Origin of the sequence: Flavobacterium sp. ACN2, assembly GCF_002303885.1 — a bacterium.
GTDB lineage: Bacteria > Bacteroidota > Bacteroidia > Flavobacteriales > Flavobacteriaceae > Flavobacterium.
On sequence record NZ_MRCM01000014.1, the window covers coordinates 1 to 115,343 of the forward strand.

Sequence of the window (115,343 nt, forward strand, 5' to 3'; positions counted from 1 at the left end):
CTTTTAATCTATAAAAATTATAAATTTATATATTTTAATAGTTAATCTATATAATAAAAAAAAGCGCTTATAAAAGCGCTTTTCATAAATTTAGTTGATATTACTTCTTCACCATTTCAGAAAGAATTTCAATTTCTCTTTCAGAAGCATTTTTTGGTGGATTTGAATATAATTTCAAAATTTCATCATCATATTGATTTTTGAAACTTTCACTTTCAATATCCCTTAAATTTAAAAGTGCTTTTGACCTTACATAAGTCGATTCACTTTTTAGAGACATTGAATATAATTTCTTAATATCTTCTTCTTCAAAATCTGTAGATTTCCAGTTTGAATACTTCAAAATAAATTGAGAAAATAACAGCGAAGCCTTATTATTGTTGATATTCTTCTTCAAAGAATTCTGTAAAAGTGAAAAAGTAGAGATATTTTTGATGTTCTCCCCTATCGCACTTTCAATTGCAATACGCTCGGGTTTAGTCTCAACTTTAAAATATTTGTTAATATCTTTCAAAGAATTATTGATGCTATTTTCTTCTTTTTTACCCTTTTCTTCCCAAGCATCTTTCAATCCAACAGTTTTGTTAAATACTAGTTTTGAAGCAGTTGAGTCTTTATCAACAGTAAAATAACCTAAACGTTGAAACTGAAATTTATCTTCATTTTGAGCTGTTGATAAACTTGGTTCAACAAATCCGGTTACAATTTCTAATGAATTTGGATTCACAAAATCTAAGAAGTTTTTCTCTTTATAACTGTCTGGAGCTTCATCTGTAAACAAACGATCGTACAAACGAACTTCTGCTTCCAATGCATGCTGGATTGAAACCCAATGCAATGTTCCAGATACTTTTCTTTGGCTTGCTTCAGTTCCGCTTCCGCTTAAAGAATCGGTATCATACGTTACATGAATTTCTGTAATATTACCTTCAGCATCTTTTATAACAGATTCACCTTTAATAATATAAGCATTTTTAAGACGAACTTCTTTTCCTAAAGTCAAACGGAAAAACTTAGCTGGAGCTTCTTCCAAAAAGTCTTCTCTTTCAATGTATAACTCACGAGAAAATGGCACTTTTCTGAAACCTGCACTTTCATCTTCCTGATTGTTTTCGGCTTCCAACCACTCCTCTTTTCCTTCTGGATAATTAGTAATTACCAGTTTTACCGGATCTAAAACAGCCATTACACGAGGTGCAATTTTGTTCAAATCTTCACGAATACAGAATTCTAAAACCGATACATTAATCAGATTATCACGTTTTGCAATACCAATTGTATTAGCAAAATTACGCAAAGATACAGCTGTATAACCACGTCTTCTTAATCCAGAAATGGTTGACATTCTTGGATCATCCCAACCGTTAACATGCTTTTCTTTAACTAGTTGCTGTAATTTTCTTTTACTAACAACGGTATGTGATAAGTTACGTCTAGCAAATTCTCTTTGCTTTGGACGCAGTTTATTTTCATCTAAAATCTGATCTAAAAACCAATCGTATAATTCACGATGAGGCAAGAATTCTAGTGTACAAAATGAGTGCGAAATCTGCTCTAAATAATCACTTTGTCCGTGTGCCCAATCGTACATTGGATAAATTTTCCAGGCATCTCCAGTTCTGTGATGTTCTTTATGTAAAATTCTGTACATGATAGGATCACGCATTAACATGTTTGTTGATTTCATGTCAATTTTTGCACGAAGAATATGTGTACCAGCCTCAAATTCACCGTTTTTCATTCTTTCGAATAAATCTAAGTTTTCTTCAACAGAACGATTTCTGTATGGACTATCCGTTCCTGGAGTTGTTGGAGTTCCTTTCTGGATCGCCATTTCTTCAGAAGATTGGCTGTCAACATAAGCTTTATCTTTTTTAATTAATAAAACTGCCCAATCGTATAATTGTTGGAAATAATCTGATGCATAACATTCTTCGGCCCATTTGTATCCTAGCCATTCTACATCTTTTTTAATAGCATCAACAAATTCCTGTTCTTCTTTTTCAGGGTTTGTATCATCAAAACGTAAATTCACAGGAGATTGATAATCAATTCCTAAACCAAAATTTAACGCAATAGAACTTGCGTGCCCAATGTGTAAATAACCATTAGGTTCTGGTGGAAAACGAAAGCGAAGTTTAGTATTTGAAAGACCTGATTTGACGTCTTCCTCTATGATTTGTTCAATAAAATTGAGTGATTTCTCTTCTGATGCCATTATTTTATAGTAATTTTAGCAAAGATAAAAAAAAGGTTTCAGGTTTCAGGTTTAAAGTTATTTAAGTCGCACAAAACATGAAACGTTAAAGCTGAAACTCGAAATTAATTTTATTAGTATTTTTGTACAAATATTCAGAATTATGAGACAATTAACTGTTACAATTCCAGACGATTTTTACGAAACTTTTATTAGTTTTTTTAAACATATTCCAGATGTTTCTATAAATGAAAATATTGAGAATGAAATTCCGCTATGGCAACAAGAAATTGTTTTGGATCGTATAAAGAATGCTAAACCAGAGGATTATATTCCTATAGAAGATGCCTTAAAAGAGTTAGATAAAAAATGGCTTTAGAAGAAAATTATAAAACCATAATTCTTCAAAGAGCAAAACTAGAAGTAGATGAAACAGCTTTTTATTATGAATCTATAAGAAAAGGCTTGGGCAAATTATTTTACAAAGAGTTTAAAAACTATGCTTTAACGTTAAAAACTATGCCTTTTTTTGAGGAAAAATACAATATTGTCCGTACATTACCTTTAAAGAAATTTCCTTATACCATTCACTTTACAGTTGATGAATTAGAAAAAATTGTTTCTATTCAAGCTGTAACATCCAATTACCAAGATCCAAACACCACAAGAATAAAATTATAAAAAATGGGAGTTATTAAACTAAAAAATATCCGTACTTTTTCTTACCACGGATGTTTAATTGAAGAAGGAAAAATTGGATCTGATTATACTGTTGATCTAAAAATTAAAACCAATTTACAGAAATCAGCAGAAACAGATCATCTTTTAGATACTGTTGATTATGTTCATTTGAACAAAATTGTAGCCGAAGAAATGGCAATTCGTTCGCATTTATTAGAGCATGTTGCCAAAAGAATCAATATTCGTGTGCTGGCAGAGATAGAAACAGTAGAAAAAACTACAGTTTGGGTTTCTAAAATAAATCCGCCTATTGGTGGTGATGTTGAGTCAGTTACTATAAAAATGACGGAAATTAGAAAGTAATCACTGCAATTAAATCTGTATTTTTTTAAAATAGTTCATTCGAAACTTTTGAAATTTAAAGATTTTAGTTACTTTTGCCAACCGTTCAAGTAATGGCGTCGTGGCCGAGCGGCTAGGCTGGGCTCTGCAAAAGCTCCTACTCCGGTTCGAATCCGGACGATGCCTCAAAACCTTCAAAGCAATTTGAAGGTTTTTTTTATGTTTAATTTTTAGAAAAAATTAATTAAAATATATTGGTTCGAATCCAGACGATACCTTAAAACCTTCAAAGCAATTTGAAGGTTTTTTTATGTTTAATTTTTAGAAAAAATTAGATAAAGATTTATGTTCGAATCTGAACGATACAAAAAAGAGATACAGAAATGTGTCTCTTTTTTTGTGCTTAATTTTTTCACAATCTTGTCATTCTGAGGAACGAAGAATCACACTAGAAATTTCGTAAACAATATCGCCAATCTTTGTCGAGTCCCTAGTGTGATTCTACGTTCCTCAGAATGACAAACTGGAGTCAACTTTAATGAACGTTATAAACACAAAAAAACCTCTGAAATTCAGAGGTTTGATTTTATATTTTTGAGTTATTAACAACTACTTTTTCTCTATTCTTTCGAAAGCATTTTTAACCATTTCTTTTTCCTTTGGAAACCAGCCTTGAATTACTAAAGCAAATCCGAAAACCATTAAAACAATGCTAATTCCTTTTTTAATTTTAAGAATATTAGTTGGCGTCATTTTCGATTTTAACTGTTTGGCTAATAAAATCTTAGCACAATCAATTAATAAATAAGTGATAATTACTGCAGCAAAAAAGGTCATCATTCTTGAAGTCTGCATATCTAACTTTGGTCCTACAGAGATAATTACTGCTAGCCAGAAGCCTAAAACTCCGATGTTAATAACATTCAGTAAAAAGCCTTTTACAAACAAACTTCCATAGTTTCTTTTCAGAATGTCACGATCAATTTCTTCATCGTTTATTTTTTCCTCTTTCTTTAGTTTTACAAACGAAATAATACCGTAGGAAAGCATAATTATTCCTCCAAAAATAAAAAGTGCCGGATCGTCTTTTAAACTCGAAATCAAACGGTAACTTCCTAGATAAGCAATAGCAATAAAAAAAATATCACCTAGTACTACTCCAAGATCAAAAACCATTGCAGCTCTGAATCCTTTTGTAATACTGGTTTCTAATAAAACAAAAAATACAGGACCTACCATAAAACTAAGAACAAGTCCCCAGGGAAGTCCCGCTAGAATATCATTAATCATCAATTGCTACTTGTTATTTTACTTCTTCTATTTTACCGCCAAAAACAGTTTTTTGGTTTATTTGCTTTGGTTTTCCATAAATGTAAATAGAGCCTCCTGCGCTCACTTTTGCATCGACAAGGGTAGAAGCATTAACATCTGCTTTTCCTCCCGCAGAAACGCTTACAGTAGTCTGAGAAGTCTCTAATTTACTAGCAAGTAAATAACCTCCTGCTCCTAAACTTGCAACTTGATTTTCTGCTTTTCCTGTCAAAGTGATAGAACCTCCTGAAACAGAGCTTACTTTGAGTTTATCAACATTCAAATCAACATTAATAACACCTCCTTCTTGTGCGCTTACTTTAAAAGAAGTTGCTTTGATAGCTTCACTGCTTTTTACCTCTGCTCCTTCATTAACATCAATAAGTTCTAAATGTTTGTAGTATAATGTAATATCAAGATCATTTCCCGACAAAAGTTTTGGGAAAGGCATTCTTAATTTTAAAATACCATTTTTATTAACCGCTTCAACCTCTGCTTCTCTTGCTCCTTTGATAATAATTTTATTTTCAGATGACTGAACTAATTTTACACTTAATTTATCAAATACTTTTACGGTATCAAAATCACCTAAATCTTTGGTAACCTGACCAAAAGACATTTGTACAAATAAAATTGCTGCTCCAATAATTAGCTTTCTCATACTTTTATTTTTAAATTAATTATTTATTCTGCTCTTCTTAAAAAATGAAAATCCAGTTGTTTTTTAACTAAATCGGCATTTTTTACCTTCACATAAATCTCGTCTCCTAATTGTAGTAAACGGTTTGAAGTTGCTCCAACCAATGCATATTGTCTTTCGTCAAAAGTATAGTAATCCTCTTTTATTTCTCTGATTCTTACCATTCCTTCACATTTATTAGAAACGATTTCAACATAAATTCCCCATTCGGTAACACCAGAAATAACTCCAAGGAATTCTTCATCCTGATGATCCTGCATGTATTTAACCTGCATGTATTTGATACTATCTCGCTCAGCATTTGTTGCTAAGTTTTCCATGTTTGAACAATGCAGACATTTGGTTTCGTAAGTTTCTTCATCTACAGAAGCTCCTCCGTCCAAATAATATTGTAACAAACGGTGTACCATAACGTCTGGATAACGACGAATTGGCGATGTAAAATGACTATAATAATCAAAAGCTAAACCATAATGACCAATATTATCAGTGGAGTATTTGGCTTTGCTCATACTTCTAATGGCAAGAGTATCAATAAGATTTTGTTCTTTCTTACCATTTACTTCTTCCATCAAAGCATTTATCGATTTCGCTATATCACCTTTTGTTCTAAAATCAATTTTATAACCAAACTTAGCAATTACAGTTTGCATGGCAACCAGTTTATCTTCATTTGGTTCATCGTGAATACGGTAAACAAAGGTTTTCTTTTGTTTACCAATGTATTCTGCTACTTTTCTGTTAGCCAAAAGCATAAATTCTTCAATCAAATGATTGGCATCTTTTGAAACTTTAAAGTACACTCCTTCTGGTTCTCCTTCTTCATTAAGATTAAATTTAACTTCCACTTTATCAAAAGAAATAGCACCTTGCTGCATTCTTTTCTTTCTTAAAATCTTAGCTAATTCATCCAATTTTAAAGTGGCTTCAACAATTTCATCTGAAACTACATACGATTCTCCGGTAATAGAAATATCAACTGGAATGGTATTATTTCCTTTTGTTTCAATAATATGCTGAGCCTCTTCGTAAGCAAAACGCTGATCTGAATAAATTACTGTTCTTCCAAACCATTGGTTAATAACCTGTGAAGTTGGCGAAATTTCAAATACTGCAGAAAATGTATATTTCTCTTCATTTGGACGAAGTGAACAAGCAAAGTTAGACAATACTTCTGGAAGCATTGGCACTACTCTATCGACCAAATAAACCGAAGTAGCTCTTTGATACGCTTCATCATCCAAGATTGTTCCTTCTTCTAAATAATACGAAACATCGGCAATATGAATTCCAATTTCAAAGTTTCCATTCTCTAACTTTTTGAAAGACAATGCATCATCAAAATCTTTTGCATCTTTTGGGTCAATCGTAAACGTAAGTGTATCACGCATATCACGACGTTTTGCAATTTCAGATTCCTGAATCGAAGTGTCCAGCTTTTGTGCAAACACCTCTACTTCAACAGGAAAATCTGCTGGCAAGCCATATTCAGCTAGAATAGCATGAATTTCTGTATTATGTTCTCCAGGTTTTCCAAGTACTCGAATTACAGATCCAAACGGACTATCGGCTCTTTTTGGCCAGTCTTCAATCTTAACTAAAACAACATCACCATTTTCTGCTTCACCAATTTTATCTTTTGGAATAAAAATATCGGTATACATTTTAGGATTTGCAGTAGAAACAAAAGCAAAATTTGGCTGCATATCAATTACACCAACAAATTCTGTTTTATCTCTTTCGACTACTTCAATTACTTCACCTTCAGGTCTTTTTCCTTTTCTACGGTTATAAACGTAAACTTTTACTTTGTCTTTATCTAATGCACGATTCAAATTATTGGTCGGAATAAAAACATCTTCTTCAAATTCATCACAAATAAAATATGCCGTTTTTCTGCTCGTCATATCTATTGTTCCTTCGTAGTAGTCCTGGCTTATTGCTTTAATCAAGTATTTTCCAGGTTCTGTTTCTATAATCTTCTTTTGAGCTGCAAGAATCTTTAGTTCTTTTATAATCTGATTTCTACTATTTGTATCATCTAATTCTAGCTTAGCTCCTATTTGTTTGTAATTGAAAGGTTTATTAGCATTTTGCGATAAAATCTTAAGTATTTTTCCAGAGAAATCTTTCTCCTTTTTTATCGGCTTTCTAATTTTCTTACTCATATATCTTTTCTAATAAGGCTTAAAATTACAAATAAGATATCAGATAATACTTTTTAGCAAATAGAATTATTAAAAATATAACTTTTCGTACATTTACAAAAAGACCTAAAATGGAAAGCTTCAAAACGATTGCCGTATTCAATTATCTGCACGAAACCGTAGTTCTCAAACACTTACTAGAACAAGAAGGAATTCCATTCTTTTTTGAAAACGAAATGACACTCTCTGTCATGCCGTTTTACTCCAACGCACTCGGTGGCATCAAACTCAAAGTTCATCCAAACGATTTCGAAGAAGTCCAGCAAATTCTGGACAATCTCAACAATCCTTTAAAAATTGTATAGATAAAAAAAGGCCACCATTTGGCAGCCTTTCTAATCATTTTTTAATTAATCAAGATTTTTTTTGTTGCTTTTCCTTTATCTGTAACAATTTCAAATAAATAGGTTCCATTTGATAAAGAATTTACATTGATAACCTTATTATTTTCTGTTCTAATTAATTGTCCTAGAATATTGTAAATATTTACTTTTTGTAAATTCAAATTTTCCTGAAGATCTATAGTTACAACTTGTGAAGCTGGATTAGGAAAAATTCTAGAATTATTTAGAACAAATTTATTTGTATTTAATTCTCCAAATAATTGAAATATTCTGATTTCTCCTCTACTTTTTCCGCCTCCAGCACTTATTGAAGCATTAATTGCAACTATAGAACCATCGGCAGAAATCGCAATTTTTGTACCGCTTAAATCATAACCTGTTCCATTAATATTATCTCCAATTTGGTTCCAATTACCATTAGCATACTTATATACTTTTGTCTGTCCCGCATTATATATTATATCACTATTTTGATTATCACTAAAAGCAACTATAGAACCATCAGAAGATAAAGCTACATCATAACCAATATGATTATTTTGTTGAGTTCCAGAAAATGTATTTCCTTTTTGTTTCCATACACCTCCTTCATTTTGATATACGCTTACAGAGCCATAACTTATACTTTGATCTATCCCAGGTGCGCCCACAACTACTGTATTTCCATCTGAAGATAAAGAAACTGAAAAACCACAATTAGCATTTTTTACCTTTCCATCAATATCACTTCCAATTTGAATCCATTTATTATCTACGTTACTAAAAACTCTTACATATCCAGCATTTAAAAAACTTCCACTATTTTGGTATCCTCCAATAGCAATTTTAGAGCCATCAGGAGTTAGAGAAATACTTTTTCCAAACTTGCTATTTGAAGCTTCTCCATCAATATCTTCACCTATTTGTTGCCAATTGCTTGAATTATTTCGAAATATCTTAACTGTACCTGAGTCAAAACCAGCATGATCTTCTTCCGAAAAGCCAAAAGCCAATACATTACCATCATTAGATATAACAACCTTATCTGGTCTAGAAAGTGTTGAAAAATCAAGATTATTTGTCTGTTTTATCCAACTTCCAGAAACATTTCGATACATTCTAACATAATTAGCCCCTGAAGAAGTATAACCACAGCAAACCAAAAATTTTCCATCACCAGAAAGTGTTAAATGTCGTCCAAGATAATCTTCCTTTTTTTCACCATATATATCATTTCCAACTTGCTTCCAGACATTAGATATCCTTTGATAAACTCTAATTAATCCTGCACCTGTACCGTTGTCAGCATTAAATGCAGAACCAATTGCAATCGTTGATCCATCTGGAGTTAAAGAAATAGATTGCCCCATTGTATCATAATCATTTTTTCCATTTATGGTTCCAATCTCAGTTTGTCCAAAAGATAAAATAGGAAACAAAATAAAAAGTAAAATTTTCTTCATACATCAATAATTTATATTTCAGGTAAATATACATATTTCTACAAGCAATAAATTTCTTTCTCAAATCAACAATTTGAAGAAATAGAGTTCGAAACTCAATTTTAAAGATTTTGAACAGAGCACCGACAATTTTGACAATCTCAATAATCCGTTGAAAATCGTCTGAAACAAAACTCAAAACAGAACAAAATTCAATTCATCAAAAAATTTTTTTCCTTTTCAACTTTTTTAGTTTTCAACATATATTAAATACAACAAAAAAGATTTTTAAAAATTTAAAAAAATTTGTTGGTTATTATAGTGTGTTAATATGTCGAATAAATTTATTTTTAAAAGTATTGAAATCAAGTTTCTCTTAGTTATTGTGAGTTATCAACATAGTTATTTTTGGTTAAATGATTAATTTATAAGACTTTTTGTATTTTAATTAACAACGGTTGACAACCAAATTTGATTTGATTTTGTAGATAAGTTGATATGTTGATTTCTGTTGAAAATGGTATTTTTGATATTGATAACTTTTCCAAAAATTCACGAAACTTTTCTTGGATATTTAATTCCTCTTTTGGATTAGGCATTTTTTTGAAACAACCAAAAAAAACTTCTAATTTTCTTTTCGAACTTATTAACATTTTCTGTTAACTTAAAGTTAATTGAATATCAAGCAATTACAAACTCCTATTAACACCTCAAAATTTTAACAAATATTCTGTTTATTCTTCATTGATTATGAGATAGTTATAGAGTTATTAAAATTGTTAATAACCTATAAGGTTTTGACAGTAAGATAGTTGTGATTCTTGTTTTTTGAAACGAATTACACGAATGTGTACGAACTTATATTAGAATGTTTATATAGTATTGAAAAAGAAAATAATTTGTGAAAATTGGTGTAATTCGTAGCAACCATTTATTAATTGAGTAAATTTGCATAACACAACTTAATAGTATAGAAAAATGAAAATTTCGATAGGAAACGACCACGCAGGACCAGAATATAAAAAAGCAATTGTTGAAATGCTGAAAGCTAGAGGATATGAAGTAACTAACTATGGTACAGATACTGATGCTTCTGTTGATTATCCTGATTTTGGACATCCAGTGGCAAATGATGTATCTGAAGGAAAAGCTGATTTTGGAATCGTAATCTGCGGAAGCGGAAACGGAATTGCAATGACTGTTAATAAACACCCTAAAGTACGAGCTGGTTTATGCTGGACTAAAGAAATTGCCTATTTAACTCGTTTACATAATGATGCAAATATTGTGAGTATTCCAGCAAGATTTACCTCAATTCATCAAGCTGTTGAAATCGTTGAAACTTTCCTTGATACCGCTTTTGAAGGTGGTAGACACCAAAATAGAGTGAATAAAATTGCTTGTGCATAAAAAGTCAAAAAAAAATTCGGTGCTTCGCACCTAGTAATAAACACACCGGGCCGATTTTTTAATTTGCCCGTTTTTTTATTTAAGTATTTATAATTCAATTATTTAAACTTGTATAAGATCAATGTTTTTTGAGTTATCAACAATGTTAATATCTACTTTTTGTAATTCATAAAGGCAATTATAAGTAATGCTTGAATTATTAAAATCAAAACAAACTTCACAATAAAAGAAGTTTTACTCGTTTTATGTCTAAATAGTAACATTGCTGTTAATAACCCTGGCGAGCCTCCAGCTAAAGCCATGAGAAACAAGGTTTTTTCAGGAATTCTTCGGTTATTTTTTCGAGCTTGAGATTTGTCATATCCAGCGAAAATAAAAACCAGAACATTTATAAATAAAAAATATAGTAATAAAACTTCCATTGGTTTAAAATTAGAAACAAAGATATTATTTTAGCCAAATGATTTACTATTTTGCAGAAACATTTTAACAAGTAAATTACACTATTTTAAATAAGAAAATCATTTCATTAAAAGTATGACTAATATTCAATTCATTGCCAAGTCTGTGCAGGCGCCAGCAGTTAGTATTCAAAACACAGTAAAATTATTAGAAGAAGACTGTACGATTCCGTTTATTTCGCGTTACCGAAAAGATGCTACCGGAAATCTTGATGAAACTGTAATTGAGCAGATTGCAAAACTTCAAAAAGATTATGATACACTTATAAAACGCAAAGAAGCCGTTTTAAAATCTATTGAAGAGCAAAAAGCACTTACGCCAGATTTGAAGAAAAAAATTGAAGATAGTTTTGATTTACAAGAAATTGAAGATTTTTACCTTCCGTACAAAAAGAAGAAAAAAACAAAAGCCGATGTTGCGCGCGAATTTGGTTTAGAACCTTTGGCGAAATTGATTATATCTGAAAGTGATGCTGATATTGATTTTATTTCAACACAGTACATTAATGAAAATGTTATTAACGAAGAGGCCGCTATTCAAGGCGCAAGAGATATTGTAGCCGAATGGATCAATGAGAATATCTATGTTCGTAAACAGCTTCGTAGATTATTTCAGCGAAAAGCGTCGATTACTACAAAAGTGGTTAAAAAGAAAGCCGAAGAAGAAGGAGCACAAAAATTCAACCAATATTTTGATTGGGAAGAACCTTTAACAAAAGCTCCAGCACACCGTTTATTGGCAATGCTTCGTGCAGAAAATGAAGGTTTTATCAAAATGAAAATAGATGTTGATATCGACGATGCGTACGATGTTATTGACGAAATCATCATTAAAAAACAAAATAATTCGACAGCTCATTTACAATTAGCAATAGAAGATAGTTATAAACGTTTATTGAATCCGGCAATTGGAAATGAAACCCTGCAGGAAGCAAAAGCAAAAGCGGATGCCAACTCAATTCAGGTTTTTGCCAACAATTTAGGACAGTTATTATTGGCTCCGCCGTTGGGAGAAAAACGTATTTTGGCAATCGATCCTGGATTTAGAAGCGGTTGTAAAGTGGTTTGTCTGGACGAAAAAGGCGATTTATTATACAACGAAACCATTTATCCGCACGCGCCTCAAAATGAGGAATCGATGGCGATTAAAAAAATTCGTTCGATGGTAAATGCATATCAAATTGATGCGATTTCTATTGGAAACGGAACAGCTTCGAGAGAAACTGAATTTTTCATCAAAAAAATCGCGTTTGACAAACCAGTTCAGGTATTTATAGTTTCTGAAGCTGGAGCCTCAGTATATTCGGCATCAAAAATTGCGAGAGAAGAATTTCCAAATTACGATGTAACGGTGCGTGGATCGGTTTCTATTGGACGACGACTTTCAGATCCGCTGGCCGAATTGGTAAAAATTGATCCAAAAGCGATTGGAGTAGGGCAGTATCAGCACGATGTTGACCAAACTAAATTAAAAGAAGAATTAGATAATACGGTTATTCGTTGCGTAAACTCGGTCGGAATTAACATCAACACGGCAAGTAAACATTTACTAAGTTATGTGAGTGGAATCGGGGAGAAGCTGGCTGAAAACATTGTACAGTATCGTTCTGAAAACGGGCCTTTTGAAGATAGAAAACAGTTGAAAAAAGTACCTCGTTTGGGAGATAAAGCCTATCAGCAAGGAGCAGCGTTTATTAGAATTACAAATGCTAAAAATCCGCTGGATAATTCGGCGGTGCATCCAGAAGCTTATTCGGTTGTTGAAAAGATGGCAAAAGATTTGAATATTTCTCTAAACGAATTAATTGCTAACAAAGAGAAAACAGCACTTATTAAAGCAGAAAAGTATGTTACTCCTGAAATTGGTTTACTTACGCTGAAAGACATCATTAAAGAGCTTGAAAAGCCTGGATTGGATCCAAGAAAGTCGGCTAAGGTTTTTGAATTCGACGCAAACGTAAAATCGATCAAAGATGTGAAAACTGGAATGATTCTTCCAGGAATTGTTAATAACATTACCAACTTTGGCTGTTTTGTTGACATCGGAATTAAAGAAAGCGGATTGGTTCATATTTCGCAGTTAAAAGCGGGGTTTGTAAGCGATGTAAATGAAGTGGTGAAACTGCATCAGCATGTTGATGTAAAAGTTACTGAGGTTGATGAAGATAGAAAGAGAATTCAATTAACAATGATCTTGTAAAAAACAATTTTTAAATCCGAAAATCATTTTTTTTTGAATTCTTAAATAAAAAAACTCCCAAACTACATTAGTAATTTGGGAGTTTCTATTTTAGGTTATTTCAAAATCACTTTTTTGGTAATGCTTTTAAAATTCTCATTAGATATTTTTACAAAATAAACACCTCTTGATTGGTTAGCTAAATTTATTTCTGTCAATTCTGAAGTTGTTTTTTGCTGATGAATAATACTTCCGGAAGAAGAAATTATCGAGATAGTAGATTGCCCAGGCGCGTTAACTGTGATTCGATCAGCACTCGGATTGGGGTAAAGCGTGACTGTAGATTTTTTAATATCGAAATTATCATTTGATAATGTGGCATTTAATGGTAAATAGAAATTACCTGTTAGTAAAAGGGAGTATAATGTTTTTAATGTTTGATGAAAATAATTATTTGGCTCGTTGAGGTTTTTAAGATCAATATAAGAAGCATTTAAATGCGCCGGATCTTCACCAGCCATGGCCGCGCAGGCAAAAGCGCCCACAAACGTAGCATTATGCCATTGTCCGATTACGTTTCCATTTTGATTGTAACCGTCTTTGATGTTTGCAGAACCGCCAAGATTAACCCGAACAAAATCTGATGTTTTTTTAGAATAGGTTTTGGCATCAGGAGACCCGTACCAAAGATAATCAACGGCAATTCTCCAAGGAGTTCTAGCGGCATCATAAGTATAGGTTTTTCCTGCATTAGCATATCTATTAGCTTCAGCTGAATAAGCTCCAGAAGCTTCGCACCAATCAGAAACTAAACCGCCAACAGCATTATTCTGTGTCAAATTATTGTTGATAACCGTATAAGCCTTAGCAGCAACTTGATTCCAAAAAGCCACATCATTTGTAAAAACCCCAAAAGCTCGGTAATAAGCAGGAGAGAAGTAGGATATATTGGTAATTTGGCTTCCGCCGAATTGATCTCCAGGTTTTAAAACAAAAGTATTAGCTTCAATTTCAAATTTTTTAATTGCTGCAATAAGTGCTTTTGCATCACTTTTGTAATTGATGCTTCCAGAACTTGCCCATTGATAATCGGCAACAATTAAAGCAAATGCCGCGTCTAGTTCTGCATCTGTAGCTCCATTAAATTCTTTTGAACCAGAACAACCGTTAATTTTCCAATTCATAACGCCATTTCCATTCACATGGTCTTTGTAGTAAAGCCAGAAACCGTCAAAGAGTATTTTATCGGCCATATAAGCAGAAAGGAGCATTCCGTATGCAATACCTTCAGAAACGGTTTCACCCGGATTGTCAAATTTTACCCTGTACCGGCCATTGTTGCAGTCTTCGACAAAATTGGTTTTCCAAGTATCGTAATTGTTTTGTGCATCCTGACTGTTTTTGGATACAGCCATAATTCCGTTTCCGTACACCTTATTGGCGGGAAAGGGTTGAGTTTGCGACCAACTTTCTGCTGTGAGCAGAAAAGCCATCACTAAAAGTAAGTTTTTCATATGTAAAAAATTTAGGGTGCCTAAAAGTAAGATTTTTTAGATATAAAAAAAATCCCAAACTACAATTTGTAATTTGGGATTTAATAAGTTTTTCGAATTTATTATTTCGTTTCTTCTTCTTGTTTTTTAGAAGCAGCAGGTTGATCGTCTTTAGCAGCGTTTTTAAATTCCTTAATTCCACTTCCTAAACCTTTCATTAATTCTGGAATTTTTTTACCTCCAAAAAGTAATATCACAATACCTACGATAACAAGGATTTCTGTAAGACCTAATCTTCCCATGACTAATATATTTAATGCCGAAGCAAATTGTTTATCTTAATTATTCCGCAAAGGTATATAGAAATATACGAAATAGAAGTATTTTTAGTTTAAAATATTTCGATAAGACCACGTTAAATATTTTATAAAATCGTAAATTATAGCTCTTCATGAAATTTTTAGAACAAATATCATGACGATTAATTACTATATTTGCTAGCATAAAGATGTAGAATGACTAAGAATAAGAAAAAGAATTTTAGGAAAAAACTATTCATTAAAAACAGATTAGTAATTTTAAATGAAGACACTTTTGAAGAGATCTTTTCTTTTAAGCTTACTTTAATGAATGTGTTTGTAACGTTTACTTTAGGTGGAATATTTCTAATTTTGGTTACAACTTTCATTATTGCATTTACCCCACTTCGTGAATTTATTCCTGGATATTCTTCGACAGAATTAAAACGAAATGCTACGAAACTGGCTATTAAATCAGATTCTTTAGAAACGGCTTTAAAACAAAATGAAGTTTATATAAAAGGAATTCAGAAAGTTTTAAAAGGGGAATTAGAATATTCAAAATTTAATAAAGATTCTATCTTAGCAGAATCTGTTGAAGATGCCTCAGATTTAAATATGAAAGCATCTGATGCAGAAATAAAGCTAAGAGAGGATGTAGCCGAAACAGAAAAAGAGCTAAAGACAAAATCTCAAGACAAAAAGAAAAGTGACAAAAAATAATACCACTAAAAATGTCAATTAAGTCAATTGCGGCAAAAATTTTTGCCCGAAAAATATATAAACAAACGCTTAAATGGACTGAAAAACCAGTTGAAACCCAACAAAAGGTTTTTAAAAGTTTGATAGAGAATGCAAAAAGTACTGCATTTGGAAAAGATCATCATTTTGATCAGATAAAAAACTTTGAGGATTTTCAGAAACGTGTTCCTGTAAGAGATTATGAAGATTTAAAACCTTATGTTGAAAAGGTTGTAAAAGGCGAATCGGATATTTTATGGAAAGGAAAACCATTGTATTTTGCTAAAACTTCGGGGACAACTTCGGGAGCAAAATTTATTCCGTTAACCAAAGAATCGATGCCTTATCATATAGAAGCAGCTCGAAATGCGATTTTACATTATATTCATGAAACGGGAAATGCTGATTTTATTGACGGAAAAATGATTTTTTTGCAGGGAAGTCCAATTCTAACCGAAAAATACGGAATCAAATTCGGAAGACTTTCTGGAATTGTAGCACACTTTGTTCCTAAATATTTACAGAAAAACAGAATGCCATCTTGGGAAACCAATTGTATTGAAGATTGGGAAACCAAAGTAAATGCTATTGCAGATGAAACTATCAAAGAAAATATGTCGGTGATTTCTGGAATTCCGTCTTGGGTCCAGATGTATTTTGAACGTTTACAGCAAAAAAGCGGCGGAAAAAAGATTGGCGAGATCTTCAAAAACTTTAATCTTTTTATTTACGGAGGTGTAAATTACGAACCTTATCGCGCCAAATTTGAAAACATGATTGGTCGAAAAGTTGATAGTATCGAATTGTTTCCTGCTTCTGAAGGTTTTTTTGCCTATCAAGATTCTCAGAAAGAAAAAGGAATGCTTTTATTGTTGAATTCAGGAATTTTCTTCGAGTTCATAAAAGCAGACGAATTCTTTAACGAAAATCCGAAAGTATATACAATTGGGGAAGTTGAGGTAGGAGTAAACTATGTTTTGATTATTTCGACCAATGCAGGACTTTGGCGTTATAATATTGGAGATACTATTCTATTTACCTCTTTGGCTCCGCATCGTGTTATAGTTTCTGGACGTATTAAACATTATATTTCGGCTTTTGGCGAACACGTAATTGCCAATGAGGTCGAAAATGCGATGAAAGAAGCCGTAAATTCTACTAATATTGTAATTAACGAATTTACCGTTGCACCACAAATAACGCCTGCAAGCGGATTACCTTATCATGAATGGCTAATAGAATTTGAAAAAGAGCCTGAAAACATGGAAATTTTTGCAGAAACGATTGACAATTCAATGCGTAAGCAGAATATTTATTACGATGATTTAATTACCGGAAACGTTTTACGAAAAGTAGTGATCACGAAAGTTTCTAAAAATGGATTTCACGATTACATGAAATCGCAAGGAAAACTGGGCGGGCAAAATAAACTTCCTAGATTATCAAATAATAGAGATATTGCAGATAATTTAAAGTAGAATTTAGCTTTTTCAAAAAAACCTTCTAACAATTTGTTAAATGGTAATTCTTTAAAGTTATATATATAATTCCTACTTTCGCCTTTCGAAATATTCGAATCTTCTTTAAAAATTAAAGTTGATTTTTTAAATTAAATGACATGAAAGAAACCAAACATATATCAAGATCTAGAGCGCAGGAATCTTCTGCGGCTATAGAAAAAATGTACATTACAATGCGCCATTTATTCAACCGTGGTTTTTACAAACCAATGGGAGTTTCGGGCGATAGTTTAAGAGAATCATTATTGGCATTACGTCCTGAGATTTACGGGAATATTGCCGAAGAAAAAGTAGAGCTTAACGGACTTTTGTACGTTATTGAGCGTCTTCCGATAGGAATTGAGCAATGCCGTTTTATCAATTTAACTTCAGACGAAGGATATTCTAAATCGCATTTCCAAGCAATTGTTCCTCCAAAAAGAAGAAGAAACTGCTATAGAATCGACGAAGAGCAAATGAATGTCGAAATCACGCGTGGACGTTCAGACATTTACGATATTCTAACCCACTTGACTTTCATTTTCATTGAATCTCATAAAATTAAAAATAGAGTTTTAATAGACGATGGAGGAGAGGTTTCTCGCGATTGGCAGAAACTGGAACAAGCTGTTATGCAGACCAAAAAGCTTACTTTGGTAGAAAAAGAAAAAGCGATTTCTCATGTTGCGAATATTTTGGCGAGAACTTTTGAGGAGGTTTTAGACATTTACGACGCATTTGGTTCAGAAACTGCTCCAGATCGTTTCTTGCACGTTATTTATTGGTTAGGAAAATTAGCAATCGAAGAAATTGTTGAAAATAATAAACGTACAATTACTTTTAGCCCAGTTTTACGTGAGCGTCTGGGACACCATATTCACGGAGAAATTTGGGCAACAAATATCAAAGAAGTTCTTAAAGCAAATGATTTGCTAAAAAGACCAATTCACGTCATTAGCGCTAATATGCATAGCGTAATGAATTCGATTTTTGCAACACCATTGTTAAAAACAAAATACAAAGGAAAAACAGATTTCTTTATTTATGAAGAATTAAGCGGTTCTGGTTCAAAAGAAATTAGATCTCAAGTAGAAGATTTGGCTTTAAAAAATGGAATGATTTCATTGCCAGATTGCTCAGGAACCAATATTGATGTTCAAATTTTTGATACCGCTAAAATTGATTGGTCAAAAACAGCCTTTTCTCACGCCAATGTGGGTGAAGATAAACCAGTAATTATCGTAATGGATTATGCTTTTGGTGAACAAGCCTACGAGACTATCGATGAACTTTTAAAACCATTTAAAAAAGAAACTTTACTTAATGTAAAATCAGTTTCTATTATGGGTAAAGCGGGAATTTTGGAAGGTGGAAAAGGAGATATCATGATTCCGTCTGCACATATTAACGAAGGAACGGCTGATAATTATTTCTTTGAAAATGAACTTAATGGCGCAATGTTCGAAGGAAATGATATAGATATTTATGAAGGAGCGATGGTTACCGTTTTAGGAACTTCATTGCAAAATAGAGATTTATTGAAATTTTTCCACGAATCGACTTGGGGAGTAATTGGTCTAGAAATGGAAGGTTCTTATTACCAAAAAGCAATTCAGTCGGCATCAAAAATTAGAAAAAGTGTACCACACGATATTAAAGTTCGTTATGCGTATTATGCTTCAGATAATCCTTTAGAAACAGGAAGTACTTTGGCTTCAGGCGGATTAGGAACAACAGGTGTAAAACCAACTTATTTGATTACCATTAAAATTTTAGAACAGATTTTCAATTTATAATAGCGCTTTTAAATGAGTACAAAAGTACCACAAAATGCAGAAGATCAAGAGATTGATTTAGTTCTGATTTCAAAGAAGGTTAATAGTTTTTTTGCTAGAATTAATACTTCTATTTTTAAAGGAATTCAGTTTTTCATAAAAAATTGGGTAATTGTTTTGGTTTTAGTTTTGTTAGGATTCGGTATAGGACTATTTCTAGACATTACTCAAAGAAAATATACGCATGAAATTATTGTAGCTCCAAATTTTGAGAGTACTGATTATTTATATTCAAAAATTAATTTAATTGACTCTAAAATTAATGAAGGCGATACACTCTTTTTAAAAAATACTGTTGGAATTCAATATCCTAAAAACCTTAAATCTATTGAAATAAAGCCTATAACCGATATCTATAAATTAATTGAAAATAAACCCGAAAATTTTGAATTAATAAAATTGATGTCAGATAATGGCGATGTCAAAAAAATTATAGAAGATAATCTGACCAGTAAAAATTACCGATATCACAGAATTTCAATTATGACAGATGGATTACTTGATGATAAAAAAGGGACAGAGCCATTTTTGGATTTCTTGAATAAAACAGATTTTTATAAAAAAATTCAAGACGTGCAATTAGCTAACGTTAAAGCGAAAATGGAGCAAAATGATGCGACAATTTCTCAGATTGAAGGCATATTGAATGAATTTTCTAATAAAGCAAATAACTCTCAAAAAAGTGATAAACTAATTTATTATAATGAGAACAATCAGCTTAACGATGTTATTAAAACAAAAGGGGATTTAGTTAGAGAACAAGGAAATCATAGAATTGAATTAATAGGCTACGATAAAATTATAAAAGATATTAGTACAACATTAAACATTGAAAAAGAAGGTATCCTTTACGGAAAAAAGAAACTGTTTTTTCCTTTCTTATTTGTTTTTATTTATATTTTGCTACAATTTTTTAAGGCTTTTTATAGAAAGCAAAAGTTATTAGTTGTAGATAAAATAGCATAGAAGAAATATTAATATAGATAAAGCATTTTTAAACTTTAAAAACTAAATTAGCCCAAAAATTTAAAATGAGAACAAAACTATTTTTTGCAAGTTTGATTTTATTCGTCACATTTACTTCATGTAAGAAAGAAGTTAGTAAAGAAGAGGTTAAACCCGCTGAAGTTGAAACAAAAAATAATAATTTTCAAGTGACTTTAACAGCAACAGTAAAAACGGACGATAATTTTCAGTTGTATTATAGCCAGGATGCTTATGAGGCTCCTTATAAAGAAGAAAATTCAGTTTGGACAGCTGTAAAAGGTAATGATAATCCGCAAGACATTGTTTTTAATCTTCCAGAAGATGCAATTCCGAATTATATCCGAATTGATTTTGGAACAAATGAAGACCAAAAAGAAATCATTATCAAAAATTTTAAAATGAAGTATTACAGTAAAAGTTTTGAAGCTAAAGATTCCTTATTTTTCAACTATTTCATTCCAAATGATTGTATAAAAATTGTAGATAAGAAAAATGCTGTTATACAAAACTTCAAAACTAAGGAAGGAAAATATGATCCGTTGTTTTATTCAGAAAAAGCACTTTATGATCAAATACAATTAATCGTAAAATAACTATATTTTATAAATATTTAGGAGCCACATTTTGTGGCTCTTTTTATCTGGTTTCGATACAAAATATTTTTTAACTTTTTTATAATGAATTTCGTAGCTTTTAAAATTAACCAAAAGCTTTATTCTAATTTCTAAACAAATCCTGTAATCTTGTTTAAATTAAATTACCAAAATATATTGCAAAATAGCCGAATCAGGAATTTTGTTATTTACGGAATTGGTCAGATTGTTAATCTGGTGAGTCCGCTTTTGGTAATGCCATATTTGGTAACTATTTGTGGAAAAGAAGGATTAGGTAAGATTGGAGTAGGATTTTCGTTTGCTTTAGTATTAAATGTCTTGGTCGATTACGGTTCTTATATTAACGGAACTAAAGAAATATCAATTAACAGAAATAACGCTGAAATTATAAGAAAGAAAATAGTTTCAATTTATGTAATGAAGTTATTTTTGATTGTAATTTTATTGTTTACAGCTCTTTTCCTGGTTTATTTTATACCCTTTTTTAAAAAAGAACAGGCTGTATTCTTTTTCAGTTTTTTATATGTGGTTGGTCAATTAATAAATCCCACTTGGATTTTTCAGGGTCTAGAAAATTATAAATGGATTTCCTTCATCAATATTATTTCTAAAGCAATATATGTAGCTGGGATCTTTATTTTTATTAATAAAAAGGGAGACTACATTTTTGCCAATGCTTATTTAGGATTGGGATTAATTATTTCGAGTTTGATAGGATTAATTAGTCTGATCGAAAAATACAATTTAAGATTCTACCGTAATGTCACTAAAGATGCGGTGCTGTTGTTAAAAGAGGAATTTTCTCTGACTTTTTCTCAGTTGTTTCTTTCATTTTATCAATATCTGCCAATAATGATCATTAGTTATGTAGGAGGAAATAATATGGCCGGACAATATAGAATTATAGAGCAGATTGTTATGACTTTCAGAACCTATTTGCAAATGTTTTTTAATTTCATTTATGCTGATGTTTGCCTGCAGATACATACGAGTTTAAAAAACGGAATTTCTAATTGGTTGAAGTATAATGGTCTAAATTATTTGTTTGTCCTATTATTAGTAGTTGTTGCATTTGTATTGACAGATCAGATTTTAATGTATTTCAATATTTCTTCAAATGAATTAGATTCTATGGCATTCTTTTTCAGACTAGGTCTGATTATTCCTCTGTTTATGGCAATTTCCTTTGCTTTAAAACAATTACTTTTTGCATTAGACAAGAATAAAATGTACATAAATATTACGATTGGCTCTTCTATTTTTAGTTTGTTCGTAATTTACTTGTTCGTAAAAAACATTGGACTCCAAGGTGCTTTTTTGGCTACAATTGTTATCGAAATAATGGTAATCCTTTTATATTGTACTGTTTTAAAACCAATAATTAGATTGAACAAGTAATAATGAATATCAAGATTTATAAAAGTTTTCCGTATCAAGTTTTATTTTTGCTATGCATTGTAGTTTCCTTGTTTGCTAATTACGAACTTACTTTTGCAGTTTGGTCTTTAACTTTATTGGTAACCGTTAAAAGAAAATACTCTTTTACTATAATTCAATACAATGCCATTTTTCTCCTAATACTTTTAATTGCAATTGTTTCTACTTTTTTCAATAATACAACACCATTTTTATTCATAAGAGATTTTACTTATCTCGTTAAACCGATTTTAGGATTATTTGTAGGTTATCAACTATGCAGATTTAGTAGTAAGCTAGGATTAAAAGTCATGGTTTATACAGGATTAGCGATTGCTATTATGCACTTGTTAATGATACTTTTTGCTGTAATTGAATTTAGAACTTTAAGTGTAAATCTTTTAAGAGAACATGGAGGATATTTTAGTGATTATGAAATCTATATACTAATTATTCTTATTTTTTATAAAAACCTGAAATTAGAAATTTCCAAGAATCAAAGATTGCTTTTAATAGTCATAATTGGTTTATCAAGCTTTTTATATTTGGCTCGTACCAATTTGATTCAATTTATAATTCTATATGTTGGTTTAAAAGGATATTTAACTTTTAATAAAAGATCTTTAAAAGTAATTTTATTGGTTCTAGTGGCTGTAATTGTAGGCTATACAGCCATTGTTTATATTAATCCAAAAAGAGAAGGAAAAGGAATTCAAGCTTTTTTGTATAAAATAAAAATTGCTCCTCAGGAAGCTTTTAAAACAAAAATAGACAAGGATGACTGGAAAGATTTTAATGACAATTATAGATCATTTGAAAATATAATTACTGTAAAACAAGTTTCAGCTAACGGAAATAGGGCTATAATTTTTGGTGAAGGCTTAGGATCAACTCTGAATTTGGGTAGAAAAATTTGGACAAACGACCACGAATATGTTCAGTATATTCCAATTGTACACAACGGATATATGACTGTATTTTTAAAATCAGGATTATTAGGTGTTTCATTGCTACTGATTTTTTTGATTGTTTTATTCAGACAAAAGAAATCTGATGTAGAGAACGTGCAGACAATAAATTATTTATTAATAGGCTCAAGTGTTTTTCTGATAGTTTCAAACTGGGTATTTTTAGGATTGTATTTAAAATTAGACAACAAATCGATAATAATTGGATTCTTGATTGCTCTTAGAGAAGTAATGATTAGAGAGCATAATAGCCAAAAAAGAATAAAAGATGAATATTAAAAACACAACCAGTATTTTTGTTGACTGTCATGTTTTTGATAGTGGTTTTCAAGGAACTAGAACATATATACAAGGTTTATATTCTGAGTTGATTATAAAAAGAGATCTTCATTTCTTTTTAGTGTCTTCTAATCCAGATAATTTAGCATCTATTTTTGGCAATCATTCAAATGTTACGTATTTGAAATATAAATACGAAAACAAATATTTGAGATTGCTTATTGATATACCGCAAATTATAAAAAAACATAAAATAGATTTTGCTCATTTTCAATATACCGTTTCACCGTTTAAAAGGTGTAGATACATTGTTACAACACATGATATATTGTTTATTGATTTTCCAGAATATTTCTCTTTTTTTAGCAAAACCATCAATACGTTTTTATATAAACAAAGTGCCAAATGGTCAGAAATCAGATTGACAGTTTCAGAATTTTCTAAACAAAAAATCCATCAGCATTTTGGTTTTTCAAATTATGAAATAACGCCAAACGCAATTGACAATGTATTTTTTGAAGATTATGATAAAGTGTTAATTAAGAATGAAGTAGCCCAAAAATTTTCATTAAAAAAATATATTATTTATGTAAGCCGGTGGGAGCCAAGAAAAAATCACCAAATGGTTTTAAAGGCTTTTTTAGACTTGGAGTTGTATAAAGAATACGAGCTTCTTTTTTTAGGAAATGATACGTTATCTAATCCTCAATACAATGAAATTTTTAGCCAAGTAGATTCTGAAATAAAAAAGAAGATATTTACTTTAAAAAACACCGATTTTAATACCATGTTATTACTACTAAGAGGGGCAGATGCATCTGTTTATCCTTCTATGGCTGAAGGTTTTGGAATTCCTCCATTAGAATCAGTAGCAGCAAAAATTCCGACAATTTGCTCAGATAAAACAGCTATGTCAGATTTTAGCTTTTTTGAAGACTATTATTTCGATCCTCATAATCAGATTGATTTTAATGATAAACTTCAAAAAATCTTAAAAGAAAACTTAGGCACAGATTTTAAAATAATGGCACAAAAGATTAAAGAAAAGTATAGCTGGAAAAAATCAGCAGAAATAGTATACCGTCTTATAAAACAGAATCAGTAATTAAATTATCTAATTACTGATTTTTAGCAGTATTGCTTCCAAACAACTTATTTTTCGTTTGCACTAAAAAGTTATAATTTTTTGCAAATTGTTTCTTTAAAAAAGAAGCATCTTCTTTTGGAAACCAATCTGTTGTTCGCGGTTTTTCAATTTGTCTTTTATGAATTTGATAGGCGTACGTTGCGATTGATGTTCTATAACTTCCTTCTGGAAAATAAGTCATATCATATCCATGAAGTGTGTAAGGAGCACATTGTTGGATAATTAATCGATTAAAAGGAACATCAAGTTCAGCTTCTTCTTGAGTTCTTAAATCACATATTTTTAAACCTCCTTTATATTCTGGTTTCCAATCTTTATTTAGATATAAAAGCAGATTCAATTCTCGATACCAATCTTTGTTTATAGGATGATAATTAAAATCTAAATGCATATCTAAAAAACTATTTTTCTTGCCCTGATGTAATCCTCCACCGTGATTTTTCGGGTCAACAAAAATTGATTTTGATGTTATATAAGATATGATTTTATTGAATCTTTCAGATGAGAGGTCATCATATAATTCATGAAGTTCAGGGCCTAATTCTCTATAATTTGATTTTTCAAATTTATTATTTGCAAAAGAATAATCGCGACTCTTGTTGTTGAGTTCAGGAATACTTTTATGAGCTTTGAGTAATTTTTCTTCTTCACAAAAGTTATCAATTATTAAATGCGGAAAAGGGTTTGCTGTTAAATACTTTAAGCGAAGATCATCTAAATGGTTTTCGAGATATTCAAAATTTATCATAAATATTGCTATAAGCTGCTTTCAAACAAAAATAGGAATTTAATTATGTATTCATAATTTAAAATAGAATTTGTTATAACTAAATTTTAATTTTTAAAATCATTATTTTTGGCTTCTGATTGATAAAAAAATAGATGAAAATAGCCATTCTTGGTACTAGAGGAATCCCTAACAATTATGGCGGATTTGAGCAATTTGCAGAATGTTTTGCAGTGTATTTAGCGCAGCAAAAACATGAAGTTTATGTATATAATTCACATAATCATGTTTTTCAAGAAAAACAGTATATGGGAGTACATATTATTCATCAATATGATCCCGAAGATAAAATGGGTTCTGCAGGACAATTTATTTATGATTTGAATTGTATTCTAGATTCAAGAAAAAGGAATTTTGATATTATCTTGCAATTAGGATACACAAGCAGTTCTATTTGGTCTTTTCTTTTCCCTAAAAAATCGACTATTATTACCAATATGGATGGATTGGAATGGAAGAGAACAAAATATTCTAAAACCACCCAAAAGTTTTTAAAATTTGCAGAACAAAAAGCAGTGAAAAGCAGCAATTATCTGATTGCCGATTCACTTGGAATTAAACAATATTTGCAAGAGAAATACAATGTAGAAGCAACTTACATTGCGTATGGAGCTGAGCCGTTCCTTAAACAAAATGAAGAATTACTTTCAATCTATAATGTAGAAAAAAACAACTACAATCTATTAATCGCTCGCTTTGAACCTGAGAATAATATCGAAGTGATTTTAGACGGAATTGTAGATAGTAAAGATGATAAGGTTGTATTGGTTGTAGGAAACAGTAACAATGGTTTTGGAAATTATCTTAAAAATAAATTTAGTAATTATCAAAATATACGTTTTACAGGCGGAATTTATAATAAAGAACATTTAGATAATTTGAGATATTTTTCTAATCTCTATTTTCATGGGCATTCAGTAGGAGGGACAAATCCGTCTTTGCTGGAAGCGATGGCAACAAAAGCATTAATTGTCGCACATAACAACGAGTTTAACCGTGCTATTTTACAAGAAAATGCATTTTACTTCTCGGATGCAGCAGATGTTAAGAGTCTCATAGAAACGGTAAAAAGAGAAGATCATGATCAAATGGTTCAGGATAACTTCGATATTATAATTCAAGAATTTAATTGGAATAAAATAAATGAATCGTACCTCAGATTATTTGAAAAAAGTCTTCAGTAAAATTGATGAATTATGGCAGAATAAAACATTGCTCATTTTTCTTTTAGCCGCAATGTTGATTGCTCTTCCATTGAAACATTCAATAGGAAGTTTAACCTGTATTGTTTTTTTATTGGTTTCTTTAGTCAAATCAAAAAAAGCAGATTTTTCAATTCCGATGTTTTTAGTATTTCCAATTCTATTGTATGGTTTAATGCTTTTATCTCTTATTTGGACTATAGAAAGCAGGCAAACAATTAAAGGGTTACAAAAAGAAGTTTTATTTTTATTAATTCCTCTAGCATTTTGCAGCTTGCCAAAAATAAATCGAGATGATGTAAATAAGGTTTTCAGTTGGTATAGTTTTACAATGGTAGGTTTTACGGTTTTCTATATTTTAAAGGCAATTGTAAGATTTATAAATTCAGGAAATAAAGAAGTCTTTTTCTACCATGAACTCGTTACTTTAGAATTGAATGCTATATATATGGCTGTTTTTGTTTCATTGGCCATGTTTTTCTTCCTAGCTAAAAAAGAAAAGGCAATTATCGATAAAATAGCATTTACGATCCTTATTGTTTTTATTTTTTTATTATCATCGAAGAATATTATCATAGTCGATTTAATAATGATAATAATATATTACTCGTTTTTTTCTGATGTTTCTAGAAAAACGAAGAAAGCGATATTGTTGGCAGTCATTATATTATCTGTGAGTTCTATACTTTTTATTAAACCCGTTAGAGATCGATTTATGATTGAATTTGAAACTGTATTTGTTGATGGATCTTTGAATGAAACTACAGCAAAAAATCAAGGGCCAATTTATAATATTAGTCTAAAACAAGCTTGGAACCAAGATCAATTTCAGCAAAATGACTTTTTTCCAGGAACAGCTTTTCGACTTTTTCAGATTAGGATTTTTAAAGAAATGCTTGAGGAAAAGAATATCTTTTTCACAGGATTTGGATTAGATGCTTCTCAAAATAAAATAAAAGAAAAAATAAAAGAACATAATTTATACCCAAATTATGGCGAGTTTAATTTCCATAATGAATATGTTCAAATATTTTCAGAATTAGGAATATTTGGCTTTTTGACAGTCTTAATTATGTTGTTTATCACCATCAGAAAAGGAATTGCCACCAAAGATTTTGTACATATTGCTTTCGCGGTAACAATGATAGTCTTATTTTTGACCGAATCTTTTTTGAGTCGACAAAGAGGAATAATTTTCTTTATAATTTTTTACTGTATGCTTAATTTGGTAAACGATTATAATGAACAGAAAATATTGAAATGAAAAGAATACTTATTACAGGAGCGGCAGGATTTTTAGGATCGCATTTATGTGACAGATTTATCAAAGAAGGTTATTTTGTAATCGGAATGGATAATCTGATTACGGGAGATCTAAAAAATATTGAACATTTATTCAAATTAGAAAACTTTGAATTTTATCATCATGATATTACAAAGTTTGTTCATGTTCCAGGAGATTTAGACTATATATTGCATTTTGCTTCGCCGGCAAGTCCGATTGATTATTTAAAAATCCCGATTCAGACTTTGAAAGTAGGATCTTTAGGAACGCATAATCTACTTGGATTAGCGAGAGTAAAAAAGGCTAGAATTTTGATTGCATCAACATCAGAAGTTTACGGAGATCCTTTGGTACATCCGCAAACAGAAGAATATTATGGAAACGTAAATACAATTGGTCCACGCGGTGTTTATGACGAGGCAAAACGTTTTCAGGAATCTATCACAATGGCGTACCATACTTTTCATGGCGTAGAAACCAGAATCGTTCGTATTTTTAATACTTACGGACCAAGAATGCGATTAAATGACGGACGTGTAATTCCTGCTTTTATCGGACAAGCACTTCGCGGAGAAGATTTAACCATTTTTGGAGACGGTATGCAGACTCGTTCTTTCTGCTACGTAGACGATCAGGTTGAAGGTATATTCAGATTATTACATTCTGATTATGTATATCCAGTAAATATTGGAAACCCAGATGAGATTACGATTAAAGATTTTGCAGAAGAGATCATTAAATTAACAGGAACGAACCAAAAGGTAGTCTATCATCCGTTACCAATAAATGATCCTTTACAGCGTCAGCCAGACACGACAAAAGCAAAAGAATTGTTAGGTTGGGAAGCAAAAGTAAACCGTGCAGAGGGAATGAAAATTACCTATGAGTATTTCAAATCATTATCTCCTGAAGAACTTGCAAAAGAAGAACATAAAGATTTTTCAAGCTACATTAAATAACATTCAACTTTGAAAGACATTCAATTCTAATGAACGATTTAGTATCTATTTTAACTCCAACATATAATACTGAAAAGTTCATTAGATCAACAATAGAATCAGCTCAAAACCAAACCTATACAAATTGGGAAATGATTTTGGTTGATGATGCTTCTACAGATAATACGGTTGCTATAATTGAAGAATTTGTAAAAAAAGACAGTCGAATAAAGCTTTTCAAACTACCAGAAAATCGAGGAAATGGTTTTGCCAGAAACGCCGCTTTAGAAAAAGCCACAGGAAAATATATTGCCTATTTAGACGCTGATGATTTATGGTTTCCTGAGAAATTAGAAAAACAGATTCAGTTTTTAAAAGCAAATAATTTACACTTTACTTTCAGCTTTTACGATTCTATTGATGAGGATGGAAATAATTTGAATAGAAAAGTAGAATCACCAAATCCGTTAACTTATAAACAATTGTTTTTCTGCAATTATGTAGGCAATTTGACTGCTATTTATGACGCGGATTATTTTGGGAAAATTATCTTGGAGACGTCGCAAAAAAGACAAGATTGGAGAATATGGCTTACGATTTTAAAACAAATTAAAATAGCAAAACCAGTTCCAGAATCTTTGGCTTTTTACAGAATTAGAAAAGATTCTGTTTCCTCTTCAAAATTTAAATTGATTAAACATAATTTTGGTGTTTACAGAGAATTTCACGGATATAATTTTGTGTTTTCTATTTTATTGATGATAAGGTTTTTGTTTACTCAATTGATAATCAAATCAAAATATATAAAGAAGATTTAAAATTCAACTTGAAGTCGCAAATAGCGACTTCAAGTTTCAAGGTCACAAATTGTGACCTTGAAGAATTTCGCTTAGAATTGGAGGTCGCAATTTGCGACCTCCAATTTTTTTAAATAATACGTTTCGAATTTTAAGGTCGCAATTTGCGACCTTAAAGATTTTAGTTTAGAATTGGAGATCACAATTTGTGACTTCCAATTTTTTCAAACCGTAATATAAATGACAAACTTGAGGTCGCAAATTGTGACATCAAGTTTCTAAGGTCACAATTTGTGATCTTAAAGAATTATTTTTTATAGCCAATCTTTACTCTTTCAGATTCATCTTCTTTCTTTTCAGTTAATTCATCTAAATAAGAAAATACCAATTCAATGTTTTTATCGTGATTTTCTAACTTCTTCTGAATCTGAGTATCCAAAAGCATTTGTCTCACTTTTGTGAAAATACGCATGATTTGTATATTGGTTTGAATGGCTTTGTCGCTTTTTAAGATGCTTGAAAGCATTAAAATTCCATGTTCTGTAAAAACAAAAGGCAGATATTTTTGACATTTACCTCTTCCTTTCTCTAAGGTCACAATTTGTGACCTTAGAGAATCATATTCTATTTTAGTAAGTTCAAACATAAAATCTTCCGGAAATCAGGATAAATTTCTTTTAACAGATTGTTTTAGAACTTTAGTTTCTATTTCATAAAGCAAAGCCAAATCCAGATCAAGCATCACTTTTTGACCGCGGATAAAATATATTTTATTTGAAATTGTTTCTTCAGAAAGAAGAGATTGATCTTCCATAAGTTTTTAATTAGAAAACAAATGTAAGATTTTATTTATTTTTTATAAATAAGATTTAAATTGTTTTAGTTTCCCGCGATTGGTTCTTTCTAAAACTGTTTTTCTGGTGAAAGTGAAGATTAGATTTGGCTCGAGATACAAATCAATTGCTTCTTTTATTTTTTGAATTTGTTCTGAAACTAATTCATTTTCAGAAATATATTCAATTTCAAAAGTGTTTAATTTAGTTTGTTTGATAATGAATTCTTTCACGTTTCCATCATCTTCAATAATGCTTTTGGTTACATAATAAAAGGTCAAACCTGGAGATTTTTTACCACTTGGCAAAACGGCAACATCATTAGTTCTTCCAATTAATTTTTTAAGAATTGGTTTTTGAGGTGTACTTTTTTCATCCAAAATTCCGATGTCTCCAATTTCATATCGAATGAAAGGATTTGCTTTGTTGTATAATGAAGTAATTACAATTTTCCCTTCTGTTCCATGTGGAACAGGATTATTGTTTTCATCCAAAATTTCGACAAAAAGGGTTTCAGCATTAACTTGCCATTCTCCTTTTGGATTTTCAAAAGCAATCAAATCCAATTCAGACGCGCCATATTCACTGATAATCGGAATGCCAAATTGTTTTTCCAATAACTTTTTATCGGATTCAAAAAGCATTTCGGAAGTTACAAAACAAGCTTTTAAAGTTGGAGAAATATCTTTTAAAACAATATTTTTATTTTCTAAATATTTGGCAAACAAAACAATAGAACTGGTATATCCGTTGAGGTAATCGAATTTTTTGGTTTTGAATTTTTGTAGAAATTTTTCCAACACTTCATCAGACAAATCAAAAACGGGAAAACGATAGCGATGGCTCAAAAAATCTTTGAAACGTTCTTTTTGATATCCAATAAAATCCATTGGAATTCCGTAAAAACGTGCCTGATACGAATGGTTAAAATCAATTCCAAACCAGCCAAAGCGCATAATATTGGAAGCCCAAGTTAAAGCATGTGAATATTTATCTTTAGCAAAAACAAAAGGAGTTCCGCTTGAACCAGATGTTTTGTTGAGGTAAATAGATTTTTTAGAATAGCCTTTTGAAAGCCTTTCTTCCAGCGGTTTTTGTAGATTTTTTTTGTTTAAAATTGGAAGATTTTCCCAATTTTGTGCGGTTGTATTTCCTGCTAACTCTCTGTAAAAAGGGTTGTTTTTTAAATGAAAATCAACAATTTCTGCTTTTTTGTTTTCAAGAAACGAAGCAAATTCTTCTTCAGAAAAATGAACAATTTTATCCAATTCGGTTTTGGCTTTCTTTATAGGAAAACCATTTAATTGGAGCGAAATATCAAAAAGGCGAATCATTTTTCAGAATAATTTTCGTCAAAAATAATGTTTCGGAATGATTCAACAACTTTTTAAAGATTTAATTATTTTTTACGTGCAAAAGCAAGTATTTTTGCACCACAACTAAATACAACAACACCATGACAATTTTATTATTGGGATCAGGCGGAAGAGAGCATGCTTTTGCATGGAAAATGACTCAGAGTCCGCTTTGCGAAAAACTTTTTGTAGTGCCTGGAAATGCAGGAACTGCTGCAATCGCTGAAAACGTGGCAATATCTGCAACAGATTTTGAAGCAGTAAAAGCATTAGTACTTAAAGAAAATATAAGTTTAGTAGTCGTGGGACCTGAAGATCCGTTGGTAAAAGGAATTTACGATTATTTTAAAAACGACGAAAATTTAAAACATATTCCAGTTATTGGCCCATCTAAATTAGGTGCTCAGTTAGAAGGAAGTAAAGAATTTGCAAAAGAATTCTTGATGAAACATAATATTCCAACAGCTGCTTACGATAGTTTTACTGCCGAAACAGTTGAAGAAGGATGCAAGTTTCTTGAAACATTACAACCTCCATACGTTTTAAAAGCTGATGGTTTAGCAGCTGGAAAAGGAGTTTTGATTATTCAGGATCTTGAAGAAGCAAAAACTGAATTAAGAAATATGCTTGTTCATGCAAAATTTGGAACAGCAAGTGCAAAAGTTGTAATCGAAGAATTTTTGGATGGAATCGAATTAAGCTGTTTCGTTTTAACTGACGGAAAAAACTATAAAATTCTTCCAACTGCAAAAGATTATAAAAGAATTGGAGAAGGCGATACAGGTTTAAACACAGGTGGAATGGGAGCAGTTTCTCCAGTTCCTTATGTTGATGCAGTTTTGATGGAAAAAATTGAAACTCGTATTGTAAAACCAACAATAGAAGGTTTCCAAAAAGACGGAATCGAATATAAAGGATTTGTATTTATTGGTTTAATCAATGTGAAAAACGAACCAATCGTTATTGAATACAACGTAAGAATGGGTGATCCTGAAACTGAAGTTGTTGTTCCAAGATTAAAATCAGATTTAGTAGAGTTATTCTTGTCTGTTGCTGATCAGAAATTGGGAGATTTTAATTTAGAAGTTGATCCAAGAAGCGCGACGACTGTAATGGTAGTTTCTGGCGGATATCCTGAGGATTTCGAAAAAGGAAAAGTAATTTCTGGATTAGAAAATGTTACAGATTCGATAGTTTTTCACGCAGGAACAAAATTAGATGGCGAAAATGTCGTTACTAATGGAGGACGTGTAATTGCTGTAACTTCTTATGGAGATAATTTCCAAGAGGCCATAAAAAAATCTTATCAAAACATAGATAAACTAAGCTTTGATAAGATGTATTTTAGAAAAGATATCGGTTTCGATTTAATCTAAAAAATAAATTCACCAGCCCTTTATTAATTAAAGGGTTTGGTTTATTATTTTAAAAATGAATGAGCTGTAGTATCTTGGTTTTCTGTTCCAGCGTCATCAAAAATGCGTAATTGTTTAATCCAATAAACGATTGCACATGAACAGATGATCATGAAAATCCAGTTAATAGTGTTTGCACCAAACCATGTAATTAATTCCAAACGACGTAAAAAGTCAAGAGGAGCAAACAAAATGTTAACGAATAAGTATTGTATTCCTTCAAAAAAAGCTGTCATAATTTTTTAAAATTATATGTTATTTATTGTTGTGTAATGCTTTGAAGATAAAATTCGGTAAACCAAATCTTTTTTCAACTTGTTAGGTTTTTCCTTTTAAACAAGTATTATCTTTACAATCACAAAAGTATAAAATATCCTTATGATAACAAGTGTTTTTAAAAAATCTACGCCATTAAATTATTCATTGGTTGTAATTTTAATACTGGTTTTCTTTTTTATGTTCCAAATTAAAGACCCATCTTGGGTTACTTCTTATTTTTTGGCTTTTCAGAAAGTGAGTTTGCTGTGCTTTATTTTGGCTTCTTTTTTTATGATTAATTTCATTGTAAAAAAGAATGGACTCAGTAAAGACAACGGTTACGCGATACTTTTTTACTTGTTGTTTATTTTATTTTTTCCGACCATATTTAATAACTCAAATATTATTTATGCCAATTTTTTCATTTTATTGGCACTTCGAAGATTAATTTCGCTGCAATCTCTAAAAGCATCAAAAGAAAAAATATTTGATGCTGCGTTTTGGATTTTTGTAGCTTCTTTATTTCAATTTTGGAGTATTCTCTTCTTAATATTGGTTTACATCTCGATTATTTTTCACGTTTCAAGAGATTATAGAAACTGGGTTTTACCATTTATTGCACTTTTGGCCGTAACGATTTTATTCTATATGACATCATTAATTTTCAATTTTGATGCAGTAGCTTTCATTCAAGAAAGAGCTGTAATCGATTTTAGAATTGATTATTTTAAGAATAATTACGAAAATGCAGCATTTTCGATATATACAGCAGTAGCGTTATTTTTTGTTACTTCGATGCTAATGACATTGTCAAACAGACCACAAATTGTACATTCTTCGTACAAGAAAATTGTAGCCTGTTTTTTTATAGCAGTCTTTGTTTACATCATTTCGCCAAATAAAAGCAACGATTTATTATTGTTTAGTATTGCACCATTAAGTATTATGGCAACGAGTCATGTAGAGTATATGCAGCAGAAGCTAAATAATGAAATTGTTTATTACACTCTGATAGTATGTAGTTTATTTACTTTTTTCTCTCAGTTATAATTTACTTCCATAGGCAAGATCACCGGCATCGCCAAGACCAGGAACAATGTAGTTTTTCTCATTTAGTTTTTCGTCTAGAGACGCTACCCATAAATGACAGTTTTCAGGAAGATTTTCTTCAAGATAGGCTATTCCTTCAGGAGCAGCAATAACAACAACAATGTGTATTTCTTTTGGAGTAGCATTCTCGATTAGTTTTTTATGAACAGCTACAATTGATTGTCCTGTAGCCAGCATCGGGTCAAGAAGCAAAACGGTTTTATTATTTAGATCCGAAATGGCTTGATATTCAACACGAATTTCAAAGGCATCATCATTATTTGGGTGAAATCTGCAGGCCGAAACAAAGCTATTTTCGGCATGATCAAAATAATTTAAAAAACCATTATGAAGCGGTAATCCAGCTCGTAAAATAGGACATAAAACTAAATCCGTGTCAATTTCTGTAGTTTTCTTAATTCCAAGTGGCGTTTGAATTTCAACTTTTTTATAAGGTAAAATTTTACTCAGTTCATAAGCCATAATTTCTCCAATGCGTTCAATATTTCTACGAAAACGCATACTGTCATTTTGAACATTTACATTTCTAATTTGTCCTAAGAAATGATTTAAAACGCTGTTATTTTCAGAGATATAATGAATTTTCATGATGAAATTGTAATTTATTTAGAGATATAATGATGAAACGAAAAATAATTGCTTTTCTTCGCAGCATAAAAGTATAAAAAGTATCTTTGTATCTATAAAAAAATAAAGACATGTTTTCAAAATTAGCATATTCTGTTTTCGAGCAAAGCATTAAAGATTATCATCAGTTTGATAATGTAGATCAGCCGATCAATAATCCTTATCCAAAAGATAAGTTCGAGCATTTGTTATATCTAAAAAATTGGATTGATACCGTTCAATGGCATTTTGAAGATATTATTCGTGACCCGCAGATTGATCCAGTTGCGGCATTAACTTTAAAAAGAAGAATCGACGCATCAAATCAGGAACGTACTGATATGGTGGAATATATTGACAGCTACTTTTTACAAAAATACAGTAATGTAAAAGTAAAAGACGGAGCAAAAATTAACTCAGAAAGTCCAGCTTGGGCTTTTGACAGATTATCGATTTTAGCCTTAAAAATTTATCATATGCATGAAGAAGCAAATCGTGCAGAAGCTTCTCAAGAGCACAGAGATAAATGTCAGGAAAAATTAAATATCCTTTTAGAGCAAAGAACAGACTTGTCTACGGCAATTGAAGAATTATTGACAGATATCGAAAACGGAGATAAATTCATGAAAGTGTACAAACAAATGAAAATGTACAATGATGATGATTTGAACCCTGTTTTATACCAAAATAAAAAATAATAATTTGGCAGACTTGTCTAGCAAAATTAAGCATATAGCCGTCATGAGACTATCCGCAATGGGAGATGTCGCCATGACGGTTCCTGTTTTACGCGCCTTTGTAAAACAATATCCAACGGTAAAATTGACCGTTATTTCTCGTCCGTTTTTCAAACCTTTTTTTGAAGGAATTCCGAATCTTGAATTTTTTGCTTTTGATGAAAAAGAAAGGCACAAAGGATTTCCAGGGCTTTTACGCCTGTATAAGGATGTAAAAAAATTAAAGATTGATGCTTTTGCGGATCTTCATAATGTTTTGAGATCTAAGGTTGTGAGTTTACTTTTCGCTTTAAGCGGAAAAAAAAGAGCAACTGTTGACAAAGGCCGTGAAGGAAAAAAAGAATTAACGCGTGAAGAAAACAAGATTTTCGCTCAATTGCCAACCATGTTCGAAAGACATGCAAAAGTGTTTGAAGAATTAGGTTTTCCGTTAGATTTATCGAAACCAACATTTCCTGAAAAAGCAGTTTTAAGTTCTGATATTTTAGACATTATTGGAAATGAAAATCAAAAACTAATTGGAATTGCTCCTTTTGCTCAATACGATTCCAAGGTTTATCCTTTTGATTTGATGAAAGAATTAATTGAAAAATTAGCTGAAAATTCATCGTACAAAATTTTGCTTTTTGGCGGAGGGAAAAAAGAAATTGAAATTTTAGATTCTCTTGCTCAACCATTTGAAAATGTAATAAATATGGCTGGAAAAATCAAGTTTCAGCAGGAATTACAATTGATCAGCAATCTTGATGTAATGCTTTCTATGGATTCTGGAAATGCGCATATCGCAGCAATGCTTGGCGTAAAAGTCGTTACACTTTGGGGCGCGACGCATCCTTATGCAGGATTTTTGCCTTTCAATCAAAGTTTAGAAAATGCACTGACTTCAGACCGAAATCAATATCCAAAACTTCCAACTTCAGTTTATGGCAATAAAGTTGTTGAAGGATATGAGGATGCTATGAGAACAATTTTACCGCAACAGGTTGTTGACAAAGTTGTAAAACAGCTTTCATAAAAATAAAAAACTTCTCTTTATGGAGAAGTTTTTTAATCTTAAGCAATATTTTTGCTCAAATCATATTTTTCATTGGAATCGAGGAAAGAATATCCTATTGTTTTTTTTCTTTTTTTGTTTACTATAATGGAAACAAAGTTATTTTTATTTTCAGTTGACAATAGAATATGTTCGAATTTTTGGGATGGATCTCTGTAAATCTTATAGATAAGGTCGTGATCTTTAATTTTGTTAGATAAAACTTTAGCCGATTTAAGCCTGCTTACATAAGGCCAGATATTGAAGATATTCGAATCTGTTTTTTTTACTTCTACCATTTTTTCGGTCAAAGTTGAATTGTATTTTTCTCTTTTGAGCAACTTGGGACCTTTTCTGTTTTTCATTTTTATAATAACTGCCAGAACGCAAAGCGAAGCAGTTACAACCAGCATAATAAATAGGTATAAATGAAAGTGTTGAACGTGAGCTGTCATGATATTTAATGTTTAAATGTTTGACAAATTTGATTTAGCTCCACAAATTCTCAGATTACGAGATTAAGATTGCCATAATTATACCTCTAATTTAATGAAAAACCAGCAATATTTCGCCAAAATTTTGCTTTTATTTCAATTAGAACCAAATCTTCTCATTACGGCAGCGACTGTAAATGTAACTTTTTAAATTTGCAATAGTTTCCTGATAATTTGGTGCGTCATAACCGTAGCGTTCATGTTCCATTTGTTCTCTTTCGATGGCATCACACCCTTTTATAACCTCTTTGATCATGTCGAATAAAGCAAGTTCTTTATTGTCGGTTTTTTGAAATTTAAATTCAACGATTTCATCCTGAAGTTCTTCGCAGTAATCAACCAGCTTCATAACTTCTGGTTCTTCCAAAAGATATTCTTTATTTCTAAAAATTTCTCGTACAGATTTCATATTCAATTAATTTTCAACTTTTTAAATTCCAAATTCCAAGTTACATCTTTATCGAAGTTTTAAACTTTGACAAAGAGTAGAAACGCAATTAAACAAAAAAAATTCCAAATCCCAATTGAAAGATTGGAATTTGGAATTTTTGATATTGGAATTTGATTGACTAAACGTCGTCGTAATCAACATAAATAGTTTCTGAAGTTGGATGCGCCTGACAAGTCAAAATTAAACCTTCAGCAATTTCGCTATCTGTTAAAATAGAATTTTTAGTCATTTCTGCACTTCCTTTTGTAACACGACCTAAACAGCTGCTGCAAATTCCGCCTTGGCAAGAATAAGGAGCGTCAACGCCTTGTTTTAGGGCTGCATCAAGAATAGTTTGTTTTTTAGACATTTCAAAAGTAACTTCTTCATCATCTACTAAAACGGTAATTTTTGTATGTCCTTCCTGAGAACCTTGAATTGCATGTTCTTCAGAAGAACTAGTAAAAAGCTCAAATTTAATTGCAGATTCTTTTACATTTTTTTCTTTCAAAACATTAGAAACAGTGTTAATCATGTCTTCTGGCCCGCAAAGGAAAAATTTATCAAATTGAAGCTCTTTGTGTTTGTTGTTTAAAACAAAATTTACAGCCGATTTTTCAATTCTTCCAAATAAAGCATTTTCGGCTTTTGCTTGGCTGTAAACATAATGCACAAAAAATCTGCCTACGTATTGTAATTGTAAATCGTGAAGTTCTTGGTGAAAGATAGTACTTTCTGGAGTTTTGTTTCCGTAAACCAATACAAATGAGCTTTTTGGCTCATTTTTTAGAACCGATTTTATAATAGAAAGAACTGGTGTAATTCCGCTTCCTGCAACAAATGCTGCGTAGTTTTTTTGTCTTTCGGCATCTGGCTCAAAAGTAAATTTACCTTCTGGCTGACCAACTTCAAGAACATCTCCTGCTTTTAGTTTTGTATTAGCAAACTGAGAAAAAAGACCGTTTTTTACTGCTTTTACAGCAATTCTTAATTCGCCGCTGTCTGGTGCAGAGCAAATAGAATAAGCACGTCTAATTTCTTGGTTATCAAGAGTTAGTTTTAAATTTATATATTGGCCTGCTATAAATTTATAGTCAGATTTTAGTTCTTCAGGAACATTAAAAAGAATAGAAACAGCATCTGCAGTCTCACGTTTAACCTCTTTAATTATAAGTTTTAAGAATGAAGGCATGATAGAATTTTTATGCAAAAGTAGCAAACCACTATTAAAATTTTAGCACGAAATTATTTTTTTTAACTTTTTTTGTAACGTTTTCCTACATTTGGTCTCTTACTACAAAAATATTAAAACCATAAACCATGATTAAGAAGTTTATTTATCTCGAATGGAAGGCCTTTATTCGGTCTGCATCTTTCGGTAAAAATCTAACAATGAAAATAATAATAGGTTTTTTGATGATCTATTTTTCATTAATTTTTATTGCTATGGGAGTGGGGGCATTTTATATGCTTAAGGAAATGAATTTGGAACCTCTGGCAACTTTAAACAAATTTCTAATTTATTATTTTCTAGGCGATTTAGTAATTCGATTGTTATTACAGTCAATTCCTGTATTGAACATCAAACCTTTGCTAGCTCTTCCTTTAAAGAAAACAACCATTGTTCATTTTTCTTTAGGCAAAACCATTTTATCTTTTTTTAACTGGATACACGCTTTATTTTTTATTCCATTTACAGTTGTCCTAATTTTAAACGGATATGATGTTGTACAAATTATTTTTTGGCATTTGGGAGTAATGTCTATTATTTACATTAACAATTTTCTCAATATTATTTTAAGCAATATCGATAGATTATTTGCTCTTTTTCTACTGCTAATTGTAGTTCTAGGAGGTGCACAGTATTATCAATTGTTTGATATTACGCAGTTTACAACTCCATTTTTTCAAAGCTTTTATGAAATAGATGGATTGTTCTTGATTCCGATTCTAGTATTATTTGCGTTGCATTATTTTACATTTAAGTACTTCGAAAAGAATTTATATCTCGATGCAGGACTTTCTGTCAAACATGATGTTGCCTCTACAGAAAATCTTTCTTGGCTAAATCAGTTTGGTACTTTGGGCACTTTCCTTAAAAATGACATTAGACTCATCAAAAGAAATAAAAGATCAAAAACTACTATAGTAATGAGTGTGATCTTTTTATTCTACGGAATGATTTTTTTCGGAAATACACATCAACCGGCAGCTATGCAAATTTTTGCTGGAATATTTGTTTCGGGTGGATTTCTATTTGTCTTCGGACAGTTTGTACCTAGCTGGGATAGTTCATATTATCAATTAATGATGACGCAGAATATTCCGTATAGAGGTTATATTACCGCAAAATGGTGGCTAATTGTAATTGCTACTTTTATTTCTACAATTCTAGCATCTTTTTATCTTTTTTACGGATGGGAAGTTTATCTCACCATTGTAGTTGGTGCAATTTATAATATTGGAGTTAATTCTCATTTGGTGCTTTTGGGTGGTGCTTTTACTAAAACACCAATTGATTTAGGCAGTGCTGGTGGCGCTTTTGGAGATAAAAAAGCATTTAATATAAATTCGATGCTTCTGTCTTTGCCAAAAATATTCCTTCCTTTATTATTGTATTGGCTTGGACTTCGTTTTGCAGATAAAACTGTAGCATTAAGCTTGGTTGCAGGAGCAGGAATTTTGGGTTTTATCTTTAAAGAAAAAGTATTTTCATCAATAGAAAAGAGGTACAAAAAAGAAAAGTATAGTACAATAAGTGCTTATAAACAAAAGGGTTAATTAGATAAATTGTCAATTTGAAAATGAGATAATTATCTCCATTTTATATCTAAAATCTGAAATCAACAATCTAAAATTATTATGATACAAGTAAATCAGCTTTCAAAAACATATAACGGAACAACAGTTTTAAACATTAATAATCTAGAAATTCCAAAAGGACAAAGTTTTGGATTGGTGGGAAATAACGGAGCAGGAAAAACAACTTTTTTCAGTTTGCTTCTTGATCTAATCCAGCCATCAACAGGATATATAAAAAGTAATGACATTCAGGTAAATACAAGCGAGAATTGGAAATCTTTTACGGGATCTTTTTTAGACGAAAATTTCCTTATCGGATATTTAACTCCAGAAGAATACTTTTATTTTATTGGTGATTTACGCAATCAGAATAAGGCAGATATTGATGCATTGCTAGCAAAACACGAAGAGTTTTTTAACGGAGAAATTTTGAACAACAAAAAATACCTTCGCGATCTATCAAAAGGAAACCAGAAAAAAGCAGGTATTATTGCCACACTTATTGGTAATCCTGAAGTTGTAATTTTAGATGAGCCTTTTGCAAATTTAGATCCCACAACAGTGAGCCGATTAAAAAAAATTATCAAAGAATTAGCCGACGATCCAAATGTAACGGTTTTGGTTTCAAGCCATGATTTACAGCATACTGTAGAAGTTTGCAATCGTATTGTGGCGCTTAATAAGGGCGAAATTGTTAAAGATATTCAGACCTCAGAAGAAACCTTACAAGAACTAGAATTATTTTTTGCGGTGTAAGAATTTCTATATTTCAAAAAGAAGCGTATTTTTACAAATGAATATACTAAAACCAATTTTTAGTAGTTATCTGTTTTAAACTCTTTTCTATTGAAAAAGAATACTCTTAAATATAGTTTTACTTTCGTTTTTTTATTCTTTTTGATAGCTTGTTCTACCAAAAAAAATACCTTTTTGGCTCGAAGTTCTCACTCGATTGGGACAAAATACAACATTCTTTACAATGGAGGAATTGGTTTAGACAAAGGTTTAAAGTCCATTCAGGCCAATAACGAAGATAATTTCTGGAAACAACTGCCAATTGAAAAAATGCAGTTTGATGAAAATTTTTCTGAAGGAGAAAAAGCTAAAAACCCTGATTTTGAAAAAGCAGAAACCAAAGCTACAAAAGCCATTCAGAAACACTCCATGAATATTGGAGGAAGAGAAAGAAACTGGCAGATTGATGAAGCTTATCTTATGCTTGGAAAAGCAAGATATTACGATCAGCGTTTTATTCCAGCAATTGAGGCTTTCAACTATATTTTATACAAATATCCTGAAAGCAATAATATTTATACGGCAAAAATCTGGCGCGAAAAAACCAATATGCGCTTAGGTAATGACGCGATTGCTCTTAAGAATATCAAAATTTTACTTAAAAAAACAGATTTAGATAAACAAACTTATGCAGATGCCAACGCACTTTTGGCAGAAGCTTTTCTAAATCTGGAACAAAAAGACAGTGCTGTTTCTAGACTTAGAGTTGCAGAACAATTTACTCGAAATAATGAAGAACGAGCGAGATATCGTTTTATACTTGGCCAAATGTATCAGGCAGAAGGAAAACGTGACAGTGCCATTTATTTTTATGATGCGGTTATTGATTTAAACAGAAAAGCAGATCGTAAATACATGATGCACGCATACGCGAAAAAAGCACAGATGTTTGATTATGGAAAAGATAATGATACGATTTTCTTAAAAACATTTAATAAATTGGTGACTGATCGTGAAAATCGTCCTTATTATGATGTTCTTTTTTATGAAATGGGAGTTTATTATGATAAAAAGAAAGATCAAGAAAATGCATTAACATTTTACAATAAGTCTTTAGGAAGAAAATCTAAAGATCCGTATTTAATGGCTTCTGCTTATAGAAACATTGGAAACATGTATTTTAAAAATACAGATTATTCGATGGCGGCAAAGTATTATGATAGTACTTTGGTTAAACTGGATCCTAAAACAAGAGAATTTGCATTTATAGAAAAAAACAGAAAAAATCTGGATGACGTAATTAAGTACGAAGCTATTGCAAAACGCAATGACAGTATTATTAAAGTATATAATCTGCCACCAAACGATAAGAAAGCTTATTTCGAAAATTATATTGCAGAACTTAAAAAGAAGGACGAAGCAAAAAAACTTTTAGAAGAAAAGGAAAAAGAACGATTAGCTAATATTGATCGAAATTCTCAAGCAGATTTTTCAGGAAATGGAGCTGTTAATCCTAATTCTTTAGGTAAACCAGTAGAACCAGAAGGAGTTGGAATGCCTCCTGGAGGAAATGATAATGCCAGTTCATTCTATTTTTATAATCCAACAACAGTTGCTTACGGAAAACTACAGTTTAAAAAAATGTGGGGTAGTAGAACTATGGGCGGAAACTGGCGATTGTCAGGTATAAAAGGCGCAAATAGCGATGCTATGAATGATACGATTTCTACTAAAGAAGTTGCCAATGTGCTCAATGACACAATTGTACCAGAAAAATATACTGTAGCCTATTATGTAAAACAGCTTCCAAGTTCTCAAACTGCAATGGATAGTATTGGCAAAGAGCGTAATTTTTCATACTATCAATTAGGACTTATATATAAGGAGAAGTTTAAAGAATATAATTTGGCTAGCGACAAACTAGAACAGCTGCTTCAGAACAATCCTGAAGAAAAACTGGTATTGCCATCAATGTATAATTTGTACAAAATTTATCAAATTACAAATCCGGCAAAAGCCGAAGCTATAAAAGCCGAGATTTCATCTAAATATCCAGATTCGAGATATGCTCACATTTTAAACAATAAAGAAGACGATCCAAATTCTAGTCCAGACAAAGAATATCAAAAATGGTATAAACTTTTTGAAGAAGAACATTTTGATGAAGTCTTGGCGAATATTGATAATCTAATTAATCAATATTCTGGAGATGATATTGTTTCAAAATACGAATTGCTAAAAGCCAATACTTCAGGAAAAGTATATGGTTTAGAAGCCTATAAAAAAGGACTTGAGAACGTTGCAGATAATTACCCAAATAGTGAAGAAGGTAAAAATGCAAGAGAGATCTTAGAAAAACAAGTTCCTGTTTTGGAGAAACTTAACTTTACAACAACAGATACTAAAAATTGGAAAATAGTATATCGTGTTGCAAACAACGATACAAAAGCGGTTAAAAGAATAGAAGAAGCAATTAGAGTGTTTTTATTAGTTGAAAACTACGAAAGATTGACAACATCTCTAGATAAATACAATAAAACAGAAAGTTTTGTAGTTATTCATGGTTTAAAATCTGAAGCTTATGCAAATGATATTGCTGGAGTTTTCAGAGAAGATAAGAAATATAAAATCCCAGATCAAGCAATAATTATATCAAATGATAATTACAAAATTGTTCAGATTAAAAAAAATCTAGACGCATACCTTACCCCGAAAACCCCTTAAATCTTAACCGCCATGTTTGAAAAAGTAAAAAAAAACGGAACTGAACAATTAGGAAAAACTAATAGAATTGTTGAAGGAACATCAATAATAGGAGATATAGTCTCTCAAGCCGACTTTAGATTAGACGGTGAATTGATAGGAAATTTTACTTCGCAGGGCAAAATTGTGATAGGAGCAAAAGGAGTTGTAAAAGGAGAAATTATCTGTAACAATGCAGACATCGAAGGAGAATTTCATGGAAAGATAAAAGTTCTTGAAACCCTTAATATTAAATCGACTGCTCAAATTCATGGAGAAGTAGCAGTAGGAAAACTTTCAATAGAACCAGGAGCTGACTTTACAGCAACCTGCACTATGCTTGCGCATTCAAATACAGTAATAATGCTAGAAGATGGAAAAGGAGCCGAATAATAATAGGAGAAATAAATGGTTGGCATTTATTAATATTCCCTTTCAAATGGGAGTAATCATTTTCGTATTCTCTTATTTCGGAACCTGGCTCGACGAGAAACATCCAAGCCCAAAAGTATATTATAACACCATTTTTGTATTAGCTGGTGTTGGAGTTGCATTGTACAATGTAATCCGACAAGTAAATGATATCAATAAAACAAAGTAGTTTGTAAATAAAAATGGCTTGAGATAAAAGTTGCATCTTTGCACAAAAATTATTTCAAATGCTTTCAAAAAATTACAAACCAGTTTTTTATTTGTTATGTCTTGCTTTAGGAACTTATAGTATTCATAAAGCCGTTTTTTTATTTAGTGAAATTAGTACAGAGAAGTTTCATTACAGTTTAGAAATACTGTATTTTTCTTTCTTCGCAATTTCGTCTTTATTATACCTTATATTATTAATAGTAAAAAAGAAGAATTTTGAAATTGTCGGAATGGCATTTTTATTTGGAACTTTTACACAAATGTTATTAGCCTATTTATTTCTTCAGCCGATCTTAAAAAATAAAACTGGAGAAAGCAATGTTGAAAAAGTCAGTTTTTTTATAACATTTGTGCTGTTTTTGTTATTTCAGACGCTTTTAACTGTCCGATTATTAAATGAAAAGCGTTAAAATAACAATTCTTTAAAACAAGGTTTAAAAATAATTTTTCATATCCTTTTGAATATTAATAAAAAATGTACCTTTGCACCAAATTTTAGAAACGTAAAAAAATAAGATTTTCCACGATATGGTGATTTCAAACAAACCACTCAGCTTTATTCTTGCAGCTTTTGTAGCTTCTCTACCTATTATGGGTTTTGCAAATCAAGAGAATGATTCGACGCATGTTCAAACTGAAACAGCTCACGAAGAGAAAGTAGTTTCACATACTGCTCACGAAGAAGGGGAGCATGTTGCTCTTGATCCAAAAGCTAAAGTAGATGCTTTTATTGATCACCACTTACAAGATTCTCATGACTTTGTTTTCTTTTCAGATGAAAAAGAAAATAAACACTACGGTTTTCCATTACCAGTTATTTTAATTGATGGTGGTTTAAAAGTTTTCTCTTCTTCAAAATTACACCACGGAGAAGAAGTTGCAGAAGTTGACGGTAGCTACTACAAATTAGTTCACGGTAAAATCTACAAAACAGATGCTGCCGGAACAATCAACTTTGATGAGCACGGTCATCCATCAAATGAAAAACCATTAGATTTTTCAATTACTAAAAATGTTGTTTCAATGCTTTTCGTATCAGTACTATTATTAGTAATGTTTACTGGTTTAGCAAGATCATATAAAAAAGGACCAATCCCAACAGGATTTGGTAGAGTTTTAGAACCATTAGTAATTTTCATCAGAGATGAAATTGCTGTTCCAAATATTGGAGAGAAAAAATACCGTAAATACATGGGTTACTTATTAACTGTATTTTTCTTTGTTTGGATCTTGAACTTATTAGGAATGACTCCGCTAGGAATCAACGTTACAGGAAATATTGCTATTACAGTTTGTTTAGCAGCCTTTACATTTATCATTACTCAATTTAGTGCAAACAAAGATTATTGGGGACACATCTTCTGGATGCCAGGAGTACCAGTTCCAATGAAAATTATCTTAGCTCCAATTGAGGTTTTAGGAACATTAACAAAACCATTCGCATTATTAATTCGTTTGTACGCAAACATTACTGCAGGTCACGTAGTAATTATGAGTTTGATCGCAATGATTTTTGTTGGAAAAAATTTAGCAGCAGATTTGCCAATCTCATTAGGATTGACATTATTTATCTCTGTTATTGAAATTTTAGTTGCATTTTTACAGGCATTCATCTTTACAATGTTATCATCATTGTTTATTGGTATGGCAGTTCAAGATCATGATCATGCTCACCACCATGAAGACGAAACAGCAATTATTTAATTTAGAAGTTTAATTTTATATATATAAATAGTTATGGGAACAATTCCAACTTTAGTAGGTGCTGGTTTAGTAGTAATCGGTGCAGGTTTAGGTTTAGGTAAAATCGGTGGATCTGCTATGGACGCTATTGCTCGTCAGCCAGAAGCTGCTGGTAAAATTCAAACTGCGATGATTATTATCGCGGCTTTATTAGAAGGTTTAGCATTTGCTGCTTTGATCTTAGGAAAATAATAAAGAGAGAAATAACAGCATCTTTAACGGTTGGTTAAAGATGTTGTTACTTTTAAAAAAGAAATTAAATATTTAATATAGTTATATAAAATGGATAAGTTAATTAACGATTTTTCATTCGGATTATTCTTCTGGCAGGCTTTAATCTTGGTAATATTAATTTTGCTTTTAGTAAAATTTGCTTGGAAACCAATTATGGAATCTATTACTGCAAGAGAAGAAGGTATTAAAAATGCATTGCTTTCTGCTGAAAACGCAAAGAGAGAAATGGAAAATTTACAAGCTGACAATCAAAGAATTTTGAATGAAGCTCGTGCAGAACGTGACGCGATGTTGAAAGAAGCTCGCGAAATGAAAGAGAAAATGATTGCTGATTCTAAAAACGAAGCTCAAGAAGCTGGTCAAAAAATGATTGATCAAGCTAAAGCGGCTATCGAAAGCGAAAAGAATGCTGCAATGGCAGAATTGAAATCTCAAGTTTCAACTCTATCTTTGAGTATTGCTGAAAAATTATTGAAAGAAGAACTATCTAATAAAGAATCTCAAACTAAATTGGTAGAGAAATTATTAGGTGACGTAAAGTTAAACTAAGATTATGGCAAGTACAAGAGCAGCAATTCGTTATGCAAAAGCAATTCTAGACTTAGCAAACTCTAAAGGTGTTGCCGAAGCTGTCAATAACGATATGAAATCAATTGCAAATGCAATTGAGACGAATCAAGAATTGAGTACATTTATCCAAAACCCAACAACTACTGTTGAAGTTAAAGAAGGTGCTCTTTTGGAAGTTTTTGCAGATGTAAATGGAGTAACAAAAGGTTTGTTCCATTTATTATTTGAAAACAAAAGATTCGAAATTCTAAATGCAATTGCATTAGAATACAATAAATTATTTGATGAAAGTAATGGTGTTGAAGTAGCAAAAGTTACAACAGCTATTCCAATGGATGCAGCTTTAGAAGCTAAAGTTTTGGCAAAAGTTGCAACTTTATCAGATAAAAAAATTACAATAGAAAATGTAGTAGATCCTTCAATTATTGGTGGATTTATTTTGAGAATAGGAGATAATCAGTACAACGCTTCAGTTGCTAACAGATTACAAGTATTAAAAAGAGAGTTAAGTAATTAGTTTTATAACACAAAAAGTGTCTAAATTATAAATTAAGATGGCGGAAATCAAACCTGCTGAAATTTCAGCAATATTAAGAAAGCAAGTAGAAGGTTTTGAATCTGGTGCTACGCTAGAGGAAGTAGGATCAGTACTTCAAGTTGGAGACGGTATTGCTCGTGTTTACGGGCTATCTAATGTTCAATATGGTGAGTTAGTGGAATTTGATAACGGTATGGAAGGTATCGTATTGAATCTTGAGGAGGATAATGTTGGGGTTGTATTATTAGGACCATCAACTGGAATTAAAGAAGGATCTACAGCAAAAAGAACTCAACGTATTGCTTCTCTTAAAGTTGGTGAGCAAATGGTAGGACGTGTAGTTAACACTCTTGGTTTTCCAATTGATGGAAAAGGACCAATCGGTGGTGACTTATACGAAATGCCTTTAGAAAGAAAAGCACCTGGAGTTATCTTCCGTCAGCCAGTAACTGAGCCATTACAAACAGGAGTAAAAGCGGTTGATGCTATGATTCCAGTTGGTCGTGGACAGCGTGAGCTTGTAATCGGTGACCGTCAAACAGGTAAATCTACTGTTTGTATCGATACAATCTTAAATCAAAAAGAATTTTACGATGCAGGAAAACCTGTATTCTGTATATATGTTGCAATTGGACAAAAAGCTTCAACTGTAGCAGGAATCGCTAAAATGTTAGAAGAAAAAGGAGCAATGGCTTATACAGTTATCGTTGCTGCTAATGCTTCTGACCCAGCTCCTATGCAAGTTTACGCTCCATTCGCTGGTGCTGCAATTGGAGAATACTTCAGAGATTCTGGTCGTCCAGCTCTTATCGTTTATGATGATTTATCTAAACAAGCTGTTGCTTACCGTGAGGTTTCTCTTTTATTAAGAAGACCACCGGGACGTGAGGCTTACCCTGGAGACGTTTTCTACTTACACTCTCGTTTATTAGAGCGTGCTTGTAAAGTAATCGCTGATGATGGTATCGCTAAAAACATGAACGATTTACCAGATTCTATTAAGTCTATCGTAAAAGGTGGTGGTTCATTAACTGCATTGCCAATTATCGAAACTCAAGCTGGTGACGTTTCTGCATATATCCCAACAAACGTAATTTCTATTACAGATGGTCAGATTTTCCTTGATGGAGATTTGTTCAACTCTGGGGTTCGTCCTGCAATTAACGTAGGTATCTCTGTATCTCGTGTTGGAGGTAATGCTCAAATTAAATCAATGAAAAAAGTTTCTGGAACTTTAAAATTAGATCAAGCTCAATTCCGTGAATTAGAAGCTTTCGCTAAATTTGGTTCTGACTTAGATTCTGTTACTTTAAACGTAATCGAAAAAGGAAAAAGAAACGTTGAGATCTTGAAACAAGGTTTAAATGATCCTTATACAGTTGAAAACCAAGTAGCTATTATCTACGCTGGTTCTAAAAACTTATTGAAAAATGTTCCTGTTAATAAAGTAAAAGAATTCGAAGCAGATTTCTTAGCTTACTTAAACAGCAAACATAAAGATACACTTAACGCTTTGAAAGCTGGAAAATTAGATGACGCTATTACAGATGTTATCGAAAAAGCGGCAAAAGAAGTTTCAGCAAAATATAACTAATTAGATAATTGGTAAATTAGATAATTAGATAATGTTCCATCATTATTCTAATTGTCTAATTTTAAAATTGTCGCATTTTCTAATTAATAGATGGCAAATTTAAAGGAAATCCGTAATAGAATTACTTCCGTTTCATCGACGATGCAGATTACATCGGCTATGAAAATGGTTTCTGCTGCAAAGCTGAAGAAAGCACAAGATGCAATCACTGCAATGCGTCCTTATGCCGAGAAATTAACGGAGTTATTGCAAGATCTTTCTGCTACACTAGAAGGTGAAATAGGAGGAGATTACACTACAGAACGTGAAGTAAAAAAAGTATTGTTAGTTGCTGTAACTTCAAACAGAGGTTTATGCGGTGCTTTCAATTCAAATATTATTAAAGAGATTAAAAATCGTACTGATTTTTATGCTGGAAAGCAAGTTGACGTTTTTGCCATTGGTAAAAAAGGTGGTGATGCTTTAGTTAAAACGCATAAAATTCACGGTCATCATAATGCAATCTTTGATCATTTAACATTTGAAAATGTTGCTGGAATTGCAGATAATTTGACTGAGAAATTCTTATCTGGAGAATACGATAGAATTGAGTTAGTATACAATCAGTTTAAAAATGCTGCTACTCAGATTGTTCAAGTAGAGCAGTTTTTACCGTTAGCGCCTATTAATACTGATGGTGCTGCTGTTTCTGGAGATTATATTTTTGAACCAGGAAAAGAAGAAATTGTATTGGCTTTAATTCCTAAGTCTTTAAAAACACAATTGTACAAAGGTATTCGTGACTCATTTGCTTCTGAGCATGGAGCTCGTATGACTGCAATGCACAAAGCAACAGATAATGCAACTGAATTAAGAAACCAATTGAAATTAACTTACAACAAAGCTCGTCAGGCTGCGATTACAAGTGAGATTTTGGAAATCGTTGGTGGAGCAGAAGCTTTGAATGGATAATTTATCCTATTATATATAAAAAGAAAAGCCAGCTAATGCTGGCTTTTCTTTTATTGGAAGTTTTATTCTTTTTTAAAAATAATTTTATAAAATGGTGATTCTCAAATTACAGTTAAGTTGAGAATCACTACCATTTTATAAAAATAGACAGATAACTCTGCGTGCTTTGTCTTTCATGGGAACAAACTAGCTTTATTAATCCCAATGCTCTGTTTTTTTGAGGGTTACAATACAGCAGAATCAATCCCTTATGCTTTGTCTTTTGTGGGAACAAACAAGCTTTATCAGTCCCAGTGCTCTGTTTTTATTAGGGTTACAATACAGCTGAATCAATCCCTTATGCTTTGTCTTTTATGGGAACAAACAAGCTTTATTAGTCCCAGTGCTTTCTTTTTTCTGAAGGGTTGTTGCTAGCTTTCTCATTCCCTTTGAAACAAATTTAAAAAAAGACTGTTAAAAAAATGTTACATAATTTTCATGTGTATTTTATATATTTCACATGTTGTGTTAAAAAACAGTATAATTATCTGTAAGTAAGGAGATTGATGAAACATTACGAATGTTTCTGTAGTTTTGCTCAGACATTCCTCAGTTAGTCTGCTATCAAGAAGTTTTCAAAGCATTGCTTTTATGTAAAAACGTAAAAAAATCGAATTTATTTTTCTCAGATAAAATTAATGTCCAATAAATTAGTTAAAGATTTATAAGAAGAAGAGATAGATGGATGAAAACAGATTCTTTGATGATTATATTTTGAGTATTTTTGACTTCTATTTCATTTTTAAACGATGGCTTTACAAATAAAAGAGCTAACTACCATTGAGGATATGGCTGCTCAAATAAGTACAATTCGATTTTTGTATCCTAATATATCTCTAGAAAAATATCAATCATTTCTTTCTGAAATGGTTCCGCATAACTATATTCAGATTGCAATATTTGAAGATGATATTTGTCTCGGTCTAACAGGTTGCTGGTCGGCTACAAAACTTTGGACGGGAAAATATCTAGAAATTGACAATTTTGTTGTTAATCCGGATCATCGATCTAAAGGAATTGGAAAATTGCTTACCGATTATATAGAGAAAAAAGCTATTGAGCTAAATTGTAGCAGTATAGTTTTGGATGCTTTTACAGGAAATTTTGGAGCGCATAGATTTTATTATAATCAAGGTTATGCTCCAAAAGGATTTCATTTTGTCAAAATTTTAGATGAAAAGAAAATGACAGTCTAAGAAACAATCAGAAGTTTTCTTTATTGCATCAACAAAAACTCCATTAAACAAAAGAAATGGTTATTTTTGTCTCACAAACATTATTAGAATTATATTTTGGGATTATATAAAAATCTATTCAAGCAAACGGCAATTTACGGACTGGCGACAGTTTTACCTAGAATGCTAAGTTTTTTATTAGTGAGATTATATACAGGAATTTTGCCTACGGCTGAGTATGGTGAAGTTTCGATCGTATTGTCTTGGATGGTTTTCTTTAACGTGGTCCTTTCTTACGGAATGGAAACTGCGTTTTTTAGATTTTACAGTGCCGAAGAAGATAAGAAAAATGTAATAGCCACTTCGACTATTTCTATATTTTGGACCTCAATAATCTTTCTTTTCGTTGGGTTAATTTTTAGAAACACACTGGCAAATCTAGCCGAAGTCGATGTTCAATATATTACTTATACCGTATGGATTTTAGTTTTAGATGCACTGGTTTTAATTCCGTTTTCTAAACTTAGAGCCAATCAGAGACCGATGGTTTATGCGGCGATCAAGATTGGAAATGTTGTTATAAACTTACTGCTGAATATATTTTTCTTGATTTATCTGCCAAAATTGGCGGCAGAAAATCCGAATTCTGTTTGGGATAATTTATATGTACAAAATTTCCAAATTGCTTATATTTTCATTGCAAACCTTTTGGCAAGTTTGGCAACTTTTATTGTGCTCTCTCCAAATTATCTTTCGCTTGGACGAAAATTCGATCCTGTGCTTTGGAAGAAAATGATGAAGTATGGATTGCCTATTTTAGTGGCTGGACTAGCGTTTGCAGTAAATGAACACTTCGATAAAATTCTATTAGGATATTTACTTCCAGAAAATTTAGCAAAGTCTGAAGTTGGAGCTTATTCTGCTTGTTACAAACTAGGACTATTTATGGTTCTTTTTGCAACTGCTTTCAGATTAGGAATTGAGCCATTCTTTTTTAGTCATGCTAAAAATGAAAATGCACCGCAAACTTATGCGGTAATTACTAAATATTTTGTGATTCTGGGATCATTAATTTTATTAGGTGTAATTGTTTTTGCCGACGTTTTGAAATATTTGTTATTAGATAATAAATCGTATTGGGAAGCCATGAAAGTGGTGCCATTAATTATTTTGGCAAATTTCTTTTTAGGGATTTACAACAATTTATCAGTTTGGTATAAACTGACGGATAAAACAAAAATTGGAGCTTACATTTCTATTGTAGGAGCAATTGTTACCTTGATTTTAAATTATCTATTAATTCCGAAATACAGCTATTATGGTTCTGCAATTGCGACCATTTCAGCTTATGGTAGTATGATGCTTATTTCTTATGTTTTAGGAAATAAATATTATCCAATTCCTTATGACATGAACAAAATTGGCGCTTATCTAGGCGTTTCAATATTGTTTTCAATTATCTCTTTTTACGGATTTAGAGAAAAATATTATGTTGGAATTCCGCTTCTTTTAGTCTTTATGTATATGGTTTACCATTTTGAAAAAGATACTATTAAAGGAATAATGAAGAGAAAATAAGACGCTTTTAAAAATTTTATATTTAAAAATGAAAATTCAAATTATCAATAAATCACAGCACGATTTACCAAATTACGAAACTATTGCTTCTGCAGGTATGGACTTGCGTGCCAATATTATAGAACCAATTACGTTAAAGCCTTTAGAAAGAACTATTGTAAAAACAGGACTTTTTATGGAATTGCCAATTGGTTACGAGGCGCAAGTAAGACCAAGAAGCGGTCTGGCTGCAAAAAAAGGCGTAACAGTTTTAAATTCGCCAGGAACTATTGATGCAGATTACAGAGGAGAAATAGGAGTAATTTTAGTAAATTTATCTAATGACGATTTTGTAATCGAAAATGGAGAACGAATTGCACAGCTGATTATTGCTAAACACGAAAGAGCAGAATGGATCGAAGTTGAAACACTTACTGAAACATCAAGAGGTGAAGGAGGCTTTGGAAGCACTGGAGTGAAATAATAAAAAAGAAAGACCAAACCCAATGAAGATTTTTATAAAATCTTCACATAAAATCAAATAAGAAAATGAAGATAATTGTGCCAATGGCGGGCCGTGGATCAAGATTGAGGCCTCATACATTAACCGTTCCAAAACCATTAATTCCAGTTGCAGGAAAATCTATCGTTCACCGTTTAGTAGAAGATATTGCCAAAATATTAAAAGAACCAATTGAAGAGGTTGCTTTTATTTTAGGAGACGAGGCTTTTTTTGGAGATGATGTTGTAGCAAGCTTAGAAGATTTAGCAAAAGGATTAGGAGCTAAAGCTTCAATTTACCGTCAGGATCAGCCTTTAGGAACTGGACATGCGATTATGTGTGCAAAAGAATCTCTATCTGGACCAGCTGTAATTGCTTATGCAGATACTTTAATTAGAGCAGATTTTGAATTAGATCCAGAAGCAGATGCTGTAATCTGGGTAAAACAAGTAGATCAGCCAGAGGCTTTTGGTGTTGTAAAACTAAACCAAAATAATGAAATTGTAGAATTGGTTGAAAAACCAAAAGAGTTTGTAAGCGATTTAGCCGTTATCGGAATTTATTATTTTAAAGAAGTTGGAGTTTTAAGAAACGAACTTCAAAATGTTTTGGATAATAACATTCAGAATGGTGGAGAATACCAGATTAATGACGGTATCAAAGCGATGATGGCAAACGGAAAAGTTTTCAAAACAGGAAGTGTTGACGAATGGATGGACTGCGGAAACAAAGATGTTACTGTTGAGACTAATTCTAGAATGTTAGGTTTTCTTCATAATGACGGAGAACATTTAGTAGATTATGGTGTGACTTTAGAGAATTCAACAATTATTCCTCCTTGTTATATTGGAGAAAATGTGGTTTTGAAGAATACGACAATCGGACCAAATGTTTCTCTTGGAAATGGATGCCACGTAACAGACAGTACAATCAAAAACAGTTTGGTACAAACGTATTCTAAAATTAAAAATGCTAATCTTGATAATGCAATGATTGGAAACCATGTAAGTTACGATGGTAAATTTACAAGCATCAGCATTGGAGATTACGCTGTTTTGGAATAAAATAAAAATTAGCAAAATTTCGTTTTGTTTAAAATGTAATTTTTACAAATGATTAAAAAAAGAGTTTTTACAGTTTTGTTTTTTGCTTTATTCAGCATATCATTTTCGGTTTTTGCACAGACAGAACCCGAAGATATTGCCATGGCACCAGACGAATACCAAGACTCGTTTTATGAATCTTTAAAACAAAAAGGAATTGAAAATTATGATAAAGCCATTGTATCATTGGAGAAATGTATAAAACTCAAACCCAATGATGCAGTTGCTTATTTTGAATTAGGAAAAAACTATTTGGCGCTTAAGCAATATCCAAGTGCGCAAGATGCTTTTGAAAAAGCAACACAGCTTGATCCTAAAAACAAATGGTTTTGGCTTGGAATTTACGATGTAAGTTATGAGACAAAAAACTATCCGCTGGCAATTGAAATTATTCAAAAAATAATTGCTTTTGACGAAGAATATAAAGACGATTTGATTTCGTTATACATGATTACCAATCAGTATGACAAGGCATTGACAGCGATTAACGAAATGAACGATAAGTTCGGAAAATCGTCTGATCGCGAAATTTATAAAGCGCAAATTTTATCGCAAGGAAAATATCAGAATGCCGAAATTGATAATTTGATTCAGCAGATTAAAAAAGATCCTAAAGAAGAATCGAATTATTTGAATCTCATTCTTTTATATTCAAAAAATAATGAAAATGAGAAATCACTCGAAGTAGCAAAACAGCTGGCAAAAGAGATACCAAATTCTGAATGGGCGCAGGTAAGTCTGTTTAAAACTTATTTGGATGCGAATCAAGCGGATAAAGCTATAAAATCAATGAATGTGATTTTAGCAAGCTCAAAAATCGATTCAAAAATCAAACATAGAACTTTGAATGAGTTTTTGATTTATGTAAATAAAAATCCACAGTATTCTGCCGATTTAGAAAAAGCCATTTCTTATTTTGACAATGATAAAGATGTTGACGTAGCCAAAGAAATTGGAAAGTTTTATCACAGCAAAGGACAATTTGAAAATGCCATTAAATATTATGAAAAAGATTTAAAAGCAAATTCAGATACTGAGCTTGAAACCAATATGTTATTACTGGAAGCTTATGCTCAGGCAAAACAATACGAGCCGATGACCAAAAGAGCCATGATGCTGATCGAAGTTTATCCGAGTCAGGCTCAATTTTATTACTATGCAGGTTTAGGAAGCAATCAGTTGAAACAGTTTAAAAATGCAAAAACCGTCTTAGAAATGGGTCTTGATTATGTGGTAGATGACGTAAAATTAGAATCAAATTTTAATATTCAGTTAGGAGAGGCATACAATGGTTTAGGAGATGCAAAGAAAAAAGAGGAATACTTTTTGAAGGCAAATGAATTATTAAAGAAGAAAAAATAAAAGAGAATTCAGATGAAAAAATATATATCAATACTAGTATTGTCTATTGCTGTAATTTCATGTAAATCGAAAGCAGTAGCAGTACAAGGAAATACAAGCCAGACAATTGCACCAAAAGAAGACAAAAAAGTAATCGAAAAACATTATGATAATAAGTTAGATTTTTCGACTTTATACATCAAAGCAAGTGCAAAATATGTTGATGAAAAACAAAGCCAAAATGTTACGGCTGAGATTAGAATCGAAAAAGATAAACAGATTTTAATAAGCATTCGTTTCTTAGGAATAACAATGGCTAAAGCTTTAATAACACCCGATGCAGTAAGTTATTATGAGAAAATAAACAGTACATATTACGAGGGTGATTTTACTAGTTTAAGCAAATGGTTAGGAACAGATTTAGATTATTCTAAAGTTCAGAATCTGTTGATTGGAGAAGCATTTGATGATTTAAGAAAAGGAAAATATACTCAAACTATTGTAGATAATCTTTTTAGGCTAGACGAAGAAAAAGATGCCAATTTGAAAAAAACCTTTTTCTTAGACGGAGAGAAATATTTAATTCAGAAAGAAGAAATTTCGCAGCCATCAGAAAACAGAACTTTACAAATTGCGTATTCTGACACTAAAAATTTTGATCAAGGAGCCTTACCAACAAGCATCGAAATTAATGCAGTGCAGCCAAAAGGCAAAACAAGTATTAACTTGAATTACAATAATATTTCATTTAATGAAGAACTTTCTTTTCCGTATAGTGTTCCAAGCGGTTATAAAAAAGTTACAATTAAGTAAATTTGCAAAAATAAAAATAGAAAGATGCCAAAATTTCTCCTAAGTCTAGTTTTAGTTTGTGCCACTACATTTGTATGGGCGCAAGATTCTCAGCAAGAAAAACTGGAGCAGCGTAAAGCTCAAATTCAGCAGGAAATCAGAGATAACGAAAAGATGCTACAGTCTGTTCGAAAAAAAGAGAAATCTGCTGTAAATGAATATTTAATTCAGGCAAACAAAATCAAGCTAAAAGAGAAATTAATCAATACTACAGCAAAACAAGAAAAACTGATTAGTAATGATATGTACATTAATCAGGTTCAGGTTAATAAACTTAAAAAAGAATTGAAAGTTCTAAAGGAAGACTATGCCGAGATGATTTTAAAATCATACAAAAGCCGTTCTGAACAGAGTCGTGCTATGTTCATTTTATCTTCTGAAAGTTTCTTACAAGCTTATAAAAGAGCGCAATACCTAAAACAATATACTGCTTTCAGAAAAAATCAAGGTCTTGAAATTCAGTCCAAAACGGCTCAATTAGTAGATTTTAATGCTAAATTGGATGGTCAAAGACAAATAAAAAAGAAGGTAATTGCTGAAAACCAGAAAGAGAAAATTACGTTGGAAGTAGAGAAAAAAGAGCAGCAAAAATTAGTTAACTCGCTTAAAAAAGATAAAAATAAAATTGCTGCAGATATTCGATCAAAACAAAATGAATCTAAACGTATCGACAAACAAATTGACCGTTTAATTCGTGAAGCCATTGCAGAAGCAAATAGAAAAGCTGCTGCTGAAAGAGCAAAAGCAAATCCAGGTTCTACTGAAACAAAAACTACAACAGTTTCGTCTTCCAAAATTGCAATGACTCCAGAAGATAAAGTTTTGGCGGCTGATTTTAAAGCAAATAGAGGAAGGTTGCCTTGGCCAGTTGAAAAAGGATTTATTTCTCTAGGTTACGGAGATCAACCACACCCATTGCATCCGTCAATTACGGTTCATAATTCTGGAGTTGAGATCACAACAGAAGATGGAGCAAGTGCTAGAGCCGTATTTGCGGGAGAAGTTTCTAAAGTAATTGTTTTATCTCCTGTGAATAAAGCAGTTGTGATTCAGCACGGAGACTTTTTTACCGTGTATCAGAACTTAAGTTCAGTTTCTGTGAGTCAGGGAGATAAAGTGACTATTAAGCAAAACATTGGAAAAGTGAGAACAAGTGGTGATACAGGAAAAACAATTATTAAATTCTTGATTCTTCAAAATACATCAAATAATAATCCAGAAGGATGGCTGCAAAGTAGATAAAGTTCTTCCAAAAGATTATCCTATAAAAAATCCTTTCCATCAAACTGATGGAAAGGATTTTCTGGTTTTAATTGCTTACGTTGTCAGGATTTTGAATTAATGCAGGATTAGAATCTAAATCATATCGCGGAATTTTAAATAAGAAATTTTTAGAAGGAATAAATTGTAAAGGGTTGTTTACGTACATATTAATTCCGTTGTCATTTCCGTATTTGACATGTTCAGAAACATTTTTTCCAATACGATTGGTTCTTAATTCATCAAAAAACAATAATCCTTCACCAACAAATTCCCATCCTCTTTCTTTATAAATGGCGTCTGCAAATTGCTCTTTGCTTAAGCCTGGAGTTAAATCTGATAGTTTTGCTCTGTTTCGTACTTTGTTTACATACGCGTAAGCGGCAGCAGGACCGTTGATTTCATTTTCTGCTTCGGCATAATCTAGTAATACATCGGCATAACGAATGACATAAGAATTTGCCTGAGGCTTTTTTAGCGAAGCAGAACTTTCGGTTCTATCATAAAATTTCAGATTTCCTGGCGAGGCTGTTTTCCATCCTTTAGATCCGGGAAAGAAACCTTTGTCAGCTGGAACAAATTCGATGGTTTGCAAAATATGACTTGAATTTCCTTTTTCAGTGACATTTACTTTTGTTAAAAAACTACCTTCTTTTCTAGTATCATCATTGCTATAAGAAAGATAATGCTGAATTGAAGGACCAAATCTGTGATACATATAACAGCCCAATGTCGTCTCAGTTATATTTACACCAAACATAACATGGTTATTGTTGTATTCATTTTCGACACCACCATACTGCATTTCAAAAACAGATTCTATTCCGTTTTTATTGTTGATGTTCCACCAAAACCATAAATCTTTAAAGCTGGATTGTAAATCGTATTGACCAGACTGAATAACTTTTGCAGTATAATCTTTAGACTTTTGAAAAAAGGTTTTATCTCCCGTCATGCTTCCTCGAGTAAGATACAAATCTCCTAGTAAAGCTTGAGCAGCTCCTTTTGAAGCTCTCCAAATATTGTCGCTTTGATAACCCGATTTTTGAGGTAAATTTTCTTCAGCATATTCAAGATCAGCAATAATGTAAGCGTAGGTCTCTTCGGTTGTTTTTCTTGGTATTGCCAAGTTTTTTAAACCTTCTGTAAAAGTTTCCGGAATTGGGACACCGCCGTACATGCGCACTAAATTGTAATACGTTGCCGCTCTTAGAAATCTTGCTTCGGCAAAATATCTTTTTTTAAGCGTTTCGTCCATTTCAACATCTGCACCTCTGCCAATAACCAAATTCGCTCTGTTGATGATGTTGTAAGCATCATCCCAATTGGTAATAACCATTTTATCAGCATTATTCATGTCTGACCAAACGTTCCAAAGTTGGGCATCGTCTTTTGCGTAAGCGGGCGAACCAAATTCGGTTAACACTTCCAAATACATAATATATTTGTAATTGCCATTAAATCCGTTTTGATAACCATCGTAAACGCTTACCAAAGCAGTATTTAATTCATCTGCATTTTTATAGTAATTACCAGGCGATAGGAAAGTAAATGGTTCTTCAGCCAAATCGGTGCACTGTGAAAAAAGCAGTAATGCACAACCCGAAAAGATATATTTTAGAATTTTCATTTGTATAGTTTTTTAAATTAAAATTTCGCAGTAAAACCAATCAGCATTGTTTTTACATAAGGAGAAGTTACATTTCCACTTTCTGGATTATATCCTCTGTGGTTGGCAATATTGATAAAGTTCTGCGCATTCACATACACGTTTAACTGTTTTACCCAATCAACACTTTTGATTACGCTAGATAAATTGTAAGCTAGTTTAATGTTTTTAACTACAAAATAATTCCAATCTCCGTTTGTACGATCAGACAGATACACATCTTTAGCACCTGCTCTTGGGAAATTTCCAGACGGATTTGTCGGACTCCACATTCTATCATAAGCATATTGAGTCGGAATATAATTTCTGTTCTGAATCTGGTTTTCACCAAAAATCATATAATTGCTATCTTCATCAGAAGCTAGACCAGTTGCGCCTTGTCCGTAAATGTCTAAGGTCAAATTCTTATAACTTAGATTAGTTGATATTCCGTAAAAGAAATCAGGAGAAGTTGTTCCGATATTTACGTAATCGTCATTATTAATGATTTTATCGTTGTTTTTGTCCACATACATTTCTTCTCCAAGCTGTGCTGTTGGACGTATTTGCTGATAGGCAGTCAGCTGTTCCTGCGTTTTAATAATACCAGCAGATTCTCTAGCCCAAACACTATTTACAGGCTGACCAACAATTAGATATTTAGCAATTCCAGCAGAAGAACTTCCAACATTTATGCGACTTACGTCTCCGTAAAGGCTCACAATTTCGTTTTTGTTTTTAGAGAAATTACCACTTATATCCCACTTAAAATTAGAGTCTATTACTTTTACTCTTGCCGTAACTTCAAAACCAATATTTTTGACTTCGCCAATATTCTGAAGCATACTAGAATAACCAGAAGTGGTAGGAATAGGAACGTTGTATAAAAGATCTGAAGTTTGTCTCTGATAAAAATCTAAGTTCAAATCAAATCTTTTCCATAAGCTTAAATCGATTCCAGCATTGTACTGAATGTTGCGTTCCCATTTCAAATCTGGATTTCCAATTGTCTCCACAAATCCAAAAATCGGATTGTTATCGTACACATAATTTGCTTTAACAAGTTTAGATAAAGATTGATAATTACCAATTTCCTGATTACCCGTAACACCATAACTAGCTCGAAGTTTTAAAGCAGAAATTACGTTACTGTCTTTAAGAAAGTTTTCTTTGTCAACATTCCAGCCGAGTCCCACAGAAGGGAAAAATCCCCATTTATTGTTGCTTCCAAAACGAGAAGATCCATCATAACGCCCAGTTAAGGTTATAAGATATTTTTCGTTGTAAGCATAAGAAGTTCTGGCTGTCCATGAAATTAATTTGCTGGAATATTTGTTTGAAGAATTGGTAATACTTGCTCGATCTGCATACGTAATATCATGTGCTCCTGTAGCATCATTTTGGAAACCAGATCCTTTTACACCCAAATCTTCATAAACATATTCTTGCCATGAATAAACTGCTGTTGCAGTAAGACTATGTTTATCTTTCCAAGTATTAGCATAACTTAAAATATTGTCTGTTAACTGAGAACTTTGTCTTCTGTAATACTGTCCTCCAGTTCCTGTGTTTCCAGATCCAATTCCAGCTGTAGATTTTGAAGTGTAGTATTCATATTGTTTTTCATTAGAAATATCTACGCCATAATTGGTTTTAAAAGTCAAGTTTTTTGCAACTTTAAAATGGGCATACACATCGCCAAGAATACGATCTGTAGAAATTTCGTTTGTCATTTCTGATGCCTCTGAAACAGGATTCCAAGTTCCTTCAAAATAAGAGCTTACTGCAGGATCTTCTGTGGCATAATACCAGCTGCCATCAGGGTTTTTTACAGGTATTGTGGGCCAGCCATATCTAAAAATATCTCCAGTCGGATTGTTTCGAATGTCTCTTTGCGAACGGCCAACTTGCAAATGTGTTCCAACGGTAAGCCAAGGTTTGTATTCGTGATTTAAATTGGTTCTAAGAGTTAGTTTCTTAAAACCAGATGCTTCTACAATTCCGTCTTGCGAAAAAATATTACCAGAAAGGAGATAAGTTGTGTTTTCTTTTCCTCCACTAAAAGACAAAGAATAGTTTTGCATAAGCGCCATATTCTGGATAATTTCGTCTTGCCAATCTGTATTAATGTTCGGGGCAGGATTGGTAGCAGAGTAAACAGGTTTTCCAGTAGAATACGTATAGGCATCATTTATAAAATTGACAAAACTATCTCTGCTTAATGTTTTAGGAAGTCGGGTAGGAGTTGAGATTCCTTGAGTTCCAACGATCTCTAAATTATTTTGCCCTTTTTTACCTCTTTTTGTAGTAATCAAGATAACACCGTTTGCTCCTCTGGATCCGTAAATTGCGGCCGAAGAAGCATCTTTTAGAATCTCCATAGATTCAATGTCGTTAGAACTAATGTCGTTTAAGTTGCTGTTGACTAGCGGAAAACCATCAACAACAATTAAAGGATCATTGCCTGCACTGACAGATCCGTTTCCGCGAATTCTTATTTTTGGAGAAGAACCCGGAGAAGAATCGTTGTTTAAAACGGCAACACCGGCAGCTCGTCCTTGAACAGCTTCTAACGGATTAGAACTGGTAACGGTATTAAGAACATCTCCTTTAATTTGTGCGATCGATCCCGTTAAATCACTTTTTTTCATAGTTCCATAACCCACAACAACTACTTCTTTAAGCTCGGCAACTTCATCGCTTAATGTGATATCTATAATGGAGGATTGTTCAACCGTTTTTTCGATTGTTTTAGAACCAGTAGAACTAAAAATTAAAACGCTTCCTGTATTGGCGTTTATGGAATATTTTCCATCAAAGTCGGAAATGGTGTTGATTTGTGAGCCCTTTACGACAATATTTGCGCCGGGAATTGGAATTCCGTTGGAATCCGTGATTGATCCAGTTACCATTTTGTTTTGTGCTAGTGTGGTTAGATGCACAAAAATGGAAAAGATCAAAATTAACAAATGGCTAATTTTGTTTTTCATAAGAATAGATTTCGGTTAGTTAAAGTTGTTTAAACTTATTTATAACAGAAACCCTTAGTATCCTGTTCTATCCTGTTAGTTTTGAATTGAATAAGTTCTTTTTACAAGAATCCTTGAGTCTTTTTTTCTTTGAAACGCTGATTTACTGCTTTTTAAGTTTAGTAGTACTAATTTTATTTTTGTCAAAAAAAATGTAAAATTTTAACAATAATAAAATTATTTAATAATCAAATATGGGTTAGTTTTTTATTATGATGTTTAATAAATTGTATAATTTATTGAATTATGTGTTGTATAAAAAACAAAAGTGGCAGAAGAATGCTCTGCCACTTCTAAGAATAAATGTATGTATGATGAATATTTGTTAATCGTACTGTTCTAAGAGATATTTCATGACATCAGTTGTAGTAACAATTCCTTTCAATTCTCCATTGTCAACAACTGGAAGAGCATGAAATTCTTCTTTCACAAAAATTTCGGCTAAATCTCTTATTATGGTATCAGATGATACTGTTTTCGGTTTCGAAGTCATAACCTGAGAAATAGTTAGCATTTCTAATATCGCTTCATCGGCATTTTCCTGACCTTCAAATAAAGCTCCAAAAGTTAATCGGTTTATATCAGTTCGGCTAATAATTCCAACAACTTCTTTACCTTTTACAATCGGAATGTGACGTATTGTATGTGCTTTTAATTTTTCGACTACTTTTTTAAGATCATCTTTTTCGTTTGCAGTCACTACGGTTTTAGTCATAATATGACTAATTGGTTCTCTTTTTTTCATGATAGATTAGTTTTATATTTATATCAAATATGTAGAATAATTCCCTCAAAAGCCATGACCTTTATCAGCTTTTAAAACAATTAAAAGAGCATGTAATACGACTAAATTTTAGTATTTTTGCAGTATGGAAACAAATAGACAGAAAAAAATAGGCGGTGTTATTCAGAAAGATCTGGTTGACATTTTGCAAGGTGAAGTGAGAAAAAACGGAATTACAAATTTGGTAATTTCTGTATCCAAAGTGAGTGTAACTACAGATTTATCTGTGGCGACAGTATATTTAAGTATTTTTCCACAAGAAAAAGCCAAAGAAACTTTAGAGGCAATTAAAACCAATACCACTTTAATCAAACATGATTTATCACAACGTGTACGTTTGCAATTGCGCCGTGTTCCTAATTTAGTATTCTTCATAGACGATTCATTAGATTACATCGAGAAAATCGACAATGCACTTGCAGGAAAAGAAAACCCAATAGAAAACAGAGATCTTTTAGAAAAAAGAAGAAAATCATAATTTGAATTTCCCCTTATACATAGCCAAACGTTATATTTTTAGTAGCAGTAAAAACAATGCTATCAATATCATCAATCGTATTGCCAGCATGGGAATCATTGTTGGAACAATGGCTTTGTTTGTGGTTTTATCTGTTTTTAGCGGATTAAAGGTTTTTAGTCTTTCGTTTACAAACGAAATTGATCCAGACTTAAAATTGACAAATACCTATGGAAAGTCTTTTTTACTTACTCCCGATCAGGAAAACGAAATTAAGAAAATCAATGGTGTTGCTTCTTATACCAAAATTATAGAAGAACGTGTTTTGTTTTTATTTAAAGACAAACAGCAAGTTACTTATCTAAAAGGAGTTGATAGTGTTTATCCAGTTGTTAACGATATTAAGAAAAAACTTTTTAATGGACAGTGGCTCAAACCAGACAGTTATCAGGTTGTAATTGGTTACGGATTGGCTCAAAATTTCTCAATGGGAATTCTTGATTTTGAAAACCCACTTCAGGTTTTTGCTCCTAAACCAGGAAAAGGCGCAATCGAAAATCCAGAAGAAGCGTTCACTAAAACCGATGTTTTGCCTGTTGGAATTTATTCGATTAGTGAAGATTTAGATTCAAAATATGTATTTGCAGATTTAGGATTGACACAAGAATTACTAATGTACAAACCAAATCAAATCTCGGGAATTGAATTTAAATTAAAAGAAAATGCACATGAGGGAGCAGTAAAGACACAGCTCAAATCTATTTTTAAAGAAAAAATCACTTTAAAAAATAGAGCACAACTGAACGAGTCTTTGTATAGAATGCTAAATACTGAAAACATTGCAGTTTATCTGATTTTTACATTAGTAATTATTGTGGCTCTTTTTAATTTGATTGGCGCATTGATTATGATGATTTTAGAAAAGAAAGGAAATCTTAAAACGCTGTTCAACTTAGGAACAGACATCACTGGACTTCGAAAAATATTTTTGCTTCAAGGCACTTTATTGAGTGTTTTTGGTGGTTTAATTGGACTTGCTTTAGGTATAATCCTTGTCCTATTACAGCAGAAGTTTGAACTTATCATGATCACGCCAACTTTGGCTTACCCTGTTGTTTTTACAATAGAAAATGTTCTAATAGTAATGACGACCATTATTTCATTAGGGTTTGTTGCTTCATTAATTGCAAGCAGCCGAGTAAGTAAAAAATTACTGGATTAATTTCTTCTTTAGAAATATTACTTATATTTACTGCCTTGAAAATCTACAGCATATGATTGTTTCTGCCTAATCCTATTTTATTTTTTTAGATAATTAGGATACTTACGTTTACTTTTTTAGTTCAGATTAAGATACATCTGGACCAATTTTATTATTTATCCTAAAATATCATGACAGAAACATCTATAAAGAAAAGCTTCTTTTCTAAAATTTTTACCACACTAAAACAAGCCTTAAAAGGCGACGAATCTTTTGATTATACTTCTGGGAGTATCAAAAAAGCAGTAATTCTACTAGCCATTCCGATGGTTTTAGAAATGATGATGGAATCGGTTTTTGCTTTAGTCGATTTATATTTCGTTGGGCATTTAGAACATAGCAGTTTTGCCATTCAGACCGTCGGTTTGACTGAATCTGTATTGACAGTAATTTATTCTCTCGCAATTGGAATGAGTATGGCAGCAACAGCAGTTGTGGCACGAAGAATTGGAGAAAAAGATCCTGTCGCTGCGGCAAAAGCTGGAATGCAAGCCATCATAATTGCATTTGCAGTTAACAGTTTGATGAGCATCTTTGGAGTTATTTATGCCAAAGAGATTTTAATTTTGATGGGATCTTCTGTAGAATCTGCCGAACATGGTTTCCGATTTACTCAGATTATGATTGGCTCTAGTTTGTGCATTATGCTTTTGTTCTTAATAAATGGAATCTTTCGCGGAGCAGGAAATGCAGCTATTGCCATGAAAAGTCTTTGGATTGCGAACATTTGTAACATTATTTTATGTCCAGTTCTAATTAATGGTTTCGGACCAATTCCCGCTTTCGGACTAGTTGGTGCAGCTTTGGCAACCACTATCGGAAGAAGTATTGGGGTATTATATCAGGTCTACCATTTGTTTTTTGGGAATGGGATTTTAAAAATTAAGATTCCTTATTTTGCTCCCGATTTTAAACAAATACGCGCTTTAGTAAAAATTGCAGCACCTGGAATTCTACAGTTCGTGATTGCTTCTTGTAGCTGGATTTTCTTAGCTCAGTTAGTTGCGACGACGGGTGGCGATCATGGTTCTGCAGGTTATCAGACGGCTTTAAGAATTATGATGTTTTTCATACTTCCAGCTTGGGGATTGAGTAATGCCGCTGCGACTTTGGTTGGACAGAATTTAGGAGCCAAACAAATTGAACGCGCAGAAAAATCGGTTTATACAACAGCCAGATATAATGTAATTTTCATGGCTTCGATTATGATTATTACGTTGGTTTTTGGACAGTATATTATTTCGTTTTTCACGAATGACGAGCAAGTAAAAACCATTGCAATTGAAGCATTGCAAATCATGAGCATAGGATTTATTTTCTACGGAATTGGAATGGTTTTAATCAATACTTTCAATGGAGCAGGAGATACTTGGACACCAACTGGAATTAACTTTTTTGGTTTTTGGCTGTTTCAAATTCCGCTGGCTTATGTATTAGCAAAACATTTCAATATGGGACCAACGGGAGTTTTTATTGCTATTCCTGTTGCTGAAACTGCGATAACTTTGGCTGGGATATTTTTCTATAAAAGAGGAAAATGGAAACGAGTTCAAGTATAATAATAACAAAAGCCCTTCAAAACTTGAAGGGCTTTTTTGTGTCAGTATCTTTTCGAAACTAGTTCACACATTTTTGTCATTTCGACGAAGGAGAAATCTCCACGAGAAGCTCGACAAAGATTGAGAATGGAGATTTTTAAACAAACTCATATCCCGCGTAAACCTCTTCAATTTCTTTCATAATCGCGAATAAATCTTCGGGAGCATCAGTTGTAACTAATTTTTGTTTGAATTCTTTGAAGGAATGAATTCCTTTGAAATAGTTTGTATAATGACGACGCATTTCTACAATTCCTAAACGCTCGCCTTTCCAATCCATAGACCATTTTAAGTGGTTTCTTGCAGCTTCAACACGATCAATAACCGTTGGAGCAGGTAAGTGCTCGCCAGTTTTGAAATAGTGTTTGATTTCGTTAAAAATCCACGGATAACCAATTGCTGCACGGCCAATCATGATTCCGTCAATTCCGTATTCGTTTTTATATTTTAATGCTTTTTCCGGACTGTCGATATCACCGTTTCCGAAAATTGGCATTGTAATTCTTGGGTTGTTTTTTACTCGTGCAATATGCGACCAGTCAGAATGACCTTTGTACATTTGAGCACGAGTTCTTGCGTGGATTGTTAAAGCTTGAACACCAATATCCTGAAGTCTTTCTGCAACTTCATCAATATTAATTGAGCTTTCATCCCAGCCTAAACGGGTTTTTACCGTAACAGGTAAATCAGTTCCTTTGATAACCGCTTTTGTTAAACGAACCATCAAATCAACATCTTTTAAAACTCCTGCACCTGCACCACGGCAAACGACTTTTTTTACCGGACATCCAAAATTGATGTCTACTAAATCTGGTTTTACAGTAGAAACAATTTTAGACGACATTTCCATTGCCTCTTCATCACCACCAAAAATCTGAATCCCGACAGGACGTTCGTAATCAAAAATATCCAGCTTCATGCGGCTTTTTATAGCGTCACGAATTAATCCTTCCGACGAAATAAATTCAGAATACATCATGTCAGCGCCATGCGTTTTGCATAATCTGCGAAACGGTGGATCACTAACATCTTCCATCGGTGCGAGTAATAAAGGAAATTCGGGTAATTCTATGTTGCCAATCTTGACCATCTTCGTAATTTTTTGCAAAATTACAACATTTAGTTTAATTCACAGCAAAACATTTAAGAAGCTGAAATTAAACCATATAAGTGATATAAGTTCATTTAATTAAAGCATTGTTATGCGCAATCTTTTTAAATGAACTTATATCACTTACATGGTGGAAAATTTTTATATGTTTCTGTAATCAAAAAATCGAATTGGTTTTCGGCTCATTGGATTAAAAACCAACGGATTTAAAACTTCTTTTGAAGCGAATTCTATTTTGGGAGTTACCCTTAATTTGGCTCTAAAATGATCTTTTATTTCCTGTAAAAATTCTGGGGTTTGATTTTTTACTGCAATTTTAATCAGGATTTCATCTGTACCTAAATCGTTAGTAGAGATTTCAATCAAATGATTTTCGATATTATCAAAACTGCTCAAAACATCGTTCATCGCTGGCGGATAAAGAGTTGTGCCTTTATATTTAATCATTTGTTTTTTACGGCCAACAACTGGACCAACACGCAAGGTGTTTCTTCCGCAAGCGCAAGGCTCGTCGTGAAACTGAACCATATCGCCCGTTTTAAAACGCAGTAAAGGCATCGCTTCAATTCCTAAAGTAGTAAAAGTCAGTTCGCCAGTTTCTCCATTCTTTACAGGCTGATTATTTTCATCTAAAACTTCTACAATGATCAATTCTGGATGATGATGTCCGCCTTTTCCATGTTCACATTCTGTAAAAGCGGTACTCATTTCGGTAGAAGCATAAGTCGAGAACAACTTAATATTCCATTTATCGGTGATTTTTTTAGATAAAATATTCATTGAAAAATCCTGTTCTCTTAAAGATTCTCCAATGCAGATGGCGCCTTTTATACTCGAATTATTATAATCGATTCCATGCATTTCAGCATATTCGATTAATTTTAAAAGGAAAGAAGGAACCGTAATCAAATAAGACGGATTGTATTTTAAAATAGAATCCCACTGCATTTCTGGAATTCCAGCGCCAACACGAATTACGCCCACTTTCAGTTTTCGAAGTCCTAGAAAATAAGCCAAACCAGCCATAAATTTTCTATCAATGGTGGTCATTAACTGTACCACATCGCCTTCTGCAATTCCAGCGCAGGCAAATGAAATCGCTTCATTATAAGCCAATCGATCTAAGTCAGAATCGGTTAGACCGAAAGTAACGGGATCGCCTAAAGTTCCTGATGTTGAAGCATAATCAATAATTTTATGCTGCGGAACACACAAAAAATCATCATTGTATTGCTGTAAATCTTCTTTGGTTGTAACAGGTAAATGTTGTAAATCTTCCAGCGTTTTTACTTTCGAAATATCAATATTCTGTCCTGCAAAAAGGCTTTTATAAAAAGGAGAATTCTCACTGATATAAGATAAAAGTTCGGCTAATTTTTTTTCTTGAAAAATTTTAATCTCTTCTAAAGAATCTTTTTCTATTGCTGGAATCATTGTAATTTTCTTTTGACTTTTTTTAAATATTTTTCAATCTCTTCTTTTTGAGGAACTGTAGTGATTTCATGACTTAAAGCTTTTTCAAAATTAAGCTTTGCCTGAAGAAATTCCTTTTTTTGGTAAAAGTACAATCCTGCCTTATAATATACAACCCAATAATTAGGGTTTAACGCTTGATAATTCTGAAGAAACTCGGGAAAAACGTTTTTTTTCTTTTCTAAAATAGAATCTATTTTATGATCTTCAATTTTAAATTTTTTAAAACTCTGAAAAGCGGTGGTTTCCAAGAAAGGATCTTTGGCAATATTGAGATTTTCTTTTTGAAAAGATTTTGCTGCATTATGGTTTTCACCAAAAATCAGATTTAAATCATAACAGACAAATTCACCCAATTGAAACGGATTTGCCGAAACCCAAACTAATTTTTCTTTTGGTTTAAAGATAATTCCGTGATGTGCCAACAGTTGGTTCAAGGCTTTTTCATTTCCATAACCTAAAGAAATATTTTTTAAGCCTTCTTTGTCTCGAAGAATTTCAGAAGCAATCTCAGGATTTACTTTCGGATTTTCAGACAGCAATTCCTGCATTCTTTCATAACGGTATTCAGAATGGCTGTTGGCAATTTGTTCTAGATTTCGTTTATCGTTTGCAAAAGCGTCACCCTGAAAATGATTTGAACAAATTAATTGATCGCTGTTTGGAACATCATAAACATCCATTTTATTTGGCGAAACTTCAATTAAAATGGCTTTGTTATCATTGGCACTTCCAACCATAATCGATTCAGAAACAAAGACTTTTCTTTTTTTTGCAATAGCAATGGCTTCGTCCAGATTTTTCGCATGTTGCAAAATTTCGCGGGTCAAGATCGAAATCGGAGTTTTCGCACTAAGCGGAATTTTAGATTTGGAAGCATTTATGGTTACAGTCAATCCTTCATAATTCATTCCAGAAACCGCTCCGATCATTCCTGGCCAGGTTACCATCATAAACGGATATCCTTCTTTTGGTTTGATAAAGGCCGCAATTTTATTTTCCGCGAAAGCGTCATTGACATAAAAATCAAAATTTCGCGCCAGAATTAAATTTCCATCTTCCGATTTTTCGTTCCAAGCCGCAAAAGAAGAACAGCCCACTAAAGCTAAATCTTGTAACGCGTGTCCAATATCATGAGCGGCATGTAAGTACAAACTGCGCTGATATTGCGGTGCGATATTATCAAAGTCATTCGAAGTATATTGCGAAACGCCATAAATTTCGGTTTGATATTCGTCAGGAACATTTAAGTATAATTTTCGATTATACCATTTTAAAAACTGACGAAGCATTTTCTGCTGGAATTTTGACGGAATTAAATCGGTTATTTTCGAGAAAAAAATACGCTGCTGTTTGTGCAAAAGAGAATCAGTCAGCGCGCCAGTCGAAAGCCCAATTTCTAGCGGATCTCCTTCTACGTATAATTCCCAAAGACCTTGTTTGTTTTTTAAAAGTGAATTTTTTCCAGAGAGAAAAATACTGTCTGATATTTTTTCAACAACAGGTTTTGTCGAATTAAAAGCAGTGATATCTGGTATATGTTTTTTTGATTTTGAAGTACCGCAGGAAGTCATCAAGCTTAAAAAACCGATAAGGAAGAAATAAAAAATTCGGCTTTTCATGATTCAATTATTCAGATGCTTTTTTAATTTTTCCCAGCAGATATTCTTTTCCTACAATTTCAGAACAGGTTATGACCGCTCCAACCGTAACTCCCAAGACACCGTGCATGTTAATACTTTGGCCTGTAAGATAAAGATTTTCTACCTTAGTTTTAGTCGGAATCATAGTTTTCATCGGATTATTTGAATCTTTAACATATCCGTACATATTTCCGCAATCTCCGCCAATATAATCGCGATAGGAAAGTGGAGTAGAAGTATGAACCGATTTAATACATTCGTTTATTCCAGGAAATTTTTTCTCGATTTCTTCTAAAAATTTAGCTGCTTTTTTGGTTTTGAATTCCTCATAACTTTCTCCTCGATCATTTTCTTCAAAAGTGGTGTTGAAAGTGTTTTCCCAAGCTTTGAGATCATCATATTTCATGTACGTTAAAAACGTCATTCCGTCTGCCCATTCTTCGTCTTTTTTCGACGGATTCATAGATGCCATAAAAGTTTTGGGCCATGAATTTTCGTCGTAATCATAAGCGGTCCAAACATCATCTGCACTTTTAAAATGGTAATAATTATGATTGATGTATTTGAAAGTTTTGGGTTTAAAAACGATATACAAACTGAAAGCAGAAAGTACACTTTCAAGATTTTGAATTCTATTGAAAAACGGTTTTCTAAAGTTTTCCTGACCCGCCATTTTCAAAGTCGTTTTAGGTTCTATATTAGAAATAAAATACGTTCCCGAAACCTCAGTTCCGTCTTTCATTTGTACCGAATTTACCTTTTGATTTTCGACTTCGATTTTCGTGACTTCTTTATGTTTGAAAAACTCTCCGCTATATTTTTTTAATTGTTTTAGCAATTGTTTAGTAATTTGGCTTCCACCATTTACACATCGCCACGAACTTTCGATATACGAGTTGACTACAAGCGCATGAACGTAAAAAGGCGATTTATCGGGAATTCCGGCATATAGAAAATTAGATCCTGCCAAGACGGCTTTTAGTTTTTCATTTTGAGTAAACGAATCGATGGTTTCTTTCGCGTTAAGCGCTACAATTTCATCATCGTATTTTCCTTCCGATTCGAGATTGTAAAGCGGAAATGCTTTGCAGACCGTTTTTATTTTCTGGCAATATTGTTCGAGATTTTCTTTTTCTTCAGGAAAGTAAGTCGTCAGTTGCTGAATGAAATTTTCGAAACCTTGCGCATGCGGATATTCGGTTTGATCGTCATCAAAAGAAATAATATCAAAACCATTTTCGTCTAGTTTTTTTAGATTCAAATGATCCATTATTCCAATATATTTGAAATATTGATGAAGATTCTGGCCTTCGCCCAAACCTCCGATGTAATGAATTCCCGTATCAAAAATGGTTTTATCTCTTACAAAAGTCTGAAGATTTCCACCATATTGATTGTTTTTTTCAAGTACACAAACGCTGTAGCCTTCTTTCGCCAGAATTACCGCAGAAACCAATCCGCCTAAACCGCTGCCAATTATGACTACATCGTACTGTTTTTTCATTCTTTTTTCTTTAAAACTAGCAAAGCATTTTCTTCAGAAACAATTTCAAAATTCTCAAATTGATTTTTCAAACGAGAACAATTGATTAAAATTATAAATGCAACATTCGAAATTACTTTTTCGATTTCAACGTTATAACTTTCATCAGAAATTAAAAGTACATCCAAATGATTTTCAAGTGCCGATTCAAGTTTGTCGAGATAAACTATTTTTCTCTTTGTAACGATATAATTCGTTTTGGCCACCAGCAATTTTTCTTCATCATTTATAAAAGAAACTATTTTTCGCTGTGGTTCTTGCAAAGCGAGCAAAACATCCAATTGCCCGTAATCATTTTCTAAATGCAGGATTTTTGCTTTTGGCGCAATGTGTTTGTTTAAATTATAATAAACTTCCAGATTCTGTTTCAAATCTTTTTTCACGCTATTTCCAACCTCGATTTCTTTATAGTCGTAACTGTTGATTAGCATTGTTTTGAAATAATCCGGACCTTCAAGTTCTTGTCTTATTTTGCGATATTCTGCTTTAAAGAAAGTACTTATTTGTTTAGTTCTTTCGGTATAATTAGTTCCAAAAGAAAGATCATCTGGAGCAATTCTTTCTAAAATAGTAACCGTCAATTTTCCGTGGTGAATGACAAAATCGCCTTTCGGAATCAACTCTGAAGCACCATGAATAACAACCGGAATAATGTCAATTTTAAATTCTTCGGCAAGGAAAAAAGCACCTTTGTGGAATCGTTTCACGACATTATTTTCTGATCGAGTTCCTTCTGGAAAAACCATTAAAGAATAACCTTGTTCTACTTTTTTGCGTAAATGTTCAACACCGCCTTCCAAACCTTCAGAAACGGGATAAAAACCTGCTTTTCTCACAACACCACCAAAAATAGGAGAGTTGTAAACCCAATCGCTCACTAAGAAAATGATTTTCGGGCTTAGCATTCCGATTGCTAGAATATCTAGAAATGAAGAATGATTGGCAATAATTACGGCTGGTTTCTCAAAAGTTTCATTGAAATTATTAACGACTTTTTTGCGAATAAACGGATTTGAATACAATACCGATTTCATGAATTTTGAAATCACATATCGGAAAGCTTTCATTTTTGATTTTTTGCTGAAAGGCAAAATCGGCATAATAGTAAAACTGAAAACCGACATTACAATTCCGCCCAAACCATAATACGCAAAAGAAATTACACCATGAACGAAAGTTCGCAATTGAAAAGGCGGATTTCCTTTTTTCGGGCGATTTGATAAAAACAGTTTGAATAAAATCGGATAGAAGATAAACGTTATAATCAGTGCTGCAAAAACCCCGATTAATGAAACCAGTGAAATGGAAGTAAGCGCAGGATGTTTGGCAAAAATCATCGCACCGATTCCTAAAATTGTCGTGATTACAGCCAAGATGATAGAGGTTCTGTAAATAGCAATCTCGTTAACTCCATTAGTATATTCTTTTTGCAAGGCACTGGTCATGAAAATACTAAAATCGACTCCGTGACCAAAAATCAAAGTGCAGACAATCATACTGAAAATATTCATTTGAATGCCAAAAAGCCCCATAATTCCTGCCGTTACAATTCCCGTCAAAATAATTGGAATACAGCTTATGATTACTAATTCGATTCTTCGGAAAAAGAAAAATAGAATCAGGATTACAGCAACAAAAGAATAATTTACAAGTGAATTAAAATCGGTTTTTAAAGTGCTGAAAAACGTTTCGTTCATCTGCTGACGATCGATTGCAATCACGTTTGCCTTTGCGGAAGCCGATTTTACAAAAACATCACGCTGTTCTGGCGTTACTTTTACTAAAGTTGAAACCGTGTAAAAACCATTTTTCTCGGTTATGAATTCTTGTAGTTGAAGTGCTTTTATTTTTAAAAATTCAGCTGCAGAAACTGGTTTGAAGTCAGAATCTAAATGATCAAAAAATAAATTATAAGTTGAAGGTTTAAAACCAAGTTTAGCGCCTTCAGCAATTAATTCAGATTTTATAAATTGTTTTTTCTGCGAAGTCCAAAACGAATTCCATTTCTTAATTTTTTCGATTTGAGCTTGTTGCGAAAGTACAATTCCACCAACAGAGCTGAAATTTAAAATTTTATTCTGATTTTTTGCTGCAGATAAATCATCAAAAAGTTTACTATTATGCTGTAAAGCTTCTTCCATCGTTTTTCCATACGAAGCAACATAAATCGTTTTGGAAGTTAAACTCGTGCTTTCTTCCAACTGTTTTTCGGCGGCTTTAATTTCTTTCGGAATAAAATTCAGCTGCGATAAATCGTTGTTGAAACCTACATCATTATAAGTAAAACAGCAGATAATGGTAATGATAACACAAAGCCCGATTAAGATTTTATTGTTGTGAAAAGAAAAATGCGCCATTTTATCGATCACATTCTTTTTATGATCTGCCGGATTTTCTTTTGGTTTATATAAATGAGGAATAATCAAAAGAGAGAAAATAGCTGAAGCCATAACAATAACAGCAGCGAAAATTCCGAGATCGTTTAACGCATCCGATTTTACAAAAAGCAGACATAAAAACGCAACGGCAGTTGTAGAACTACTCATGATGACAGGCATCGTAATGTCTTTATACAACGTCTTTACATCGCTGTTGTGTTTGTAATGCGTAAGAATGTGAATGGAATAATCAATCGTAATTCCTAATAATATAGAACCAATTCCTAATGAAATTGCTGAGATTTGTTCTCTGACGAAATATAAAAACGCAACCGCAAACAAACCTCCAAATACTGTCGGCAAAAATATAATTAACGGAATTAAGACTTTTCTATAAAATAAAATCAGAATTAGCATTAAAGTAAACATCGCAATTGACGTGGTTAAAATAATATCTCCTTTAATCTGATTGGCATTGGCAACGGCAATTAAAGCAGAACCAAAATAACTGATAGATGTTTTTCCTTTGAATTGTGTATTCAGATTTTCCTGAATCGATTTCAATTTTTCAGCAAAAATGGTATTCTTTTCTGTTTCGCTTGACGGAATATTGGAGGTGATAAAAAGCAATAATTTCTTTTTATCTTTTGTCATTACAAAACCATTTTCGAGTGTAAAATCGTCGCCAATATTTAATTGCTGTAATTTTTTTAAAGCGATAAAAGAAATCCCAAACGGATCTTGAAGAATAAAATCTTTAGTTATAAATCCAGATGGAGAAATAATTGATTTGTAATTTCCTTGAACGGTTGCCGCAATACTATCTTTTTGGAGTTTCTTTTCAATAGATGCATAATCATTATCATCTAGAAAAAGAGGCAAATTATTGTAAACAAAATCTACAGTTTCCTGAATGTTTTCTTCGTCAATTTTTCCTTGAATTCCGGTTATGTATGGTTTGCAGGATTTAGAAACGCTGTCTGAAAATACAGTTGCCATTTCTTTTAAATCCTCGGCAGAACCATTTTTATCCAAGCTAAAAATTACGGTTGTTTTATCCGCAAAATTTAATTGTTTTAAGACTTTGGCAGTAACATCGGTTTTGTCGTTGGTTGGGATAAGTTTGGTTATATCTTCTTCAAACTTTAGTCTTGAAGCAAAAAATCCAAAAATCAAAAGCATCAGAACAGCCAATAAAACCGAAAGAGATTTTCTTCGGTTTACAAATAAATGAATGGCATAGAAGTATTGATGCATGGTAATTTTATTTTTTTTCCGCCACGAATAAAAAGATTAACTTTAGTTTGTCACCCTGAGCGAAGTCGAAGGGCGTTCCAATTGGACGTGGGCTTCGACTTCGCTCAGCCTGACAAACTAGATGTAAAAATCATTTTAATCCTTTTAATCTGTGGCAAACTTAACTTAAATATTCGGTTTGTTTTTAGAACTAAAAGCCGTTAAAAGCAAATAACTTATGAGACCAACTGATAGTGCTGAAACGGTTGCTAAAATAAGACTTCCTACGATATATTGCGTAGCATTTTTTTGAATATCATCGAGCGTAATCGAGCTATCCAAAACCAGTGGCGCATCGCTGGACACAAAAACACTCCCCACTTGTAGCGAAGCAAAAATAATAAACGGAATAAAAGGCGGAAAACTTACATTTGAAGTAAGATAAGCAATGACTTTGTTGAGTCGGAACAAGGCCGCAAAAGTGAAAAGCAATATAGTCTGAAATCCCCAAAAAGGCGAAAGTCCGATAAAAATACCTAAAGCAATGGCGGCCGATTTTTTAAAATTAGAATCGTTGCTTTCTAAAATATCTTCTAGAAAGAATTTTTTAAAACCTTTTTTTTTAGCTCTTCTAAAAAAATCTCTCGGTTTTATGTACAGCAAAGCATTGGTAACCAAAACCGTATTCAAAATACTGATTCGGGTAAAATCTTGAAACGGACGGAAATGCGAAACTCTTTCTGCAGGATCGTATAAAACCTGAATCGGAATATTTTTTACTGTAATTCCTTTCCACGCTGCTCGCACGATAACTTCGATTTCAAATTCAAATTTATTGGTATAAAAACGTTTTGGCAGTAATCGAAGCGGATACAATCTAAAGCCAGATTGTGTGTCGTCTAGTCTAATTCCTGTTTCAAACTTGAACCAAAAATTAGAAAACTTGTTGCCAAAACTGCTTTTCTTCGGAACATTTTCCTGTGTCATATTTCGGCTTCCAATCAAGAGAGCGTTTGGCTCATCTGGAATTGCTTCCAAGAAAACAGGAATATCTGCTGCAAAATGCTGTCCGTCAGAATCGATTGTTATGGCATATTCAAAATTCAATTCAAGCGCTTTTCTAAATCCGTTTCTTAGCGCTCGTCCCTTTCCTAAATTTTGAGGATGGTGAATTTGAGTAAGCTGTGAATATGATTTTAGAATTTCGCTCGTAGAATCAGTTGAGCCGTCATTGACAATAATGACATTTGTGGTGAAATCTAAAATAGAATCCAATACTTTTTTCAGCGTTTTCTGATTATTGTACGTAGGCACAATAACGCAAAAGTTGGTCGAACTAAGTAATTCTTGCTGTGATTTCATGAGGTGTTATTGAGCTTACTTTACAAATTGCTTCTCTTTTTCGGAGAAACTTTTAGATTGTAAAACAAAGTCTTTAAGATAATCTTTCAAAGCCGCACCTTGTGATGCATAATACGTGGTTATGAATTTTTTATCTTCTTTAATGTTTTTCTTGTAGCCTGTAATTCCAGGAACATCTTCCTGAACACTAAGTCTAATCATTCGCATTTCGATATTGCTTGGGTCGCTTTTTATGGTGGCTTCAAGCAATTTTGCGCCTTCTTTAAAACGTTCCATTTTCTGGCTTAATTTCTTTTCAAATTTAGATTCCAATAAAATAGAAGCCGCTTTATAAGCCACTAAAATTTTATCATCATTGCTTGAAACACCTGCAAGTTTGGCTACAAACTCTTTGGCGTTGGTTTCTGATTTTGCCACATCAGAATACATTTTGCGGATCGAAGCCAAATCTGGCGTTCCAGCAAAACCTACCCATAAAAATAAGGTCAGTAATAGTTTCATAATTTATATTTTTTTGTACACATTGCTCAATTTAAGAGCAGTTGTGTCGTTAAAGTAAGTCGTGTTTTTTACTTTTACCAAACCGTCTTCAGTTGTTGTAACATCCAATTCCAATCGCAATTCTGGAGTAACCTCTGGATTAATCAGCGCCATGAATTTTACATTTGCCAAAGACTGGATCATCAGCGAACTTTTGGTAATAGATTCTGTAAGTTCTTTGATAATCTGAATCATACAAACACCAGGCATAATTGGATTTCCAGGAAAATGCCCTTTAAAAACCTCATGTTTTTCGTTGACTAAAATTGTAATCGTATATTTTGAATCAGATATTTTTTCTTCTGATAGTATTTTATAAAAATCTTGTAAAATCATATTTTTTATTTTCCAAATGAATAGGAAACCCCTAACTGAAAATTAATATTTGTGTTATAATCTCCAAATAAATAATGGTTATTGGAGTCATTTTGATAATAATCGCTGCTTAAAACATCCAGCAGTCCTTTTTTAAATCGAGCTTCAAATGTCAAACCTGAAGGCAGGGCATAAGCAACTCCTAAAACCAAACCAAGATCATTTTGTGCTTTTCTAACCGCAAGATTATCATTCAATAAAATATCTAATGTTGGTCCTGCTTGAAACTGAATTCCTTGTGGCAGCGTAAACTTATTTATCATAGAAAGAGACAAATAGTTGATGTCCAGATCTAAATGTTCTACTTTATTGGTCTGTGTATTTTCATCAAAATAATTTCGCGCAACATTATTAGAACCTTGTCTGCTGTAATTAATTTCAGGCTGAAGGGAATAAATTCTTGTTATCTTAATTTCTGTAAAACCACCAGCATAAAAATCAGTTTTATAATCGGCGTGCATTTCAGAAATAGTAGAAAAACTAAATCCAGCTCTTAAACCTGGTTTAACTGATACTTGCGCTTGTATATTTAAAAGCGAGAAAAAAACAGCAATAAAGAAGAATATTCTTTTATTCATTTTTATTTTGTTTTAAACGTATAACTAATTCCGATTTGGAAAACTTGATTTAAGATTACATCATTATAGTAATATCCATTATTGTCATAATCATATCCGTTATAACCATAAATATCAATTAATCCTTGTTTAAGTCGAGCTTCAAAAGTTAAACCATTTGGCAAAGTATAACCAAGACCTCCAACAAATGCAAGATCAAAATCTTCAGGGTTAGTATTTATATAATTATCACTAACTTTTAAATCTAATGATGGTCCTGCCAATAGATGAAAACCTCCACCTCCAAAGTTAAATTTTGCAACCGCTCCCAGTGTTATATAATTCAACTCATACTTTTCAGAATAATAACGGCCGTTTTCAAAATATCTTCCTTCATCACCTTGTCTAGAATAATTTATCTCTGGTTGAACCGAGAAAAATTTATTGAATTTAATATTTACCAATCCACCAACATAGAAATCAGTTTTAGAGCTATTATCATCAATATTCGTTAATGTTGATACATTCAAACCACCTCTTAGTCCTGGACTAACTTTTACTTGAGCTTCTGCTTGTATTCCGATTAATAAAACAAATGCAATTAAAACAAATTTTCTCATTTTGGGCTTGGTTTAAGTTTAGGATTAGTTTAAGTTTTTATTCTGATTTGAAATAATTCAGTTCGATTTTCAATTTTATATTCTGATGGATTATCTGAATCCTTTCGGCAAAAATATTGTTTTCTGAACTGAAAAGCAGTGTAAATTTTTCTTTTGTTTGAGAAGCATGGACGATCTTTTCTAATTTCTGATCTTTTTTGGAGATAAAAATGTAATTGTCGCGTTTGCCATCTGCCGATTTGTAAATGTCATCCGATTCGTTTTCGAATTGTTCCTGAATCGAATATTCTTTCTTTAAAAGCAATCGGAAATCTTCTTTTAAAGTATTGATCAATATTTTTCGATCCAATTCAGACACAATCGAATTGACTTTAAAATCGGTTTCTGAAATTTCGAAATCCATTAATTTGTTTCCGAATTCGGTTGTAAAAACAATTCGGTGTGTGGTGTCATTTATTTTCTTGGCAATAAAAATTCCAGACAATTCATTTCCGTAAACACTAATGTTGGTTTTATAAACATAATCGGTTTTTGAGTCTGAAAAATACGGAACTGTATAAGACGTTTTGTCTAATTTTTTGGACGTATAATTTTTTGTGACTGAGCCACAAGAAATTAATACAATTGCCAGAAAGCAATTAATTAGTAAATACTGAATCGTCGATTTTTGCATTGATCACTTTATTTTTAAGTACAATTCGGGTATAATCTTCAGATGATTCTAACAATTTTACCTGAACAACAGTCGATTCCTCTTTGTCAAAAGTCAATTCAATTTGTTTGATGTATTTTTTAAGTGTCGCATCTTTCGGAATAAATTTCGCCAGATTCTGACCTTTCAATTTAAAATACGAAATCGTAAATTCTTTATCGTCAAACATATTGCCGCTTACGCTTCCCACAATCAATTTATTAATTCGGGCAAAGATTTTACTGTTTCCAATATCAACCGCGCTTTTCTTTCCTTCATCGTTAATCAGGATTTTTCCGTTCTTGAAAGTGATGCTGTAGTTGTACGGTTTTTTATATTGCCATTGAAGTAAAGCAGGTTCTTTAAAAACCATTTTTCCTGAAGTTTCAATGTCTTTTGATAAAAAATCTAAATGTTTATACTGAACAAAATCAGTAGTCAAAGTCTTGATTTTTTTGGCCACCACATTTACGTCTTGTTTAAAAGAAGCAATTTCGGCATCGGTCATTTTTTGTTCCTGCGCCGATAAATGGAAACCGCTGATAATTAAAAATAAGAAAAGATATATTTTAGTTTGCATAAGCTTTAAGATTCAAAAGTTCTTCGATCGAAATGACTTGATAATTATTTTGCTGTAAAAATTGCAAAAACTGTTCCAGTACCAAAACCGAATGTTTGCCTGTATCATGCAAAAGTACAATTCCACCGGGAGAAATATGTTGAATTAACCGATTGAAAATTAATTCCTGATTTTGGGTTCCTCCGTCAAGCGAACGAATATTCCAGCCTATTGTTTTATGTCCGGTTACTTCTAAAGCTCTTCTAATCGAAGGTGTCGTAACTCCATAGGGCGGACGAAAGAAGTTTATTTTTTTGGAAGTGAATTTTTCCAGAAGCGCGTCTGTTTTCTGAAGTTCTTCGGTTATTTTTTTAGCATTATAAAAATCAAAAAACTTAGAATGTGAATAAGAATGATTTCCAACTAAATGACCATCGTCAATTACTTTCTGGAGAATTTCAGGATGCGTTTCGATGTTGTTTCCAATGCAGAAAAAAGTCGCTTTAGCATTGTATTTTTTCAAAAGTTCCAAAACTTCCAAAGTGTAAATACTTGGACCATCATCAAAAGTGAGTGCAATTTTTTTTTCGATTTCTAACGGATTACTGCAAAAAGCTTTTACATGATAATTGGAAGAAATTCGTGCAGATCCAAAAGCATTTATTCCGATCCAAACGAGAATTATAACAATAAACCACAGAAAATGAATTGCGTTATACAGATTCAGGAGAAACAATAAAAGCAATAAAAAGATAAAAAACAGCGATATGTTTTTGTGCGTTATCATTTTGACAGCAGCGTAAAACTATGGTTTTTTCCGTTTAATTGATTGTATAATAAAATCGTTTTGTACTCTGATTTTTCAACATCATTTACTTTTGTAATTTCAGGAATTTCCTGAGTTTTCAAAATTTTAGAAGCCATCCAAAAAGCAAAAGCCGAAGCCGTATCGTATTCTCCGCTCAAATGTTTGTAATATAAAATAGGAGTTTGAGCAAACGAATTTTCGGCAAGATTTCTATAATAATTCTCAAAATCAGCATTTCCGTCAAAACCTAAAACAAGAGCATCTACATCTGAAATTTGTAAATGATTGGATTTTAAGAACGAAATAACTGCTGCTTCAACTTCATTTTCTTCCAGCGTATTTACAATAGAAACATCTAGAAGTTCGGCATAAGTGTTTTCTTTTCTTTCGTTTTCTAAAACAAAAAAATTGGCACCTTCACCATACACAGCACCGCTCGTTGTAGAATTTAAAACGTCATAGGGAGCAGTATCATCTGCTTTAATGCGACCGTTTAGTTTAAAAAGAGAAGTAGTGTAATCGCCATTTTCGTCAACACCGCCCACTAAAATTGAATTGACTTCTGCTTCTTCAATCTGCATTTTGGCATCAATAAGAGCCGACTCAAAAGAGACCGCGCCATTCACGTAAGTAAAATTATAACCTTTACATTGCTGTAAAAGTGCAATCTGCGCTCCAACTGTATTGTGAGTAGACTGAATGAAAGAAGTCGGAGTTAAAAACTCTTCGTTATTATCTAAAATACTTTTCAGGAATTTTTCAGAATCTTCGATACAGCCTAAACCAGTTCCGGTAATAATCGCATCGACATTTTCAATATTAGCATCTTTCATGGCTAATGCCGAAGCTACGATTCCGTTTTTTACACCTTTTGCCATACGTCGGCTGGCAGCAGGCGAAATATATTCTTTGTATGCTGGCGGAACAATTGCCAGTACATTTTCGTCATGATTCACAACAGCTTCTTCCAAAAAAACAGTATCAAATGTTTTTTGAGTCGAAATACAGCCTACTCCATTTATATATGTTTTTTTTGTCATTAGCTTTTTGAAAATATAAGAGTTGAACAGTTTCCTCCAAAACCAAAAGAGTTAGATAAAACATGTTCGATGTTTTTATTTTTTAATGAAGTCTGTGGTTTCAAGTCAAATTCTTCCATCGGAACTTCAAAATTCAAATTTGGGTAAACCACATTATTCTGAATTGCCAAAACACTGTAAACAGCTTCAATTGCTGCCGCCGCTGCTAAAGTATGTCCGGTAAAAGGTTTTGTAGAACTGAAATCTGGAACTTTTTCGTTTTCATAAATTCGGAGCAAAGCTCTTCCTTCAGATAAATCGTTGTTTGGTGTTGCTGTCCCATGAACATTGATGTAATCAATTTCAGAAGGTTTTAAACCCGAAACTTCAAACGCTTTTTTCATGGCCAAATAAGCGCCTTCTCCATTTTCTGAAGAAGCGGTTTGGTGAAAAGCGTCGTTGGCATTTCCATAACCAGAAACTCTTGCCAGGACTTTTTTGTTTTGCTTTTCAACAATTTCATCCGATTCTAAAACTAAAAATGCCGCCGCTTCTCCAAGATTTAATCCTTTTCTAGTGTTGTCAAAAGGTTTGTTATAATCGTCAGATAAAATCATAAGAGTCTTAAATCCGTTGATGGTGAATTTTGCCAAAGCATCGGCTCCGCCCACAATTACTCGATCTAGTTTTCCCGTTTTGATTAATCTTGCGCCCAACATAATCGAATTGGCTGCAGAAGAACAAGCCGTACTAATGGTCGTTACCATTCCTTTTAAACCTAATTCTTCAGCAATTTTTTCGGCAACATCGCCGCCATCGTGGCAAGTAATGTACTTGATCAATTCTGGTTTTTCGAAATAATCGTAATAATGTCTTTCCGTCATGTCCATTCCGCCCACACTTGTCGCCGAAATAAGTCCCGTTCTAAATTCATTTATATCGGTAATGCTGGCATTTTCAACAGCTTGTTTCGCTGCCAAAGTGCCAATCATAGCGGTTCTGGAGAAATTATTATTCTCATTTAATTTCAGTTCATCAACAAGATCTTCGTTGGTTTTTTTGATCTCACCAACTTTGATAACATCTGCGTGAACAGTCGAAATATTTTGAATACGAGAAATACCGATTTTGTTTTCGGTCAGCGAAATATAATTTTCCTCAACCGAATTACCAATCGCAGAGATAATTCCCATTCCCGTTATTGCAACACCTCTTGCCATTTTAGATTTTAGATTTATGATTTTAGATTCTTAGAACTTTGTCAAAGTTTTAAACTTTGACAAAGTTGACGGATTTTTAAACATTTAAAATTTTAGATTCAGGATGGAATCTAAAATCTAAAGTCTAAAATCTGAAATCTATTTAGTTCTATTTGCGCTGATATACGCCGCCATAGTTTCGATAGACTGGAAAATAGATTTCCCTTCTTTCGGATCTACTAATTTAATTCCGTAATCTTTATCTAAAATCACGATCAATTCAAGTGCATCAATCGAGTCTAAACCTAAACCGTCTCCAAACAAAGGATCGTTATCAGCAATGTCTGCGATTGTGATATCTTCAAGGTTTAAAGTAGTAATGATTTTATTTTTTAATTCTTCTTTTAATGCTTCCATGATTATTTATTATATAATGTATTGATAGTTTCGTTTGTATATTTCTCGTTTTCTTCCTTGTTGATAAGGCAAAGAAAAGCTTTATAATTGTCATTAAAAAATTCTACCCAGCCACACAAAACAGAATCAGCTTTATTTGTGTTTAACAAAATCTCCGAATAGTTCCACAAAAACTCTGAATTGAAAGCATCAAATATAAAGAAAGAATTCTCACTTTTAAGCTGATGGCGGATACTTATTTCGCCCAGACAAATATTTGGCAGCGTGTAAACAAAAACCGCCGGACTTGGAAAATAGTTTTCTTTGTCTGAAATCGATTCCTGATATTTTACATCGGTATCTAAACTGGAGGATTTATTGGCTAAAACCAAAGCAATATTGTTTTCTTGCTCAGCCGAAGTTATCGGACTCAAAAGCAATTCTGATCCTAAAAAAGCCAGTTTACTCAAAGCGTCCATCTTGAAAAACTTTGGATATTGCATTTCAAAATTACGATAGGCTTGTTTGGAGAAATCAGCAAAATCTGTTGGTTCAATTTTGAATACAGAAGCTCCGTTCAAAACAATTTCGTTGTTTTGAATGGTGATATAGGATTGTATGTAGGTTTTGTATTGAGTCATTTTTTAATAACGAATTCAAGTTATGAATCCCAAAGATGAATAATTTTATTTACTTTCCATTTCCCTGCCTTATTTTCAATTAAAACAAGAAAACCTCTTCCGCATTTTCCACCACCACATGAAGCACCAGCTGATAAAATTCCTGATTTTTTTGTTTTGTCAAATTGAATTCTAGATATAAAAATAGTTCCAACAGGTATCAAAGAATTACTTTTATCATTTAAGTTCCATTCTTTTTCATGAAGATATTTGGAAGTATTTTCAAAACGAAACTTTTTATTATTCTTAAAAGGTTTTAAATCAAATTTAAATTCTTCGCCTTCTTTTAAAGTGTCATAAGTAAAGTTTGAAAGATTAACTTCTTTAGAAATCATTTCTGTTTCGAAAGAACTAATCTTTCCAACACGATCATATACGCCTAATAAGATTCTTTTTTTAATGTTTTTTATGCTGTCTTTATACTGTAAATATTTCTTTAATTCTGCAGCATGTCCTGTGGTATCTATTTTATTTGTTTTAGAACTAAATAATGGAGGTGGTGGTCCAAGCATCATTCTTCGATCCATATAAATAGAATCTACAATTTCGACAAAAACACTATTTAAAACCTCTTTTTCAAATTCAGATTCAGGCACTTCTTTCTTCTTACATCCAAAAGTTGAAAGAAGAACTAGAGTTATAAATATGAGTTTTGATAGTTTCATATTATTTCACTTTCTCAAAAACCACAGCCGTATTACAACCTCCAAATCCAGAAGCCGTTTTCAGGAAATATTCAATTTTCTTTTCTTCATTTTTCTCAATAACATTGATAGCTTCACTAACTCCAATTTCATCAAAACCTTTCGATTCAAAAAGTTTATTTTGATTAGCAGATTCTATCGCAATTACCGTTTCCAATAATCCCGAAGCGCCAAGTGTATGACCGTAAAATCCTTTTAAACTATTAACGGGAACATTTTGTAAATCTAAACGAGTTAGAGCAATCGCTTCCATTTCGTCGTTATAAGGCGTTGCGGTTCCGTGGGCTGAGATATAATCTAATTTGTTCGCCTCAATTTGTGCTTCTTTTAAAGCATTCTGAATACTTCTGAACAAACCTTCACCCGTTCTTGAAGGACCCGAAATATGATTCGCATCGTTTATCGAACTGTCTCCGATAACTTTTATTTTAGCTTTTTTAGCTTCCGCCGAAATTAAAACTGCTGCTGTCGCTTCGCCTAAACTTACGCCGGTTCTGTTTTTAGAATACGGTTTACAAGGTTGGTCGCTCATTGCCTGAAATGCATTAAAACCAGATAAAACAAATTCTGAAACTTCGTCGCCAGCGACCACAAAAATGTTGTCATAAAGTTCTGATTGAATCATTCTTTTGGCAACAGAAACCGCCAAAATTCCAGAAACGCAAGCATTTGAAACTACAATTGGTTGTGTTTGAAACCCAAAGAAATCGGCAACGTTTTTAGCTAAAACATCTAAATGTGCATTGTTAAAACTTTCTTCAGAATCATTTGCTAGAGCGGTTACATTTCCTTTTGTGGTAGAAAGTATAAAAGCGGTTTTTGAATTTAATTCGATGTTTGAATTTTTGATAATGGGCTCCAAAGCCAAAATCATCATTTTCTCTAAACGGGAATATTTTGTCTCAGTGCTGATTTTTGAAAAAGCACTGTTTATTTTTTCCTCAGAAATAATCGAAGCATAAAACGGATTCGGCATAAGAGAAACATCACTATGAAGCTGAATTCCAGAATCACCACGAAGAATGGCGCTGATATTAGATTCAACATCAAAACCTAAAGGCGTGATACAATTCGTTTCTGTAATGTATATTTCTCTTATCATTTATCAAGTTTAAAATAAAAATAAACATATTTTTCCTCGCTTTCACTCATATAATTAAGGTCTTTCGCTATAATATCTTTATCTTTAGTTTCGTATAAAATTTCTTTTGATTTTGTTTGGGGTTCATCAAACCCATGCCAAACTAAATAATTTTTTTCAAAGTTATTTCCCTTTCTAATAATGGTATCACTTCTTGATACTTCATTTTTGTATATAGAAGTTAAAAAATAAGTTTCCTTTTTATCTTTTGAAATAATGTATAAATCATCTATATATGACAAATGTGCGCAGCTGCCAAGATTAAAATAATATCCATAAACATTATGATCCTTTAAAGAAGTCGAACTTTTTTTAGATTTAAATTTTGCAATTTTCTCATCAAATTCTTTTTTGACTTGATCAAAGTTTAAAATATTAATTTCGATATTTCCTTCTAGTATTTTTTTATCACTATATACAATTTTATAAGGCTTCTCGTCGTATTTTAATATGGCCTTAATTTTGCCTTCTATTCTGCGATCATCTTTGTAATATCCTTTTATCAGTTTTTCTATTTCTGCATTATCTAAAACTTTGTCTGTGTTTATTATTAAAGCAGGAATGTAATAATTGTTGTTGCCATAATATAATGTTGAATCTTCAACGTTGTTTTTGTTACAGCTAATCAAACACAGAAGTAAGATTAAGGAAATAAATTTGAAGGCTAGTTTCATAATGTTTTGGTTAAAATATTTTATTTCAATAATCCAACTTTTCGTTTCCAATCCTCATAAAAAGGAGGATTGGTCAACATCAAATTTCCTGCTGCATCTAAAAAAACCTGAGTGGTTTCGCCTGTGCACGCCACTTCTCCTTTGTCATCAATTATTTTAAAGCGGTAAATCATTTTCGCGGCTGGAGTGTCAACAACTGTTGTTTCTATCGTTACCACATCTCCATAACGCAAAGACAATTTATGTTCACAAGTCGATTTTACAATTGGCGTGGTATAACCCGTTTTGGCAATATCCAGATAAGTAAGTCCGTGTTGGCGTCCAAATGCTTCGCGTCCATCTTCAAAATACGTGATATAATTGCCGTGCCAAACAATTCCAAGCGGATCTGTTTCGTTAAAACGAATCCTAATTTCGTGCGAAACGGTTAGATCTGTAGCTTCTTTAAACTGCTCTTTTCTTTTTATCATAAAATAATGCGATGGAAGTGGTAATAATGAAAAACAAAAATAATAAACTTATTCTTGGTATGATTTCAACGAAAGAAACGTTTCTAAGCAATACATCGTAAAAAGCCTCTAATCCCCAGTTCATTGGAGATGATTTTGCGATATATTGCATGATTTTTGGCATAGCAAAAACAGGAACCCAAACACCGCCAATTGCTGCTAAAATGATCACACTTGTAGCGCCAAAAGGAGCAGATTGTTCTTGTGTGCTTGCGACAGTTCCTAACAAAATTCCGAACCCGATTGCTGCAAAACCTGAAAATAATGCCACAACACTTGTCAGCAAGAAATGACCTTCAATATTTAAAGAAGGCAATCCGATGGACGGGAATAAGAATACGGCAACGGCAACCATCATGTAAAACTGAATCATACAAATGATCGAGTAGGTGATGGTTTTTCCAATAATCACAACCAGATTAGAAACCGGATTGGTTCTTAATCGAACAAAAGTTCCTTGTGATTTTTCTTTTACAATATTGATAGATAACGGAATCACGATAAAAAAGATCGCAAAAAGAGTCCAAGCTGGAACGTTGTGTTGAACGGAATTCGGACGAACTTCTTTGTTGTTGATTCTCGGAATTATTTCTTTGAAAGTAATAAAGTTTTTTTGCTCAAAATCGATTGTTTCTTCTCCTAACTGTTTTTGAAAAGTGCTGTAAATCGATTTGGTTTCAATCTGCGAAATCATTTTGTCTATCGAACTCATTACGGCATTTTTGAAACTCATTTGTACCGCTGGATCGAAATACAGTTTTACTTCTTTTTCTTTAATAACGCGCTGAGGTTCGGCAGCTGAAGTGCTGTCAGTCAAGCCTAAATTGCTGACGATTTTTTCTACATTCTGATTTACTTTTTCCTGCAAATCAGAACTTAGGTTTTCTGGAATTACAATTGCCAGTTGAAATTTTCCTTTGTACACATTTTCTTTGGCAATTTCTTCGGTAATCGGTTTATTGTCAAGTTGGGTTACAACGGTAAAATATTTGCTTTTTTCTAAATTTTCAAAAACGGTTTTAGAAACAGATCCTTTGTCTTGATCGACCAAAAGAATCTGAAGTTTAGAATCGGTTACGGCTTTAAAAGTGCTGTCTTGAATTAAGGTTACAGCAATTACCAGAACCAAAGGCATGATAAATAAAATAATCAATCCGCCCAAATCTCTTTTTAGCAAAAGGAATTCTTTTACTACCGACATCCAAATTTTATATATCATCTCTCAACGCTTTACCAGTTAATGAAATAAAAACATCTTCGAGATTTCGAGCGTCTTTTGTAGATTCAATTAATGCCGAGGGAGTTGCTTGTGCGTAAATCTGTCCTTGATCTAAAATCGCGATTTGCGAACAGAAATCTTCGGCTTCAGCCAAATGATGCGAGGTATAAATAATAGTTGTTCCGTTTTGGTTCAACACTTTCAAATAATCAATAATGGCAGTTTTAGAATGCACGTCGACACCAACTGTTGGTTCATCCAAAAACAAAACTTTCGGATTATGAAGAATTCCTGCAATCAGATTGACACGACGTTTCATTCCGCCTGAGAAAGTCTGAACTTGTTTATCGGCAAATTTCAATAAACCTAAAAGATCCAGAGTTTCGATTACTTTATCTTTTAAATCAGAACCTTTTAAACCGTACATACTTCCAAAATAGAGCAGATTTTCTCTGGCGGTCAAAGTCGGATACAAAGCATATTCTTGTGGAACAACGCCTATGATTTTTTTAATTTTTGAAGCGTGGTGCTGATAGTCTAAACCATCAATTGTAAAATGTCCAGAAGTTGGTTTTACCAATCCGCAGAGCATCGAGATTAAGGTTGTTTTTCCGGCACCGTTTGGGCCAAGTAAACCAAAAATCTGACCTTCATTTATATTTAGCGAAACGTTGTTCAAAGAATACATTTCTGCATTTTTGTACTTTTTCGAAAGGGATTCTATTTGAATGATAGATTGCAAAATATGATTTTAGCTGATCGCTTTTTTTAGTTTTTTGAAAAAGATTTCTTCTCTATTGGCAATGTCCAAAAGTTCATCGGCAATAGTGTTGTAGGCGTCTTCTTTAGCACTTCTGTTTTTGTAAATTCTTGAAGCTTCAACAGCAAAATCACGCCATGAATCTCCAATTTGTGTCATTTCTTTAGAAAGTTCTTTCAGTTCTTCGTTAGCTAAAATAACTGAAGCTTCCTGCAAAAATGCGGCATAAATAAAACGGAAACCACCGCCGCCGGTTCCAATTTCTTCTTGCATACGAACCATTTGCGCCAGGTAATGATTGGCTTTTCTAACGCCATGTTTTTTAGGCCATTTACGAATCTGGCGAGAAACCATTTTGATGCCGCGAACACCAACAATTGGCATTGGCGCTAGCATATCTCGACACGTATTTTTGATTCCTTTAATAATGGCGCTTTTTAAATCGACTTCTTTTGGAATCTGAATCGGATAGTACATTTGTCCGCGAGGTGCAAAAGCTCCTTTGGCAAAACGGACTTTATTCATGTCTTCGTAAGTTAAAGTCGTAACGGTTTCCATTACTGGATCGCTCACTAAATATTCGGTTTCGGTTTTTCCGTAAACAACTAAATTGTGCGCGTTGAAATGAAAACGATATTCGTCTGGGAAATAACTTAAATTGTAAACGCCAACTTGTAATCCTGTTGGAATATTATTTTTTAAATTTTCGTCTAAAGCTTTATTGGCACTTGAAATAGAGGAAAATTTTTGTCTTTTTATTTTTAAATTTAAACGAGTGGCAACTTTATTGAAAATCTGTCCTGGCAAAGTTCTATAACTAATTGCTGGTGCATGATTCACTTTTATAAAAGGCAGATAAACAAAGAATAATCCAGAGCCAATACCAAAAACCATCGGTTCACTAATGTTTAGTCCGCTATTTTTTAGCAGATTTGACGCTACTCCATTCTCGCAATGAGCAGACTGATGATGTGTGAAAGTTAATTCCATTTATTTGGTAATGCTGTTTTTTAATTCTTCGATTGATACTCCAAAAGTATCAGCATATTTTTTCAGGATTTTATCGTTTAGTTTGGCAAAAACACTTGGTTTAAAATGTCTTTTTACGCGCCATTTCCAAAATCCCACATAACTTGATAATATGTTAAGATCCATTTTATTGACTTCCATAAAATACACAATCGGACTTGCTTCGCCGTTTAAAACCTGTTGTTTGGCATCGGCAATACGCTCGTTTATTTCATCAATAGAATTTGAAAGGGCAATTGTTTTCGGTTCCCAGCCCGTACTTAATGTTGTGGTATAATTGCCGTTTTCATCAGTTGCGTACAAAAGCTCTTTTACGTTGTTCTTAGTTAAGTTGCTTTGATCCTGAGGTACTTGATCTTTTTCCATATTACTAATTTAATTTATTAGAAACATATAATAGAAAACTATACATATACTAATTATTAAAAATCCAAAATTTACGAAAGCCAGATTGCTTTTTCTCTTTACAAATAAATAAATCATTTCTACAACTAATCCGAGATAAAAGATTTGTATTACCATAAAGAGCATAATAAAAAAGCCCAAACCAGTATCAAAATGTTTGTGATCATCTCCATGACAGTGTTTATGACGATCGGTTGTTAGATACCAAAATAAAAAAACTAATACTGTTAATAAGATTAAAATGACAATCCTGATAACTAAATGTAAAATGATTTTTTTTGGATTATCCAACCGAGATTGTTTTTTGAATGAACAAATTAATTTCGCATTCTAAGAGAATCTGGTCTTCTACTAAGCTTTTGCATTTCATTGTGCATAAAGTATAATCCTCACCAGTAAATTTAGAAACCAAATCGGCTTTAGTTATAATGGTGTCGCCAACTTTTGGCAGAGCATGAATTTTGACACTTTTTAAAGCGCTGATAAATCCAATTACATTTACGTTTTCATTCTCGATTCCGTTGTCGTCAAAAAAGTATTTTTTTCCAACGATTGCAGAACAAGTCTGTGCCGTATTTTCGATTAATCCCGCTTCGATAAAAACATTATTCTGAATAAAAATATTGTCTTCTTTTATCAAAAATATGGTTTCTACAAAGTTGGCATCTATATCCAAAATCAAATCCACCATAAGCATCGGTGCTCGGTGTGGTAAATAGTTTTGTATGTCAACAGCAGAAGTAGTTTTCATCGATTGTTTTTATTTTGCCAAAACGGTTTTCATTTGTCCTCTGGCAATCTCTTCATTATTTAAAGTCGTAACAATATCCACTAAAGTAATTCCGGCAAATTCCTGCAGAATCGTAACTTCAGATTGAATAGTATCGCTCAGCTTTGGAAGTTTCTTAATTTCAATTTCTTTAATAGAACCAATATAGCCCGTTGGAGCAATTTCGCTTTTCAAGAAATATTGATATCCCGTATGCAATGCTACAGACTGTGCCATATGTTCTATTAATCCAGCTTCAAGAAAAATATCGTTTGATACAAAAATATTTTCGCGCTGAATTTCTAAACCCGAAACCAATGAAGTTTCAGAATAAGAATGCATAGCGTCTACCATCACAAAAGGAAACTTTTGAGGCAGTAAATTTTCGACCATTTCTTTTTCTAAAAGCATTGTTTCCATTAACAAACCGTTAAATAGGCATACGCAAAAGAGAATCTTCCGCTTTCTGGAACAGATAATAAAATTTTATCTCCTTTTTTCAAATTCCCTGAACTCATCAATTCTTCAAGAGCCAAGTAAATAGAGGCAGAGCCAACATTTCCAACTCGAGAAAGATTCATGAACCATTTATCATCGCTCATTCCGATACCTTTTTCGTTTAATCCTTTTTTCAACCCTTCAACAAAAAAGTTTGAAGAAACATGAGGAATAAAATAAGTAATATCTTCCGATTTAATATTGTTTTTATCCATGGCGTCTTTCATGCTTTGAGCACCTTTTGCCAAGATAAATTCGTCTAATAATTTAACGTCTTGTTTTATTGAAAAAACAGATTCGTTCAGCCATTGTTCTGGCGAATAATCGCTCCAGCCTTTAATTTCACCATTTTCCAATTTATCACCTCCGGCATACATGCAGGTTTCTAATTCGTACGCATACGAAAAAGCTTCCATCCATTCGATTTTTAGCGAAATTGGTCCTCTTGGTTTATTTTCCAAAAGAAAAGCTCCAGCACCATCTGACAGCATCCAACGAAGAAAATCTTTTTTGAATGCAATAATTGGCTGTTCTTCAAGGCTTTTTAAATTATCGGCCTCGTGATTGTATTTTTGAGCATTTAGCCAGGTAGAAACTTTTTCTGATCCTGTGCAGATTGCGTTTTTTGAATTTCCAGATTTAATAGAAAGAAAACCAAATTTAAGAGAGTTCATTCCGGCACAGCAAACTCCTGTTGAAGAGTTTAATTCTACCGATTTATTTTTTAGCAGACCATGAACCATCGCAGCGTGCGAAGGCAGAAATATGTCTGGAGTCGAGGTTCCACATGAAAGTACTTCTAAATCTTGAGGCGTAAAATTTTCGTCGAATAACGGTAAAATGGCATTTTTGGTTAATTCGGCATTGCTGTGTGTGCTTTTTCCTTCTTTGTCAACAGCGTAATATCGGCTTGTAATTTTATTGTTGCGCAAAATAATGCGTCTTGCTTTAGAAGCAGTATCATTGATAAGGCCCAAGTAGGCTTCCATTTCGTCATTTGAAACGGCTTCGTTTGGCAAATATTTTGCAGCTTTTGTAATATATACTTCAAACATAATTTAAATTTCGTCTTCTAAACTCCCTGATAATATTGAGTTTCCTTTTTTATAGATTTTAACTTAAGCGGATAGGTAATAAGGTGCAATATATACACTATTGGTGAGATTAACCATATCGCAAGGAATAAATAAACATTAAATACTTTAAGCAGCTGTTTTCGGTTTTTTTGATTTTTATAAATGATATTTGACCATTTATTAAAAATTTTGTTGGCCGTTTTATCAACCGTTACCAAATACGAACTTATTTTTACAGCGCCAGCATGGACTAATTTGGGCTGTAATTGCGCTAAATTATTTTGCTGTAAAGAATCCAGCATGATTTCTCCAAACTGACTCGATTCTTGTATGTCTTTTTCTGAAACTCCAGGAAGCGGAAAAATACCTAAATATTTTTTCTTAACTCCAGAGAACATCCATTCTACAATGGTGATTACACTTATTAAATTTCCAACACGGTCTACCAAAGCTACGTTTCCAACCAAATTGGCATTGGCCTTTCTTAGCAAAACTTTGATTTTTTCCTGAGCCATAATCCACATGTTTCTTGAACCGCTGATCGTAATAACAGGAGTATTGTTTAAAATTTTCTTGGCATCTTCACTTTTCAAAAATGAATTGATTGGAATAGAAGGAGATAGATACCAAACCTGATAATGAAATAATACTAAATCAAATTTTGTGTTTAAAATTTCCTCAGGAACAGGTTTTAATGCGGTCGGAATCTGTAAAAACGATTCTGGAAAGGCATCAAAAAACGATTCTTTGTTCCAAGGAAAAGGAAACGGTTTCTCTAATTGTATTTCATGAAATGTGAGATTTATTTCTTCTGAATTTAGAAATGGTTTTGCAATATTTTTTGCAATAGATTCCAGCTGTCCAGATTGCGTATAATAAATTACGAGAACATTTTTCATTTTAGGTTTTTCGGCTTTGGTGGTCAGCAAAAATAAGTAAATTTATTTAAACGAATTTTCTTATTTCGACCAATGGTTTTTTATTAGCCCCGAATTCACGAATTATTTAAAATACTGCAGTGATGATTGATTTTGTTTAAATTATGAATGACATTTATTTCACGAATTATCATTCGTGCAAAAGTTATGATTTTACGAAAAACAGATTAATTAAATTGGTGAAATTCACAACTAAAATTTCGTTCCAAATGATTAGTGAAAATTCGTGAATTTGTGGCGGAAAAATATCGCAGTAAAACCTAGGATTTTATATCGTTCCAAAAATCAAAATAATTGAACCATTGCAAAGGATATGTGTGCAGAATGCTTTCAACACTTTTTACATATTCCTTCAAAAGTGCTTTTTCGTCTCGGTGTTTGACTTCGGCCTCTCTTGCGTACAAATGATAATGAAGATTGGGTTCTTTCATTACATAAACAAAAACCACAGGAACTTTTAATCGTGAAGCAATTAAAAACGGGCCAGCAGGGAAATTGGCTTCTTTGCCCAAAAGGTTTTCAGAAAGCGATTTTGTTCCTTCAAAATAACGATCGCCTGTAAAGCAGATTAGTTCATTATTGGCCAAAGCGGCATTGATCTCAAATATATGAGATAAATCTTCTTTGATGATAATAAATTTTACAGTTGGTTTTTGAGAAACGCTTTCGAGATAATTTTTAATGGCAGAATGCTCTAAATCTGTTGTAACCAAATTGATTTGGAAATTAAGATCAATATCTCCCAAAAAATGTTCGGCAATTTCAAAATTTCCGACATGGGCACTAATTAAAACACCGCCTTTTTTCTCGGCAAGTAATTTTTTTAGTGTTTCTATTCCATCAAATTCATAAGTAAATTTGTTTCGCATTCCTGCCGAAATGGAAACTTTATCAATAATAGTCTGTCCAAAAGTATAATAGCTTTTGAAAACCATTTTTTTGGATTTGAAATAGGAGTATTGCAGTCTTTCTTTAAAATAATAGAAAATGGCTTTGTTGCTTTTTCTTAGAAATAAAAAATAATAAGACGCAACAAAATAAAGTAAGACATAAGCCGCTTTGACACCCGCTTTTTGAATTAAAAAAACGAATATTTTATAACCTAATACAGTTCCTTTGGATTTACCATCCCATTGACTCATTTAAGCTGATTTGGCTTTTATTTTAGTTTCGATTAAGTCATAAAAACTTTGAAAATCAGAAATTCCAACAAAATCTGCTTCTACTAGTTTTACACCAAAGTTTGCCTCTATTGAAACGACTAAATCAACATAATCCAGACTGTCTAACCCAAGTGTATCTTTCAAATTAGCATTTGGTTCAATGTCGTCATTGTCTACTTCAAATTCATCAACTAAAAAACCATTAATTTTTGCTATAATCTCTTCTTTATTCATTGTTCAATTTAAACTTTTTAACCACCAACGCAGAGTTGGTTCCTCCGAAACCGAAAGAATTGGACAAAAATATGTCAAATTTTTTGTTTAACGTAGTTTTAACTAAATTTAATTTTGACGCATCTTCATCTGGAGTTTCCAAATTGATGTTTGGCGCGATAAAATCGTGCTGCATCATTAGGATAGAATAAATGATTTCGCTGGCTCCTGCCATCCAGCATTCGTGGCCAGTCATAGATTTTGTAGAACTTACAGGAGGATTTTTTTCTCCAAAAACTTCAAAAATGGCTTTGGCTTCATTAGCATCTCCAACAGGTGTTGAGGTTGCGTGAGCATTTATATATTCAATATCTGAAGCTTCTAATTTTGCATCGTCAAGTGCACGTTTCATTGCTGTGGCTGGTCCTTCAACGTTTGGAGTAGAAATATGCCCGCCGTTTGATGAAAATCCGTAACCGCCAATTTCTGCAATAATATTGGCACCACGTGCAATGGCAGATTCGTAACTTTCTAAAATTAAAGTTGCACCACCACCACTTGGGATTAATCCGTCGCGGCCAGTATCAAAAGGTCTTGAAGCTTTTGTAGGATCCCCTTCTCGGTTAGAAAAAACACCTAAACCGTCAAAACTGCTCATGGCGTATTTGTTGATTTCCTGTGCTCCGCCAGTTATAACAATATCTTGGAAACCGCTTTTGATTAAAAAATAAGCCAAACCAATAGAGTGAGATCCGCTGGCACAAGCCGCACTAACGGTAAGATTGATGCCGCGCAGTTTAAAAATCGTAGAAAGATTCATCGTTACAGTAGAATTCATCGATTTGAAAATAGCACCAGAACCAATAAGAGCGGTGTCTTTTTTCTCGCGAACAATATCTGTTGCGTCAATGATTGCTTTAGAAACGCTGTCGTTTCCGTACATAATACCTACTTCGTGTTCATCAAAAAAAGCATCATCAATGTTTGCATTTTTTAATGCTTCTATAGTTGCCATATAAGCATATTCGGTTTCTTCACCGATGCTCATACGTTGTCTGCGCGTCAATAAATTTTTAAGATCGGCTTTCGGAACCATCCCTGTTAAGGCCGACTGGAAACCAAATTCTTTACGTTCAGAATCAAACTGAATACCAGATTTTCCTTCGTATAACGAATCTTTTACTTCGTCTAAAGAAGTTCCGATACAAGAATAAATTCCCATTCCAGTAATTACAACTCGTCTATTCATCGTCTTTCAAAAGTAATTTTTTATCCTTAAAGTGTAATTTTTAAAACAAAGGCACAAAGTTTTTATTTTTTAATCTCGCAAAGGCGCAGAGTCGCAAAGGTTATTTTTTAAAGTCTTTTTTTAATAAAACTTTGCGACTCTGCGACTTTGCGAGCATTTTTTTTGTTAAGTAAAAAACTTAAAAATAAACTTCGCAAACATAGTATTCTTTAAGAATATATTCCGCCGTTAATATTGATAATTTCTCCTGTAATATAGCTTGCTTTTTTAGAAATCAAAAAGCTTACCAAATCTGCAACTTCTTCGGCTTCGCCAAAACGATTTACCGGAATTAGTTTTAATAATTCTTTTTCGTCTAAATCGCTTGTCATGTCAGTTCTAATAAAACCTGGAGCGACAGCATTTACAGTAATATTTCGTTTTGCAACTTCCTGAGCCAGAGCTTTGGTTGCCGCTACAATTGCACCTTTTGCAGCCGAATAATTGGTTTGTCCTGCAGTACCTTTTACTCCAGAAACCGAAACCATATTTACGATTCGGCCATATTTATTGCGTAGCATTTTTTGAATAAAAAATTGTGTAACATTAAAGAAACCGTTTACGCTTGTATTCATAACGCCATTCCAGTCTTCTGGTGTCATCCACATAAAAAGACCATCTTTTGTGATTCCGGCATTGTTTACAATTGCTTCAACCAATTTTTCAGGATTTGCTTCCTGCCAAGCAGTTAAAACATTTTGTACGTTTTCAAAATTAGAAACATCAAAACCTAAGATTTCTCCTGTCGCGCCTAATTTTTGTACTTCTTGTAATGTCTCTTCGGCAGCTGTTTTATTCGAATGATAATTAATCAGAATATGATAATCGGATTCTACGGCCAGTTTTTTACAAATCGCACTTCCAATTCCTCTTGAACCGCCTGTTACTAATACACACTTCATTTATGTAGGGTTTATTTTTATTCGTCATAAAATGAAACCGCTTTATAAAATGCGATTTCATTTATGCAAATGTCTAATTTATTTGGAGATAAATATTATTTCTTTTTTTTAGGTGCTGATTTTGCAGCTGGTTTCGCTGCTGGCTTAGTCTCTTGTTTTGGTTTTTCGGCAGAAATAGGAGCTGCAGCTGGCTGAGGTTTTTCAGCGCTTTTAGAAAACAATTCAGCGTTTTCAAACCATTGGTTAGCTAAAACGGTTCCGTCTGGTTTAAGAAATCCCCATTTTCCTTCGTTTTTTACTCGGGCAACGCCATCAATAAATCCTTTGTCCTGTTGTACAAACATTGCAATTATGGCATTTGCAGTGATACCGTATTGAGTTGGGATAACCAATTTTCCAGATTCATTGATAAATCCCCAATTACTTTCTTTTACAGGAGCCAGACCGTTTGTGCTAAAAACTTCTGCATCGCTGTAAGTTGGTTCAATAACAAATTTTCCTTCTGGATTAATGAATCCCCATTTTTTTCCAACTAAAACAGGAGCTAAATTTTTTGAGAACGCTTTCCCTTTGTCATAAATAGGAAGAATGGCCCAATTTCCTTTTAAATCGATATAACCAATTTTTCCATTCTTTTTAGCAAACGTCAAATCATAAGTTTCAAAATCCCAGATTTTTTCGGCTCCATCAACCGGAATAAATTTTCCGCCGTTTACCAATCCGAAAGTTTTATCTTTTCTTGCCCAAGTTGTTCCTTTAAAATAATTTCCAACTTCGGCATAAACAGGTTCAACTAGTTCTTTTCCGTTAGTATCAATAATTCCCCAGTTTTTGTTCAGCTCAACTCTGGCGTAACCATTTTCAAAAGGTTTGATTTGATCGTATTTTGGTTCTAAAACAACAGTCATTTTGTTGTTGATTAACCCCACTTTATTATTTTGTCTAAAGAAAGCAACGCCATCATTAAAATCAAATACTTTGTCTGTAGTTGGTCCTTTTTGAATTTCTCCTTTTGTATTAATATAAACCCAGTCTTTGTCTTTTTGTACAACTGCGATTCCGCTGTTAAAATCTTTGGCATCTTTAAAATCGGCTGGAATTATCCAGCTTCCTTTTGCGTCGATAAACCCCCATTTTCCGCCATTTTCTACTGCGGCTAAGCCTTCAGAAAAACTTCTGGCAGATTTGTATTGAGGTTCGATTTTAAAAGATCCATCTTTAGAGATATATCCAATTTTGGAATTTTTCTTAACTAATGCTAATTCTTGACTATTAACAAATTGAATGCAGCTTAGCAATAAAAAAACAAGTGACTTTTTCATGATTTTAAGATTCAATATTAATACTGTAAATTAAAGATTTTTAACTGTTTATCAAATAATCTTTTACTTTTTGAACAAAAGGATACATTACCTGATCTTCCTTAAATTCTGGAATTATATTTCTGATATCGTCGTACCATTTTTTAGTAACAGACGAAATTTTGTCTTTTTGTTTTAAATAATCAATTGCCTGAACAATCGTGATTAATTCGATAGCCAAAACTTCAAAAGAGTTTTCAATTACTTTTGATGTAATCACCGCTGCATTGGTTCCCATACTTACAATGTCTTGATTGTCATTGTTGTTTGGAATACTGTGCACATACATTGGGTTAGATAACATTTGGCTTTCGGCAGTTGTTGAAGTCGCAACAAATTGAACGCCCTGCATTCCGAAATTAAATCCTAATGTTCCTAAATTTACGAATGGAGGAAGAATCTCGTTGATTTTTGAATTCAATAAATAATTCAATTGACGTTCTGCCAGCATCGTTAATTTTGTAATAACGATTTTCAATTTATCCATTTCAAGCGAAATATAATCTCCGTGGAAATTTCCGCCATGGTAAACGTGTTTGTTTTTTACGTCTATAATTGGGTTGTCGTTTGCCGAGTTAAATTCGTCTTCTAGAATAGAAGCAACATTATTTATAGTTTCTAAAACTGGCCCCAAAATTTGAGGAACACATCTTAATGAATAATATTCCTGAACTTTTTCTTTGAAGATTTCTTCGGTATTTTCGCCAGAATATAAATGGTCTTCTCTTTTACGGATTAAAGTACTGTCAGAAAGATTTTGTCTCATTCTTTCGGCAACTTCCTGTTGTCCTTTATGACGTTTTGTTTGGTTTAATTCTTCAGAGAAATGATCGTCATACGCTTGAACCAATTCGTTAATTGCACAAGAAGCTTTTAACGACCAGTCTAATAATTTTTTTGCATAATGAACATTTACCACTCCAATTCCTGTCATTACAGAAGTTCCGTTGATTAACGCCAAACCTTCTCTAATTTCAACTTGAATTGGTTTAAGACCTTCAATTTCGAAAACTTCTGGAGTTGCGCGTCTTTCACCTTTATAAAAAACTTCGCCTTCGCCAATTAAAACCAAAGCTAAGTGAGATAATTGAACTAAATCTCCACTTGCACCAACACCACCGTGTTCGAAAATTAAAGGCGTAATATCTCTGTTGATTAATTCTGCCATTAAATGAATAACAGAAGGATGAACTCCTGAATTTCCTAAAGAAAGCGTATTCAATCTAGCTAAAATTGCCGCTTTTGCACACTCAGCATTTAAAGGTTTTCCTGTTCCAGAAGAGTGGCTTCTGATTAAATTATATTGTAACTGAATTTGATCTGACTCCTTAATTCTATATTGAGCCATCGGACCAAATCCTGTATTTACGCCGTAGATTACTTTATTTCCTGAGAATTCTTTTAAGAAATTAAAACTTTCGTTTACTCGATTTAAAACCACATCGCTTATGGCAACTTTGTTTTTTCCAAAGATTATGGCTTCAAATTCTGCTAAACTTAGATATTCATTTATTGTATTCATCAAATCGTTTTTGGTTGTGCTAATTTAATTTTATTTATCAAAATAAATGTAGTTATTTTGATGATGGCAAATGTAGGTTAATTAATGATAATAATTCTAATATGACAAAGGAGTTTGTTGATGTTTTAGTGATTGGTGCAGGACCGTCTGGATGTGTTTCGGCATCGTATCTTTTTAAGAACAACGTAAAGGTTAAAGTTGTAGAAAAAACAAAGTTTCCGAGACTTGTAGTAGGCGAAAGCCTTATTCCGCGAGTGATGGATCATTTTGCTGAAGCAGAATTGTTTGACGCCCTTGATGCAATGAACTTTGAAAAGAAATTAGGAGCTCGTTTTATTAGAGGAGAAGAAATCTGCAATTTTGATTTTAGTGTAAAATTTGGCGAAGGCTGGGATTGGACTTGGCAAGTTCCGAGAGCTGATTTTGATAATACAATGGCTCAAGAAGTCATAAGAAAAGGAATTGATTTAGAATTTGAAACTGAAGTTTTGGAAGTTTCTTTTGAAGGGAAAAATTCAAAAACTATTGTAAAAGATAAGGACGGAAACTTAAAAGAAATTCACGCTAAATTTATCATTGATTCTAGTGGTTACGGACGCGTTTTACCAAGACTTTTAGATTTGGATACGCCTTCAAAACTAGATCCGCATTCTTCGATTTTTACGCATGTTAAAGATATTAATAGAGAAGAAGGAGTAGAAGGAACTCAAATTTCGTTTGACATTCTAGAAACTCAAGTTTGGCTTTGGGTAATTCCATTTTCTAACGGAAATACAAGTTTGGGTGTTGTTGGTCCAACAGATTTTATTAATTCTCTTTCTGAAAATAAAGACAATGCTGAGGCGTTGCGAAATGCCATTCAGAAATCGGATTATTATATTAAAAGATTTGCGGGAACAGAATTTTTGTTTGAACCAGTTAAATTAGAAAACTATTCAAGAGCTGTAAAAAGAATGTATGGCGACGGTTTTGCCTTAACAGGAAACAGTTCTGAATTCTTAGACCCAGTTTTCTCTTCAGGTGTAGCTTTTGCAACCGAATCTGGAATGCTGGCAGCAAAATTATATTTGAAAGAATCACAAGGAATTCCGGTAGATTGGGAAGTGGAATTTACGCAATACATGAAACGCGGAATTGCCGTTTTCACCACGTATGTTCAAGAATGGTACACAGGAAATCTTCAGACACTGTTTTTCCATCAGCCAGAAAATCCTGAAGTAAAAGAAAAAATATGTGCAGTTTTAGCAGGTTATGTTTGGAACGAAGAAAACTCGTTTGTCAAGAAACATGATCACGTAATTGCGAATATGGCGTATTTACTAAATATGCAAAAAGAACAAAGCCCTGAATAATCAGGGCTTTTTTTTGAATTATAATCCAAATATTTTATCCATTAAAATCCATTTTTGTCCCGGTTTTGCCCAAGGTAAAGCTTGTTGGAATTTCCACATTAAAGTTTCCCATTCCTGAACTTTTTCGTTTGCCGCATCGGCTTTGTCTTTTTTCTCGAAAGTAAAATCGGCATCTGCTTCGATGATCATGAATAAACGATTTCCTGTACAGTAAATATCCAAAACTTCAATTCCAGAATCTTGAATGCTTTTTTTAATTTCTGGCCAGACATTTTCATGCAGTTCTTTGTATTCTGCAATCAAATTGGCGTCGTCTTTTAAGTCTAAAGCCAGATAGAATTTTTGAGTTGCCATAATTTTAGTTTTGTTGATACGCTACAGCAGTTTGCTTGCTTGTACCTAAGCCTTCAATTCCTAATTCGATTACGTCACCCGCTTTAATGTAAATTGGATCTGGTTTAATTCCTAATCCAACTCCCGGAGGCGTTCCAGTACTAATTACATCGCCAGGAAGCAATGTCATAAACTGGCTTAAGTAATGCACTAAAAACGGAATTTTAAAAATCAAGTTCGAAGTGTTACTGTTTTGGAATGTTTTTCCGTTTACAGTCAACCACATCTTTAAGTTATTTACATCGCCCACTTCGTCCGGAGTTGCCATAATTGGTCCAAGAGGAGCGAAGGTATCAGAACCTTTTCCTTTTGCCCATTGTCCGCCACGCTCGATTTGGAATGCTCTTTCGCTGTAATCATTCAAAAGGCAATATCCGGCAATATAATTTGGCGCATCTTCTTCAGAAATGTAGCTTGCTTTTTTACCTACAACAAATGCTAATTCTACTTCCCAGTCTGTTTTTTCACTGTTTTTTGGAATGATCAAATTGTCATTTGGCCCACATAAAGAAGTCGTAGATTTAAAGAAGATAATTGGTTCTTCTGGAATTGCAGCACCAGTTTCTTCGCAGTGATCTACATAATTTAACCCGATGCAGATAATTTTTGAAGGACGTGCAACTGGAGAACCTAAACGTACTGAATCGCTTACTTCTGGTAATGCAGGATTATTTTCTAAAGCTTCTTCTAATTTCGCTAAACCGTCATTTTCAAAAAAAGCTTCGTTGTAATCTGATACGATAGACGAAACGTCATATCTTTTATCATTCAGTAAAACTCCTGGTTTTTCCTTTCCTTCTTCTCCGAATCTAATAAGTTTCATATTTTTATTTTTTTAGTAATGTGTATTTTTTTTGCCACAGATTAAAAGGATTAAAATGATTTTTAAAACTGTGCTTAATTTTTTTTGCCACGAATTGCACAAATTTTCTCGAATTAAAATTTGTGGAAATTCGTGAAATTCGTGGCTTATTTTTTTGCACGCAGATTTTGCAGATCGAGCAGATTTTTTTTAATCCTTTTAATCTTTTTAATCTGTGGCTAAATAAATTTTTAGTTATTTAATTTAATAAATCCACCATCAATTGGGTAATCTGAACCTGTGATAAAAGATGACTCGTCACTGCATAAGAATAACGCTAAAGTTGCAATTTCTTCTGGTTTTCCCATTCGGCCGATTGGCTGTGATTGTGAAAGTTTTTCGAAAATTTCTTCTTCTTTTCCAGGATAATTTTTAGCAATAAATCCGTCTACAAAAGGCGTGTGAACTCTCGCAGGAGATATAGAATTACATCTGATTTTATCATTCAAATAATCTTTTGCAACCGATAAAGTCATGGCCATAACCGCTCCTTTTGCTGTAGAATAAGCAAAACGATCTGGAATTCCAACCCAGCAAGCGATTGAAGCTAAGTTCAAAATTACACCTCCGCCAGAATTTCTCAGCGCCGGAATTGAAGCATGAAGACAGTTGTAAACTCCTTTTACGTTTACATTCATAATTCTGTCAAAATCAGATTCTGAAGTGGTGTCTACTTTTCCAACGTGAGCAATTCCAGCATTGTTTACTAGAATATTGATATTTCCGATTTTTTGGAAAGTTGAATTTACTTGTTCGTGGTTTGAAACGTCGCAGGCATGAGCAAAAACATTTCCGCCAGCGGATTTAATTTCTTCTACTGTTTCTTTTGCGCTTTCTTCAGTCAATTCTAAAATGTGAACTTCAGCTCCTTGTTTTGCAAATAAAACCGAAATCGCTCTTCCAATTCCGCTTCCACCGCCGGTGATAATTGCTTTTTTATTTTGTAATGAAAACATTTGATATAAATTTTTATGAGTTGTTTTTAATAGTCTTTTACAAAGATACGCCGCGTTTCCACGGAATAAAATCGTCTTGGTTTAATTGAACCGCTTTCGGAATAATTTCACCGCTTGCCGCTTTGATGCAGTATTCTAAAATTTCTTCGCCCATTTCTTCAATAGATTTTTCACCACTGATAATTGGTCCGCAGTCAATATCAATAATATCTTTCATTCTGGTTGCCAGAACAGAGTTTGTAGCTACTTTAATTACGGGACAAACTGGATTTCCTGTCGGCGTTCCCAATCCAGTCGTAAACAAAATTAAAGTTGCTCCCGAAGCTGCTTTTCCAGTTGTTGCTTCAACGTCATTTCCTGGCGTGCAAACCAAACTTAAACCAGGTTTTGTAACTAGTTCTGTATAATCTAAAACATCTACAACAGGAGAAGTTCCGCCTTTTTTTGCTGCTCCAGCACTTTTGATAGCATCGGTAATTAAACCATCTTTGATATTTCCTGGAGACGGATTCATATGGAAACCAGAACCCACTTTATGCGCCAGTTCATCATAAGATTCCATTAAATTGATGAATTTTTTAGCGTTATCTTCTGTAATACATCTGTCAATCAAATTTTGCTCTGCACCACATAATTCTGGGAATTCAGCCAAAAGAATTTTTCCACCTAAAGCTACGACTAAATCTGAAGTATAACCAACCGCAGGATTTGCAGAAACACCGCTGAAACCATCACTTCCACCACATTTTACACCAATACATAAATCGCTCAAAGACGCATCTGTTCTTTCGTATTTATTGATTTCGATTAAACCTTCAAAAGTTTTTTTGATGGCATTGGTAATCAGAACTTCTTCGCTTTCTGTTTGTTGCTGTTCAAAAATAAACAACGGTTTGTCAAACTCTGGATTTTGTCTTTTTACATCATTTACAAAATCCTGAACTTGTAAATGCTGGCATCCTAAACTCAAAAGCGTGATTCCGCCCACGTTTGGGTGATTCGCGTAAGAAGCCAATAAAGCGCTCAAAGTAGAAGCGTCCTGACGTGTTCCGCCGCAACCGCCTTGGTGATTTAAGAATTTAATTCCGTCTACATTTTCAAAAACACGTTTGTTTTTTGGAGTCGGATTTAATTCAATATTGATATCGTTAATGTCATTTCCACTCAAATAACCTTCCAATAATTCGTGTGTAAATTGGTTGTATTTGTCCGTTACAGCATAGCCCAATTGTTTGTGTAATGCTTCTTTGATTACGTCAAGATTTCTGTTTTCACAAAAAACAGTCGGGATAAAAAGCCAGTAATTTGCCGTTCCAACGCGTCCGTCTTTTCTTTTATAACCTTTAAAAGTTCTGTTTTCAAACTTAGAAACATCAGGTGCATTCCATTCGTAAGAAGCATTTCTGTAAGCATAAGGATCTGCAGCATGTTTAAGATTTTCGGTTGTCATTAGACTTCCTTTTGCCAAATCGTTTTGCACTTTTCCGACCAAAACACCGTACATATTTACTTCTTCTCCTTGCTTCATATCCTGCATGTAGAATTTATGTTTGGCTTTGATGAGGTCTTGTAAAACGTAAGTTTCATTTTCAAAATGAATGGTTTCTCCTTTTTGAAGATCGGTTAAGGCAACCAATACATTATCGTCTGGATGCAGTTTTACAACCAGTTTTTTTGTGTTATTCTCAGACATTGTGTTGTTTGTTTTTTCTTTTTTTTTGATGTCACTGCTTTCGTTTTATAACAATTTAATCCCTTGATTTTGTATAGAATTCGTGCAGTTAACGAAAAATAAAATTAGTTTTTTTAAACATTGGTTAATAGTCTAATATTATCCGTATATAATCTTTAATTATCTTTGCAGTATGAAATTGGAACAAACCAAAATAGCGTCTTATCTTAACACGAAGGTTTCGGTGCTGAATCGTATTGAACCTTTTTTTCAAGCGCCTTTTCATTCGCATCCGGAATTGGAATTGGTGTATGTAAAAGAGAGTTTCGGCAAGCGAATTATTGGAAATTCGGTTATGCCGTTTGAACCGGGAGATATGGTTTTTTTAGGATCGGATATTCCGCACGTTTGGTTAAATGATGAAAAATACTATCATGGAATTGAAGATTTAAGAGCCAATTCGATTGTCGTATATTTTCATAAAGATATTTTCGGACCGACTTTTTACGAATTAAAAGAAACTCAGAAAATAAACGAACTTTTTTTTCAGGCAGGAAAAGGAATTTCGATTATCGGAAAAACCAATAAACAGATCGCAAAGAAACTAGAGAAGTTAGTTGCTAAAAAAGACTTCGAAGTTATTGTCGGACTTTTTGAAATTTTATCTATTCTTTCCGAAAGTCAGGATACGATTTACATCAACGATGAAATTTATTCGTTGATGCAGAAGGATTCGAAAGTAGATCGTCTTTCGGAGGTTTTTCAATACGTCAACAAAAATTATAAAAAGAATATTTCCTTGGAAGAAATTGCCGCTGTCGCGAATATGACGCGGACTTCGTTCTGCAGAATGTTCAGGGTAAAAACGAAGAAGAATTTTGTAGATTATCTGCACGAAATCCGAATTTCGAATGCTTGTAAATTGTTGTTGGAAACGGATAAAAGCATGTCTGAAATTGCGTATGAATGCGGTTATAAAACGGCTTCAAACTTCAATAAACTCTTCAAAAAAGTTAAGGGAATTACACCATCTGATTTTAAAAACAATGCGAAGGTTAGTTTTGCCACTCCCGATAGCTATCGGGAATAAAGATTAAAGAGGATACAAATCTGTTTGAAAAGAAATAGCCACGAATTCACGAATTAAAACAATTCAAAAGAGCTGTGAAAATCTGAATCAAAAACTAGCTAACAATTTCACAAATTAAGTTGATTTAAAAATTTGTGAAATCTAAGTGAGATAAAAAAGAAAACCACGAATTCATAAATTTATTCCCAAAGATTATCAAAAAATAATTCGTGAATTCGTGGCTAAAAAAAAATTAAATAGAACGATCTAAATGCGTATAACCACCATCAACATAAATAATTTGACCTGTTGTATGACTTGATTTTTCAGACAATAAGAAAACCACCATATTCGCGATTTCTTCTGCGGTTGTCATTCTGTTTTCTAATGGAATATTTTTAGTGATCGCAGCCAATTTTTCTTCTTTGTTTTCAAAAGTGTTGATCCACGTTTCGTAAAGCGGCGTGTAACATTCTGCTACGATTACAGCGTTTACACGGATGCTGTATTTTAATAATTCAACAGCCCATTCTCTGGTTAAAGCATTTCTTCCGCCGTTTGAAGCGGCATACGCTGAGGTTCCGCCTTGACCTGTTTCAGCCGTTTTAGAACCAATGTTTACAATTGCTCCTTTTGATTCTTTCAAATACGGAAGTGCGTGCTGCGCCATCAAATAATAATGCACTAAATTTTTGTGAAGAGAAGCAGCGAAATCTTCATAATTTCCGTTTTCTAATCCAACACCGTCATTAACGCCGGCATTGTTTACCAATCCGTCAATTCTTCCGAATTTTGCGATTACGGCTTCAACGGCTTTTTTGCAGTCTTCAGGTTTTGTCAAATCGGCAGCAACTTGATGCGCTTCTTTTCCAATGGCTTTTAATTCTTCTACGGCTTTGATGTTATCATTTTCGTTACGTCCAACGATAAACGGAATGGCATTTTCTTCGGCTAGAACCTTAACGATTCCTAAACCGATTCCTTTTGCACCTCCCGTAACGATAATGATTTTTTGGGTTAATGATAACTGCATGGTATTTATATATTATAATTTAAAATTCTTGTTTTATGAATTAGATTGTCACCCTGAGTGGAGACGAAGGGCGCTCCAATTGGACGTGGGCTTCGACTCCGCTCAGCCTGACAAAATCAGATATATTTTTTATTCAATGAATATACCTTAAAAATTTACAGCTGTTGTTCATGACAAACAACAGCTGTAAAGATAGAGAGAATAGAACTGATAATTTATTACCAGAACTTAACATAAAGAGCCACGATAATCAGTAATGTAATTACGATTAAAACTGTTGTTTGTGGCTGTACTTTGAACATTCCAGGTTCTGTCTCGAATGCTTTTGGGTTTACTTTTGGACCAGCGAAACTTATCAAAATCATTGCAATCATTGTGAATAAGAATGATAATCCCATACAGATGTGGAAAGGAATTTCAAAAGCTCCTTTTCCGTTATTGTAAGCGGTATATAAAAGTGTGTCGTTTCCAAATATAGCTGGAGCATATTCGTTGAATAAAACAGATAATAAGAATCCTAAAATTACCCCAACAATTGCAGCTGTTCCAGTAGTTCTTTTCCAGAACATACCTAAGAAGAACATAGCGAAAACCCCAGGGCTAATGAATCCAGTGTATTTTTGGATGTAGGTAAATCCTCCAACACCGCCAATTCCTAAAACGTCATTCCAAGTAAATAAAACAGCTAAAAGCATTGCAGCAAAAACGGCAAGTCTACCAATGTTTACTTGTTGTTTTTCACCAGCATCTTTCTGGATGTATTTTTTATGAATATCTAATGTATAGATTGTAGAGATACTGTTTACTTTTCCAGCTAAAGAAGCTACGATTGCAGCAGTTAAAGCGGCAACAGAAAGTCCTTTTAAACCGGTTGGCAAGAATGTTAATACAGCAGAGTAAGCTCCATCTTTTCCTCCAACTAATTGTGGTAAATGTCCGTTTGTGTATAAAACGTAAGCAGCAATACCAGGTAACATTACGATAAGTGGCATTAATAATTTTAACATACCAGCGAATAAAATTCCTGTACGAGCGGTTTGCAAATCTGCTCCAAGTGCTCTTTGTGTAATGTATTGGTTACATCCCCAGTAATTTAAGTTGATGATCCAGATACCTGCAGCGTAAGATAACAATCCAGGGAAAGTTAAATATTTATCGATTTCAAGCTGAGAAGATGTCGCAGTTGGTTTTGGAATAATCATTTTAAAATGCTCAGGCGCTTCTTTCATTAAAACTTTGAAACCAGCAATTGCATTTTCGCCAACACCAAAATATTGTCCAACAGTTGTTAGAGCGATGTAAGAAGTTACCAAACCTCCAATAATTAACACGGCAACCTGAATAACGTCTGTATAAGCTACCACTTTCATTCCTCCAAGAGAAATAAATAGAGCAAAAACAGCTAAGCCGATCATGATCGCATGAAGATATTGACCTCCAGCAAGACCGTTAATTGCAACAGCTCCCAAATAAAGAATAGAAGTTAGGTTTACAAAAACGTACAAGAACAACCAGAAAACCGCCATAATCAAAGCAGTAGATTCGTTGTAACGTGTTTTTAAGAACTGTGGCATCGTGTAAATCTTGTTTTTAAGATAAACAGGAATAAACCACACAGCAACAATAATAAGTGCAACGGCAGCAAGCCATTCGTAAGCAGCAACAGCGATTCCTAAAAAGAATCCTTCACCGCTCATTCCGATGAACTGTTCTGCAGAGATATTAGAAGCAATAAGAGAAGCTCCAATTGCCCACCAAGTTAAATTTCCTTCAGCCAAAAAGTAAGCTTTAGCATCTTGTTCGTCTTGTTTACGTTTGCGGTAAACGGTATAACCGTAGACCGAGACTACGATGAAATAAATAATAAAAACCGCATAGTCTGCGAAAGCGAGGTTTTGGTTCATTGTTAGTAGTATTTTAAATAATTATTATAGGGTTGTTTGTTTATGTGGTTTTAAATAAGTTTTTGTGTTGTCAAATCTTGTTAAAAATGCAAGATGTGTTTTATTTCTGTTATTTTTTTGCGAAAATAAAGCAGAAGCCAAATGTAAAATAAAAATTTAGAAATTAACTATTAGTAAATGTGTTTTTTACATTTATCCAACAGGAATTGTGTTAAATTTTTAGATTTGGATGAAGTACAACACGAAACCGTTACGCTTTTACTAGGCTTTTGTAATGTACATCTGAAAGCTGTCTCAAAATTTCAGCGCTTTTTTCAGGTGTAATATCACGCTGCGATTCGCCCAACATTTCATATCCAACCATGAATTTCTTTACCGTTGCAGATCTCAACAAAGGCGGATAAAAATGCATGTGGAAATGCCATTCAGGATGTATTAAACCATCTGTTGGCGATTGGTGAATTCCTGACGAATATGGAAATGAAGTATTAAATAAATTGTCATACTTCGTTGTAAGTTGCTTTAAGATTTTCGCGAAAGCGGTACTTTCATCGGCAGTAAAATTGGTGATTTTGTTTACAGCTCTTTTGCTAATAATCATGGTTTCGTATGGCCAGATTGCCCAAAACGGAACCAATGCCACAAAATGATCATTTTCGATTACGATACGATCGCCAGCTTTCAATTCAGCTTTTACGTAATCTTCTAACAATGTTGTCTGATTTTTATCGTAGTACGATTTTAAGCTGTTTTGTGTTTTTTCAACCTGAGTTGGTAGAGAAGATTGTGCCCAAATTTGGCCGTGTGGGTGTGGGTTACTACAGCCCATAACACTTCCTTTGTTTTCAAAAATTTGAACGTGGTTGATAAATTTAATGTTTCCTAAATCGGTATATTCTTTCTGCCAAGTTCTAATGATGTTTTCAATATCGGCAATTTCCATTTCTGGAAGAGTCAGATCGTGTCTTGGCGAAAAGCAAACCACTCTCGAAATTCCTTGTTCTGGTTTTGCCTTAAAAAAAGTATGTTTAATATCATCTTCAAAAATGATTTCGTCCTGTTTCATAGCAGCAAAATCATTTTCAAAAACAAAACTGCTTTCGTATTGCGGATTATTCATTCCGTTGGCACGAACATTTCCTGGACACAAGTAACAAGTTGGGTCGTATTTAGGAAGTTCTTCAGTTGAAATAGTTTCATTTTGTCCTTGCCAAGGGCGTTTTGCACGGTGAGGTGAAACCAAGACCCATTCGTTAATTAATGGGTTGAAGCGTCTGTGCGGATCTTCGTTAATGTCAAAATTTTTCATTGTACAGTTGTGGTTTTAAAGTAGCGTTGTTCCGTTGGAGATTTTTACATCATAGAATTTTAATTCAATTCCAAATGTATCTAAATAAAGTTTAGAGAACTTACGCTTTACCTCATTTTCATTTCCTTTTTTAACTAAATTGATAGTGCATCCTCCAAAACCACCTCCCATAAGTCGGGAACCAATAATGGAATCATCTTCTTTTGCGGTATCAACAAGCATGTCTAATTCTTCGCAGCTTACCTCGTATTCTTTAGATAAACCATAATGTGTTTCAAAAAGCAGTTCTCCTAAAAGTTCAATGTTTCCTTGGTCTAAAGCTTCACAAGCTTTGATAACGCGGTTGATTTCTTTTACAACAAAATGAACTCGGTCAAAAACTTTTTCAGTCATTTTATCCTTTAAGCTCAAAACTTGTTCTACAGAAGAATCTCTGAAACTTTTTACTTCTGGGAAATGATTTTTTATGATAGATAAACCTTCCTCACATTCAATTCTTCTGGTATTATATTCTGATGTAAAAAGCGAATGTTTTACATTAGAATCAAATAAAATCAGAGAATAATCTTTGAAGTCGGCATTGTGATATTCAAAATCTAAAGTGTTGCAATCTAGTTTGATCACTTTATTTTCAAGACCGTGAACGCTTGAAAATTGGTCCATAATTCCGCAGTTGATACCAACCCAATGTTCTGCTTTTTGCCCTAATAATGAAATGTCTTTTTTCTCAATTTTTAAATCAAACAGCGATTTGATTCCGAAAATCATTCCGCATTCCAAAGCTGCAGAAGAAGACAATCCAGAACCAACCGGAATATTACTGCTGAAAACACAATTGAAACCTTCAAAAGAAAATCCGTTATCCTGCAATTGTTTGATTACGCCACGAATGTAATTGGTCCAAACCACATCGCTCAGTTTTACTTCCTGAGTCAAATCGATTTCGAATTCTTCATTCAAATCGATGGCAATTATTTTAGAAGTTTTGGTGTTGTTTTTTTCAAAAGCAAAGCAAATCACTTTGTCAATTGCAGCAGGCAAAACATAACCGTCATTGTAGTCAATATGTTCTCCAATGATGTTGATTCTGCCTGGAGAAAGTACCGTTTTTTGAGGAGAAGATCCGAAAGATTTCTCAAAAAAAGCAACGGTATTCTGTATTAAAATATCATTCATTATATAGTTAGTGTATTGTGGTTTTTGGAATTTTATATGTGTTGAGTGAAATTATTTTTTTTATTCTACCTACTACTTATAGCTTAAATCAAAATCTGTCTAAATCAGCTTTAATCTTTTAAAATCTGCGTGAAAAAATCTTGGCAAAAGTATTTCACGCAGATTTTAAAAGATTTCAGCAGATTCAATTAGATTTTACTTGATGGATGAAATTATTTTTATTTTATCCAGCAGTTATTATATTAATTTAAACTTTCAAATTTGTAAAGTGTTTTTTGCGTGTATTCCTCGCCTTTTTTCAAAACTGCATTTGGAAAATGAGCATGATTTGGCGCATCTGGGAAATTTTGAGTTTCAAAACAAATTCCGCTTTGCGCATTATAATCAACGTTTTCTTTTCCTTTCAGTTTTCCGAAACAATTTCCGCCTACATATATATGTACACTTGGCTGATCGGTATAAACATTCATTCTTAGGTTATTTTTTAAGCTGATTAACTGCGCTACGATTTCAGTTTTAGAATTCACCACAAAAGAATTGTCAATTGGAAACGGACAGCTTTTTGGATTTCTAAAATCAAATTCATGATTGGTTAAATCAGTAAAATTTCCTGTTGGAATATTATCAGAATTGGTTTCCAGCATTTTAGCCGATTTGATAAACATTTGCTGTTCTAAAACATTTCCGTCATGTCCATCCAGATTAAAATAACTATGATGCGTCAAATTGATAATAGTATCTTCTGTTGAGGTTGCTTTGTATTCTAACTTCAATTCATTTTCTTCGGTCAAAGTATAAGTCAAATAAACCGTCATTTCTCCAGGAAAATTTTCGTCTAAATGCTCGCTCAAAAGGGCAAAAGTAATAGAAGGATTTTCGCCAGAAGTTGCATTAACAACACTCCATGCTTTTCTTCCAAATCCCATTACTCCTCCGTGAAGCGTGTTGCCGTTGTTGTTTCCGTCTAGCTGAAACTTTTTATCGTCAAGGCTAAAAGTTGCATTATGAATACGACCTGCATAACGACCCACAGTAGTTCCGAAATATGGAGCACTTGGTAAATTGTATGATTCTAAATACGATTCTAAATTATCAAACCCTAATACAACATCTGTTAATTTTCCGTTTACCGGAATTTGGATTGAAGTTACAGTTGCACCATAATTGATGATCTGAACTTTCATTCCATTTTTATTAACCAAATCAAAAGAATAAATTTCTTCCTTATTGGGCATTAAACCAAATAATTTGCAATTGTGAGTCTCTTTTAAATGCGATATGTGTTTTATTTCCATAAAAATTTTACCAAAAATGAAATCCAAAAATAGAAACATTTATTATTTTTGCATACCAGTACCTACCAGTTTTTGCTATTTATAGTCAAAATGACTTTTATTATGAACATTATTTCAATTCACAATAACATCGGTCTGCCAAAATATAAGCAGATTATTCTTTCAATCGAAAAAGCGATTGAAGAAGGAAATTTGATTAAAGGCGATAGGCTTCCGTCGGTAAATAAAGTCTGTCTGGCTTTTTCTTTATCTCGTGATACGGTATTATTGGCGTATGACGAATTGAAGAAAAGAGGAATCATTTACGCTATTCCAGGAAAGGGATATTACGTTAAAAGCGTTGAAATCACTATAACTCAGAAGGTTTTTTTGCTTTTTGATGAGTTGAATATTTTTAAAGAAGATATTTATAATTCGTTTTTAAAAAACATTGGAAAAAATGTTCAAGTCGATATTTTTTTTCACCACTTTAATGTTCAAGTTTTCAAAAAGCTGTTAAATGACAGCAACGGAAATTATACAAAATACATTATTATGCCGACGAACTTAAACGATATCGTCGATTCTATAAAAACCCTACCAGTAAGCGACGTAATTATTTTGGATCAGACCAATCCGGACTTAAAAATGTTTCCCGCAATTTATCAAAATCACCAAAAAGATATCTTTGAAGGTTTGATGAAAGGCAAATCGCGATTATCAAAATACAAGAAACTGATTTTAATTTTCCCTGGTTTTAGAGAACCTCCAGGAATGAAATTAGGGTTTGAGTCGTTTTGCCAGACTTATGGTTTTGATTATGAAATTATTTCAGATTTCGGCAATCAATCTATTGCTTTGGGAGATCTGTACATTATACCGCATGATCGTGACTTGCTTTTGGTTATAGAAAATGCAATGAGCAGAAATTTAAAATTGGGAGAAGATTTCGGAATTATATCCTACAATGAAACTCCATTGAAGAAAATTGCCGCAAACGGAATTACCACCATT

The 115,343-nt window shown here is 32.8% G+C and carries 109 protein-coding genes, 1 tRNA gene and 1 pseudogene (1 of these 111 running past the window's edge); 48 read left to right on the plus strand and 63 right to left on the minus strand.

The features are described 5' to 3' along the window. Positions 1-100: 100 nt before the first annotated feature. Positions 101-2,218: a glutamine--tRNA ligase/YqeY domain fusion protein gene (locus tag BSF41_RS16275; protein ID WP_095930563.1), complete on the minus strand. Its 2,118-nt coding sequence runs from the start codon at positions 2,216-2,218 to the stop codon at positions 101-103. Positions 2,219-2,360: 142 nt separating this feature from the next. On the opposite strand from BSF41_RS16275, the gene BSF41_RS16280 reads away from it, so the two are divergent. From BSF41_RS16280 to BSF41_RS23660, 4 genes are all read left to right on the plus strand, one after another. Continuing rightward, entirely contained in the window at positions 2,361-2,576 is a 216-nt protein-coding gene (locus tag BSF41_RS16280; protein WP_095930564.1) for a hypothetical protein, read from the plus strand. Beyond that, positions 2,567-2,878, plus strand: coding sequence for a hypothetical protein (locus BSF41_RS16285; RefSeq protein ID WP_095930565.1), 312 nt, complete (start codon positions 2,567-2,569; stop codon positions 2,876-2,878). Before BSF41_RS16280 ends, BSF41_RS16285 begins: the two co-directional genes overlap by 10 nt. 3 nt (positions 2,879-2,881) lie before the next feature. After that, complete coding sequence (gene folB, locus BSF41_RS16290) at positions 2,882-3,241, plus strand: dihydroneopterin aldolase (RefSeq protein WP_095930566.1); 360 nt, start codon at positions 2,882-2,884, stop codon at positions 3,239-3,241. Between the two features lie 94 nt (positions 3,242-3,335). After that, positions 3,336-3,406, plus strand: a tRNA-Cys gene (locus tag BSF41_RS23660). Between the two features lie 423 nt (positions 3,407-3,829). On the opposite strand, the gene BSF41_RS16295 is transcribed toward BSF41_RS23660, so the two are convergent. The 3 genes from BSF41_RS16295 to rnr are packed head-to-tail and all read right to left on the minus strand — an operon-like array spanning position 3,830 to position 7,399. Beyond that, on the minus strand, positions 3,830-4,510 hold the full coding sequence (locus BSF41_RS16295) for a LysE family translocator (RefSeq protein ID WP_095930567.1): 681 nt from the start codon (positions 4,508-4,510) through the stop codon (positions 3,830-3,832). Between the two features lie 13 nt (positions 4,511-4,523). After that, positions 4,524-5,192: a head GIN domain-containing protein gene (locus BSF41_RS16300; protein WP_095930568.1), complete on the minus strand. Its 669-nt coding sequence runs from the start codon at positions 5,190-5,192 to the stop codon at positions 4,524-4,526. Between the two features lie 23 nt (positions 5,193-5,215). Next, positions 5,216-7,399, minus strand: coding sequence for a ribonuclease R (gene rnr / locus BSF41_RS16305; protein WP_095930569.1), 2,184 nt, complete (start codon positions 7,397-7,399; stop codon positions 5,216-5,218). A gap of 110 nt (positions 7,400-7,509) precedes the next feature. Here rnr and BSF41_RS16310 point away from each other — a divergent pair, with 110 nt between their 5' ends. Beyond that, positions 7,510-7,743, plus strand: coding sequence for a putative signal transducing protein (locus tag BSF41_RS16310; RefSeq protein ID WP_095930570.1), 234 nt, complete (start codon positions 7,510-7,512; stop codon positions 7,741-7,743). A 41-nt stretch (positions 7,744-7,784) separates the two neighbouring features. Here BSF41_RS16310 and BSF41_RS16315 read toward each other — a convergent pair whose 3' ends face one another. Continuing rightward, positions 7,785-9,224 carry a T9SS type A sorting domain-containing protein gene (locus BSF41_RS16315; protein WP_095930571.1) on the minus strand — a complete coding sequence of 480 codons (1,440 nt, stop codon included), beginning with the start codon at positions 9,222-9,224 and terminating at the stop codon, positions 7,785-7,787. Between the two features lie 957 nt (positions 9,225-10,181). On the opposite strand from BSF41_RS16315, the gene rpiB reads away from it, so the two are divergent. Next, positions 10,182-10,613, plus strand: coding sequence for a ribose 5-phosphate isomerase B (rpiB, locus tag BSF41_RS16320; RefSeq protein ID WP_008465784.1), 432 nt, complete (start codon positions 10,182-10,184; stop codon positions 10,611-10,613). Between the two features lie 152 nt (positions 10,614-10,765). Here rpiB and BSF41_RS16325 read toward each other — a convergent pair whose 3' ends face one another. After that, positions 10,766-11,035, minus strand: a complete 270-nt coding sequence (locus BSF41_RS16325) for a DUF1294 domain-containing protein (protein ID WP_095930572.1) — start codon at positions 11,033-11,035, stop codon at positions 10,766-10,768. A 115-nt stretch (positions 11,036-11,150) separates the two neighbouring features. On the opposite strand from BSF41_RS16325, the gene BSF41_RS16330 reads away from it, so the two are divergent. Then, the gene (locus BSF41_RS16330) at positions 11,151-13,274 is read left to right on the plus strand and encodes a Tex family protein (protein WP_095930573.1); all 2,124 of its coding nucleotides are present in this window, start codon (positions 11,151-11,153) and stop codon (positions 13,272-13,274) included. Positions 13,275-13,369: 95 nt separating this feature from the next. On the opposite strand, the gene BSF41_RS16335 is transcribed toward BSF41_RS16330, so the two are convergent. Beyond that, positions 13,370-14,767 (minus strand): glycosyl hydrolase family 8, encoded by a 1,398-nt coding sequence (locus tag BSF41_RS16335; protein WP_095930574.1) that lies wholly within the window; start codon positions 14,765-14,767, stop codon positions 13,370-13,372. A 101-nt stretch (positions 14,768-14,868) separates the two neighbouring features. Then, positions 14,869-15,048 carry a twin-arginine translocase TatA/TatE family subunit gene (locus tag BSF41_RS16340; protein ID WP_008465789.1) on the minus strand — a complete coding sequence of 60 codons (180 nt, stop codon included), beginning with the start codon at positions 15,046-15,048 and terminating at the stop codon, positions 14,869-14,871. A gap of 213 nt (positions 15,049-15,261) precedes the next feature. Here BSF41_RS16340 and BSF41_RS16345 point away from each other — a divergent pair, with 213 nt between their 5' ends. From BSF41_RS16345 to BSF41_RS16380, 8 genes are all read left to right on the plus strand, one after another. After that, a complete protein-coding gene (locus tag BSF41_RS16345) occupies positions 15,262-15,768 on the plus strand; it encodes a peptidase (RefSeq protein ID WP_095930575.1) in 507 nt (168 codons plus the stop codon). Positions 15,769-15,779: 11 nt separating this feature from the next. Then, a complete protein-coding gene (locus BSF41_RS16350) occupies positions 15,780-17,264 on the plus strand; it encodes a GH3 auxin-responsive promoter family protein (RefSeq protein WP_095930576.1) in 1,485 nt (494 codons plus the stop codon). Positions 17,265-17,404: 140 nt separating this feature from the next. After that, positions 17,405-19,081, plus strand: a complete 1,677-nt coding sequence (locus BSF41_RS16355; protein WP_095930577.1) for a hypothetical protein — start codon at positions 17,405-17,407, stop codon at positions 19,079-19,081. Positions 19,082-19,093: 12 nt separating this feature from the next. Next, positions 19,094-20,086 (plus strand): hypothetical protein, encoded by a 993-nt coding sequence (locus BSF41_RS16360; protein WP_095930578.1) that lies wholly within the window; start codon positions 19,094-19,096, stop codon positions 20,084-20,086. 65 nt (positions 20,087-20,151) lie between these two features. After that, positions 20,152-20,700 carry a hypothetical protein gene (locus BSF41_RS16365; RefSeq protein WP_095930579.1) on the plus strand — a complete coding sequence of 183 codons (549 nt, stop codon included), beginning with the start codon at positions 20,152-20,154 and terminating at the stop codon, positions 20,698-20,700. 150 nt (positions 20,701-20,850) lie between these two features. Then, positions 20,851-22,119 (plus strand): oligosaccharide flippase family protein, encoded by a 1,269-nt coding sequence (locus BSF41_RS16370; protein WP_172426928.1) that lies wholly within the window; start codon positions 20,851-20,853, stop codon positions 22,117-22,119. 2 nt (positions 22,120-22,121) lie between these two features. Beyond that, entirely contained in the window at positions 22,122-23,384 is a 1,263-nt protein-coding gene (locus BSF41_RS16375) for a hypothetical protein (protein WP_095930581.1), read from the plus strand. Next, positions 23,374-24,489, plus strand: a complete 1,116-nt coding sequence (locus BSF41_RS16380) for a glycosyltransferase family 1 protein (protein ID WP_095930582.1) — start codon at positions 23,374-23,376, stop codon at positions 24,487-24,489. The genes BSF41_RS16375 and BSF41_RS16380 overlap by 11 nt, the downstream gene beginning before the upstream one ends. Positions 24,490-24,502: 13 nt before the next feature. Here BSF41_RS16380 and BSF41_RS16385 read toward each other — a convergent pair whose 3' ends face one another. Beyond that, positions 24,503-25,279, minus strand: a complete 777-nt coding sequence (locus BSF41_RS16385; RefSeq protein ID WP_095930583.1) for a 2OG-Fe(II) oxygenase — start codon at positions 25,277-25,279, stop codon at positions 24,503-24,505. A 134-nt stretch (positions 25,280-25,413) separates the two neighbouring features. On the opposite strand from BSF41_RS16385, the gene BSF41_RS16390 reads away from it, so the two are divergent. From BSF41_RS16390 to BSF41_RS16405, 4 genes are all read left to right on the plus strand, one after another. Then, positions 25,414-26,502 carry a DUF1972 domain-containing protein gene (locus BSF41_RS16390; RefSeq protein WP_095930584.1) on the plus strand — a complete coding sequence of 363 codons (1,089 nt, stop codon included), beginning with the start codon at positions 25,414-25,416 and terminating at the stop codon, positions 26,500-26,502. Positions 26,503-26,659: 157 nt separating this feature from the next. Continuing rightward, positions 26,660-27,784 (plus strand): O-antigen ligase, encoded by a 1,125-nt coding sequence (locus BSF41_RS16395; protein WP_172426929.1) that lies wholly within the window; start codon positions 26,660-26,662, stop codon positions 27,782-27,784. Next, entirely contained in the window at positions 27,781-28,764 is a 984-nt protein-coding gene (locus BSF41_RS16400) for a UDP-glucuronic acid decarboxylase family protein (RefSeq protein WP_095930586.1), read from the plus strand. Before BSF41_RS16395 ends, BSF41_RS16400 begins: the two co-directional genes overlap by 4 nt. Positions 28,765-28,793: 29 nt before the next feature. Beyond that, complete coding sequence (locus tag BSF41_RS16405; RefSeq protein WP_095930587.1) at positions 28,794-29,561, plus strand: glycosyltransferase family 2 protein; 768 nt, start codon at positions 28,794-28,796, stop codon at positions 29,559-29,561. Between the two features lie 286 nt (positions 29,562-29,847). Here BSF41_RS16405 and BSF41_RS16410 read toward each other — a convergent pair. After that, positions 29,848-30,354, minus strand: a pseudogene (locus BSF41_RS16410) (ORF6N domain-containing protein). 42 nt (positions 30,355-30,396) lie between these two features. After that, entirely contained in the window at positions 30,397-31,707 is a 1,311-nt protein-coding gene (locus BSF41_RS16415) for a phenylacetate--CoA ligase family protein (protein ID WP_095930588.1), read from the minus strand. A 122-nt stretch (positions 31,708-31,829) separates the two neighbouring features. Between BSF41_RS16415 and purD the strand changes: the two genes are divergently transcribed. After that, positions 31,830-33,104 (plus strand): phosphoribosylamine--glycine ligase, encoded by a 1,275-nt coding sequence (gene purD, locus BSF41_RS16420; RefSeq protein ID WP_095930589.1) that lies wholly within the window; start codon positions 31,830-31,832, stop codon positions 33,102-33,104. Positions 33,105-33,148: 44 nt separating this feature from the next. On the opposite strand, the gene BSF41_RS16425 is transcribed toward purD, so the two are convergent. Next, positions 33,149-33,379, minus strand: coding sequence for a hypothetical protein (locus BSF41_RS16425; protein ID WP_031453858.1), 231 nt, complete (start codon positions 33,377-33,379; stop codon positions 33,149-33,151). Positions 33,380-33,521: 142 nt separating this feature from the next. Here BSF41_RS16425 and BSF41_RS16430 point away from each other — a divergent pair, with 142 nt between their 5' ends. Beyond that, the gene (locus tag BSF41_RS16430; RefSeq protein ID WP_095930590.1) at positions 33,522-34,451 is read left to right on the plus strand and encodes a DUF6427 family protein; all 930 of its coding nucleotides are present in this window, start codon (positions 33,522-33,524) and stop codon (positions 34,449-34,451) included. Here BSF41_RS16430 and upp read toward each other — a convergent pair. Next, entirely contained in the window at positions 34,446-35,099 is a 654-nt protein-coding gene (gene upp / locus BSF41_RS16435) for a uracil phosphoribosyltransferase (RefSeq protein ID WP_095930591.1), read from the minus strand. The genes BSF41_RS16430 and upp overlap by 6 nt on opposite strands. Positions 35,100-35,209: 110 nt before the next feature. On the opposite strand from upp, the gene BSF41_RS16440 reads away from it, so the two are divergent. Beyond that, positions 35,210-35,815, plus strand: coding sequence for a DUF4254 domain-containing protein (locus BSF41_RS16440; protein ID WP_095930592.1), 606 nt, complete (start codon positions 35,210-35,212; stop codon positions 35,813-35,815). A 43-nt stretch (positions 35,816-35,858) separates the two neighbouring features. After that, the gene (locus tag BSF41_RS16445; RefSeq protein ID WP_095930593.1) at positions 35,859-36,869 is read left to right on the plus strand and encodes a glycosyltransferase family 9 protein; all 1,011 of its coding nucleotides are present in this window, start codon (positions 35,859-35,861) and stop codon (positions 36,867-36,869) included. Between the two features lie 38 nt (positions 36,870-36,907). Here the strand turns inward: BSF41_RS16445 and BSF41_RS16450 are convergent, their stop codons facing one another. The 3 genes from BSF41_RS16450 to BSF41_RS16460 all read right to left on the minus strand — a co-directional run bounded on the left by BSF41_RS16450 (position 36,908) and on the right by BSF41_RS16460 (position 39,003). After that, positions 36,908-37,342 (minus strand): hypothetical protein, encoded by a 435-nt coding sequence (locus tag BSF41_RS16450; protein WP_095930594.1) that lies wholly within the window; start codon positions 37,340-37,342, stop codon positions 36,908-36,910. A 139-nt stretch (positions 37,343-37,481) separates the two neighbouring features. Next, positions 37,482-37,790 (minus strand): hypothetical protein, encoded by a 309-nt coding sequence (locus BSF41_RS16455; RefSeq protein ID WP_095930595.1) that lies wholly within the window; start codon positions 37,788-37,790, stop codon positions 37,482-37,484. Between the two features lie 160 nt (positions 37,791-37,950). Next, positions 37,951-39,003: a ferredoxin--NADP reductase gene (locus BSF41_RS16460; RefSeq protein WP_095930596.1), complete on the minus strand. Its 1,053-nt coding sequence runs from the start codon at positions 39,001-39,003 to the stop codon at positions 37,951-37,953. Between the two features lie 128 nt (positions 39,004-39,131). Here BSF41_RS16460 and BSF41_RS16465 point away from each other — a divergent pair, with 128 nt between their 5' ends. The 19 genes from BSF41_RS16465 to BSF41_RS16555 all read left to right on the plus strand — a co-directional run bounded on the left by BSF41_RS16465 (position 39,132) and on the right by BSF41_RS16555 (position 58,173). After that, positions 39,132-40,592: a DUF5687 family protein gene (locus BSF41_RS16465; RefSeq protein WP_095930597.1), complete on the plus strand. Its 1,461-nt coding sequence runs from the start codon at positions 39,132-39,134 to the stop codon at positions 40,590-40,592. An 81-nt stretch (positions 40,593-40,673) separates the two neighbouring features. Further along, positions 40,674-41,369, plus strand: a complete 696-nt coding sequence (locus BSF41_RS16470; protein ID WP_095930598.1) for an ABC transporter ATP-binding protein — start codon at positions 40,674-40,676, stop codon at positions 41,367-41,369. Positions 41,370-41,459: 90 nt separating this feature from the next. Beyond that, complete coding sequence (locus BSF41_RS16475) at positions 41,460-44,072, plus strand: tetratricopeptide repeat protein (protein WP_095930599.1); 2,613 nt, start codon at positions 41,460-41,462, stop codon at positions 44,070-44,072. 12 nt (positions 44,073-44,084) lie between these two features. Continuing rightward, positions 44,085-44,483: a polymer-forming cytoskeletal protein gene (locus BSF41_RS16480; protein ID WP_095930600.1), complete on the plus strand. Its 399-nt coding sequence runs from the start codon at positions 44,085-44,087 to the stop codon at positions 44,481-44,483. After that, complete coding sequence (locus tag BSF41_RS16485) at positions 44,464-44,691, plus strand: AtpZ/AtpI family protein (RefSeq protein ID WP_095930601.1); 228 nt, start codon at positions 44,464-44,466, stop codon at positions 44,689-44,691. The genes BSF41_RS16480 and BSF41_RS16485 overlap by 20 nt, the downstream gene beginning before the upstream one ends. A 58-nt stretch (positions 44,692-44,749) precedes the next feature. After that, complete coding sequence (locus tag BSF41_RS16490; protein ID WP_095930602.1) at positions 44,750-45,142, plus strand: hypothetical protein; 393 nt, start codon at positions 44,750-44,752, stop codon at positions 45,140-45,142. Between the two features lie 118 nt (positions 45,143-45,260). After that, positions 45,261-46,436, plus strand: a complete 1,176-nt coding sequence (atpB, locus tag BSF41_RS16495; RefSeq protein ID WP_095930603.1) for a F0F1 ATP synthase subunit A — start codon at positions 45,261-45,263, stop codon at positions 46,434-46,436. 33 nt (positions 46,437-46,469) lie between these two features. Further along, entirely contained in the window at positions 46,470-46,667 is a 198-nt protein-coding gene (gene atpE, locus BSF41_RS16500) for an ATP synthase F0 subunit C (RefSeq protein WP_008465835.1), read from the plus strand. A 90-nt stretch (positions 46,668-46,757) separates the two neighbouring features. Next, a complete protein-coding gene (locus BSF41_RS16505; RefSeq protein ID WP_095930604.1) occupies positions 46,758-47,258 on the plus strand; it encodes a F0F1 ATP synthase subunit B in 501 nt (166 codons plus the stop codon). Between the two features lie 4 nt (positions 47,259-47,262). After that, positions 47,263-47,796, plus strand: a complete 534-nt coding sequence (gene atpH, locus BSF41_RS16510; protein ID WP_095930605.1) for an ATP synthase F1 subunit delta — start codon at positions 47,263-47,265, stop codon at positions 47,794-47,796. A 37-nt stretch (positions 47,797-47,833) separates the two neighbouring features. Next, entirely contained in the window at positions 47,834-49,411 is a 1,578-nt protein-coding gene (gene atpA, locus BSF41_RS16515; RefSeq protein ID WP_095930606.1) for a F0F1 ATP synthase subunit alpha, read from the plus strand. Between the two features lie 90 nt (positions 49,412-49,501). Then, entirely contained in the window at positions 49,502-50,362 is an 861-nt protein-coding gene (gene atpG / locus BSF41_RS16520) for an ATP synthase F1 subunit gamma (RefSeq protein ID WP_095930607.1), read from the plus strand. Between the two features lie 788 nt (positions 50,363-51,150). Beyond that, complete coding sequence (locus BSF41_RS16525; protein WP_095930608.1) at positions 51,151-51,597, plus strand: N-acetyltransferase; 447 nt, start codon at positions 51,151-51,153, stop codon at positions 51,595-51,597. Positions 51,598-51,693: 96 nt separating this feature from the next. Next, positions 51,694-53,154, plus strand: coding sequence for a lipopolysaccharide biosynthesis protein (locus tag BSF41_RS16530; protein WP_095930609.1), 1,461 nt, complete (start codon positions 51,694-51,696; stop codon positions 53,152-53,154). Positions 53,155-53,182: 28 nt separating this feature from the next. Further along, a complete protein-coding gene (dut, locus tag BSF41_RS16535) occupies positions 53,183-53,617 on the plus strand; it encodes a dUTP diphosphatase (RefSeq protein WP_095930610.1) in 435 nt (144 codons plus the stop codon). Positions 53,618-53,682: 65 nt separating this feature from the next. Continuing rightward, on the plus strand, positions 53,683-54,699 hold the full coding sequence (locus BSF41_RS16540) for a sugar phosphate nucleotidyltransferase (RefSeq protein WP_095930611.1): 1,017 nt from the start codon (positions 53,683-53,685) through the stop codon (positions 54,697-54,699). Between the two features lie 48 nt (positions 54,700-54,747). Beyond that, positions 54,748-56,100 (plus strand): lipopolysaccharide assembly protein LapB, encoded by a 1,353-nt coding sequence (locus BSF41_RS16545; protein WP_095930612.1) that lies wholly within the window; start codon positions 54,748-54,750, stop codon positions 56,098-56,100. A 12-nt stretch (positions 56,101-56,112) separates the two neighbouring features. Further along, complete coding sequence (locus BSF41_RS16550) at positions 56,113-56,892, plus strand: DUF4292 domain-containing protein (protein WP_095930613.1); 780 nt, start codon at positions 56,113-56,115, stop codon at positions 56,890-56,892. Between the two features lie 24 nt (positions 56,893-56,916). Beyond that, positions 56,917-58,173, plus strand: coding sequence for a murein hydrolase activator EnvC (locus BSF41_RS16555; RefSeq protein ID WP_095930614.1), 1,257 nt, complete (start codon positions 56,917-56,919; stop codon positions 58,171-58,173). A gap of 67 nt (positions 58,174-58,240) precedes the next feature. Here the strand turns inward: BSF41_RS16555 and BSF41_RS16560 are convergent, their stop codons facing one another. The 3 genes from BSF41_RS16560 to BSF41_RS16570 all read right to left on the minus strand — a co-directional run bounded on the left by BSF41_RS16560 (position 58,241) and on the right by BSF41_RS16570 (position 63,613). Further along, positions 58,241-59,821 (minus strand): RagB/SusD family nutrient uptake outer membrane protein, encoded by a 1,581-nt coding sequence (locus BSF41_RS16560; protein ID WP_095930615.1) that lies wholly within the window; start codon positions 59,819-59,821, stop codon positions 58,241-58,243. A gap of 17 nt (positions 59,822-59,838) precedes the next feature. Further along, positions 59,839-62,829, minus strand: coding sequence for a TonB-dependent receptor (locus tag BSF41_RS16565; protein ID WP_095930616.1), 2,991 nt, complete (start codon positions 62,827-62,829; stop codon positions 59,839-59,841). Between the two features lie 364 nt (positions 62,830-63,193). Next, positions 63,194-63,613 (minus strand): CBS domain-containing protein, encoded by a 420-nt coding sequence (locus tag BSF41_RS16570; RefSeq protein WP_095930617.1) that lies wholly within the window; start codon positions 63,611-63,613, stop codon positions 63,194-63,196. A gap of 124 nt (positions 63,614-63,737) precedes the next feature. On the opposite strand from BSF41_RS16570, the gene rbfA reads away from it, so the two are divergent. From rbfA to BSF41_RS16585, 3 genes are all read left to right on the plus strand, one after another. Continuing rightward, on the plus strand, positions 63,738-64,130 hold the full coding sequence (rbfA, locus tag BSF41_RS16575) for a 30S ribosome-binding factor RbfA (RefSeq protein WP_095930618.1): 393 nt from the start codon (positions 63,738-63,740) through the stop codon (positions 64,128-64,130). A 1-nt stretch (position 64,131) separates the two neighbouring features. Continuing rightward, a complete protein-coding gene (locus tag BSF41_RS16580; protein WP_095930619.1) occupies positions 64,132-65,331 on the plus strand; it encodes an FtsX-like permease family protein in 1,200 nt (399 codons plus the stop codon). Between the two features lie 170 nt (positions 65,332-65,501). Further along, positions 65,502-66,929: an MATE family efflux transporter gene (locus tag BSF41_RS16585; protein ID WP_095930620.1), complete on the plus strand. Its 1,428-nt coding sequence runs from the start codon at positions 65,502-65,504 to the stop codon at positions 66,927-66,929. 136 nt (positions 66,930-67,065) lie between these two features. Here the strand turns inward: BSF41_RS16585 and dusB are convergent, their stop codons facing one another. The 35 genes from dusB to hutH all read right to left on the minus strand — a co-directional run bounded on the left by dusB (position 67,066) and on the right by hutH (position 101,329). Next, positions 67,066-68,058: a tRNA dihydrouridine synthase DusB gene (gene dusB / locus BSF41_RS16590; RefSeq protein ID WP_095930621.1), complete on the minus strand. Its 993-nt coding sequence runs from the start codon at positions 68,056-68,058 to the stop codon at positions 67,066-67,068. A 162-nt stretch (positions 68,059-68,220) separates the two neighbouring features. After that, positions 68,221-69,513: a phenylacetate--CoA ligase family protein gene (locus BSF41_RS16595; RefSeq protein ID WP_095930622.1), complete on the minus strand. Its 1,293-nt coding sequence runs from the start codon at positions 69,511-69,513 to the stop codon at positions 68,221-68,223. Continuing rightward, positions 69,510-71,174, minus strand: a complete 1,665-nt coding sequence (locus tag BSF41_RS16600; protein ID WP_095930623.1) for a C45 family peptidase — start codon at positions 71,172-71,174, stop codon at positions 69,510-69,512. Before BSF41_RS16600 ends, BSF41_RS16595 begins: the two co-directional genes overlap by 4 nt. A gap of 7 nt (positions 71,175-71,181) precedes the next feature. Beyond that, positions 71,182-72,699: an NAD(P)/FAD-dependent oxidoreductase gene (locus BSF41_RS16605; RefSeq protein ID WP_095930624.1), complete on the minus strand. Its 1,518-nt coding sequence runs from the start codon at positions 72,697-72,699 to the stop codon at positions 71,182-71,184. Then, positions 72,696-76,373 carry a 1-acyl-sn-glycerol-3-phosphate acyltransferase gene (locus BSF41_RS16610; protein WP_095930625.1) on the minus strand — a complete coding sequence of 1,226 codons (3,678 nt, stop codon included), beginning with the start codon at positions 76,371-76,373 and terminating at the stop codon, positions 72,696-72,698. The genes BSF41_RS16605 and BSF41_RS16610 overlap by 4 nt, the downstream gene beginning before the upstream one ends. Positions 76,374-76,538: 165 nt before the next feature. After that, positions 76,539-77,714 (minus strand): DUF2062 domain-containing protein, encoded by a 1,176-nt coding sequence (locus tag BSF41_RS16615; protein WP_095930626.1) that lies wholly within the window; start codon positions 77,712-77,714, stop codon positions 76,539-76,541. A gap of 15 nt (positions 77,715-77,729) precedes the next feature. After that, complete coding sequence (locus tag BSF41_RS16620) at positions 77,730-78,215, minus strand: hypothetical protein (protein ID WP_095930627.1); 486 nt, start codon at positions 78,213-78,215, stop codon at positions 77,730-77,732. Between the two features lie 3 nt (positions 78,216-78,218). After that, on the minus strand, positions 78,219-78,590 hold the full coding sequence (locus BSF41_RS16625) for a 3-hydroxyacyl-ACP dehydratase (RefSeq protein ID WP_095930628.1): 372 nt from the start codon (positions 78,588-78,590) through the stop codon (positions 78,219-78,221). Positions 78,591-78,595: 5 nt separating this feature from the next. Beyond that, the gene (locus BSF41_RS16630) at positions 78,596-79,207 is read right to left on the minus strand and encodes an outer membrane beta-barrel protein (RefSeq protein WP_095930629.1); all 612 of its coding nucleotides are present in this window, start codon (positions 79,205-79,207) and stop codon (positions 78,596-78,598) included. 2 nt (positions 79,208-79,209) lie between these two features. Beyond that, the gene (locus BSF41_RS16635) at positions 79,210-79,806 is read right to left on the minus strand and encodes a porin family protein (protein WP_095930630.1); all 597 of its coding nucleotides are present in this window, start codon (positions 79,804-79,806) and stop codon (positions 79,210-79,212) included. A gap of 37 nt (positions 79,807-79,843) precedes the next feature. Then, on the minus strand, positions 79,844-80,479 hold the full coding sequence (locus tag BSF41_RS16640) for a hypothetical protein (RefSeq protein WP_095930631.1): 636 nt from the start codon (positions 80,477-80,479) through the stop codon (positions 79,844-79,846). Next, positions 80,445-81,077: an outer membrane lipoprotein carrier protein LolA gene (locus BSF41_RS16645; RefSeq protein ID WP_095930632.1), complete on the minus strand. Its 633-nt coding sequence runs from the start codon at positions 81,075-81,077 to the stop codon at positions 80,445-80,447. Before BSF41_RS16645 ends, BSF41_RS16640 begins: the two co-directional genes overlap by 35 nt. Beyond that, on the minus strand, positions 81,067-81,843 hold the full coding sequence (locus BSF41_RS16650) for a polysaccharide deacetylase family protein (protein WP_095930633.1): 777 nt from the start codon (positions 81,841-81,843) through the stop codon (positions 81,067-81,069). Before BSF41_RS16650 ends, BSF41_RS16645 begins: the two co-directional genes overlap by 11 nt. Continuing rightward, positions 81,840-82,904 carry a beta-ketoacyl synthase N-terminal-like domain-containing protein gene (locus BSF41_RS16655; RefSeq protein WP_095930634.1) on the minus strand — a complete coding sequence of 355 codons (1,065 nt, stop codon included), beginning with the start codon at positions 82,902-82,904 and terminating at the stop codon, positions 81,840-81,842. The genes BSF41_RS16650 and BSF41_RS16655 overlap by 4 nt, the downstream gene beginning before the upstream one ends. Beyond that, positions 82,904-84,103 (minus strand): beta-ketoacyl-[acyl-carrier-protein] synthase family protein, encoded by a 1,200-nt coding sequence (locus tag BSF41_RS16660; protein WP_095930635.1) that lies wholly within the window; start codon positions 84,101-84,103, stop codon positions 82,904-82,906. Before BSF41_RS16660 ends, BSF41_RS16655 begins: the two co-directional genes overlap by 1 nt. Before the next feature lie 138 nt (positions 84,104-84,241). Continuing rightward, complete coding sequence (locus tag BSF41_RS16665; protein WP_095930636.1) at positions 84,242-84,499, minus strand: phosphopantetheine-binding protein; 258 nt, start codon at positions 84,497-84,499, stop codon at positions 84,242-84,244. A 2-nt stretch (positions 84,500-84,501) separates the two neighbouring features. Next, positions 84,502-85,119, minus strand: a complete 618-nt coding sequence (locus BSF41_RS16670) for a 3-oxoacyl-ACP synthase (protein ID WP_095930637.1) — start codon at positions 85,117-85,119, stop codon at positions 84,502-84,504. Between the two features lie 20 nt (positions 85,120-85,139). Beyond that, complete coding sequence (locus BSF41_RS16675; protein WP_095930638.1) at positions 85,140-85,823, minus strand: hypothetical protein; 684 nt, start codon at positions 85,821-85,823, stop codon at positions 85,140-85,142. A 1-nt stretch (position 85,824) separates the two neighbouring features. After that, on the minus strand, positions 85,825-86,964 hold the full coding sequence (locus tag BSF41_RS16680) for a beta-ketoacyl synthase (protein WP_095930639.1): 1,140 nt from the start codon (positions 86,962-86,964) through the stop codon (positions 85,825-85,827). Then, positions 86,961-87,677 carry a hypothetical protein gene (locus tag BSF41_RS16685; RefSeq protein WP_141248158.1) on the minus strand — a complete coding sequence of 239 codons (717 nt, stop codon included), beginning with the start codon at positions 87,675-87,677 and terminating at the stop codon, positions 86,961-86,963. Before BSF41_RS16685 ends, BSF41_RS16680 begins: the two co-directional genes overlap by 4 nt. A 20-nt stretch (positions 87,678-87,697) precedes the next feature. Then, positions 87,698-88,147 (minus strand): thioesterase family protein, encoded by a 450-nt coding sequence (locus tag BSF41_RS16690; protein WP_095930641.1) that lies wholly within the window; start codon positions 88,145-88,147, stop codon positions 87,698-87,700. After that, the gene (locus BSF41_RS16695) at positions 88,122-89,405 is read right to left on the minus strand and encodes an ABC transporter permease (RefSeq protein ID WP_172426930.1); all 1,284 of its coding nucleotides are present in this window, start codon (positions 89,403-89,405) and stop codon (positions 88,122-88,124) included. The genes BSF41_RS16690 and BSF41_RS16695 overlap by 26 nt, the downstream gene beginning before the upstream one ends. Continuing rightward, positions 89,395-90,093: an ABC transporter ATP-binding protein gene (locus tag BSF41_RS16700; RefSeq protein ID WP_008465897.1), complete on the minus strand. Its 699-nt coding sequence runs from the start codon at positions 90,091-90,093 to the stop codon at positions 89,395-89,397. Before BSF41_RS16700 ends, BSF41_RS16695 begins: the two co-directional genes overlap by 11 nt. A gap of 63 nt (positions 90,094-90,156) precedes the next feature. Further along, positions 90,157-91,155, minus strand: a complete 999-nt coding sequence (locus BSF41_RS16705; RefSeq protein ID WP_095930642.1) for a BtrH N-terminal domain-containing protein — start codon at positions 91,153-91,155, stop codon at positions 90,157-90,159. Next, positions 91,156-91,560, minus strand: coding sequence for a hypothetical protein (locus BSF41_RS16710; protein ID WP_095930643.1), 405 nt, complete (start codon positions 91,558-91,560; stop codon positions 91,156-91,158). A gap of 322 nt (positions 91,561-91,882) precedes the next feature. After that, entirely contained in the window at positions 91,883-92,350 is a 468-nt protein-coding gene (locus BSF41_RS16720; protein ID WP_095930645.1) for an ABC transporter permease, read from the minus strand. A gap of 9 nt (positions 92,351-92,359) precedes the next feature. After that, the gene (locus BSF41_RS16725; protein WP_095930646.1) at positions 92,360-92,788 is read right to left on the minus strand and encodes a hypothetical protein; all 429 of its coding nucleotides are present in this window, start codon (positions 92,786-92,788) and stop codon (positions 92,360-92,362) included. Further along, positions 92,788-93,921, minus strand: coding sequence for a beta-ketoacyl-ACP synthase III (locus BSF41_RS16730; protein ID WP_095930647.1), 1,134 nt, complete (start codon positions 93,919-93,921; stop codon positions 92,788-92,790). Before BSF41_RS16730 ends, BSF41_RS16725 begins: the two co-directional genes overlap by 1 nt. 17 nt (positions 93,922-93,938) lie before the next feature. After that, positions 93,939-94,841, minus strand: coding sequence for a hypothetical protein (locus BSF41_RS16735; protein WP_095930648.1), 903 nt, complete (start codon positions 94,839-94,841; stop codon positions 93,939-93,941). 299 nt (positions 94,842-95,140) lie between these two features. Continuing rightward, positions 95,141-96,022: a lipid A biosynthesis acyltransferase gene (locus tag BSF41_RS16740; protein ID WP_095930649.1), complete on the minus strand. Its 882-nt coding sequence runs from the start codon at positions 96,020-96,022 to the stop codon at positions 95,141-95,143. Then, positions 96,023-96,277 (minus strand): acyl carrier protein, encoded by a 255-nt coding sequence (locus tag BSF41_RS16745; RefSeq protein ID WP_008465907.1) that lies wholly within the window; start codon positions 96,275-96,277, stop codon positions 96,023-96,025. Next, entirely contained in the window at positions 96,270-97,505 is a 1,236-nt protein-coding gene (locus BSF41_RS16750) for a beta-ketoacyl synthase (protein ID WP_095930650.1), read from the minus strand. Before BSF41_RS16750 ends, BSF41_RS16745 begins: the two co-directional genes overlap by 8 nt. Positions 97,506-97,714: 209 nt before the next feature. Next, complete coding sequence (fabG, locus tag BSF41_RS16755; protein ID WP_095930651.1) at positions 97,715-98,446, minus strand: 3-oxoacyl-ACP reductase FabG; 732 nt, start codon at positions 98,444-98,446, stop codon at positions 97,715-97,717. Positions 98,447-98,541: 95 nt separating this feature from the next. Continuing rightward, the gene (locus tag BSF41_RS16760) at positions 98,542-99,768 is read right to left on the minus strand and encodes a WG repeat-containing protein (protein WP_095930652.1); all 1,227 of its coding nucleotides are present in this window, start codon (positions 99,766-99,768) and stop codon (positions 98,542-98,544) included. A 40-nt stretch (positions 99,769-99,808) separates the two neighbouring features. Beyond that, positions 99,809-101,329 (minus strand): histidine ammonia-lyase, encoded by a 1,521-nt coding sequence (gene hutH, locus BSF41_RS16765; protein ID WP_095930653.1) that lies wholly within the window; start codon positions 101,327-101,329, stop codon positions 99,809-99,811. 101 nt (positions 101,330-101,430) lie between these two features. Here hutH and BSF41_RS16770 point away from each other — a divergent pair, with 101 nt between their 5' ends. Beyond that, complete coding sequence (locus tag BSF41_RS16770; RefSeq protein WP_095930654.1) at positions 101,431-102,681, plus strand: NAD(P)/FAD-dependent oxidoreductase; 1,251 nt, start codon at positions 101,431-101,433, stop codon at positions 102,679-102,681. A gap of 18 nt (positions 102,682-102,699) precedes the next feature. Here BSF41_RS16770 and BSF41_RS16775 read toward each other — a convergent pair whose 3' ends face one another. The 4 genes from BSF41_RS16775 to BSF41_RS16790 all read right to left on the minus strand — a co-directional run bounded on the left by BSF41_RS16775 (position 102,700) and on the right by BSF41_RS16790 (position 106,585). After that, complete coding sequence (locus BSF41_RS16775; protein ID WP_095930655.1) at positions 102,700-103,035, minus strand: L-rhamnose mutarotase; 336 nt, start codon at positions 103,033-103,035, stop codon at positions 102,700-102,702. A 4-nt stretch (positions 103,036-103,039) separates the two neighbouring features. Beyond that, positions 103,040-103,897 carry a fumarylacetoacetate hydrolase family protein gene (locus BSF41_RS16780; RefSeq protein ID WP_095930656.1) on the minus strand — a complete coding sequence of 286 codons (858 nt, stop codon included), beginning with the start codon at positions 103,895-103,897 and terminating at the stop codon, positions 103,040-103,042. 230 nt (positions 103,898-104,127) lie between these two features. Then, on the minus strand, positions 104,128-104,892 hold the full coding sequence (locus BSF41_RS16785) for an SDR family NAD(P)-dependent oxidoreductase (protein WP_095930657.1): 765 nt from the start codon (positions 104,890-104,892) through the stop codon (positions 104,128-104,130). A gap of 37 nt (positions 104,893-104,929) precedes the next feature. After that, complete coding sequence (locus tag BSF41_RS16790; RefSeq protein ID WP_095930658.1) at positions 104,930-106,585, minus strand: UxaA family hydrolase; 1,656 nt, start codon at positions 106,583-106,585, stop codon at positions 104,930-104,932. A gap of 172 nt (positions 106,586-106,757) precedes the next feature. Here BSF41_RS16790 and BSF41_RS16795 point away from each other — a divergent pair, with 172 nt between their 5' ends. Then, entirely contained in the window at positions 106,758-107,654 is an 897-nt protein-coding gene (locus tag BSF41_RS16795; protein ID WP_095930659.1) for an AraC family transcriptional regulator, read from the plus strand. Between the two features lie 232 nt (positions 107,655-107,886). Here BSF41_RS16795 and BSF41_RS16800 read toward each other — a convergent pair whose 3' ends face one another. From BSF41_RS16800 to BSF41_RS16820, 5 genes are all read right to left on the minus strand, one after another. Further along, positions 107,887-108,666 (minus strand): SDR family oxidoreductase, encoded by a 780-nt coding sequence (locus BSF41_RS16800; protein ID WP_057115557.1) that lies wholly within the window; start codon positions 108,664-108,666, stop codon positions 107,887-107,889. 218 nt (positions 108,667-108,884) lie between these two features. Next, positions 108,885-110,570 carry a sodium/sugar symporter gene (locus BSF41_RS16805; RefSeq protein ID WP_095930660.1) on the minus strand — a complete coding sequence of 562 codons (1,686 nt, stop codon included), beginning with the start codon at positions 110,568-110,570 and terminating at the stop codon, positions 108,885-108,887. Positions 110,571-110,820: 250 nt separating this feature from the next. Further along, complete coding sequence (locus BSF41_RS16810) at positions 110,821-111,879, minus strand: UDP-glucose--hexose-1-phosphate uridylyltransferase (protein ID WP_095930661.1); 1,059 nt, start codon at positions 111,877-111,879, stop codon at positions 110,821-110,823. Positions 111,880-111,894: 15 nt separating this feature from the next. Then, positions 111,895-113,055 (minus strand): galactokinase, encoded by a 1,161-nt coding sequence (gene galK / locus BSF41_RS16815; RefSeq protein WP_095930662.1) that lies wholly within the window; start codon positions 113,053-113,055, stop codon positions 111,895-111,897. A gap of 242 nt (positions 113,056-113,297) precedes the next feature. After that, positions 113,298-114,350: an aldose epimerase family protein gene (locus tag BSF41_RS16820; RefSeq protein ID WP_095930663.1), complete on the minus strand. Its 1,053-nt coding sequence runs from the start codon at positions 114,348-114,350 to the stop codon at positions 113,298-113,300. Positions 114,351-114,452: 102 nt separating this feature from the next. Between BSF41_RS16820 and BSF41_RS16825 the strand changes: the two genes are divergently transcribed. Further along, a protein-coding gene (locus BSF41_RS16825) for a GntR family transcriptional regulator (RefSeq protein WP_095930704.1) crosses the window boundary here: on the plus strand, positions 114,453-115,343 show its 5' portion. It continues 108 nt past the right edge of the window; the window shows 891 of its 999 coding nt (coding positions 1-891); it begins with the start codon at positions 114,453-114,455; its stop codon lies off the right edge, out of view.

What these genes read in the sequence shown, in the direction of transcription:
- BSF41_RS16330 (WP_095930573.1), top strand. Translation starts at nt 11,151, where the DNA reads ATGACTAATATTCAATTCATTGCCAAGTCTGTGCAGGCGCCAGCAGTT.
- BSF41_RS16685 (WP_141248158.1), bottom strand. Translation starts at nt 87,677, where the DNA reads ATGAAACTAGCCTTCAAATTTATTTCCTTAATCTTACTTCTGTGTTTG.
- BSF41_RS16480 (WP_095930600.1), top strand. Translation starts at nt 44,085, where the DNA reads ATGTTTGAAAAAGTAAAAAAAAACGGAACTGAACAATTAGGAAAAACT.
- BSF41_RS16820 (WP_095930663.1), bottom strand. Translation starts at nt 114,350, where the DNA reads ATGGAAATAAAACACATATCGCATTTAAAAGAGACTCACAATTGCAAA.
- dut (WP_095930610.1), top strand. Translation starts at nt 53,183, where the DNA reads ATGAAAATTCAAATTATCAATAAATCACAGCACGATTTACCAAATTAC.
- BSF41_RS16810 (WP_095930661.1), bottom strand. Translation starts at nt 111,879, where the DNA reads ATGAAAAATTTTGACATTAACGAAGATCCGCACAGACGCTTCAACCCA.
- BSF41_RS16720 (WP_095930645.1), bottom strand. Translation starts at nt 92,350, where the DNA reads ATGAAAACTACTTCTGCTGTTGACATACAAAACTATTTACCACACCGA.
- BSF41_RS16465 (WP_095930597.1), top strand. Translation starts at nt 39,132, where the DNA reads ATGATTAAGAAGTTTATTTATCTCGAATGGAAGGCCTTTATTCGGTCT.
- BSF41_RS16750 (WP_095930650.1), bottom strand. Translation starts at nt 97,505, where the DNA reads ATGAATAGACGAGTTGTAATTACTGGAATGGGAATTTATTCTTGTATC.
- BSF41_RS16540 (WP_095930611.1), top strand. Translation starts at nt 53,683, where the DNA reads ATGAAGATAATTGTGCCAATGGCGGGCCGTGGATCAAGATTGAGGCCT.
- rpiB (WP_008465784.1), top strand. Translation starts at nt 10,182, where the DNA reads ATGAAAATTTCGATAGGAAACGACCACGCAGGACCAGAATATAAAAAA.
- BSF41_RS16505 (WP_095930604.1), top strand. Translation starts at nt 46,758, where the DNA reads ATGGATAAGTTAATTAACGATTTTTCATTCGGATTATTCTTCTGGCAG.
- BSF41_RS16375 (WP_095930581.1), top strand. Translation starts at nt 22,122, where the DNA reads ATGAATATCAAGATTTATAAAAGTTTTCCGTATCAAGTTTTATTTTTG.
- BSF41_RS16350 (WP_095930576.1), top strand. Translation starts at nt 15,780, where the DNA reads ATGTCAATTAAGTCAATTGCGGCAAAAATTTTTGCCCGAAAAATATAT.
- atpB (WP_095930603.1), top strand. Translation starts at nt 45,261, where the DNA reads ATGGTGATTTCAAACAAACCACTCAGCTTTATTCTTGCAGCTTTTGTA.
- BSF41_RS16655 (WP_095930634.1), bottom strand. Translation starts at nt 82,904, where the DNA reads ATGACAAAAAAAACATATATAAATGGAGTAGGCTGTATTTCGACTCAA.
- BSF41_RS16390 (WP_095930584.1), top strand. Translation starts at nt 25,414, where the DNA reads ATGAAAATAGCCATTCTTGGTACTAGAGGAATCCCTAACAATTATGGC.
- BSF41_RS16800 (WP_057115557.1), bottom strand. Translation starts at nt 108,666, where the DNA reads ATGCAGTTATCATTAACCCAAAAAATCATTATCGTTACGGGAGGTGCA.
- BSF41_RS16470 (WP_095930598.1), top strand. Translation starts at nt 40,674, where the DNA reads ATGATACAAGTAAATCAGCTTTCAAAAACATATAACGGAACAACAGTT.
- BSF41_RS16425 (WP_031453858.1), bottom strand. Translation starts at nt 33,379, where the DNA reads ATGACAGCTTTTTTTGAAGGAATACAATACTTATTCGTTAACATTTTG.
- fabG (WP_095930651.1), bottom strand. Translation starts at nt 98,446, where the DNA reads ATGAAGTGTGTATTAGTAACAGGCGGTTCAAGAGGAATTGGAAGTGCG.
- upp (WP_095930591.1), bottom strand. Translation starts at nt 35,099, where the DNA reads ATGAAAATTCATTATATCTCTGAAAATAACAGCGTTTTAAATCATTTC.
- BSF41_RS16770 (WP_095930654.1), top strand. Translation starts at nt 101,431, where the DNA reads ATGACAAAGGAGTTTGTTGATGTTTTAGTGATTGGTGCAGGACCGTCT.
- galK (WP_095930662.1), bottom strand. Translation starts at nt 113,055, where the DNA reads ATGAATGATATTTTAATACAGAATACCGTTGCTTTTTTTGAGAAATCT.
- BSF41_RS16525 (WP_095930608.1), top strand. Translation starts at nt 51,151, where the DNA reads ATGGCTTTACAAATAAAAGAGCTAACTACCATTGAGGATATGGCTGCT.
- BSF41_RS16710 (WP_095930643.1), bottom strand. Translation starts at nt 91,560, where the DNA reads ATGGAAAAAGATCAAGTACCTCAGGATCAAAGCAACTTAACTAAGAAC.
- BSF41_RS16730 (WP_095930647.1), bottom strand. Translation starts at nt 93,921, where the DNA reads ATGTTTGAAGTATATATTACAAAAGCTGCAAAATATTTGCCAAACGAA.
- BSF41_RS16315 (WP_095930571.1), bottom strand. Translation starts at nt 9,224, where the DNA reads ATGAAGAAAATTTTACTTTTTATTTTGTTTCCTATTTTATCTTTTGGA.
- BSF41_RS16630 (WP_095930629.1), bottom strand. Translation starts at nt 79,207, where the DNA reads ATGAATAAAAGAATATTCTTCTTTATTGCTGTTTTTTTCTCGCTTTTA.
- BSF41_RS16405 (WP_095930587.1), top strand. Translation starts at nt 28,794, where the DNA reads ATGAACGATTTAGTATCTATTTTAACTCCAACATATAATACTGAAAAG.
- BSF41_RS16680 (WP_095930639.1), bottom strand. Translation starts at nt 86,964, where the DNA reads ATGATAAGAGAAATATACATTACAGAAACGAATTGTATCACGCCTTTA.
- rbfA (WP_095930618.1), top strand. Translation starts at nt 63,738, where the DNA reads ATGGAAACAAATAGACAGAAAAAAATAGGCGGTGTTATTCAGAAAGAT.
- hutH (WP_095930653.1), bottom strand. Translation starts at nt 101,329, where the DNA reads ATGAATACAATAAATGAATATCTAAGTTTAGCAGAATTTGAAGCCATA.
- BSF41_RS16300 (WP_095930568.1), bottom strand. Translation starts at nt 5,192, where the DNA reads ATGAGAAAGCTAATTATTGGAGCAGCAATTTTATTTGTACAAATGTCT.
- BSF41_RS16280 (WP_095930564.1), top strand. Translation starts at nt 2,361, where the DNA reads ATGAGACAATTAACTGTTACAATTCCAGACGATTTTTACGAAACTTTT.
- BSF41_RS16335 (WP_095930574.1), bottom strand. Translation starts at nt 14,767, where the DNA reads ATGAAAAACTTACTTTTAGTGATGGCTTTTCTGCTCACAGCAGAAAGT.
- BSF41_RS16705 (WP_095930642.1), bottom strand. Translation starts at nt 91,155, where the DNA reads ATGGAATTAACTTTCACACATCATCAGTCTGCTCATTGCGAGAATGGA.
- BSF41_RS16745 (WP_008465907.1), bottom strand. Translation starts at nt 96,277, where the DNA reads ATGAATAAAGAAGAGATTATAGCAAAAATTAATGGTTTTTTAGTTGAT.
- BSF41_RS16380 (WP_095930582.1), top strand. Translation starts at nt 23,374, where the DNA reads ATGAATATTAAAAACACAACCAGTATTTTTGTTGACTGTCATGTTTTT.
- BSF41_RS16615 (WP_095930626.1), bottom strand. Translation starts at nt 77,714, where the DNA reads ATGAAATCACAGCAAGAATTACTTAGTTCGACCAACTTTTGCGTTATT.
- atpA (WP_095930606.1), top strand. Translation starts at nt 47,834, where the DNA reads ATGGCGGAAATCAAACCTGCTGAAATTTCAGCAATATTAAGAAAGCAA.
- BSF41_RS16340 (WP_008465789.1), bottom strand. Translation starts at nt 15,048, where the DNA reads ATGGGAAGATTAGGTCTTACAGAAATCCTTGTTATCGTAGGTATTGTG.
- BSF41_RS16345 (WP_095930575.1), top strand. Translation starts at nt 15,262, where the DNA reads ATGACTAAGAATAAGAAAAAGAATTTTAGGAAAAAACTATTCATTAAA.
- BSF41_RS16645 (WP_095930632.1), bottom strand. Translation starts at nt 81,077, where the DNA reads ATGCAAACTAAAATATATCTTTTCTTATTTTTAATTATCAGCGGTTTC.
- dusB (WP_095930621.1), bottom strand. Translation starts at nt 68,058, where the DNA reads ATGGTCAAGATTGGCAACATAGAATTACCCGAATTTCCTTTATTACTC.
- rnr (WP_095930569.1), bottom strand. Translation starts at nt 7,399, where the DNA reads ATGAGTAAGAAAATTAGAAAGCCGATAAAAAAGGAGAAAGATTTCTCT.
- BSF41_RS16760 (WP_095930652.1), bottom strand. Translation starts at nt 99,768, where the DNA reads ATGAAAAAGTCACTTGTTTTTTTATTGCTAAGCTGCATTCAATTTGTT.
- purD (WP_095930589.1), top strand. Translation starts at nt 31,830, where the DNA reads ATGACAATTTTATTATTGGGATCAGGCGGAAGAGAGCATGCTTTTGCA.
- BSF41_RS16635 (WP_095930630.1), bottom strand. Translation starts at nt 79,806, where the DNA reads ATGAGAAAATTTGTTTTAATTGCATTTGTTTTATTAATCGGAATACAA.
- BSF41_RS16400 (WP_095930586.1), top strand. Translation starts at nt 27,781, where the DNA reads ATGAAAAGAATACTTATTACAGGAGCGGCAGGATTTTTAGGATCGCAT.
- BSF41_RS16445 (WP_095930593.1), top strand. Translation starts at nt 35,859, where the DNA reads ATGAGACTATCCGCAATGGGAGATGTCGCCATGACGGTTCCTGTTTTA.
- BSF41_RS16640 (WP_095930631.1), bottom strand. Translation starts at nt 80,479, where the DNA reads ATGCAAAAATCGACGATTCAGTATTTACTAATTAATTGCTTTCTGGCA.
- BSF41_RS16660 (WP_095930635.1), bottom strand. Translation starts at nt 84,103, where the DNA reads ATGGCAAGAGGTGTTGCAATAACGGGAATGGGAATTATCTCTGCGATT.
- BSF41_RS16560 (WP_095930615.1), bottom strand. Translation starts at nt 59,821, where the DNA reads ATGAAAATTCTAAAATATATCTTTTCGGGTTGTGCATTACTGCTTTTT.
- BSF41_RS16555 (WP_095930614.1), top strand. Translation starts at nt 56,917, where the DNA reads ATGCCAAAATTTCTCCTAAGTCTAGTTTTAGTTTGTGCCACTACATTT.
- BSF41_RS16650 (WP_095930633.1), bottom strand. Translation starts at nt 81,843, where the DNA reads ATGATAACGCACAAAAACATATCGCTGTTTTTTATCTTTTTATTGCTT.
- BSF41_RS16690 (WP_095930641.1), bottom strand. Translation starts at nt 88,147, where the DNA reads ATGATAAAAAGAAAAGAGCAGTTTAAAGAAGCTACAGATCTAACCGTT.
- BSF41_RS16795 (WP_095930659.1), top strand. Translation starts at nt 106,758, where the DNA reads ATGAAATTGGAACAAACCAAAATAGCGTCTTATCTTAACACGAAGGTT.
- folB (WP_095930566.1), top strand. Translation starts at nt 2,882, where the DNA reads ATGGGAGTTATTAAACTAAAAAATATCCGTACTTTTTCTTACCACGGA.
- BSF41_RS16585 (WP_095930620.1), top strand. Translation starts at nt 65,502, where the DNA reads ATGACAGAAACATCTATAAAGAAAAGCTTCTTTTCTAAAATTTTTACC.
- atpG (WP_095930607.1), top strand. Translation starts at nt 49,502, where the DNA reads ATGGCAAATTTAAAGGAAATCCGTAATAGAATTACTTCCGTTTCATCG.
- BSF41_RS16275 (WP_095930563.1), bottom strand. Translation starts at nt 2,218, where the DNA reads ATGGCATCAGAAGAGAAATCACTCAATTTTATTGAACAAATCATAGAG.
- BSF41_RS16385 (WP_095930583.1), bottom strand. Translation starts at nt 25,279, where the DNA reads ATGATAAATTTTGAATATCTCGAAAACCATTTAGATGATCTTCGCTTA.
- BSF41_RS16395 (WP_172426929.1), top strand. Translation starts at nt 26,660, where the DNA reads ATGTTTTTAGTATTTCCAATTCTATTGTATGGTTTAATGCTTTTATCT.
- BSF41_RS16695 (WP_172426930.1), bottom strand. Translation starts at nt 89,405, where the DNA reads ATGATATATAAAATTTGGATGTCGGTAGTAAAAGAATTCCTTTTGCTA.
- BSF41_RS16565 (WP_095930616.1), bottom strand. Translation starts at nt 62,829, where the DNA reads ATGAAAAACAAAATTAGCCATTTGTTAATTTTGATCTTTTCCATTTTT.
- BSF41_RS16460 (WP_095930596.1), bottom strand. Translation starts at nt 39,003, where the DNA reads ATGCCTTCATTCTTAAAACTTATAATTAAAGAGGTTAAACGTGAGACT.
- BSF41_RS16455 (WP_095930595.1), bottom strand. Translation starts at nt 37,790, where the DNA reads ATGAAATCTGTACGAGAAATTTTTAGAAATAAAGAATATCTTTTGGAA.
- BSF41_RS16600 (WP_095930623.1), bottom strand. Translation starts at nt 71,174, where the DNA reads ATGAAAAGCCGAATTTTTTATTTCTTCCTTATCGGTTTTTTAAGCTTG.
- BSF41_RS16485 (WP_095930601.1), top strand. Translation starts at nt 44,464, where the DNA reads ATGGAAAAGGAGCCGAATAATAATAGGAGAAATAAATGGTTGGCATTT.
- BSF41_RS16735 (WP_095930648.1), bottom strand. Translation starts at nt 94,841, where the DNA reads ATGAAAAATGTTCTCGTAATTTATTATACGCAATCTGGACAGCTGGAA.
- BSF41_RS16595 (WP_095930622.1), bottom strand. Translation starts at nt 69,513, where the DNA reads ATGATTCCAGCAATAGAAAAAGATTCTTTAGAAGAGATTAAAATTTTT.
- BSF41_RS16430 (WP_095930590.1), top strand. Translation starts at nt 33,522, where the DNA reads ATGATAACAAGTGTTTTTAAAAAATCTACGCCATTAAATTATTCATTG.
- BSF41_RS16570 (WP_095930617.1), bottom strand. Translation starts at nt 63,613, where the DNA reads ATGAAAAAAAGAGAACCAATTAGTCATATTATGACTAAAACCGTAGTG.
- BSF41_RS16670 (WP_095930637.1), bottom strand. Translation starts at nt 85,119, where the DNA reads ATGACTCAATACAAAACCTACATACAATCCTATATCACCATTCAAAAC.
- BSF41_RS16610 (WP_095930625.1), bottom strand. Translation starts at nt 76,373, where the DNA reads ATGCATCAATACTTCTATGCCATTCATTTATTTGTAAACCGAAGAAAA.
- BSF41_RS16675 (WP_095930638.1), bottom strand. Translation starts at nt 85,823, where the DNA reads ATGAAACTATCAAAACTCATATTTATAACTCTAGTTCTTCTTTCAACT.
- BSF41_RS16805 (WP_095930660.1), bottom strand. Translation starts at nt 110,570, where the DNA reads ATGAACCAAAACCTCGCTTTCGCAGACTATGCGGTTTTTATTATTTAT.
- BSF41_RS16490 (WP_095930602.1), top strand. Translation starts at nt 44,750, where the DNA reads ATGCTTTCAAAAAATTACAAACCAGTTTTTTATTTGTTATGTCTTGCT.
- BSF41_RS16790 (WP_095930658.1), bottom strand. Translation starts at nt 106,585, where the DNA reads ATGTCTGAGAATAACACAAAAAAACTGGTTGTAAAACTGCATCCAGAC.
- BSF41_RS16550 (WP_095930613.1), top strand. Translation starts at nt 56,113, where the DNA reads ATGAAAAAATATATATCAATACTAGTATTGTCTATTGCTGTAATTTCA.
- BSF41_RS16360 (WP_095930578.1), top strand. Translation starts at nt 19,094, where the DNA reads ATGAGTACAAAAGTACCACAAAATGCAGAAGATCAAGAGATTGATTTA.
- BSF41_RS16625 (WP_095930628.1), bottom strand. Translation starts at nt 78,590, where the DNA reads ATGATTTTACAAGATTTTTATAAAATACTATCAGAAGAAAAAATATCT.
- BSF41_RS16775 (WP_095930655.1), bottom strand. Translation starts at nt 103,035, where the DNA reads ATGGCAACTCAAAAATTCTATCTGGCTTTAGACTTAAAAGACGACGCC.
- BSF41_RS16545 (WP_095930612.1), top strand. Translation starts at nt 54,748, where the DNA reads ATGATTAAAAAAAGAGTTTTTACAGTTTTGTTTTTTGCTTTATTCAGC.
- BSF41_RS16785 (WP_095930657.1), bottom strand. Translation starts at nt 104,892, where the DNA reads ATGTTTTCATTACAAAATAAAAAAGCAATTATCACCGGCGGTGGAAGC.
- BSF41_RS16725 (WP_095930646.1), bottom strand. Translation starts at nt 92,788, where the DNA reads ATGGAAACAATGCTTTTAGAAAAAGAAATGGTCGAAAATTTACTGCCT.
- BSF41_RS16605 (WP_095930624.1), bottom strand. Translation starts at nt 72,699, where the DNA reads ATGAAAAAACAGTACGATGTAGTCATAATTGGCAGCGGTTTAGGCGGA.
- BSF41_RS16415 (WP_095930588.1), bottom strand. Translation starts at nt 31,707, where the DNA reads ATGATTCGCCTTTTTGATATTTCGCTCCAATTAAATGGTTTTCCTATA.
- BSF41_RS16310 (WP_095930570.1), top strand. Translation starts at nt 7,510, where the DNA reads ATGGAAAGCTTCAAAACGATTGCCGTATTCAATTATCTGCACGAAACC.
- BSF41_RS16285 (WP_095930565.1), top strand. Translation starts at nt 2,567, where the DNA reads ATGGCTTTAGAAGAAAATTATAAAACCATAATTCTTCAAAGAGCAAAA.
- atpE (WP_008465835.1), top strand. Translation starts at nt 46,470, where the DNA reads ATGGGAACAATTCCAACTTTAGTAGGTGCTGGTTTAGTAGTAATCGGT.
- BSF41_RS16355 (WP_095930577.1), top strand. Translation starts at nt 17,405, where the DNA reads ATGAAAGAAACCAAACATATATCAAGATCTAGAGCGCAGGAATCTTCT.
- BSF41_RS16740 (WP_095930649.1), bottom strand. Translation starts at nt 96,022, where the DNA reads ATGAGTCAATGGGATGGTAAATCCAAAGGAACTGTATTAGGTTATAAA.
- atpH (WP_095930605.1), top strand. Translation starts at nt 47,263, where the DNA reads ATGGCAAGTACAAGAGCAGCAATTCGTTATGCAAAAGCAATTCTAGAC.
- BSF41_RS16365 (WP_095930579.1), top strand. Translation starts at nt 20,152, where the DNA reads ATGAGAACAAAACTATTTTTTGCAAGTTTGATTTTATTCGTCACATTT.
- BSF41_RS16325 (WP_095930572.1), bottom strand. Translation starts at nt 11,035, where the DNA reads ATGGAAGTTTTATTACTATATTTTTTATTTATAAATGTTCTGGTTTTT.
- BSF41_RS16780 (WP_095930656.1), bottom strand. Translation starts at nt 103,897, where the DNA reads ATGAAACTTATTAGATTCGGAGAAGAAGGAAAGGAAAAACCAGGAGTT.
- BSF41_RS16440 (WP_095930592.1), top strand. Translation starts at nt 35,210, where the DNA reads ATGTTTTCAAAATTAGCATATTCTGTTTTCGAGCAAAGCATTAAAGAT.
- BSF41_RS16295 (WP_095930567.1), bottom strand. Translation starts at nt 4,510, where the DNA reads ATGATTAATGATATTCTAGCGGGACTTCCCTGGGGACTTGTTCTTAGT.
- BSF41_RS16620 (WP_095930627.1), bottom strand. Translation starts at nt 78,215, where the DNA reads ATGAAACTATTACTGACCTTATTTTTATGGGTAGGTTTTGCTGGAACG.
- BSF41_RS16450 (WP_095930594.1), bottom strand. Translation starts at nt 37,342, where the DNA reads ATGACAGCTCACGTTCAACACTTTCATTTATACCTATTTATTATGCTG.
- BSF41_RS16665 (WP_095930636.1), bottom strand. Translation starts at nt 84,499, where the DNA reads ATGGAAGCATTAAAAGAAGAATTAAAAAATAAAATCATTACTACTTTA.
- BSF41_RS16700 (WP_008465897.1), bottom strand. Translation starts at nt 90,093, where the DNA reads ATGTATTCTTTGAACAACGTTTCGCTAAATATAAATGAAGGTCAGATT.